Origin of the sequence: Novosphingobium anseongense, assembly GCF_037482895.1 — a bacterium.
GTDB classification, from domain to species: Bacteria; Pseudomonadota; Alphaproteobacteria; order Sphingomonadales; family Sphingomonadaceae; genus Novosphingobium; species Novosphingobium anseongense.
The window spans coordinates 785827-898637 of the sequence record NZ_JBBHJZ010000001.1; the positions used below are offsets into that span (position 1 = coordinate 785827).

Sequence of the window (112811 nt, forward strand, 5' to 3'; positions counted from 1 at the left end):
CTTGCGCGCCGGGATCGCGCCCGTCGCGGGCTTGGTGACGCGGCTGTTGTTGAGTGTCAGGTTCGCCGAGACGCCGAAGCCGCCCATGAACTCGGGCAGGCCGAGGCTGTCGGTCCAGGGCTCGAGCTGGAGCTGTGCCGCGGCTTCGAGACCGTAGATGCGGCCGTCGCCGCCATTGGTGATGCCCGAGAAGGTGTAGCCCGAACGATCGACACCGCCGACGTTAAGCGCGTTCGAACCGAACGTGCGCGAAGTCGTGTAGAGCACGTCCTTCACTTCCTTGTAGAACGCGCCGACCATCAGATAGCCCTGCGGGCGCATGTACCATTCGAAGTAGGCGTCGACGCCGTAGGCGCGCTCGGGCTTCACGCCGGGGTTGCCACCCGAGATCGTCTCGTTTGTGTCGTTGACGACGACGTTCGGGCGAAGCTGGTCATAGTCGGCACGTGCCGCGCCCGAGTTGAACGAAAGGCGGAATTTCTTCGTTTCGTCGACGTTGTAGTTGATGTGCAGGCTGGGGAAGACGAGCGTCTGCTCGGCCTCGGCCGTCACCAGGCCCGTGGTCGTGCCAACGGTGCCGACGGCGACGCCGCGGTTCTTGATGTGCTCGACGCGCGCGCCGCCGACGACCGAACCCCAGTCGTACCGCACCGTGCCCATGAGGAAGGCGGCATAGACCTGCTCGCGGACGTCGTAGTTGTTCGCGGTGTTCGGCAAGAGCAACTGCGGAAACGCAGTCCGGGCTGCAGCGCTCGCGGCGCGCATCTTGTCAGTATCGAAGTAGCGGAAGGTGTAATCCATCGGGATCTTGCCCAGGAAGGCCTGATCGAGCGAGAACTGGTTGTAGTCAGTGGGCAGGACCGTGGCGGCCTGGGTGGCGTTCAGCGAGATCTGGTTCTCGTCGGCCACCTTGGTGCGCTGGTCGAACTGGACGCCCAGCTTGATCGTAGCGTCTCCGCCCAGGAAGCTCGTGTCACGGCCGACGACCAGCTTGGCGGTGTAGGCCTTGGTCGTGTCGACCGCGTCAAGGACGGTGAAGCTCGACAGCGGCTTGGTGAAGGTGTCGACCGCGGTGACGGCGTCGCCGGCCTGGAACCGGGTCGGGCCGGCGAGCTGGATCGTGCGGAAGAGCTGCAGGCGCGAGCGGTTCGGATCGGAGAAGTCGTAAGCGACGGTCGGGCGCAGGTTGCGCGTCGAGGGGCTGTCCCAGGTCGCTTCGCCGACGACCGAGCGATCGTCCTTCGATTCGGTGTAATTGCCGGCCCAGGAAACCGTCCAGCCGTCACCGAAGGCGTGGTCGCCGGCGAGGGTGTTGGTGAAGACCGACTGGCGGAAGGCGCGCAGCGTCGAGCGCTGGCGGATGTCGACGCCGTAGACCGTGCCCTTCTGCGGGGTGTTGCCGATGCAGATGTCGCCATAGCCCGAGGTCGTCGGCGTCGTGTTCAGCGTCGGCGTGCAGGCTGCGGTGTTGGCGACGAGATCGCCCTCGCGGTCGTCGAGATCGAAGCGGTAGTTGTCGCGCGCCTCGTCGTCGGTGAAGATCGTGTAGACCGAACGCAGCGAGATCGTGTTGTCGGCGTCGGGCTTCCAGTCGAGGCGTCCCGAGACCGACCAGTTCTTGCGCGTCAAGCGATAGAGCTTGTTCTCGGCTTCGTGCGCCCAAAAGCGAGTTGCCGCTCCGGGACGCTGGTCGTTCGGCACGCGCTCGTAGTCGACTTCGAAGTTGTCGGTGATCATGTTGCGTTCGTAGTAGCTGCCCGAGAGCAGAACGCCGATCTCGCCATCACCAGCCTGGAAGCGGTCGGAAACGACCACCGAGCCTTCGTATTCCTTGCGATCGCCGAGTTCGGCGAAGCCCATGCCGGCCTTGCCGGCAATGTGGAAGCCTTCGTAGTCGAAGGCCGAGCGCGTTATGACGTTGACGTTGCCGGCGACGGTCTCGCCCGGCATGTCCGGGGTCACCGCCTTCGACACGATGATCTTGCCGGCGATCGCCGAGGGGATCGAGTCGAAGCGCGCGTCGCGGCCTTCCGGACTGACGACGTTGATTCCGTCGAACGACAGCGTCGTCCAGGTCTTGGGTGCGCCACGCAGGTTGATGTAGCGCGCCTGGCCCTGGTCGCGCTCGACGCTGACGCCGGGCAGGCGGCTCGTGGCCTGGGCGATGTTCTGGTCGGGCAGGCGGCCTACCGCGTCCGAGGCCACGACCGTGACGAGTGAGTCGGACTTCTTCTGAACCTCAAGCGCGGCGGCTTCGGATTCGGCGATCGGGCGCGTGCCGGTGACCACGATGTCGCCGGCACCGTCGTCGGCGACAGCGGCTTCCTCGGCATGGACGCTGGTCAACGGAAGAAGCGCGGCAACGCTGCACAGCAACATGGCGCGGCGGCGTGCGGGATCGATCTGGAACATTGGAAATTGGCCCCCTGGACTGGAAATCTGGGGGGGCGGGTAGGTGGCTATCGTTACTCTACCACGTCAGTTCGAGGTCGATTATATGACAATCACCCGACTGTGGATTTTGCGCCGCAGCATGGGCAAGCACCGTGAAGTCACGCCCACCTCTATGTCCGTTCAGTGACGTCTGCCGGTTGCCAGTTCATAGTCGGGCTGCGTCGCGCCGAGATTGCGCAGCGGGATTTCGCGCGGCAGCGGACCGTGGCCGTGTAGCAACTGCGAAAGCAGGCGCTCGCCCAATGGCCAGTCGCCGAGGTCGCTCTGGGCGTTGACGTGGCCGACGGCACCGGCATCGGCGAAGCGGCTGCCCCAGTCGCGCGCCAACGAGATCGCGCTGCGCTGCGTACAATAAGGGTCGTCCTGGCTGGCGACGACGACACTGGGGAAGGGCAGTTCGGTACGCGGACAGGCCGAGAAGCGAGCGAGGCGCGGATCGAGACCCGGTCGATCGACGTCGGGCGGAGCCACCAGCAGCGCACCGATCACGCCGCCGTCACGCGGCGGCTGTTCGTACTCGGCCCACCAGGCGACGGTGATGCAGCCGAGGCTGTGGGCCACGAGGATCACTGGACGATCGGCATTATGGATCGCGAGGTTGAGCTTGTTGACCCAGGTGTTGCGGTGTGGATCGTCCCACATGCCGAGCTCGACGCGTTCGGCATTGCCGTACTTCTGCGCCCAGCGGCTTTGCCAATGGTCGGGGCCGCTGTCGTTGAGGCCCGGGATCAGCAGGACCAGCGGTTCCTGATCGTTGCTCGCCCGCGAATTTTCGAAATAGGCCATGATCGTGTTCTCCGGGATGGAACTCGCTGGCCGGTCGACTCGGAATACGTCCCGACTAAGGGACAACATAATTCAACTAAATCGATAGACAATAGCCTTGCGTCGCATCGAGGGCATTCGGCGACGGAGTGAAGCGCCAATGCTCGCATCGGGGGGAACTCCGCAGGACGCTCGCCGGTTGCGGCATCGAGGAGACATTCGATGCCCCGTACTGTCATCAAGGATTATTCGCCGCGTCAGACGCGATTGAAGGTCGACGAAGACCCTCTCGCTGATCTGAGCGCGGCGCCGAATGACGCGGACGACACGTCAGACGCCGATCGCCCGACCACGGATCATCGCGCCGAAGGCTGGCGGTCGACACCGCCAGCCAAGCCTTGATGCCTCCGGTCAGGCGGCCTTCGGCGAGGATCGCGCGAAATTGCCGTACTTGAGGTCGATACATTTGATGTGCGCCGAGAGCCAAAGGCGCAGGAAGGTGAAGAAGGCGCCGGTGGGCACGCCTCCTGCGGCTTCGATAGCCTGCGTATGCGCGGCGAAATCGGCGAGCAGCTTCGTGTGTATCCCTTTGTGGATGTCGAATTCGGGATAGCCGATTCGCTGGAGATAGGCTTCTTCATCGGTGAAATGGCGCGTGGTGATGTCCCCCAGGCGACGAATCTTGGCCATCATCACCGGACCCGACTGGCCGGCATTGGCGCCGTCGTAGACGATGTTCATCGCGTCGAGGATGTCGCGATGCTCGGCGTTCATCTTTTCGACCCCGATGTCGAGGCTCTGATCCCAATTCATCAATGGCATGCGGTTTCCAATCTCAAATGGAATGATCGCAACCCAGTCCTTCCCCAGGGCCACCTCGGCCGGATGCCACGCGAATGGTTAACCGCGGTTGTCGCCCAGGCAGGTATATCGCGCATTTCGTCGAAGCGCTTCACAGGGCTGGAACCCTATCGCGCGGGCTCTGTTGCACCTGCGAAGGAGAAGCCCATGTCCAGCATTCCCAATGTCGCCATTCCTCGCGCAATTTCCCGGGATCCGAAGGAAAAGAGTACGCGCAACACGTCGAAGCTCCTGCTCGGCCTAGCGGTGACGCCACCGGTGATCGCGCTCGCGCTTGGTGCTTTCGCGTTCAAGCGGTTGCGCTCGCTGGCTTCAGACCTCGCGCGAAAGGTCGATACGAGCGGCGGCAATGCGGCGCCCGAGGTGACGGTCGATGCGGTCGAAGTGGAAAAGGGCGGACAGCTTCCCGTCCCGGTCTAGCCGCCCCGATCGGCGCTAGATGGTGACCCCTACGAGAATCGAACTCGTGTTTCAGCCGTGAGAGGGCCGCGTCCTAACCGCTAGACGAAGGGGCCATATGCCGACACCGACCTATCGCCTTGCACCGGAAGGAGCAAGAAGATGGTGACCCCTACGGGAATCGAACCCGTGTTTCAGCCGTGAAAGGGCCGCGTCCTAACCGCTAGACGAAGGGGCCGTGTCAGCTAGTGCCGACGGCAGGCCGCGCAGATAGGCAAGGCTTTCCCGGGGGTCAAGCCTACTTGTCGAGTTTGTTTCACTTGGGTGAAATTGAACCCGCGCGAACGGGTCAATCGGCCCAGGCAGCGTCGTCCAGATGAAGCTCGGCGGAGGGGCGACTGCCCCAGTCGTCGATCTTGGCGCGGCCCGCCAGCCAGAGCTTGCGACCCGACGATCCGTGGAGCAGCGCTTGACCCATGTCGCTTTCCGCCGCGCGAAAGGCGATGGCTTTGAAACTTGCACCGTCGTCGCCCCGAGCGATCACGCGGACATGGTCGGTGCCGACGAGATCGGCCTTCACCAGCCGTACGGGGCCCACCGCGACGCGCGGTCCCGGCCAGCCCATGCCGTACGGCCCGGCGCTCTCAAGCGTGCCGACCAGTTCAGGCGTGAGGCCGCCCGGCGTCACGGCGAGGTCGAGCAACAGCGCCTGCGACCGTATCGCCGAGGTGATCGCACTGCCCAGCTTCGCGTCGAGCCAGTCGGCCAGGGCATCGAGCTTGTCGGGCGCGATGGTCAGACCCGCGGCCATGGCATGGCCGCCGCCGGCGACGAGCAGCCCCTCGGCACGTGCGGCGATGATCGCGGCGCCCAGGTCCACGCCGGGAATCGAACGCCCCGAGCCTTTGCCCTGGCCATGCTCGTCGGCGTCGAGCGCGATGACCAGCGCGGGCTTGCCGGTCTTTTCCTTGATTCGCCCGGCGACGATGCCGATCACGCCGGGATGCCAGCCCTTGCCCGCCAGCACGAGCACGGCGCGGTTGTGCTGCGCCGCGAGCTGCAACTCTGCCGCTTCCTGCACCTCGGCCTCGATCGCGCGGCGTTCCTCGTTGAGGCGCGAGAGCTGGGCGGCGATGTCGGCGGATTCGTCGGGATCTTCGCTGGTCAGCAGGCGCACGCCGAGCGTCGATTCGCCGACGCGGCCGCCGGCGTTGATTCGTGGACCGAGCGCGAAGCCCAGGTCGCTGCAGGTCGGCGGGCGATTCAGCCGGCTGGCGTCGATCAGTGCGGCCATGCCGATGTTCTCGCGCTTGGCCATGACCTTGAGCCCTTGGGCGACGAGTGCGCGGTTGAGACCGTGGAGCGCTGCGACGTCGGCCACGGTTCCCAGAGCGACGAGATCGAGCAGCGAAAACAGGTCCGGCTCAGCCCGATCCTGGAAGAAGCCACGCTGGCGCAGCGAGCGCACCGTGGCGATGGCAACCAGAAAGGCGACGCCCACCGCGGCGAGATGGCCGTGCGCCACGCCGGTGTCGCTTTCGTCGAGCCGGTTCGGATTGACCAGCGCGGCGGCGACCGGAAGCTCTTCGGCGCACTTGTGGTGGTCTACCACGATCACGTCCGCCCCCGCGGCGTGGGCCATGGCCAGCGCCTCGTGCGCCATGGCGCCGCAATCGACCGTGACGATCAGGCTCGAGCCTTCGCCGGCGATGCGCACCAGCGCTTCGCCCGACGGACCGTAACCTTCGAGCAGGCGGTCTGGGATATAGTAACGTGCGCCGCGGCCGAGCATGCGCAGCAGGCGGATGAACAGCGCCGCGCTGGTCGCGCCGTCGACGTCGTAGTCGCCATAGACGGTGATCGTCTCGCCGGTGAGCACGGCTTGGGCAATCCGCTCGGCGGCGGCATCCATGTCGCGGAACTGCGAGGGATCGGGCAGGAAGGCGCGTAGCGATGGCGAACGCTGACGCTCGACGTCCTCGCGAGGGACGCCGCGAGCGAGCAGGAGCTGAGTGACGATGTCGTCGAGCCCCGCCGCGCCACCGAGGCCCGAACCGATGTCCATGTTGCCGCCGCGCCAACGCCAGGTCTTTCCGCCGAGCGAGGTCTCGATGCCGAACAGCGATGCGGGTTGGGAAGCCATGTTTCGGGGCTAACCCATTCATCTGCGGGCGGGAAGGCCGCGCCGTGCGAAATATCACCAAGTATGGAGATTCTCTCGCGCGTAAGACACGATATGATCGCGTGTCTCAGAGGGAGGAACAGGGGATGGTTTCACGAGTCGTATGGGGCGGGCTTTTCGCCGCCGGAGCAACTGCGGTGGCTATCCCGCTGATCGCACAGCCGGGCCCGGCCAATGCACCCGTCGCGCGCTACGACATGCGCGCGGGAACCATCTCGGGCATGCCCGCCGGCATGGGCGGGGCGATGAGCATGATGTTCGGCGGCGGCCGTAGCAACAACGTCCAGCACGAACTCTACCTGCGCCTCGGTTCCTCCCAGGCTTCGGCGAAAGGCGCGCCCAAGGCCGACCACTTCCCGCCGCCGGCCGCCAAGCTCGGCAAGTCGGTGGCGCTGACCACGCCGCGCGAAGAGCGCGGCGAGGACGTCCTGCCGCAGAAGCCCAAGGGCCGCCTGCTGATCTATTGGGGCTGCGGAGAGCACGCGCCCAAAGGGCAGCCGATCGTCATCGATTTCGCGCGCCTGGCGTCCGGTCAGGTGCCGCCGGGACTGTGGACCTCGACGATTATCCGTGACTGGGGACCGAACCTGCAGAACAGCCGCACATTCGGGCGCTGGCCGTCCGAGGATGGCAAGTACGTCAAGCCCGACACGGCGCTGCCCGGACCGCATCGCGTGGCCAGCAACTATGCGCCCGAGATGAATTTCACCCTGACCAAGGACTTCATGGCGGCCTTGCGCGTCAACACGAGCTCGCTGCCGAGCGGCGCCTCGATGGTGCGCTGGACCGGCATTCCCGAGGCGACGGGCTATCTCGCCGGGCTGTTCGGCGGCAAGCAGACGGGCAATGGCGAGATGGGCGACATGGTCATGTGGACCAGCTCGGCCACACGCCAGTTCGGCGGTGGCTTGGCCGATTGGCTGTCGCCCTCGCAGGTCGCGGCCTTGGTGCGCGACCGCACGGTGCTGGCGCCGACCGCGACCTCGTGCACGGTCCCGGCCGAGGTCATTCGCGACGCCGGCGACTTCCGCGTCGGTACGCTCACGGGCTTCGGGCCCGAGGAGAACTTCTCCTATCCGCCGCGTCCGGCCACCGGTCCGTGGCGGCTCGAATGGACCGCGCGCATCCGCCATCGCTCTACCACGAGCTGGATGCAGATGCCGGGCATGCCTTCGGGCATGGGCGCTGCGGCCGAGGATGACGGGCGGGGTTCGGGTTCTGGCGGGCAGAACTGCCGCCGCCGTGGCGGCCTCGGTGGCATGCTGGGTGGGGCGCTCGGCGGGGGCGGTTGCTGACGCGCCATGCTCGCCATCGTCTGGCATAGCCGCACGGGCGCGGCCGAGGCGATGGCGCGTGCCGCCGGTGAAGGGGCAGGTGACTACGGCCTGCTGCTCGCCGCGGCCGAGGCAACGCCCGAGATCCTGATGGCGGCGCAGGGCTATCTCTTCGTAGCGCCAGAGAACCTGGGTAGTCTTTCGGGGGCGATGAAGGAGATGTTCGACCGGACGTACTACCCCATGCTCGGGCGGATCGAGGGCCGCGCCTATGCGACTGCCATTGCCGCGGGTTCGGCGGGACAGGGCGCCGAGGCGCAGATCGACCGGATCGTCACGGGTTGGCGTCTTCGCCGTGTTGCGGAATCGCTGATCGTTCGCCTCGAAGCCCAGACGCCCGAGGCGATCATGGCCCCGAAACGCGTGGCGCCGGAGGATATCGCGCGATGCCGGGAACTTGGCGCCGCGCTCGCAGAAGGCTTAAATCTGGGTCTGTTCTAGGTTATGCATCCAAGATGAGCCTATCCGCCGGTCGCGGGGACTCGACGCGAGCCGGCGAAAGGTGTCACAACCGTTATGGATTGATCGTGCGATGCGTGCGCGGCAGGCGGAGGGCAAGCGAAGCGATGCAGGGCAGGGCCGGCATTTCATTGCTTTTTGCAGCCGGATCTCGCCCCACGGTCGGGGATATCGAGACCCTGCTCGACGTGCAGGCTTCCGCTGGCCAGACGGCCCGCATCAGCCATCGGCCCGAAGACGAGCATGGCTGGCTGGAGCTGTTGGCCAGCGGTCTGACATTCGACCTTCGCGGTCTAGCCCCGGGTCGCGCGGCACCTTTGCCGGACGCAAGCCATGTCTATGGCCTGAGCGTAGATCAGAGTGCGACCGCATTGGAGGCCGTGGCTCTGCTGCCGGGGCCACATATAGCCGGGGGGGCAGCCTTGCTGCCCGTTGTCCGCACGCTGTTGCGCCTCGGCGCGAGCCTAGCGATGGAACTACCGGTGACGGCGGTGTGCTGGAATCCTGCCGGTGCCTGGATGGATCCCAAGTATTTCACCCGCATCATGTTCAGCTGGCTATCGGGCGGGCCGTTTCCCGCGCTCGGGCTCACGGCCTTGTTGCCGCACGCGGACGGAGGGGTTCGGAGCGCCGGTCTCGATTTCTTCATCGGACAGGAATTGCATCTGGGCCGGCGCGATAGCGAGGAAGGGACAGATACGCTCAAGATCGCCGGGCGGATCATCGACAGGCTCGTGGCGCACGGACCGCTGCAGAGGGCCGAGACCTTTGCGGGCGCCGACGGTGAACTCCTTCTGGCCGAGCCTTCGGCCGACGGGCGTCGCATAATGGTGACGAGGTCGGCGTGACCCCGCCGCAGTCGGCCCCGCGGCGCCGTCTGCCTTTCGAAGCGATCAACCGCTGCGGCAGCGCGGATTACGATCCCGGCCTGCAGCGGCATCACCTGCTGCCCCGCCAGCTTCTGTCGCAGCGTTGCTTCGGGCCGCTGTTCGAGGCGATCGGTCCGACCCGTGTCGGCTTCGACGACTTTCGCGCCAACGGCATGCTGCTGCCCGGCAGTGACGCCGCCGCTCTGCGTATGGCCATGCCGCTCCACCGCGGCCCGCATCGCCGCTACAGCGGCATGGTCATCGAACGGGTCGGAACGATCGAGGCCAGTTGGTCGCGCGAACGCTGCAAGCGCGGACTCGAGCCGGCAAACCTGCAGGCGCTGATGCGGCTCGGCCTGGTTCAGCGGGCCTTGCGGCGGCGACTCCTGCAGGGCGGACGCAAGGCCTTCTCCCTAAATCGCCGCGATCCGCTCGGCACCACTGGCGATTTCTCAGAACTCGACGCCATGGCCGAAATGCTATGGATATCGAGCTTTCAGCCGAGCCGAGCGGCAAGTGCTGCCTTGGCTTGCTGATATTCGCCTTCGAGCCGGTCGACGCGTGCGGCCACGCTCTCGACAACCTTGACTGCGCCGACGCCCTGGCCCGAGCCCCAGATGTCCTTCCAAGCTTTCGCGGCGGTGGTGCCGCCCGAACCGAAGTCCATCTTGGTCGGATCGCTCTCGGGCAGATCGTCGGGATTGAGCCCGGCTGCGACGATCGAGGCGCGCAGGTAGTTGCCATGCACGCCGGTGAAGAGGTTACTGTAGACGATGTCCGAGGCTTGGGCGTCGACGATCGCTTGCTTGTAGGGATCAGGCGCATTGGCCTCGGTCGTGGCGATCCAGGGACTGCCGATGTAGGCGAGGTCGGCGCCCATGGCCTGAGCGGCGAGGACCGAATTGCCGTGGGCGATCGCGCCCGACAGCACCAGAGGCCCGTCGAACCACTCGCGGATCTCCTGGACCAGCGCGAAGGGCGACTGCGCGCCGGCATGACCGCCGGCTCCGGCGGCGACAGCGATCAGACCGTCGGCGCCCTTTTCTATCGCCTTCCTGGCAAAGGCGTTGTCGATGACGTCGTGCAGGACGATGCCTCCCCAGCCATGGACCGCGGCGTTCACGTCCTCGCGCGCACCCAGCGAAGTGATGACGACCGGCACCTTCCACTTGGCGCAGATTGCCAGATCTTCCTCGAGCCGGTTGTTGGTCTTGTGGACGATCAGGTTCACCGCATAGGGCGCGTCGCCGATCGCATCGGTGATCTGCGCCAGCCATTCGTCGAGTTGTGCCGCCGGCCGCGCGTTGAGCGCGGGAAAGCTGCCGAGAATACCCGCCTGGCATTGCGCGATGACCAGTTCGGGGCTCGAGACGATGAACATCGGCGACGCGATGACGGGGAGGCGGAGCTTACCGAGCAGGGCGGGCAAAGGCATGACGGATCCGTTTTTAATCGATCGATTAAATTCGCCATAATCGCTGGATCACAGGCTGTCGAGAGGTGGTCGGTGCGGATTAATCAACAAGGGTGTTGCCTTCCGCGCCGCCTTGTCCGAAGGCGAGAATCATCGTGACTCTCGCTGCAGAGCGCGTCGTCGTATACATTCGGGAGAGACATTCATGGCCACGCTCGACACTTCGGATATCGACCAGTACCTCGGGAAACCGGTCGACTCTTCGTCGCTGCGCGAACCGATCGCGACCAACGACATTCGTCGCTGGGTCCATGCGATGCACTATCCCAACCTGCTGCACTATGACCCCGATTTCGCCGCTGCGAGCCGCTGGGGCAAGATCATCGCGCCGCAGTCGTTCTGCATCGCCACCGACGATGGCCACGGCGCTGCGCCGGCCTGCGTCGGAAACATCCCGAATTCCCACCTGCTATTCGGCGGCGACGAGCATTGGTTCACCGGCAAGCGCGTCGAGGCCGGCGACATCATCGCCAACGAGCGCATTCCCTTCGACTACGTCGTCAAGGAGACCAAGTTCGCCGGCCCGACCTGTTTCCAGCGCGGCGACAACAACTTCACCAACCAGAACGGCGAATTGATCCTCAAGCAGCGCTCGACCTCGATCCGCTACAACAAGGAAGCGGGCAGCGAGACGGTCAACACCGATGATTTCGAAGAGGTGACCTGGACCGACGCGGAAGAGGCCGAGCTGATCAAGCGCCGCTTCCAGTGGGTGCAGATGCTGCATGACCTCGGTCACAAGGAACGCTGGTGGGATGACGTCCAGGTCGGCGACCAGCTGCCCGAGCGCGTCTTCGGCCAGCACTCGATAGCCAGCTTCGCCACCGAATGGCGCGCCTATATCGTCAACAACTGGGGCACGATGAACCTGCGCAAGCAGGACCTCGCCGGCGTCGGCTTCGACGAGACCATGGGCATCTGGGAAAACGATCCCGACATGATGCGCCAGGATCCGTTCCAGACCGACGGCGCCTATTACGGCCCTTCGCGCGGGCACCTGTTCCCGGGCTGGGCGCGCCGCATCGGCATGCCGCGCGGCTATGGCTACGGCGCCTCGATGGGCGCCTGGGGCATCGACTATCTCGCGGGCTGGGCCGGCGAGCACGGTTGGGTCACCCATGCGATCTCGAACTATCGCGGCCCGGCGCTGACCGGCGACATCACGGTGCAGACTGCCGAAGTCATCGACAAGTCGGTCGACGAGGAGGGCCGTCACCTGGTCCACGTGAAGCACAAGATGGCCAACCAGAAGGGCGTCATCCTGGCGACCGGCTCGGCCGAGATCGCCCTGCCAAAGAAGGCGGGCTGAAACTGATCCCACGCATCTTCCTTGCGGAGGAAGCGGAGCAATCCAGGGCGGTCGTGCGGAGCGCTCTGGATTGCCGCGGGACCCGAAAATGACGTATCAAATCTGACTCACGAAGGAACCAAGCATGGCCACCGAAGCCCCGACGCTCGATTGCTCGGACATCGACCAGTATCTCGGCAAGGTGATCGAAAGCTCGCCGCTGCGCGAGCCTCTGGGCAACAACGACATCCGCCGTTGGGTCCAGGCCATGCACTATCCGAACCTGCTGCACTTCGACCCGGCCTATGCCGCCGAAAGCCAGTGGGGCAAGCTGATCGCGCCGCAGTCCTTCCCGATCGTCATGGACGACGGTCACGGCACGGCGCCGTCCTGCGTCGGCAAGATCCCCGAATCGCACTTGCTCTTCGCCGGTGACGAGTTCTGGCACTATGGCCCGCGTGTGTTCGGCGGCGACACGATTTCCAACGAGCGCATCCCGTTCGACTACACGGTCAAGAACACCGGATTCGGCCCGACCTGTTTTCAGCGCGGCGACAACTTCTACCGCAACCAGCACGGCGAACTGATCGCCAAGCAGCGCTCGACCGCGCTGCGCTATTCGGCCGCTGCGGGTGGCGCAACGGTCAACAAGGACGAGTTCGAGGAACCGACCTGGACCGACGAAGAACTGGATTCGCTCGAAGAGCGCAAGTTCGCCTGGATCCAGATGATGCACGAACTCGGCCACTCCGAGCGCTGGTGGGACGACGTGAACGTCGGCGACCAGCTTCCCGAGCGTGTGTTCGGCCCGCATACGATCGCCAGCCTGACCACCGAGTGGCGTGCCTACCTGTTCACCACCTGGGGCACGCTCGATCGTCGTGTGATCAATCTCGAGGACTTCGGGTTCACCAAGGAGATGGCTGGCCACGAGAACGATCCGATCATGGAGAGGATCAACCCCGAGCTGACCGACGGTGCCTATATCGGCGCCTCGCGTGGACACCTGTTCCCCAAATATGCGCGCAAGATCGGCATGCCGCGGGCCTATGGCTACGGCGCCTCGATGGGCGCCTGGGTGACCGACTACCTCGCGGGATGGGCCGGTGAACATGGCTGGGTGGTACACTCGACTGCCAACTATCGCGGTCCGGCGCTCTCGGGCGATATCACGATCCAGACCGCCGAGGTCGTCGACAAGACGGTCGACGAAGAAGGCCGCAACATCATCCAGGTCAAGCACCTGATGAAGAGCCAGAAGGGCACGACGATGTGCACCGGCGTCGCCGAGATCGTGCTGCCCAAGAAGGTTTGAGTTTCTTCCTCCCCGGTACGGGGAGGGAGACCGCGGCGAAGCGGGTGGTGGAGGGGGTTCTCGGCAAGCGTTGCGCCGAGAGGAGAACCCCTCCGTCAGCCGTGTGGGCTGCCACCTCCCCGTTACCGGGGAGGATTTACCGTATCAGATCGCGTTGGCAGCGCTGAGTACGGCGCGGACGCCGGCGGTGGCAACGTCCTCGTCGACGCCCACGCCCCAGATCGTCCGCCCGTCGGGCGTCACGCATTCGACATAGGCCGCGGCCTTGGCGTCGGAGCCGCCCGAGAGGGCATGTTCCGAATAGTCGCGGATCTCCAGGCCCAGGCCGAAGGCGTCCTGGAGCGTGGCGACGACCGACGAGAGCAGGCCGTTTCCGCGACCCGAGACCGACTGGACCTGGCCGTCGACCGCGATCTTGCCGGCGAAGACGCGGCTGCCATCGGGCGCCTTGGTCTCTTCGTAGTCCTGCAGCTCGAAGCGACCACCGTCCTGACGATAGGCCTTGCGGAACACGTCCCAGATATCGCCCGCCTGCAATTCGCGACCGAGTTGGTCGGCAAGCTCCTGGACGTGCTTCGAGAAGTGCGCCTGCATCCGCTTGGGCAGCTTGAGGCCCTGATCCTGCTCGAGCACCCAGGCAAAGCCGCCCTTGCCGCTCTGCGAGTTGACGCGGATCACCGCTTCGTAGCTGCGGCCGAGGTCGGCCGGGTCGATCGGCAGATAGGGTACGGCCCAGAGCTGGTCGTTGCGCGTTTCCTGCGCCGCGAAGCCCTTCTTGATCGCGTCCTGGTGGCTGCCCGAAAAGGCCGTGAACACCAGTTCGCCGCCATAGGGATGGCGTTCTGCAACCTTGAGCTGGTTGCAGTATTCGACCGTCGAGATGACCTCGTCGATGTCCGAGAAGTCGAGGCCGGGATCGACGCCCTGGGTGTAGAGGTTGAGGCCGACGGTCACCAGGCAGCAGTTGCCCGTGCGCTCGCCGTTGCCGAACAGGCAGCCTTCGACGCGGTCCGCGCCGGCCATCAGGCCCAGCTCGGCCGCGGCGACGCCGGTGCCGCGGTCGTTGTGGGTGTGCAGGCTGATCACCGCGGAGTCGCGGTTGGGCAGGTTACGGCAGAAATACTCGATCTGGTCGGCGTAGATGTTGGGCGTCGCCGCCTCGACCGTGGCCGGCAGGTTGAGGATGATCGGGTGCTCGGGCGTGGGCTTGAGCACGTCCATCACCGCTTCACAGCATTCGAGGCTGAAATCGAGCTCGGCGGTCGAGAAGGTCTCGGGGCTGTATTCGAAGTGCCATTTGGTTTGCGGGAAGCGCGCGGCCTGGTCGCGCAGAACCTTGGCGCCGTTGACCGCGATCTCCTTGATCTGCGGCATCTCCAGTCCGAACACGACCTGGCGCCACAGCGGCGAGACCGCGTTGTAGAGATGGACGATCGCGGCGTGGACGCCGGCCAGGCTCTCGAACGATGTCTTGATCAGGTCTTCGCGCGACTGGGTCAGCACCTGGACCAGAACGTCTTCGGGGATGCGATTGCTGTCGACCAGGCCGCGGATGAAGTCGAACTCGGTGGCGCCGGCCGCGGGGAAACCGACCTCGATCTCCTTGAGACCGACCTTCACGAGCAGGTCGAAGAAGCGGTTCTTCTTCTCGGCGCCCATCGGGTCGATCAGCGCCTGGTTGCCGTCGCGCAGGTCGGTCGAGAGCCAGCGGGGTGCCTGGGTGATCGTGCGGCTCGGCCACTGGCGGTCGGGCAGGTTGATGGGCTGGAAAGGGCGGTACTTGACCGAAGGGTCTTTGAGCATGGTCATGACGTGTCTCGCTTGGAAATCTGCGGCTTAAGGTCTGGTCAGGTCCCCTTGGGCGCCGCCAGCGCCGCAGATACGACGCATCAGCTCACGCCCAAGGGCGGATAAGTCGCAGGGGAAGGCCAAGCCGCTTCGTCATTGCCCCCTGCCTATGGCGATTGGGCCGGTCGATGTAAAGGGTCGACGGGCCTGCATGCGGAACCAATCGCCGGCACGGGCGTCTCTTCGCCAAAGGAGACACGTCATGGGCATTCTCATCATTCTTCTCGTCGGCGTCCTCGTGGGTTGGCTCGCCAGCGCGCTCGTCGGTGGCGGTGGCGGTCTGATCTTCGACATGGCCGCGGGCATCGTTGGCGCGCTGATCGCGGGCTGGCTGTTCGGCGGCGGCGCCTCGTTCCTCAGCGGCAACATCACCGTGACCTCGATCGCGCTCTCGGTCGTCGGCGCCGTAATTCTGCTGCTGATTGTCAGCCTGATCCGCCGCGCCAGCCTGCGCTGATCAGTGCGCCTCGATCGGAAGCGGGCCGGCGTCCTGTGCCCGCTTCCTCGGCGCGCGGATCATGAGGACGAGCGGAACCGAGAGCAGGGCGATGATCGTCAGCAGCCAGAAGTCGTTGACATAGGCTACCATGAGCGCCTGGCGTTCGATTTCGCCGTTTAGCGCCACGGCACCGGCGGTGGTTTCGGGGGATAGGTAGGGCGGCAATACGCCTTCCGCCATCTCGGGGCCGATATGTGCCGAAAGCGAGGCGTGCATCGTCTGGGCATTGGACACGGTCAGCGCCTGAAACACCGCGACGCTGATCGAGCCGCCGACGTTACGGATGAAGCTCGTCGCCGCAGCCGCGTCGGGGCGCAGATGCGGGGCGATCGTGAGGAAGCCCAGGGTCGATAGTGGCACGAACAGGATGCCCTGGCCGACACCCTGGAGCAGGGTCGCCCAGACGATCCGGCTGCCGTCCATCGACAGGTCGAACCGTGACATCTCGTAGAACGCAAAGACGAAAAAGGTCAGCCCGATCGCAATCAACACGCGGCGGTCGACGAGGTTGTCGAGCCGGCCCATGAACTGCAGGATAACCAGCATCAGGATGCCGCGCGGCGCGCTGAGCACCCCGGCGTGTACCGCCGAATAGCCGAGCACGCCCTGCATCATCAGCGGCAGCATGGCGAAGCTGGTGAAGGTCAATGTCGAGAAGAACATTCCGAACATGGCGCTGGTCTGGAAATTGCGATCGCGCAGCAGGTCACGCGGGAACAGCGGCGCGCGCGCGGTCAACGAATGGACCAGGAATATCCAGAAGGCGCAGACCGAGACGGCGGCTTCGATCCAGATCTCGCGCGAATCGAACCAGTCGAGCGTGGTGCCGCGATCGAGCATCAGTTGGAGCGCCGAGACACCGATGCCCAGCGAGGCGAAGCCCAGCACGTCGAATGGCCGCGGTGCCGGGGCCGAGGCGGGCAGGAAGAAATAGAGCAGCGAGATCGACAGGATACCGGCGGGCAGGTTGATGTAGAAGCACCAGCGCCACGACCACTCGTCGGTCAACCAGCCGCCGATCACCGGGCCGATCGCCGGCGCCACGACCGCGGCCATGGTGAACAGCGCGGTCGCGCGGCCGAGCCGCTGGGGCGGGTTGATGTTGATCAACACCGACTGCGCCACAGGCATCAGCGGTGCCGCAACCACGCCCTGCAGCGCGCGAAACAGCACGAGCTCGGGCAGGTTCATCGCCATGCCGCACATCACCGAGGTCACGGTGAAGCCGAACACGCAGAACAGCAGCATCGGCTTGAGCCCGAAGCGCGCCGCCAGCCAGCCGCTGATCGGGATCGTCACCGCCTGGGCGATGAAATAGGAGGTGATGACCCAGGTGATCTGTTCGGGCGAGGCCGAGATCGAGCCCTGGATATGCGGGAGCGCGATATTGGCGACCGTCGTGTCCATCGCGCTCATGAAGGCCGACAGGATGAGGCCGAGCGTGATCAGGGTTCGGTTCATGCTCGCGCTCACGACGCCGAGCTTTAGCGGAGGGAGGCGCCGCCGCAAGTTCCCTTGCGGCGAAACATCTGAACACTTGCACAGCGTTCCGGCATGGGCAAAGTGCGCGCAGAGAAACGGGAGAGATTTCCATGACGGACCAGACCATGCGCGCCGATTGGTCGCGCCCTTATCGTGTCGTGCAGTGGGCGACGGGCAATGTCGGCAGCCGCGCGATGCAGCGCGTGATCGAGCATCCGGACATGGAGCTCGTCGGTGTCTGGGTGAGCAATCCCGACAAGGTCGGCCAGGATGCCGGCACGCTCTGCGGCATAGATCCAATCGGCGTGAAGGCGACCAATTCGCTCGAGGAGGTGATCGCGCTCAAGCCCGACTGCGTACTCTACATGCCGCACGTCAATCGCGTCGAAGAGGTCTGCCGCATCCTCGCTGCGGGGATCAACATCGTCTCGACGCGTATGGAATATCAGAACCCGGCGGGGCTGGCCGAAGCCGACCGCACGGCGATCGAACAGGCCTGCCAGACGGGCGGTACCTCGATCCACGCCACGGGTTCGAGCCCGGGCTTCATCACCGAGGCCGTACCGATCGTCCTGACCTCGATCGCGCGGCGCGTCGACAAGCTGACGATCACCGAATTCGCCGATACCTCGTCGCGCAATTCGCCCGAGATGCTGTTCGGCCCGATGATGGGCTTCGGCATGGCGCCGGGCGGGGTCAACGAAGGGATGCTTCACCACATGAAGCATTCGTTCAGCCCCTCGCTGAACCTCATCGCCGAGGCCTGGGGCAAGCCGTTCGATGACATCCAGACGCGCCAGGCGCAGGGCATCGCGCGCAAGGACGTTGTGATCCCCGCCGGCACGGCCAAGGCCGGCACCGTTGCCGCGACCAAGACCGTCGTCTCGTGCCTGCACCAGGGCAAGCCGCTGATCGAGTTCCAGGCGATCTGGTACATCTCGTCCGACGTCGACACGACCGACGGCGAGGAGTGGAACTTCCGCAAGTCGGGCTGGCACGTGCTGGTCGAGGGTGACACGCCGCTCGACATCACGATCGGTTATCCGGTGTCGGACGAGGACTATCCGAACTTCACCCCGAACCTCACCGCGCACCGCCCGGTCAACTGCATCCCCTACGTCTGCGCGGCGAAGCCCGGCTTCGTCACCACGCTCGACCTGCCGCAGGTCGTGGCCAAGCTGGCCTGATCCTTCGTCGTCCCGGGTCAAGCCCGGGACGACGCAAAGGCTTGATCGCCGCCAGCGGGCGGGCATGATCGGGGGCATGACCCAGATCCGCCCGTTCACGCTCGCGATCCCGCAGGATCAGCTCGACGATCTCCACCGCCGGCTCGACAACACCCGCTGGCCCGAAGCGGAGACCGTCGACGACTGGTCGCAGGGCACGCCGCTCGCGGTTTTGCAGGACCTCACGGCCTACTGGCGCGAGCACTACGACTGGCGCGCCTGCGAGGCACGGCTGAATGGCCTCGGCCAATTCGTCACCGAGATCGACGGGCTCGACATTCACTTCCTCCACGTCCGTTCGCCCGAGCCCGCGGCGACACCGCTGATCATGACCCATGGTTGGCCCGGCTCGGTGATCGAGTTCCAGCGTGTCATCGGACCGCTGACCGATCCCGTCCTCCACGGCGGCAAGGCCGAGGACGCGTTCCACCTCGTCCTGCCCTCGCTGCCCGGCTACGGCTTCTCGTCGCGCCCGACGCGAACGGGCTGGGGGATCGAGAAGATCGCCGAAGCCTGGGCCGAACTGATGCGTCGGCTCGGCTACACCCGCTGGGTCGCGCAGGGTGGTGATTGGGGCGCCTTCGTCACCAACAAGATCGGCGAACTCGCGCCAGAGGGCTGCGTCGGCATTCACGTCAACATGCCGATCGCGCGGCGGACCAAGGCGGCGAAGGAGAACCCGACCGAGGAGGACCGGCGCACGCTCGAGCGGATGGCCTTCTACAACGAATGGGACATGGCCTATGCCAAGCAGCAGGCCACGCGGCCGCAGTCGCTGGGCTACGGTCTGGTCGATTCGCCGATCGGGCTCGCGGGCTGGATCTACGAGAAGTTGCAGGTCTGGTCGGACAATTCCGGCCACGCCTGGGACGTGCTCGGCCGCGATGCCGTGCTCGACAACGTGATGCTCTACTGGCTGACCGGCACCGGCGCCTCGGCCGCGCGGCTCTATTGGGAGAGCTTCGGCGGCGGTAACGACGGCCGCATCACGCTGCCCGCCGGGGCCAGCGCCTTTCCCAGGGACATCATGCCCGTGCCGCGCTCGTGGATGGAACAGCGCTACGAGAACATGGTCTACTGGAACGAACTCGACCGCGGCGGGCATTTCGCCGCCTGGGAACAGCCAGAGCTGTTCGTTGGCGAACTGCGCAAGTGCTTCGCGCTGATGCGGCCCTAGCTACAGTAGACCCGCTTGATCCGGCCGTCCTCGCCGATCTCGACATTGAGGCGGTCGGGACGGAAGTCCTGCGTCACCGCATCGCCGGGCCGGATCGTGCGGATGCGGTCGTGGCCGACGGTCAGACGGATACGCGCGGCGGTGTCGTCGGTGGGCAGCAGGTTCAGATATTCGACGAGCTTGCCCGCGCCGCAGGCGTCGGCCACCGGCTCGACCTGGGGCGGGCGTTCGGCGCCGGGCTTTGGCTCGGGGCTGCCCGATGGCGGCGCCGGCTGCGAGCTCGGTGGCACCGCCGGCGCCAGGGTGGGCGCAGGCGCCGGAGCGGGAGCTTCGGGCTTGGTCGGCGCCCGATCCCCGGTCTGGGTGCAGCCCGACAAGGCCAGCATGGCGATGCCGGCCACGGCAGAGAGAGGGATCGGACGCATCATCGCACCTTATTTCTTGAATGCGGCGGCGATTTCGAGGTCGACCTCGTCCGAGACCATCGGCACGGCCAGGCCGAGCCCGAAGTCGCTGCGCTTGATCGTGGTCTTAGCTTCAAAGCCGACGTTCTCAGCGCCGCCCATGTTGGCGGGGGACTTGCCCGCACCGTAGAAATTGGCGTCGAGCGTAACGGGCTTGGTCACGCCGTTGAGCGTGAGATTGCCCGTGATCTTGGCCGTGCCGGCCGCCGCATTGGCGACGACCGCCGTCGAGACGAAATGCGCATCGGCGGGGCTGGGACCGAAGAAGTCGGGCTTGCCGCCCGCGGCTGCGGGGGCCTTGAGCAGGTGGCCGGTCAGGCCCGGGCTGGTCGTGGTGACCTTGGCCACGGGGATCGTCACGTCGACCTTGGCGGCGTTGGGGTTCTTGGGATCGAGCGTCAGGCTGCCGGTGATCTGGCCGAACAGGCCGAAGTAGGGCGTGATGCCAAGGTGATCGAGCTTCCAGCGCACGAGCGTGTGCTCGTTGTCGACGGTGTAGGTCCCGCCGGTAACGCGGCTCGCGTCACGCGCGCCGGGCTTGCCCGGAGCCTGCTGGGCGATGAGCGGCGCGCCGAGCGCGAGTACGGCGGCAGCGCCGATGAGGCCGAGGGTCTTGCGCGAAAGGGACATGCGACGGGTCTCCGTGTGGGGTACGCCGGATGCGCCCTCGGGCGGCGATCCTAGCTTGCCCACGCATAAAGGAAAGGGCCGGTCGCACGGACCAGCCCTTCCCATTTTCCATTCCCCGCAGAGTCCTGCGGGGAAGGCTATCCGATGGGGATCAGTTCTTGGTCTTGTCGACCAGAGCATTGGCTCCGATCCAGGGCATCATGGCGCGCAGCTTGGCGCCGGTTTCCTCGATCGGGTGGTGCTTGGCGGCGTAGCGCGCAGCCTTGAGCTCGGGCTGGCCGGCGCGGTTGTCGAGCACGAAGTTCTTCACGAAGCGACCCGACTGGATGTCGGCCAGGACGCGCTTCATTTCCTTCTTGGTCTCTTCGGTGATGATGCGCGGCCCCGTGGTGATGTCGCCGTATTCGGCGGTGTTCGAGATCGAGTAGCGCATGTTGGCGATGCCGCCTTCATACATCAGGTCGACGATCAGCTTGAGCTCGTGGAGACACTCGAAATAGGCCATCTCGGGGGCGTAGCCCGCCTCGACCAGCGTCTCGAAACCCGCCTGGACCAGCGCCGTGGCGCCGCCGCAGAGCACGGCCTGCTCGCCGAACAGATCGGTTTCGCATTCCTCGCGGAAGTTGGTCTCGATGATGCCCGAACGGCCGCCGCCGACGCCCGAAGCGTAGGCGAGGGAGATGTCGTGGGCGTTGCCCGTGGCATCCTGGGCGATGGCGATCAGGCAGGGCACGCCGCCGCCACGCTGGTATTCGCTGCGCACGGTGTGACCCGGGCCCTTGGGCGCGATCATGATCACGTCGATGTCGGGGCGCGCTTCGATCAGGCCGAAGTGGATGTTGAGGCCATGCGCGAAGGCCAGCGCCGCGCCGGGCTTGAGGTTCGCGTGGAGGTCATCGGCGTAGATCGCGGCCTGGTGCTCGTCGGGGGCGAGGATCATGAGGATGTCGGCCCACTTGGCCGCTTCCTGGTTCGACAGGACCTTGAAGCCGGCGCCTTCGGCCTTCTTCGCCGTGGCCGAACCTTCGCGCAGCGCGATGGCCACTTCCTTGACGCCCGAATCGCGCAGGTTCTGAGCATGGGCGTGGCCCTGGCTGCCGTAGCCGAGGATCGCGATCTTCTTGCCGGTGATCAGGTTCAGGTCGGCGTCGGCGTCGTAATAAACCTTCATGTCTCTATCCTTCGAAAAATCAAAATATGAGGGTGTGTAAATTCAGGCGGCTTCGGGACCGCGGATCATGCCGACCACGCCGGTGCGGCCGACCTCGACGATGCCGAGCTCGCGCATGATCGCGATGAAGCTGTCGATCTTGTCGGGCGTGCCGGTCAGTTCGAAGACGAAGCTGCGCGTCGAGGTGTCGACCACCTTGGCGCGGAACACTTCGGCGACGCGCAAAGCCTCGACGCGGATGTCGCCGGTCCCGGCCACCTTGATCAGCGCCAGCTCGCGCTCGACGTAAGGACCGACCTCGGTCAGGTCGACGACCTTGTGCACGGGCACCAGGCGTTCGAGCTGCGCGTGGATCTGATCGATCTGCGCGGGCGGGCCGTGCGTGACGATCGTGATCCGGCTGACGTTGTGGTTCTCGGTGATGTCCGCCACGGTCAGGCTGTCGATGTTGTAGCCGCGCGCGGTGAACAGGCCGGCGATCTTCGCCAGGATGCCCGCCTCATTGTCGACGGTGATGGTGAGGACGTGGCGCTCCGACGCCTCTTCTTTGATCTTCATCACACCAGAGCCTTCGCTTCGTCGTCCATCGTGCCGGCGACCACGTCGCCGTCGAGAATCATGTCGGTATGGGCCGCGCCCGAGGGGATCATCGGGAAGCACTTGGCCGGCTTATCGACCAGACAGTCGACGATCACCGGCCCGGGATGCGCGATCATCGCGCGGATGCCGTCGTCGAGCTGGCTCTCGTTCTCGATGCGGATGCCCTTCCAGCCATAGGCCTCGGCGAGCTTCACGAAGTCGGGCAGGCTGTCCGAGTACGACTGCGAGAAGCGGCTCTCGTAGGTCAGCTCCTGCCACTGGCGGACCATGCCCATCCACTCGTTGTTGAGGATGAAAACCTTGACCGGCAGGCGATACTGCGTGGCCGTGCCGAGCTCCTGGATGTTCATCTGGATCGAGGCGTCGCCGGCGATGTCGATGACCAGGTCGTCGGGATTGCCGAGCTGCGCGCCGATCGCGGCCGGCAGGCCGTAGCCCATCGTGCCGAGGCCGCCCGAGGTGAGCCAGCGGTTGGGATCGTAGAAGTGGAAGTACTGCGCCGCCCACATCTGGTGCTGGCCGACTTCGGTAGAGATGATCGGATTGCGGTCCTTGGTCAGCTCGAACAGCCGCTGGATCGCGAACTGCGGCATGATCGCGCTGTCCGACTTGCGGTAGGCGAGGCTGTCCTTGGCCTTCCATCCGTCGATCCGGCGCTTCCACTCGGTCAGGTCCTGCGGCTTGCGGCTGCCCCATTCGGCGATGAGCTGGCGCAGGACCGTGGCACAATCGCCGACGATCGGCAGGTCGACGGGCACGGTCTTGTTGATCGACGAACGGTCGATGTCGATGTGGATCTTGGTCGAGTTCGGCGCGAAGGCGTCGAGCCGGCCGGTAACACGATCGTCGAAGCGCGCGCCCACGCAGACGATCAGGTCCGCCTGGTTCATCGCCCAGTTGGCCTCATAGGTGCCGTGCATGCCGAGCATGCCGAGCCAGTCCTTGTTGTCCGCCGGGAAGGCGCCGAGGCCCATCAGGGTCGAAGTAACGGGCGCGCCGGTCAGCGCCTGCAGTTCGCGCAGCAGCCTGGTCGCCTCGGGACCCGAGTTGATCACACCGCCGCCCGTATAGAGCACGGGTGCCTTGGCCTGGGCGATCAGCTCGACCGCGCGGACGATTTCGGCCTGGCCGCCCTCGGTGGTCGGTGCATAGCGGTTGCGACGCTGGATCGCGCCGTCGTTCCACGCTGCCGAGGCCACCTGGACGTCCTTGGGAATGTCGATCAGCACGGGGCCGGGACGGCCGGTCGTGGCGATCTGGAAAGCCTCGTCGATCACCGCCGCGAGCTGCGAGGGGTCGCGCACCAGATAGTTGTGCTTGGTGCAGTGGCGCGAGATGCCGACGGTGTCGGCCTCCTGGAAGCCGTCCGAACCGATGATCGAGGTGGCGACCTGGCCGGTGATCACGACCAAGGGAATCGAATCCATGAAGGCGTCGGCAATGCCTGTGATGGCATTGGTCGCGCCGGGACCAGAGGTGACGAGCACGACGCCGGGCTTGCCGGTCGAGCGCGCGTAACCCTCCGCCGCGTGCGCGGCGCCGGCCTCGTGGCGGACGAGAATGTGGCGGAGCCGCTCGTCGCCGAAAAGGGCGTCATAGATCGGCAGAACCGCGCCGCCGGGATAGCCGAACACGAATTCGACGCCCTGCCGGACCAGGCTCTCGACCAGAATGCTTGCGCCGCTGCGCTCTTCGCTCACTGTTCCAACCTTCCTCAAGAAGCTGCGGCCTTTAAAAGAACCGACCCGGGACGGCAATGCCGCGCCGGGTCGCCACTTTCATAGGCACGAGACCGCATCCGCGGATTTGTGCGGCGCAGTATGAGACATGAAATGATGTGTCAATATCTATGTTTGAAACAATGTTTCAAATATTTCCTTTTCGATGAATGGTTCGTTGTTTTCCCGCGGCCAATGCGCAGGGGGCTGGTGCCGCAACCAGGTGAACTGACGCTTTGCATAATTGCGTGTCGCCTGTGCGCCGCTGCGCGTCGCTTCGTCGAGAGAAGCCTCGCCGCGCAGATAGGTGGCGATCTCGGGCACGCCGATCGCGCGCATCACGGGCAGGGCGGGATCGAGTCCGCGCGCCAGTAGCGCCTCGACCTCGGCGATCGCGCCGAGGTCGAGCATGCGCGCGAAGCGCAGGTCGCAGCGGGCGTAGAGCTTCGCGCGATCGGGCAGCAGGATCACGGGATGCAGCGCCACGTCGTCCCCGATTCCGCCGCTGCGTTCGCTCTGCCAGGCCTTGAGCCCGCGTCCGGTCGAGCGGACAACTTCGAGCGCCCGCGAGATGCGTGCCGCATCGGCAGGCGACAGCGCCGCGGCGCGTTCGGCGTCCTCGCGAGACAGCGCCGCATAGGCTTCGGCGACGGGCAGGGCGCGTACTTGCGCACGCACGGCGGGATCGATCTCGGGTACCGGCGCGATGCCGTCGAGCAACGTGCGGATATAGAGCCCGGTGCCGCCGACGAGCACAGGCACTCCGCCTGCCTCATGGGTGGCGGCGATCTCGCGCTTGGCGGCCGCTGCCCAGTCCGCCGCCGAGCAGGCCTGCACGCCGTCCCAGGCGCCGAACAGGCGGTGGTCGATACCCTGCATCTCCTCGGCAGAGGGCCGCGCGCTCAACACCGAAAGGTCGGCATAGACCTGCGCGCTGTCGGCGTTGATGACCACCGCGCGGCGCCCCGTCGCTTCGAGCGCGAGTGCCAGACGCACGGCAAGATCGCTCTTGCCGCTCGCGGTCGGCCCTGCGATGAGCGCCAGCGGCGGCTTGTCGCCGATAGAATTGAAGGACGTTTCGTTGCTCATTGCCCGGCTGATAGCAGAGACCAGCACCCTTGCGACCAATCTCGATCGCGCGCGCGCGGAACTCGCCGCCAAGGGCTGGCCGGTGGCGATGGCCGAAACCGTTCGCAGTGGCATGGACGCGATCGAACTCGAACTGCCGCACGGCGATCCGGCCGGCGTCCGCGAAGTCCTCGACCGCCATTTCGCGCCGTCGGACCTGCTGCTCTCGGATCACGAGCCGGTGATTCCGCGGGTCTTCGTCTCGGACATGGATTCGACGATGATCTCGGCCGAATGCATCGACGAACTCGCCGATTTCGCGGGCATCAAGGACCAGATCGCCGAGATCACCGAGCGCGCCATGCAGGGCGAGCTCGATTTCGAATCCGCGCTGCGCGAGCGCGTCCGCCTGCTGGCGGCGCTGGACGAGAGCGCCATCGGCGAATGCCTGGCCACGCGCATCGCTCCGATGCCCGGCGCCAAAACGCTGGTCGCGACGCTCAAGGCCAAGGGCTGCCGCACCGTGCTGGTGACCGGCGGCTTCCACCAGTTCGCCGATCCCGTGGCCGAGCAGCTCGGCTTCGAGCGCGTCGTCGCGAACACGCTCGAAGTGACGGGCGGCAAGCTGACCGGCGGGCTGATCGGCCCGATCACCGACAGCGCGGTCAAGAAGGCCGTGTTGCTCGAGGAAATGGCCAAGCTCGGCGGCAATGCCACGAGCCTCGCCACCGGTGACGGCGCCAACGACATTCCGATGCTCGAAGCCGCGACCTACGGCCTGGCCTATCGCGCCAAGCCCAAGGCCCGCGCCGCGGCCGATGGCTGGATCGACCGGGGCGATCTGACCGCCATTCTCGAACTGCTCGGCATTCCGCGCAGCGAATGGGTCCGCGGCTAGGGGTTACTCCGTCAGCGCCGATGTCTTGCCCGTGCTGGCGTTGTAGTGGAGCTCAACGCTCAAGATCTCGCAGAGATTGAGACCCTGCCAGGCGGCATTGTCGCCGTCGGTGTAGACGACCTTCATGTCCCAGTTGCAGGTGTCCTCGGACTTTGCGAAATCGATGTTCGTACGAGCGCCGTCGGTCAGCACGTCCTGGCCGAGGATATCCTCTTCCCAGTCGTTGCTGCGTGACGGGGCGATGTAGACTTCGGCGATGTCGTAACCTGTCTTGTTGATGACGGTGAACACCTCTTCGGCTTGCGCCGGCACAGCAAAAGCGGCCGCGGCAAGCGCGGCGAGAACGGCATAGTTCTTCATGATTTCCCCTTGGCGAACCCTGCGCCTCAAGGGACCGCATAGCCCCCGGGCGACGCCGTCATATGTGCAGAACTATGCAAAAGGGATTAAGGGCGAAGCGCGATCCGCTCAGCCCTCCATCCATTCCTTGAAGAAGCGCTCGTTGGCTTCGCGCAGGGTCTTCACGGGAATGTCGAAGCCCGCGCCCTTGACCGAAGTGCCGGCCGTGGTGCCGATGCGCGTGACCGGAATACCCTTGGCCTGGATCGCGTCGGCCTCGCGCCCCGTGACAACGTAGCGACCCTGGTCCTCGCCGAAAGCGATGCCGGCGTCACTGACGTCGATGTCGATTTCGCAGCCGATGCCGCTGGCCATGGCCATCTCGGCCAACGCCACCAAAAGTCCGCCATCGGAGACATCGTGCACCGCCGTCGCGCGGCGATCGGCGATCAGTTCGCGGACGAATTCGCCGTGATGGCGCTCGGCCTCGAGATCGACCGGCGGCGGGGCGCCTTCCTCGCGACCATGGAGCTCGCGCAGCCACAGCGACTGGCCCAAATGGCCATTGCTTTCGCCGATCAGGTAGATCGGTTCGCCCATCGCGTGGAACTTGATCGTCGTCATCTTGCTGTGGTCGAGCATGAGGCCGACGCCGCCGATCGCGGGCGTGGGCAGGATCGCCGAGCCGCCGCCGGTCGCCTTGCTCTCGTTGTAGAGGCTGACGTTGCCCGAGACGATCGGATAGTCGAGCGCGCGGCAGGCGTCGCCCATACCTTCGAGCGCGCCGACGATCTGCCCCATGATCTCGGGCCGCTGCGGGTTCGCGAAGTTCAGGCAGTTGGTGATCGCCAGCGGCGTCGCTCCGACCGCGCAGATGTTCCGATAGGTCTCGGCCACTGCCTGCTTGCCACCCTCGTAGGGGTCGGCGAAGCAATAGCGCGGCGTGCAGTCGGTGCTCATCGCCAACGCCTTGTCGGTGCCGTGAATGCGCACGACCGCGGCGTCGCCGCCCGACTTCTGCAGGGTGTCCGCACCAACCTGGCTGTCGTACTGCTCGAAGATCCAGCGGCGCGAGGCGAGGTCGGGGCTGGCGATCAGCGCCAACAGATCCGCGCCGATGTCCCTGCTTGCGGGAACGTCCGTCAGTTCGGCCGGCTTGGGCGTGGGCACATGCGGACGGTCGTAGAGCGGCGCGTCGTCGGCCAGCGGGTCGAGCGGAATGTCGCAGACGACCACGCCATCGAATTCGAGGACCATGTGGCCGGTGTCGGTGACTTCGCCGATCACCGCGAAGTCGAGCTCCCACTTCTCGAAGATCGCCGCAGCCATCGGCTCTTTGCCGGGCTGGAGCACCATGAGCATGCGCTCCTGGCTTTCCGAGAGCATCATCTCATAGGGTGTCATGCCCTCTTCGCGGCAGGGCACGGCGTTCATGTTGAGGCGGATACCCGCGCCGCCCTTGCTGGCCATCTCGACCGAGCTCGAGGTCAGGCCCGCGGCGCCCATGTCCTGGATCGCGACGATCGCGTCGGTCGCCATCAGTTCGAGGCAGGCCTCGATCAGCAGCTTTTCCACGAAGGGATCGCCGACCTGCACGGTCGGGCGCTTTTCCTCGATGTCGTCGCCGAAGTCGGCGCTGGCCATCGTCGCGCCGTGGATGCCGTCGCGGCCGGTCTTCGAGCCGACGTAGACGATCGGATTGCCGAGGCCGGTCGCGGCCGAATAGAAGATCTTGTCAGTGTCGGCGACGCCCACGGTCATCGCATTGACCAGGATATTGCCGTCGTAGGCCTTGTGAAAATTGGTCTCGCCGCCAACCGTCGGCACGCCGACGCAGTTGCCGTAGCCGCCGATGCCCGCAACCACGCCCTGGACGAGGTGCTTCATCTTCGGATGGTCGGGCCGGCCGAAGCGCAGCGCGTTCATGTTGGCGACGGGGCGCGCGCCCATCGTGAACACGTCGCGCAGAATGCCGCCGACGCCGGTCGCCGCGCCCTGGTAGGGCTCGATGTAGCTCGGGTGGTTGTGGCTCTCCATCTTGAAGATCGCCGCTTGGCCGTCGCCGATGTCGATCACGCCGGCGTTCTCGCCGGGGCCGCAGATTACCCAGGGCGCCTCGGTGGGCAGCTTCTTGAGGTGGATGCGGCTCGACTTGTACGAGCAATGCTCGGACCACATGACCGAGAAGATGCCCAGCTCGACCATGTTCGGTTCGCGGCCGAGTGCGTGCAGGACGCGCTCGTACTCTTCTGCGGACAGCCCGTGGGCGGCGACGACATCTGCGGTGATCTCGGACATGCCGCGCCCTTAGCTCGCCTCTGCGCAGAGCGCTAGACGTCAGCACAGGATTGGAGCGCTTGACCGGTGGACGCCGCCCGGCCATTGCTGGCGCATGGTTGAAAGTGCTGCCTCAGACATCGCCGGACTGACCTTCGAAGACGCGCTGCGTGCGCTGGAGGACGTCGTCCGCAAGCTTGAGAGCGGCGAAGTGCCGCTCGACGATTCGATCACGCTCTACGAACGCGGCGAACACCTGCGCAAGCATTGCCAGGCGCGACTCGACGCCGCGCAGCTGCGGATCGAACGGATCGTCGCCGGTCCCGACGGAAGTGCCGCCGGCACGCAACCTTTCGACGATCCGGACCGCTGACATGACCAGTACCGGCGTGAGCGACAGCCTTTTGGCCGATGGCCTGGTCCGCATCGCGCGCGACGTCGACGAGACCTTCGACCAGCTCCTGCCGCTGCCGCAGGATCCGCGGGCGCGTCTGATCGAAGCGATGCGATATGCCTGCATCGGTGGCGGCAAGCGCCTGCGCCCGCTGCTGCTGACCGCGACCGCCGAGATGTTCGGCGTCGACCGTGACGCGGCCCTGCGCGCCGGAGTCGCGATCGAGGCGATCCACGTCTATTCGCTGATCCACGACGACCTGCCATGCATGGACGATGACGCCCTGCGGCACGGCAAACCGACCGTCCATCGGGCCTTCGACGAAGCGACCGCGGTCCTCGCGGGCGACGCGCTTCACGCCTTTGCCTTCGAACTGCTGGCCGATCCCGAGACCAGCGGCGATCCGTTCACGCGGATCGAGCTCGTCGCGACTCTTGGTCAGGCCAGCGGTTTCCAGGGCATGGCTGGCGGTCAGATGATGGACATGATGGCCGAGGAGAGCGCCTTCGACCTCCAGACCATCACGCGGCTCCAGCAGTTGAAGACCGGCGCTCTGCTCGGCGCCTCGGTCGAGATGGGCGCGATTCTCGGCCGCATCCCGCCCGAGGGACGCACGAACCTGCGCGGCTATGCGCGCGACATCGGTCTCGCCTTCCAGATCGTCGACGACCTCCTCGATCACGAGGGCGACGAGGAAGCCGCGGGCAAGGCGCTGCGCAAGGATGCGGTGCAGGGCAAGCAGACCTTCGTCTCGCTGCTCGGCCCCGAACGCGCGCGCTCGCAAGCGCAGATGCTGGTCGACCAGGCGGTGGCCCAACTCGCCAGCCACGGCGTCGAGGCCGACCTGCTGCGCGCACTGGCGCGGTATATCGTGGAAAGGAATCACTGATGGCCGGTGGCAAGGAACGCGTTGGGGTCTATCCCGGCACCTTCGATCCGATCACGCTCGGCCATGCCGACATCATCCGTCGCGGCGCGAAGCTGGTCGATCGGCTGATCATCGGCGTCACCACCAACATTTCCAAGAACCCGATGTTCTCCGCCGAGGAGCGCATGGCCATGGTCCGGCGCGAAGTCGATGCGCTGGGCATCGACAACGTCGAGGTCGTCGGCTTCAACGCCTTGCTCATGCGCTTCGCCGAGAAGCAGGGTGCCTCGGTCATCGTGCGCGGCCTGCGCGCCGTCGCGGACTTCGAGTACGAGTACCAGATGGCGGGCATGAACCAGCAGCTCAACGCCAGGATCGAGACGATTTTCCTGATGGCCGACGTCAGCCTGCAGCCGATTGCCTCGAAGCTCGTCAAGGAAATCGCGCTGTTCGGCGGTGAGATCTCGAACTTCGTCAGCGCGACGGTGCGCGACGACGTGCTGGCGCGGATCGAGCAGACCGGACGTCTCGGCGAATACTGATTTGCGCGAGTATTAAAACGCGACACCGTACCGGCCGCGACGGGTTCCGTTCATTGCCATGACAGCGGCGGACGGCTATCGGAGCGGCCGATCGATGCTGGAGGCTCTGCCGCCGGCCTGGCCATGGGTGAGTGCTGCCGAATGAAATCCCGTCTGTTCGCATCTATTGTTCTGGGCCTTTCGCTCATCGCCGCGCCCGCCATGGCCAAGGATGCACCTGCCGTTACGCCGCCCAAGGTCTATCCGACCCTGGTCGACACCAATCCGGCGAACAATCCGCAGGACGTGCTCTACCTCGACCTGTCGAACGGCGGCCGCGTCACCATCCGGCTGATGCCCGAATGGGCGCCGGCCCACGTCGAGCGGATCAAGACGCTGGTCGCCGAGCACTTTTACGACGGCATCGTGTTCCACCGGGTGATCGACGGCTTCATGGCGCAGACCGGCGATCCCACGGGCACGGGTGAGGGCGGCTCGAAGCTTCCCGATCTCAAGTCCGAGTTCAACCCGCTGCCGCACGTGCGCGGGACGCTGTCGATGGCGCGGACCAACGATCCGAACAGCGCCAACAGCCAATTCTTCATCGTGTTCTATCCGCGCTTCGCGCTCGATCACAAATACACGGTGTTTGGTCGCGTGATTGCCGGCATGGACGTGGCCGACGCGATCGAGCGTGGCGAGCCGCCGCAGAACCCGACCAAGATCGTCCGCGCCTCGCTGGGGGCAGAGGGCGCTCCGCCGCCGCCACCGGCTGCCGCTGCACCGGCCGCTCCGGTGACCGCCGAGCAACTGAGCAATTCGAAGTCGAATTGATTCCCAAGACGCGCTAGTCGCGCCGCATGCGCGTCGACCTCTTCGATTTCGAACTCCCGCCCGAAAACATAGCGTTGCGGCCCGTGCGTCCGCGCGACGCGGCGCGCATGCTCGTGGTGGGTCCCCATGGGGCGCCTGACGACCGTTGCGTGAACCAGCTGCCGAGCCTGCTGCGCCGCGGCGACGTGCTGGTGTTCAACGACACCCGCGTGATTCCCGCGCAGCTCGAAGGGAAGCGCGGAGAAGCGCGGATCGGCGCGACCCTGCACAAGCGGATCGACCTGCGTCGCTGGCAAGCCTTCGTGCGCAATGCCAAGCGGCTGCACGAGGGTGACCGGATCGCATTCCCCGCCGGGGTCGAGGCCGTGGCCGAGCAGCGCCATGTCGATGGCTCCTGGACTCTGGCTTTTGCGGGCGACGAGCCGGTCGAGGTGCTGCTAGAGCGCGCCGGCCAGATGCCGCTGCCGCCCTACATCGCCGGCAAGCGCCCGACCGATGCGGCCGACCAGCAGGACTATCAGACGATGTTCGCGGCCGAGAAGGGCGCCGTCGCCGCGCCGACCGCGGCTTTGCATTTCACCCCCGGACTGATGGCTGGGCTGGCAGAAGCCGGCGTTGCCCACGAGACGCTGACTCTCCACGTCGGCGCGGGCACCTTCCTGCCGGTCAAGGCCGAGGATACCGCCGATCACGCGATGCATGCCGAATGGGGCCGGATCGATGCACTGACAGCCGATCGGCTCAACGCCGCGCGTCAGGCTGGCGGTCGGGTGATCGCCGTCGGCACCACCAGCCTGCGCCTGCTCGAGAGCGCCACGGGCGAGGACGGGATCATCCGCCCCTTCGAGGGCGACACAGCGATCTTCATCACCCCCGGCTACCGCTTCCGCGCGATCGACGGGCTGATGACCAATTTCCACCTGCCGAAATCGACGCTGTTCATGCTGGTCTCGGCGCTGATGGGGCTGGAAAACATGCAGGCGGCCTATGCCCACGCGATCGCCGCGGGCTATCGGTTCTATTCCTATGGGGATTCGAGCCTGCTCTTGCCTTGAACCTTTCATCGCGCGACCTCATCTGTGGCCGATGGGAGCAATTCTGGAAATTGAGGGACTGCAGAAAACCTACGCCGGCGGCGTAACGGCTCTGCAACCGACCGACCTGACCATCAACAAAGGCGAGATTTTCGCGCTGCTCGGGCCGAACGGCGCAGGCAAGACGACCCTGATCGGGCTCGTCTGCGGGCTCGTGCGGCCGAGCGGCGGCAAGATTCGCGCCTTCGGGCTCGACATGGCCAAGGACTGGCGACAGGCCCGCGCGCGGATCGGGCTGGTGCCGCAGGAACTGGCCGTCGACATGTTTGAATACGTGCTGCCGTCGGTGGCGCACAGCCGCGCGCTGTTCGGGCGGCCGGCCGATCCGGCCAAGATCGAAAAGCTGCTGCGATCGCTATCGCTGTGGGACAAGCGCGATCAGCGCATCTCGGCGCTCTCGGGAGGCATGAAGCGTCGCGTGCTGATCGCCAAGGCTTTGGCGCACGATCCCGACCTGTTGTTCCTCGACGAGCCCACCGCCGGCGTCGACGTCGAGCTGCGCCGCGACATGTGGCAGCTCATCGGCGAGCTCCGCGATCAGGGGGTGACGATCATCCTCACCACGCATTACATCGAGGAAGCCCAGGAGATGGCCGACCGGGTCGGCGTGATCGACCGCGGCGTGCTCCAGCTCGTCGAGGAGAAGCGCGCGCTGATGGCGCGGCTCGGCACGACCGAGGCCAAGATCGCGTTGGCCAAGCCGATCACCGCGATCCCGGCCTCGCTCGAGCATTTCGGTCTGGCGATCGAGGACGACGGCAAGGTGCTCTGCTACCACGGCGCTGGCGAGGGCGAAGTCGCCCCGCTGCTCAAGGCGCTGCTGCGCGAGGACATCGACTTCACCGGCATCGACGTCCACGAATCGAGCCTCGAGGACATCTTCGTCGACCTGATCGGCCGCAATCATCATCACAATAAGGAGGCCGCCCGATGAGCTTCAATCTGCGCGGCACCCTGGCGATCTACAAGTTCGAGCTGGCTCGAACCTGGCGCACGCTGTTCCAGTCGATCCTGACGCCGGTGCTGACGACCTCGCTCTACTTCATCGTGTTCGGCGGAGCGATCGGTTCGCGGATCGATACGATGGGCGGGGTACCCTATGCGGCTTTCATCGTCCCCGGCCTGCTTATGCTGACGATCCTGGCCGAAAGCACGGCCAACGCGAGTTTCGGCATCTACCTGCCGCGGTTCACGGGAACGGTCTACGAGCTGCTGTCGGCGCCGATCGGCGTTGCCGAGACCCTGGTCGGCTATGTCGGCGCGGCGGCGACCAAGTCGGTCATCCTGGCGATCGTGATCCTCGCGACCGCGCGCGTCTTTGTCGACTATCAGATCGAGCATCCACTGCTGGCCGCCTTGTTCATCGTGCTGAGCGCCGTGGCTTTCTCGCTGCTGGGGTTCATCCTCGGCTGCTGGGCTGACGGCTTCGAGAAGCTGCAGGTCGTGCCGATGCTGGTGCTGACGCCGCTGACCTTCCTCGGCGGCACGTTCTATTCGATCGCGATGCTGCCCGAGCCCTGGCGCACCGTGACGCTGTTCAACCCGGTGGTCTATCTGGTCAACGGCCTGCGCTGGACCTTCTACGGCCAGGCCGACGTCAACTTCGGTGCGGCCATCGCCGCGACGCTGGGCTTCATGGCGCTATGCATCGCAGTGATTGCGGTGATCTTCCGCACGGGCTGGCGGCTGCGAAGCTAGATCTCGCAGGGATCGCGCGCGGGCATCGTCGCGTCGATCAGCGCGTCGTCGGCGGGCAAGTGCCCGTCGAGAATCAGCATGGCGAGGCCGTGGGCGATTGCCCAGGCGCGGACCTGCATCTCGCGCGCGGCCGCGGCATCGCCGCCACTCATCGCTTCGGAATTGGCACGCAAAAGGCGCCCGGCGGGATTGTTGCCGAGCTCGGCGCCGCCGGCCAGCTCGGCATGACTGAAGATCAGGCGAAACAGTCCGGGATGGGCCACGGCGAAACGCACATAGGCACGCCCCGTCGCGGCGAAGCCCGGCGAACCGCCGCCCGCGGCAGCCGCGGCCAAGCTCTGCTGTTCGAACAGCTTGGCCAGGCCCGTCTCGGCAAGCGCCCTCAGCAGCGCGTGCTTGTCGGGGAAGTGGCGATAGACCGCGGTCGCCGAGACCCCGACCTCGCGCGCCAGCTGGCGCAGCGACAGCTCGTTCGGATCGGCCGTTTCGAGCGCGGTCAGGCCGGCCTCGATCAGCGCGGATCGCAGGTCACCGTGATGATAGGCGCGGTCGGTCTCGGATGATGTTGACACTGTTATCATTGCCTGTATGTTGACGCCATAAACATTAGATGGAGACTCGTATCATGGCAAGCGCAGTCGAAGACACGATCCGCGGCATCGTCGGGAAAGGCGTCGAGGTCGTTTCGGGCATCAACCGCCGGCTCCAGGACGACAAGGCAGAGCACCGCTTTCTCGGCGGCATCCACGCGCCGCTGCACGACGAGCGCACGCTGACCGATCTTGCGGTGACGGGCACGATCCCGCCCGAGCTCTCGGGCCGCTACGTCCGCATCGGGCCCAACCCGTTCAAGCCCGATCCGCGCGGCTATCACTGGTTCATCGGCGACGGCATGGTCCACGGCCTGCGGCTCAAGGACGGCAAGGCCGCGTGGTATCGCAACCGCTACATCCGCTCGAAGAAGCTCGAGGGCGTCGGTGGTCCCGAAGCGGCGCCGGGGCCGCGTCGCTCGAACCACGACACCGTCAACACCAACGTCATCCGGCTCGGCGGCAAGACCCTCGCGCTGGTTGAGGCTGGTTCCTATCCGGTCGAACTGTCGGACGAGCTCGAATCGATCGCCTACAGCGATTTCGGCGGCAGCCTGAAGGGTCCGTTCACCGCGCACCCGCATGAAGACCGGCGCACCGGCGAACTCCACGCGATCACCTATGATGGCATGACGCAGGACAGGGTCTGGCACGTCGTGGTCGGCACCGACGGCACGGTGCGGCGGGAGCAGCCGATCGCGGTCACGCATGGCCCGTCGATCCACGACTCCACGATCACCGATCGCTACGTGCTGGTGTTCGACCTGCCCGTGACCTTCTCGATGAAGACGCTGATCGGCGGCGCGAACTTCCCCTATCGCTGGAACCCCGAGCATCAGGCGCGCGTCGGCCTGCTGCCGCGCGAGGGCGGCAGCGACGACGTGATCTGGTGCGATGTCGAGCCCTGCTACGTCTTCCACGTTGCCAACTCGTTCGACCGTGCCGACGGCAAGGTCGTGGTCGACGTCGACGTCTACGATACGATGTTCGACGGCGACGGAGAGGGCCCGAGCGGCAAGCCGCGCGGCTTCGAACGCTGGGTAATCGATCCGGTGGCGCGGACCGTCGACCGCCAGACGATCGATGCCGCGCCGCAGGAATTCCCGCGGCCCGACGAGCGCTTCTTCGGACAGGACTATCGCTATGCCTGGGCGATCGGGCTGCCCGAGGCCGAGACCACTTTCCTCGGCGAGCAGCCGCTCTACCGCCATGACCTCCAGACCGGCGAACGCACTGCGCACGATTTCGGCCCGGGCAAGGTCCCCGGCGAGTTCGTCTTCGTGCCGCGCGGCGCCGACGCGCCCGAGGGCGAGGGCTGGGTCATGGGCTATGTCATCGACACGGTCAACGAGACCACCGACCTGGTGATCCTCAACGCCGGTGACATGGCGGCCGAACCCGTGGCTCGCGTGCATATCCCGCACCGCGTGCCGCCGGGGTTCCATGGCAACTGGCTGGCGGATTGATCGCGTTGCGAGTGGGGCAGGGGTTAGGTCTTGTCCCACTCCACATGCAGCGCCTGCAGGCCGTGGAGCATGTAGGTCGGCTCGTAGGCATAGCGCCGCGCATCGGCCGGGCCGTGTTGTGCCTCGGCAATGCGGATGTCCGAGGTGCGCGAGAGGAACTGCTCGAGCGCCACGCGCACTTCCATCCGCGCCAGCGGCGCGCCGATGCAGCCGTGCGAGCCGCGGCTGAAGGCGATGTGGTCGCGCACGCCGGGGCGATCGTAGTCGAAGGTGTCGGGATCGGCGAAGCGGCGCGGATCGCGGTTGGCGCCGCCCGAGCAGACCGTGACGATCGATCCCGCCGGGATATCGACCCCGCCGACCACGCCGTCCCTGATCGCAAGCCGCGACATCGTCTTGACCGGCGGCTGCGTGCGCAGCACCTCCTCGATGAATTCGGGGATTCGGTGCGGCTCCGACCGCAGCTTGGCCTGGACCTCGGGCATGTCGCCGAGCGTGCGGAAAGCGAAGGCGACGAGACGGGCCGAGGTGTCCTGGCCGGCGCCGAACAGGAAGCAGGCGAGTTGCGCCTTGACGTGCAGCCCCGGATCGCCGCCGTCCTTGAACTTCGCCTGGACAAGGTCGGTCAGCATGTCGTCGCGCGGATTATCGAGGCGTTCGGTCAGGTAGCCGAGGAAGCGCGCGTGGAGGTGGAGCAGCGGGTCGGCGCCGACCTTGAAGCCCTCGTCACCGCCGAGCTGCGTCGGATCGGGGCCCATGGCTTCGAGCAGCGCCGGGCGGTCCTCCTCGGGCACGCCGAGCAGGTCGGCGATCACCAGGGTCGAGAGCGCGTGCGCGAAGTCCTTGGTGATCTCGCAGCCGCCCCGATCGATCAGCCCGTCGACCAGGCGGATGACGAGGCCGCCGACGTAGTCCTCGTTGGCCTTGAGCCGCTTGTGCGTCAGCAGGGCCTGGAGCAGCGCGCGGTGCTGGGTGTGGTGCGTGCCGTCGAAGGTGGCGAGATGGTCGGTCCAGGGCATCTCATGGCGATGCTCGGCGAGCTGTGCCGCGACATCGCCGTTCGGCGTGAAGGGCAGGGGCGGCAGCGGGCCCGTGACGGCCACGGCCGAGGAGAACACCTCACCCTGCTGGTTGTAGACTTCGACCGCCTCGTCGTAGCCGGTAACCATGAAGACGTTCTGGAATTTCTCCTGCATCACCGGACAGGCCGATCGCAGGGAGGCAAGATAGCTCGGCAAGTCCTGGGCGATTTCCCCGTCGCTGAAGAAGTCGGTTTCCCGGAAATCTACCATTTCGTCTCTCCCGTGATTCTTGTTCGCCATATTGTTAGCACGGTCGAGGGCGGAAACAACGGGCACTGGCATCCGGCGCCCCAGGCTCTATAGGCACGGGCGATGACCCGTTTCGCCTTCACCATCCACGCCACCGAGGGCAAGGCCCGCACCGGCACGATCCAGATGCGCCGCGGCGAGATCCGCACCCCGGCCTTCATGCCCGTTGGCACCGCCGCGACGGTCAAGGCGATGAAGCCCGAGGCCGTGCGCGCGACCGGCGCCGACATCATCCTGGGCAACACCTATCACCTGATGCTGCGCCCCGGTGCCGAACGCGTCGCGCGCCTGGGCGGGCTGCACAAGTTCATGAACTGGTCGCGGCCGATCCTCACCGACAGCGGCGGCTATCAGGTGATGAGCCTGTCCGACCTGCGCAAGATCACCGAGGAGGGCGTGACCTTCGCCAGCCACATCGACGGCTCGCGCCACCATCTGACCCCCGAGCGCTCGATGGAGATCCAGCGGCTGCTCGGCTCGGACATCGTCATGGCCTTCGACGAATGCCCGCGCGCCGACCAGGATCGCGACGTCATCGCGCGATCGATGGCAATGTCGATGCGCTGGGCCAAGCGCAGCCGCGACGCTTTCGACGCTGGCGGCGAACACGCCGAGGGTGCCGCGCTGTTCGGTATCCAGCAGGGCGCGCTCGACGAGAGCCTGCGCCGGGAAAGCGCCGACGCGCTGCGCGATATCGGCTTCGACGGCTATGCCATCGGCGGGCTCGCCGTGGGCGAAGGGCAGGAGGCGATGTTCGCCACGCTCGATTTTGCGCCAGGCCAGTTGCCCGAAGACCGCCCGCGCTATCTGATGGGCGTGGGCAAGCCCGACGATCTCGTCGGCGCGGTCGAGCGCGGGGTCGACATGTTCGACTGCGTGCTGCCGAGCCGCTCTGGCCGTAATGGCCAGGCCTTCACCTGGACCGGGCCGCTCAACCTGCGCAACGCCAGGCACGCCGAGGATACCGGGCCGCTCGATCCGCGCTGCACTTGCCCGACTTGCGGCACCTATTCGCGCGCCTATCTCCATCACCTGATTAAGGCCGGCGAGATCCTGGGTGCGGTGCTGATGACCGAGCACAATATCAGCTTCTACCAGCAGCTTATGCAGGCCATGCGCGACGCGATCGGGGCGGGGCGCTTCGCCGCATTCGCCGCCGATTTCCGCCGCGACTATCTCGGCCGTTGAAGGGATTTGGAACGATGATCGCACGCAAGAACCCCCTGCGGATCGCCGCACTGTCGCTGGCCCTGGCGCCGCTCGTGCCGATTTATGCGCAGTCCGCGCCGGCCGCCAAGTCCGTGGTTTCCAGCGCGCCGCCGGCCTGGACCGTCACCTCTGACACCGCGCGCGGCGCGGTCGGCATCATGGCCTCGTCGAAGGGCGGCACCGTGCAATTCCTCGGCGGCTGCAGCAAAGGCGGCGAACCGGGCCTGACCGGCGCCTTCTCAAGCTATCAGGGCACGGGCCTGCGCACCGACGGCCAGGTAGAGCGCGTGGCCTTCTATGCCCGTGGCGAGGACTGGCAGGACGCTTTCTCGGTGCGGCTGCGCTATCTGTCGGGCAGCCGTTCGTGGGAGATCGCCCAACCGCTTTCGCCGGTGTTCTTCAGTTCGTTCTCGCGCGGTGCCACGCTGGCCGTGGTCAACAGCCGCAACGAGGAAATCTTCACGTTCGACCTCACCGGGTCGACCGCGGCGGTGAAGGCGATGCGCACGGTCTGCGCTATTCCCGTCCAATAGGAACGTCGTTGATCGGTTCGGCTAAAACGGGTTCAATGCGGCCTCGATGCCGAACAGCTTCCAACAGGGCCTGATCTTCGTCGTGGGCGTGCTCGCGCCGCTCGCGTTGCCGCTGTTGTTCTTCGGCGTGCTCGAACGTCTGGCCGGCAGGTCCGCTCAAGTCGGCGCGGGGCTGGTGGCTGAACCTGCGGCTGATGGTTGTCTATCTGGCGGTGCCGACCGTGCTGGCCGTGGCGATCAAGTTCTTCGTTGCCGAGGCCGGCGCGCTGAGCGGCGGCGGCTTGATCGATCTTCTGCCGTGGATTTCGATTTCGGGCACTGTCGGCGTGATCGTCGGATGCCTACTCTACCTGCTGGTCTGGGACTTCTTCTACTATTGGTTGCACCGCGCGCAGCATCGGTTCTCTGCGCTCTGGCGGATGCATAGCCTGCACCATATGGACGAGACGCTCGGCGTCTCGGCCAACATGCGCGTGCACTGGCTCGAAGAGATCGGCCGGACCGCGGTTATGTTCGTACCGATGGCCTTCCTGTTCAATCTGCCCGTCGCGACCGGCGTCACCGCCATCGTGCTGACCTTCTGGGGCGCCTTCATCCATTCGAACCTGCGACTGCACCTGGGCCCGCTGAGCCCGGTCATTGCCGGACCGCAGGTTCATCGCGTTCACCACAGCCGACTCGACGAGCATCACGACCGCAATTTCGCGGCCTTCTTTCCGGTCTGGGACTACCTCTTCGGCACGTATCACCACCCCGCGCGCACCGAATTTCCGCCCACGGGACTTGAGGGAATGGAGGAGGTCGGTTCGGTCTGGGAAGCAGTGGTCTACCCCTTCCGGGGCGCGACGTTCAGGCGCGAAGCGGATTGACGCCGGGCGGTCGACTCAGGCCGGCTGAACCTCGAGCTTGGTACCGCGATAGGCGAAGAATCGTCCCGAGCGCATCTCCATGAAGCCTGCGCCGATCTGGGCGGCGAAGCGCTGGGCGGTTGCGAGATCGGGGTACCATTTGCCGCGGCGGTGCGGGGTCACAAAGCGATAGCGTTTCATACGTCCCGGATAATGCCGCCGAGGATGCGAAGTTCCCAGCAGCATGCTGTTTTCAGCAGGAAAAACGCGACGAGTGGCGCGCTGCAACTGTGCAGCAAAGCGCGGGCAAGAGACGGGCAAAATTAGGGCAGAAAAAAGGCGGCCACAAGAGCCGCCTTCGTTCGATTCGCAGGTGCGAAAAGCTGGATCAGCGCGAGTAGAACTCGACGACCAGGTTCGGTTCCATGCGGACCGGATAGGGCACCTCGTCGAGCGTCGGGACGCGGACGAAAGTGATCTTGTCGGTGCCGTCGGGCGCGACGTAGTCGGGAACTTCACGCTCGGGCAGCGTCAGCGCTTCGGCGATAAGCGCCATTTCCTTGGCCTTGTTGCCCAGGCTGATGATGTCGCCCGGACGCACGCGACGCGAAGCGATGTTGCACTTCACGCCATTGACGCGGATGTGGCCGTGCGAAACGATCTGGCGCGCGGAGAAGATGGTCGGCGCGAACTTGGCGCGATAGACGATCATGTCCAGGCGCTGCTCGAGCAGGCCGATCAGGTTCTGGCCGGTGTCGCCCTTCATGCGCGCGGCTTCCTGATAGGTCGCCTTGAACTGCTTTTCGGTGACGTCGCCGTAGTAGCCCTTGAGCTTCTGCTTGGCGCGGAGCTGGATGCCGTAGTCCGAGACCTTGCTCTTGCGGCGCTGGCCGTGCTGACCGGGACCGTAGCTGCGGCGGTTGACCGAGCTCTTGGGACGGCCCCAGATGTTCTCGCCCATGCGGCGATCGAGCTTGTACTTCGACGAATTGCGCTTCGACATGCGCCTTCACTCCATTTGCTGCACCGGCGACGATCGCCCGCGCTAAGACCCCGGAACCGCACCATCCGGCCTGAAACCGGATGCGGCCGCTGCTTCACCGGGGGTGCAGGGCCAATTGCGAAGGCGCGCCCATGACGGGTGCATGACGGAAAGTCAAGGCCGCGGGGTGGTCTTGCGCGAAAGAAGCGCGCTCAACCGCCGTCGGGACTGCGGCGCAGGTCCTGCACCCGGCGGATCGCATCCTGGTCATCGCGGTTGTTGCCGTCCCACTGCGCCCGCGTGCGGCAGACCTTGGGGCCGGGAAGGCGCGAACCGACCACCACCTGGCGGCGACATATGAGCTTGTCATCGACGGCTTCAGGTGCACCCGGCGTGGCGCTGGGCGTGGGGCCGGGTTCTGCGGCGAAGGCGGGGACTGCCGTGAGCAGCAATCCCCCAAGGATCGGCAATGTTGCTTTCATGGATGTAAATTGCTGTCCGCGCGCGCGTTTTGCAAGCGTCTAGCGCTTGCGCCCGGGCTCGCGCTCGAGCTGGCTGAGCACGCCTCGCAGGGTGCGCACCTCGAGATGGTTCCAGCCTGGCTTGGTCAGCAGGTTGCGCAAGGTCCGCCGGCTCGACGCGGCGCGGCTTTCGGGGAAGAAGTATTCGCGCGGTTCGAGCAGCGCCTCGAAGTGGCCGATCAGGCCTTCGAGCTCGTCCTGCGGTGCGGGGGGCAGGATTTCCTCCACGGTCGGCTGTTCGAGGCTGGCGTGCTTCGACCATTCGTAGGCGCAGAGGATCACCGCCTGTGCCAGGTTCAGCGAGCCGAATTCGGGATTGATCGGCACGGTGACGATTGCGCGGGCCAGGGCGACGTCCTCGGTTTCGAGCCCCGAGCGTTCGGGGCCGAAGACGAAGGCCGAGCGGCCGACGGCGCCGTGGATGTCGCGCGCCGCCTCTTCGGGCGTCAGAACGGGCTTGGTGACGCCGCGCTTGCGCACGGTCGTGGCATAAACGTGGGCGCAGTCGGAAACGGCCTCGGCAAGCGTCTCGAAGACCTGGGCCTTTTCGAGCACGATATCGGCGCCCGCCGCGGCCGGGCCGGCGCTGGGATTGGGCCAACCGTCGCGCGGGGCGACGAGGCGCATTTCGGCGAGTCCGAAGTTGAGCATAGCGCGCGCGGCCTTGCCGATGTTCTCGCCGAGCTGGGGCCGGACGAGGACGATCAGCGGCTTCTTGTCAGTTTCCGCCGACATCGCGCCCACCAACTTGCTGCACCGCGCTGGCGAATTCCTCGAAATCCTTCGCCTCGCTGAAATCGCGATAGACGCTGGCGAAGCGGATATAGGCGACGCTGTCGAGCTGGCGCAGCCCGTCCATCACCATGCCGCCGATGGCCTGCGAGCGGATCTCGCTCTCGCCCGTGGTCTCGATCTGGCGCTGTATGCCCGAGACGAGCTGGTCGATCCGTTCCTGCGCGACGCCGCGCTTGCGGCAGGCGAGGGTGACCGACTGCTCGATCTTCGAGCGCACGAAAGGTTCACGCGAATCGTCGCTCTTCACGACGGTGATCTCGCGCAGCTGGATGCGCTCGAACGTCGTGAACCTCGCTCCGCAGCCCTCGCACTGCCGCCGGCGACGGATCGCGGCCCCGTCTTCGGTGGGCCGCGAATCCTTCACCTGGCTGTTGTCATGGGCGCAGAACGGGCAACGCAAAGGTCAGAGACCTTGGTAGATCGGGAAGCGGGCGCAGAGTTCCTCGACGCGCGCCTTCACGCTCGCCTCGACCTGAGCGTCGCCCTCTTCACCGTTCTTGCGCAGGCCTTCGACCACTTCGGCAATCAGCTTGCCGATCTGGGTGAACTCGGCCTCCCCGAAACCGCGCGTCGTACCCGCGGGGGTGCCGAGGCGAATGCCCGAGGTGACGAAGGGCTTTTCCGGGTCGTTGGGAATACCGTTCTTGTTGCAGGTGATCGCGGCGCGATCGAGCGCCTTCTCGGCGTGCTTGCCCTTGGCATTGTAGGGACGCAGGTCGACGAGCATCAGGTGATTGTCGGTACCGCCCGAGACGATGTCGAGACCCTGCTCCTGGAGCGAAGCCGCGAGCGCCTTGGCGTTGGCTTTCACCTGCCTTGCATAGGCCTTGAACGAGGGTTGCAGTGCCTCCGCGAAGGCAACCGCCTTGGCGGCGATGATGTGCATCAGCGGGCCGCCCTGGAGGCCGGGGAAGATCGCCGAATTGATCTTCTTGGCGATCGCCTCGTCGTTCGAGAGGATGATGCCCGAACGCGGACCGCGCAGCGACTTGTGCGTCGTGGTCGTGGTGACGTGGGCATGCGGGATCGGCGAGGGGTGCTCGCCGCCGGCGACGAGGCCCGAGAAGTGCGACATGTCGGCCAGCAGGAAAGCGCCGACTTCATCGGCGATCTCGCGGAAGCGCTTGAAGTCCCACTCGCGCGAATAGGCGGTGCCGCCCGAGATGATCAGCTTGGGCTTGGTCTCGCGCGCGATGCGGGCGACCTCGTCCATGTCGATGCGGTGATCGTCGTCACGCACGGTGTAGGGCACGGGGTTGAACCACTTGCCGCTCATGTTGACCGGCGAGCCGTGGGTCAGGTGACCGCCGGCGTTGAGGTCGAGGCCCATGAAGGTGTCGCCCGGCTGCAGCAGCGCCAGGAACACGGCCTGGTTCATCTGGCTGCCCGAATTGGGCTGGACGTTGGCGAACTGCGCGCCGAACAGCTGCTTCGCGCGGTCGATCGCGATCTGCTCGATCTCGTCGACATATTCGCAGCCGCCGTAATAGCGCTTGCCCGGATAGCCCTCGGCATACTTGTTGGTCAGGATCGAGCCGGCGGCCTGGAGCACGGCCTTCGAGCAAATGTTCTCGGAGGCGATCAGCTCGATCTTGTCGCGCTGACGATCGAGTTCCTTGCCGATCCAGCCTGCGATCTCGGGATCGCTCTGGGCCAGGTCCTGGGTGAAAAAGCCTTCGGGGCGGATGTCGGTCATGCGGTCCTGCCTGTTCAGATCGAGGGGTTGGTGAGCTTTTCGACGCGGCCGGTGTGGCGGCCGCCGCCGAATTCGGTCGAAAGGAAAGCGTCGAGACAGGCCTTGGCCATGTCGATGCCGGTCAGCCGCGCACCCATGGCGATGGCATTGGCGTTGTTGTGCTCGCGCGCCAGCGCGGCCGAGAGCGGCTCGGAAACGAGCGCGCAGCGCAGCGCCGGATTGCGGTTGACCGCGATCGAGATGCCGATGCCCGAACCGCAGAGCGCGACGCCGTACTGCGCCGTGCCGTCGGCCACGACCGAAGCCAGCTTGTAGCCGTAGTCGGGATAGTCGACGCGGTCGGCGGTCTCGGGACCGAGGTCGGCGACCTCGTGGCCCAGGCTGATCAGATAGTCGCGCAGTTCGGCTTTGAGGTCGACGGCGGCGTGATCGGAAGCGATGGCGATGCGCATGGAAACTATCCGCTGAAGGAAGAGGAATCGATGAAGCCGCCCCTTAGGCGCGAGGGCGCGCCAAGGCCAGCCCGGGGAGGCGCTGAGATAGAGATGACACAAAAGACGGACACGGCACTTCCCCGAAGAAACAGAGAGTGCCCAGACGAGCGGCAAGCCAGGATCGCGCTCCACGGCGGTGCTCCGCCTGTCTCGTCAGTTACGCGATGGCGGCGATCTAGGCGTGACCGTCCGATTTGTAAAGATCAGGGCTGGGGAACGCCCGCTTTCGCCTGTTCGGCCATCTTGCGGGCGACCTCAGGGTGTTTCTGCAGATAGGCCATGATCGCCGCCCGCAGATCGTTCTGGCTGGCCAGGCTCGCGGCCTGTGCCTCGGCGAAATAGGTGCGATTGGCCGCCGCTACGGCGGGATCGGCCATCAGCGCTGTGCTACGCGAGAAGTATTGGCGACCGGCCGGGGTCTTGGCGAAGCGAGAGACTTCGATGAGTTCGGCAACCGAGAATTCGCGGGCGTAGGCCTGGATCATCGCCTCCATCAGCACCGGCAGATATCGCTGTGTGACCGGATCAATACGTTCGATCACCTTGGTCAGATGGGCATCGACGATCTGACGAAGCCCGGCGTCGGTGAATTGGTCGGCCATGGCGCTGCGCATCTGATCCGTCATGGCCCGGGTCATCTCGGCCATCACCGTGGACTGGCGATCGGGCGGCATGATCGTCTCAACGATCTCGCGAGCATGGGCGATCGCGGTCGGATCGGGCGTCGCGGCCGGTTCGGCGGCCAAAGGATTGGCTATGAACAGGGCGGGCGCGGTGACCAGAGCGAGAGCGAACTTCTTCATGATCGGGCGGAATGCCAGTTCGCCCTTACGACGTCCATCGGCAGCGGCCACAAAACGAGAGAGCCCCGTCGCATCTCTGCGGCGGGGCTCCGTCCAGGCGACCTCCTTGCGGAGCCTGCCTTTCTCGTGATTTCCATTCTCTGACCAATGATGAAACGTCGGATGCGCTCGAACGGTTCCCGCTGGTCTGGAAAAATTACTGGTCGAGGAACGACCGCATTTTGCGCGACCGGCTCGGGTGCTTGAGCTTGCGCAGCGCCTTGGCCTCGATCTGGCGGATGCGTTCGCGCGTGACCGAGAACTGCTGGCCGACTTCCTCGAGCGTGTGGTCGGTGTTCATGCCGATGCCGAAGCGCATGCGCAGCACGCGTTCCTCGCGCGGGGTCAGCGAAGCCAGGACGCGGGTGACCGTTTCCTTGAGGTTCGCCTGGATCGCCGCGTCGACCGGGATGATCGCGTTCTTGTCCTCGATGAAATCGCCGAGGTGCGAATCCTCCTCGTCGCCGATCGGCGTTTCGAGGCTGATCGGCTCCTTGGCGATTTTCATCACCTTGCGAACCTTCTCGAGCGGCATCGACAGACGCTCGGCCATTTCCTCGGGCGTGGGCTCGCGGCCCTGCTCGTGGAGGAACTGGCGGCTCGTGCGGACCAGCTTGTTGATCGTCTCGATCATGTGGACCGGGATACGGATCGTGCGCGCCTGATCGGCGATCGAGCGGGTGATCGCCTGACGGATCCACCAGGTCGCATAGGTCGAGAACTTGTAGCCGCGGCGGTACTCGAACTTGTCGACCGCCTTCATCAGGCCGATGTTGCCCTCCTGGATGAGATCCAGGAACTGCAGGCCGCGGTTCGTGTACTTCTTGGCGATCGAGATCACGAGACGCAGGTTGGCCTCGACCATCTCCTTCTTCGCGATACGCGCCTCGCGCTCGCCCTTCTGCACCATGTTGACGATGCGACGGAACTCGGGGAGCGACATGCCCGTGGCCGAGGCGATGTCCGACACTTCCGAGCGGATGCGCTCGACCGGATCGGCCTCGTTCTCGGCGAAGGCGTTCCACTTCTTGTCCTTCTTGGACATGTCCTTGAGCCAGTTGTCATCGAGCTCGCGCCCGATGTAGCTGTCGAGGAAGTCCTTGCGGTTGACCTTGTGGCGTTCGGCTAGGCGCAGCATCTGGCCGCCGAGCGCGGTCAGGCGCCGGTTGAAGGCATAGAGGTTGTCGACCAGGAACTCGATCTTGGTCGCGTGGAACTGCACGGACTCGACCTGCGCGGTGAGGTCCTCGCGCAGCTGCTGGTACTGCTTTTCCTTGGCCGCGGGGAAATCGTTGCCCAGGCCCATCGCGTCGAGGCGATCGCCCTGGATCTTCTCGAACTTGCGAAACAGGTCGGTGATGTTGGCGAACTTCTCGAGCGCTTCGGGCTTGAGCTGTGCTTCCATCTGCGCGAGGCTGAGGGTGTTGTCCTCTTCCTCTTCCTCGACGGGACGACGCGCACGGCGCTCGATGCCGTCCTCGTCCTCTTCGCCGTCGGTGGCTTCCTCTTCCTCGGGCTCTTCCTCTTCCTTGTAGGAAGGGCCGGCCGTGGCTTCGCTGATCTCGCCGTTGTCTTCCTCGCCGTCCTCGGTGAGGTTCTCGGGCTTGGGCTCCTTCGAGAGCATGGCGTCGAGATCGAGGATCTCGCGCAGTTGCATCTCGCCGTTGTTGAGCGCCTCGGACCACTGGATGATCGCGTGGAAGGTGATCGGGCTCTCGCAGAGGCCCAGGATCATCGTGTCGCGACCCGATTCGATGCGCTTGGCGATGGCGATCTCGCCTTCGCGGCTGAGCAGCTCGACCGCGCCCATCTCGCGCAGATACATGCGCACCGGATCGTCGGTGCGCTCGATCGTCTCTTTTTTCTTCTCGAGCGCTGGACGCTCGGACATGCCGTCGCTGTCTTCGGCTTCCTCGTCCTGCTGCTTGTCCTCGGGATCGACCGCGTCCTCGTCGCTCTCGACGATGTTCACGCCCATCTCGTTCAGCGCCGAGGTGATGTCCTCGATCTGATCCGAGGACATATCCTGCGGCAGCGCTTCGTTGAGTTCGTCGTAAGTAATGATGCCGCGTCGCTTGGCGCGCGCGATCAACTTCTTGATCGAGGCATCGTTGAGATCGATCAGGGGAGCGTCGCCGCCGTCACCCTTGTCGCCCTGCATGTCTTCGTTTTGATCGAGATCCATCATTCCGCCATGGTTTTAGAGGCATCGCCCGAAGGCAAAGCCGCACGCGCGCTCGCCATTTGCCCGAGACGCGACTCAAATTCCAGTTTTCTCTTCAGCAAACGTTGCTGCTCGGCATAGGCCTCATCGGTAAACTCGCGATTTAACCGCTCGGTCGCATCCATTAGCGCGGTTTCCAGCGCCGGACGCTCGACCAGCAGTTCGATAGCCTGGGCCATTTCTGCGCAGGCCTGTGCCGGTGTCGCATCGAGGCTCAGGAAACCAAAACGCATGCCGCCATAGTCCATCGAGGAGGGCATCGCTTGTCCTTGCCGTACCAATATGGTGGCAAGCATATCGCTTTCAAGCGCTTGGCCGTGATCGCTGGCATCGAGCAGCAGGTCGAAGCGCGGATCGAGCCCCGGGCAGCGGGCAAGCGCCTCGGCATGTCGCGCAATTTCGCCGGGGAAGCGGATGAGGCCGACGAGGATCGCCGCCGACAGCGCGTCGCGCGCGCCGCCGCTCGTCGCATGACGCAGTCGCGCCGCGTTGCCGCTCGGCGAAGGGCCGGCGAAGGGCGAGCGGTTCTTGTCCCGCCACTTGCCTGAGTCGCGGCGCTGGCCTTGGCCATTGCTCTGCCAGGATCCCTGATCGCGAGGCTGGCGGGGCGGATAGGCGAACTCGGAGAAGCGATCCATCAGTTCGCGCTTGTAGAGCCCACGGATGTCCTGATCGGCGATCGTCTCGACATGCGCGAGCAGACGCGCCTTGAGCCCGGCCTTGTCCTCGGGAGTGTTGAGCGGGACCGAGTCGCGTTCGTGCTCCCACAGAGTATCGAGCAGGCTCTGCGCCTTGCTCAGAACGTCCTCCATCGCGCGCGGGCCGTCGCGCTTGATCAGGTCGTCGGGGTCGAGCCCCGAAGGCATCCGGACGATCCGCAACGAATGGGCGGGGCGCAGCAAGGGCAGGGCGCGAGTCACCGCGCGCATCGCCGCGCGCTGGCCGGCGGCATCGCCGTCGAAGCAGAGAATCGGCGTCTCGACGAGCCGCCAGAGCATCTCGATCTGCCGCTCGGTCAGCGCCGTACCCAAGGGCGCGACGCTCTCATGGAAGCCCGCGGCCGAAAGCGCGACGACGTCCATGTAGCCCTCGACCACGATCACCCGTCCAGTCTGGCGCGAGGCGGGGCTGGCGCGGTGCAGGTTGTAGAGCGTGCGACCTTTGTCGAAGAGCGGGGTGTCGGGTGAATTCAGGTACTTGGGCGCATCCTTTTTGTCCTTGTCGAGGATGCGACCACCGAAGGCGATGACGCGCCCGCGCGCGTCCTCGATCGGCAGCATCAGGCGGCCGCGGAAACGGTCGTAGGGCTCCTTGTCGTCGACCGCGATGCGCAGGCCGGCCTCGATCAGCTTGGCCTCTGGAAATTGGCTCAGCGCACCCTTGAGTGCCTGACGAGCTTCGGGCGCATAGCCGAAACCGAAGCGCTGGAGCGTATGCGCGTCGAACCCGCGTGTGGCGAGATAGGCGCGCGCCTTCGTGCCTTCGGAGGCCGCCAGGCTCTCGACGAACCACGCCTGCGTCGCTGCCATGACGTCGTGCAGCGAATCGCGCTGTTCGGCCTGTTTGGCCATGCGCGGATCGGGTGCGGGCACGTCGATGCCGGCCTCAGCCGCGAGTTCCTTGACCGCGTCCATGAAGGACAGGCCGCGCTGGTCGGTCATCCAGCGGATGGCATCGCCGTGCACGCCGCAGCCGAAGCAGTGGTAGAAACCCTTCTCGTCGTTGACGTAGAAACTAGGGCTCTTCTCGTTGTGGAACGGGCAGCAGGCCTTGAACTCGCGCCCCGCCTTGGTGAGCCGCGTCGTCCGCTGGACCACGCTCGAAAGCGTGATCCGCGAGCGCAGTTCATCAAGCCATTGGGGCGAGAGGCTCATGTCAGGCTAGCGCCTCCTTCACCCAACCGCTGGCCTTGCCCATGTCGAGCTCGCTCGCGTGGCGTGCCTTGAGCTCGGCCATGACCTTGCCCATGTCCTTTACGCCGGTGGCACCGAGTTCGGCCTTGATCGCTTCGATCGCCGCGCGCGTTTCTTCCTCGCTGAGCTGTTGCGGCAGAAAGGTCTCGATCACCTCGAGCTCGGCCTTCTCGACATCGGCGAGTTCCTGACGGCCACCCTGCTCATAGAGCGTGATCGATTCGCGGCGTTGCTTGACCATTTTCTGCAGGACTTCGACGACGAGCACGTCGTCGTCGGGCGTCTGCGTGGCGGTGCGCAGTTCGATATCGCGGTCCTTGAGCTTGGCAAGGATGAGGCGGACGGCGGCAAGGCGGCCCTTGTCGCCCGATTTCATGGCAGAGACCTGCGCGGCCTTGATCGAGTCGCGGAGCATTTTTCTTGGATTCCCGTGAATTGCCGCACTCGGCGGCGGAACGGTCCATCTTAGGGAGGGATTTGATCTTTTCCTAGGTTGACGGAACAGGCCTCGGGGTCTAGCCGCCGCCCCTTAGCACCTATCGCCGGAAACCCTTAAACGGAGCGCCCCTATCATGGCCGACGCCGCCCTTTCGCACGCGCCACAACCCAAAGGCGCAACCGGCGTTCTGGTCCTCGCCGATGGCCAGGTCGCCTGGGGCCGGGGCTTCGGCGCCGTCGGCCAGTCGGTCGGCGAGGTCTGCTTCAACACGGCGATGACCGGCTATCAGGAGGTGATGACCGATCCCTCCTATGCCGCGCAGATCGTGACCTTCACCTTCCCGCACATCGGCAATGTCGGCGTCAACGACGAGGATCTCGAATCGCTGGTCGAGGGTGCGGTCGGCTGCGTCGTGCGCGAGGACGTCACCGCCCCGTCGAGCTTCCGCTCGCGCGGCGAGTTCGGCGACTGGCTCAAGGCCAAGGGCAAGATCGGTCTCGCCGGTATCGACACCCGCGCGCTGACTCGCCGCATCCGTCAGTCGGGCGCGCCCAACGCGGTGATCGCGCACGATCCCGCGGGCAATTTCGACATTCCCGCGCTGATCAAGCGCGCGCAGGACTGGCCGGGCCTCGAAGGCATGGACCTTGCCCGCGTCGTCTCGCGCGGCAAGTACGAGGGCTGGGAAGGCGGCATCTGGACCTTGGGCAAGGGCTATGCCCGTTCCCCGCGCGATGCCCGCCCGCACGTCGTCGCGATCGACTACGGCGCGAAGGACAACATCTTCCGCAATCTCGACAAGGCCGGCGCGCGCGTCACGGTCGTTCCGGCGCAGACCTCGCTCGAAGAAATCCTCGCGCTCGAACCCGCCGGCGTATTTCTGTCTAACGGCCCGGGTGACCCTGCGGCCACCGGCGCCTATGCCGTGCCGACGATCCAGGCTCTGCTCGATCGCGACATTCCGATCTTCGGCATTTGCCTAGGCCATCAGATGCTCGGCATCGCCGCCGGCGCGACCACGACCAAGATGCACCAGGGCCACCGCGGCGCGAACCATCCGGTCAAGCGGCTGTTCGACGGCGTGGTCGAGATCACCTCGATGAACCACGGCTTCGCGGTCGACAACACGCGCCTGCCCGACAACGTGATCGAGACCCACGTCTCGCTGTTCGACGGCTCGAACTGCGGCATCGCAGTGAAGGACAAGCTGGCCTTCGGCGTGCAGTATCACCCCGAAGCGAGCCCGGGGCCGCAGGACAGCTTCTACCTGTTCGAGCGGTTCGTCGGCATGCTGAAGCCCGAAACCACGCAGGCGTGAATTCCAGGAGGATATAAGACAATGAGCCTCACCGAACTCGAACAGCACGTCTACGCCTACTACGTCGCGACCGACGCGGCGCAGTTCAGCGCCGCGCCGCGGTTCTATCCGCATGGCGAACTGACCCTGATCTTCGCCGACAAGGTGCAGGTCGCGACGCGCAAGTTCGGCCGCCAGGTCCATTCGAAGTCGAAGGCGGCAGCGATCGTGCTGATCGACAAGCTGATCGAGGCCGGCGCTTATTCGACCAAGCAGAACGAGTTCGGCGGTTCGATGCATCAGTTCCAGGAACCCGCCTACAAGGCCTTTCTCAAGGCCGAGCAGGACAGCAATCCGATTCTCCAGCAGGCCAAGGCCGCGGGTCCCGAGTTCTGGGAAACCGCCTTCGCCAAGCTCACCGAACAGTAAGACTTAGGACAGCCATGCCCAAGCGCACCGACATCTCCTCGATCCTCGTCATCGGCGCGGGACCCATCGTCATCGGCCAGGCCTGCGAGTTCGACTATTCGGGCACCCAGGCGATCAAGGCGCTGAAGGAGGAGGGCTACCGTGTGGTCCTCGTCAACTCCAATCCCGCCACGATCATGACCGACCCCGACATGGCGGACGCGACCTATGTCGAGCCGATCACGCCGGAGATCGTGGCGCGCATCATCGAGAAGGAGCGCCCCGACGCGGTCCTGCCGACGATGGGTGGCCAAACTGCGCTGAATACCGCGCTCGCACTGTTCAACGACGGCACCCTGGAGAAGTACGGCGTCAAGATGATCGGCGCCGATGCCGATGCCATCGACAAGGCCGAGGATCGCCAGCGCTTCCGCGAGGCGATGGACAAGATCGGCCTCGAATCGGCGCGTTCGGGCGTCGCGCATACGGTCGACGAGGCCTTCGCCGTGCTCGAGCGTACGGGACTGCCCTCGATCATCCGTCCGAGCTTCACGCTCGGCGGCACCGGCGGCGGTGTCGCTTACAACAAGGCCGAGTTCGAGAAGATCGTCCGCTCGGGCCTCGACGCCTCGCCGACCACCGAAGTGCTGATCGAGGAAAGCCTGCTGGGCTGGAAAGAGTACGAGATGGAAGTCGTGCGCGATCGCGCCGACAACTGCATCATCATCTGCTCGATCGAGAACGTCGACCCGATGGGCGTCCACACCGGCGATTCGATCACCGTCGCCCCGGCGCTGACGCTGACCGACAAGGAATACCAGATCATGCGCAATGCATCGATCGCGGTCCTGCGGGAAATCGGTGTCGAAACAGGCGGTTCCAACGTGCAGTTCGCGGTGAATCCCGCTGATGGCCGCTTGATCGTCATCGAGATGAACCCCCGGGTGTCGCGCTCGTCGGCGCTGGCCTCGAAGGCAACGGGTTTCCCGATCGCACGCGTCGCCGCCAAGCTCGCGATCGGTTACACGCTCGATGAGCTGACCAACGAGATCACCGGGGCCACCCCGGCCAGCTTCGAGCCGTCGATCGACTACGTCGTCACCAAGATCCCGCGCTTCGCCTTCGAGAAGTTCAAAGGTGCCGAGCCGCTGCTCAGCACGGCTATGAAGTCCGTCGGCGAAGTCATGGCGATCGGCCGAAATCTGAAGGAATCGCTGCAGAAGGCGCTGCGTGGTCTCGAGACCGGTCTCGACGGCTTCAACCGCGTGATCGAGCTCGAAGGCGCGAGCCGCGATCAGATCACCGCGGCGCTCGCGCGCCAGACGCCCGATCGCCTGCTCGTCGTCGGTCAGGCCTTCCGTGAGGGCTTTTCGGTCGAGGACATCAACGCGATCACGCATTACGATCCCTGGTTCCTGCGGCACATCGAAGAGATCGTCGCCGAGGAGGCACGGATTTCCACCGAGGGCCTGCCGATCGATCCGGCCGAGATGCGCCGTCTCAAGGCCATGGGCTTCTCCGACAAGCGGCTCGCCAAGCTGGCCGTGCGTTCGGTCCATGTGGCTGGCGGCCTCGGCGAGACACGTGCGCGCAAGCACGGCCTGCTCCACGATGCCATCAAGGGCCTTGCCGGCGCCACGACCGAGCAGGAAGTGCGCGAACTGCGCAAGAAACTCGGCGTCCATCCCGTGTTCAAGCGGATCGATAGCTGCGCGGCCGAGTTCGAGGCGGTCACGCCCTACATGTATTCGACCTACGAGGCGCCGATGTTCGGCGAGCCCGAGGACGAGGCCATGCCCAGCGATCGCCGCAAGATCGTCATTCTCGGCGGCGGTCCCAACCGCATCGGCCAGGGCATCGAGTTCGACTATTGCTGCGTTCACGCCTGCTTCGCGCTGGCCGATGTCGGCTACGAGACGATCATGATCAACTGCAACCCGGAGACGGTGAGCACCGATTACGATACCTCGGACCGGCTCTACTTCGAGCCGCTGACGGCCGAGGACGTGCTCGAGATCCTGCGTGTCGAGCAGCAGAACGGCGAACTCGTCGGCGTCATCGTCCAGTTCGGCGGGCAGACGCCGCTCAAGCTGGCCCAGGCACTGGAAGACGAGGGCATTCCGATCCTCGGCACGTCGCCTGACGCGATCGATCTTGCCGAGGACCGCGAGCGCTTCGCGGCGCTCGTTGAGAAGCTCAAGCTCAAGCAGCCGGCCAACGGCATCGCCCGCAGCCGCGACGAGGCCGTCGCCGTGGCTGCGCGAATCGGTTATCCGGTGCTCATGCGGCCGAGCTATGTGCTCGGCGGCCGTGCGATGGAGATCGTCGATTCGGTCCAGCAACTCGACGACTACATCACCACGGCGGTTCAGGTCTCGGGAGACAGCCCCGTGCTGATCGACCAGTACCTGCGCGATGCCATCGAATGCGATGTCGATGCGCTTTGCGATGGTGACGAAGTCGTCGTCGCCGGTGTTCTGCAGCACATCGAGGAAGCGGGCATCCACTCGGGCGACAGCGCCTGCACCCTGCCGCCCTACAATCTTCCCGGCGAAATCGTCGAGGAGATGGAGCGTCAGGCCGAGGCTCTCGCGAAGGCCCTGGGCGTCAAGGGCCTGATGAACATCCAGTTCGCGGTGAAGGACGGCGAGGTCTACCTGATCGAGGTCAATCCGCGCGCCTCGCGCACCGTGCCTTTCGTCGCCAAGGCGATCGGTCAGCCCGTCGCCAAGATCGCCGCGCGCGTCATGGCCGGCGAGAAGCTCAACACCTTCCCACCGTTCAAGCGCGAGCTCGACTATATGGCGGTCAAGGAGGCGGTCTTCCCCTTCGCGCGCTTCCCCGGGGTCGATCCTGTGCTCTCGCCGGAGATGAAGTCCACTGGTGAAGTCATGGGAATCGATCGTGATTTTGCGACCGCTTTCGCCAAATCGCAGATCGGTGCGGGCACGATCCTGCCGCAGAGCGGCACGGCTTTCGTTTCGGTCAAGGACAGCGACAAGCCGGTGATCCTGCCGGCGGTGCGCAAGCTGATCGAGCTCGGCTTCACGATCATCGCCACGGGCGGCACGCAGCGCTACCTAGCCGACGCCGGTCTGCCGGTCGAACTGGTGAACAAGGTGGCCGAGGGCCGCCCGCATATCGTCGATCGCATCATCGACGGCGAAGTGACGCTGATCTTCAACACGACCGAAGGTTGGCAGAGCCACAAGGACTCGCAATCGATCCGTGCTTCGGCGCTGTCCGGCAAGGTGCCCTATTTCACCACGGCGGCAGCTTCGGTGGCCGCCGCGGAGGCGATAGCCGCGCTTCGCGGGAGCCAACTTGAAGTGCGTTCGTTGCAAGCCTATTATAGCTGATACAACAGGCTCTCCCGGACATCCGAATGGTCGGCCCGTTTCCCAGGTGGAACGGGACGGGAGAGCAGTCGCCAATGAGGGGGCGACCAGGAGGTAGAACGAATATGGCGAGTGTCGAGAAGCTGCCGATGCTGGCGGAAGGCTATGAGAAGCTGACTGCCGAGCTGAAAGCGCTGCGTGAGGAACGGCCTCGGATCGTGGACGCGATCGAGGAAGCGCGCGCCCACGGCGACCTTTCCGAGAATGCCGAATACCATGCCGCCAAGGAGCGTCAGGGCCAGGTTGAGGCGATGATCGGCGATCTCGAGGACAAGATCAGCCGTGCGAACATCATCGATCCGGCTACGCTTTCGGGTGATCGGATCATCTTCGGCGCAACGGTTACGCTGCTCGACGACGACGACAAGCCCGTGCGCTATCAGATCGTCGGCCCCTATGAGGCCGATGCCAAGATCGGTCGCATCAGCTATAATTCGCCGCTGGGCAAGGCCTTGATCGGCCGTAGGGTCGAAGATGAGGTGGAAGTTACCGTTCCGTCCGGCGACCGCTTTTACGTCGTGAACCAGATCGAGTTCATCTGACGCGAGGCAAGCTTCCTTCCCGCGCTGCGGGAAGGAAGGCGTGCTGGGAGCCCATGGGGCGCCCTTTGGTGCTTCAGGCCTCAGGCAGCTCGGGCTCGAGCAGCCGGTGCAGATGCACGATCACGTATTTCATTTCGGCATCGTCCACCGTGCTTTGTGCCTTGCCGCGCCAGGCATCCTCGGCCGAGGCAAAGTCCGGATAGACGCCAACAAGATCGAGATTATCGAGATTGACGAAGTCGAGGCCCTGCGGGTCGCTGACTCGACCTCCCATCACGAGATGAAGTTTCTGCATAGTCTATAGTCCTGGGGAAGGAAAAGAGGCCGTCCCTCTACTATTGTGCAGGTGCGAAGAGCAAGGGCTCAGCGGCGCAATTTTCCGGCGAGTTCGACGGCCTTGTGCAGCAACCGCTGCGCGGCATCGCTGGCCTGATCGACCGCATCCTCTGCGGGTGCCTTGAGCTTTCCGGCCTTGTCGGCAAGAGCCTCTCCCTGACGGCGCAGACCTTCGCCCGCATCTTCCGCGCGCTCGATCGCCTGACGGCCGAAGGCCACGCTCGCCGTGCCGGCCATTTCGGCAAGAGTCAGCGCATGGCGGGCCAGCTTACGCCCGCTGCCGCGCGACAGCAGTGCGCCTGCGACCAGACCTAGCGCCACGCCGCCGGCGACGATCAAACCGGGATGTTCGCGCGCAAAATCGACGACGGCTTTGCCCGCTTCCTCAGCCTTGGCCTTGGCCTCCGGCAGCTTCACGACATTGGATTCAGTCATCGTCGGCCTTCCTTTCGGTCTCGTCGTCATCGGCCCAGAGGCCGGCGACCAGGTTTATGATCGGGCCCCGCAGGAACCAAAGGATGATAGCCCCGATGGTTCCCGCGATGACGCCTTTGTTCTCGTTCGCCACTTCAGCGGCATCGGCCATCGCCTCGCTTGCGCGGTCGGCGATGCGGCCGCCGATGCTGCGCATGGCCAGGTCCTCTTGAACCTGCGCAAGCTGGTTCTGGAAGGCGCTATACGCGGCGTTGCGTTCGGCTTTCGCCTGTTCGAGCGGAAGGGCCATCATCCATCGCTCCGGTTCGACAATGTAGCGACCATCGAACGCCACTGACCGGCCGCGATCGCTGCGACAATTCCAGCAGCGATCAGCAATCCTGCAAATACCACAGCAGTCGCGCCAAGCGCGCCGATCAACGGGGTCAGCCCGAATACCAGTCCCACGGTCAGCGCGACCAGCGCGAAGAACGCCAGGACGAGCGCCAGCCCGCCCAGGAGTGCGATCCACTTGATTCGCCCAACCGCATAGCCCGCGCGCGCCTGTTGAAGTGCTGCCTCGGCCTGGGCGAAAGCCAGGCCGCGATCGACCAGCGTGCGCAGATCATCTTCGAGAGGTCTATGGCGAGCCGCCTCACCACCGGCGAGAGGCGGCTGCTCTTCTTCATTGCTCATCTAAAACGCCTCCGGGCGAAGGCGTTAGTCGTTTGATCCCCGCAGCAGACGTGCCAGCAGGAACCCGCCGACCGCAGCGATGCCGATGGCAAGTCCGGGGCTCTTGCGGACGAACTCCTTGGCCTCCTCGGCCAGTTCGTCGAGCTCCTTGGCGTCGAGACGGGCCGAAACGTCCTGCAAAGACTGCGCGGCCGAACGGGCATAGTCGCCATACTTGACGCCGACCTTCTCATCGATCAGCCCAGCGTTCTCCGTGACCAGCTTGCTGACCGCAGCAATGCCTTCGCTCGCCTTGGCCTTGCCTTCGTTGGCATAGGACGTGGCCTTTTCCTTGGCCTGCGCCGTCCATTCGCCGCTCGTGCTGGTAACCTTGTCGCGATAGAGATCCGCGCGCTCCTGAGCTTCCTTGCCGAGCGCCTGTGCACCAGCCTTGGCTTCTTCGATCGCCTTGGCGAAACGTTCCTTGGCCGGCTTCTCGCCCGTGCTGGTCGGGTTTGCGAGCGTTTCGTCCATGTCTTCCATCCTCCTTGCGGCGCCTGTCTGGCCGAAATCAGCAGCCAGAGTGATTCTGCGGTCTATGCGACCAATGTAACACAAGTCGCCCGACAAAGCTGCAACGCGGCTTGCCTGCCAAGGTTCCCCTGCTAAGGACCGCCGAAAGCCCTTCGCGGTGCGATTATCCAGGAGAACAAGCATGACCGCCATCATCGACATTCATGGCCGTGAGATCCTCGACAGCCGCGGCAACCCCACGGTCGAGGTCGATGTCCTGCTCGACGATGGCAGCTTCGGCCGCGCTGCTGTGCCTTCTGGCGCATCGACCGGTGCACACGAAGCGGTCGAACTGCGTGATGGGGACAAGTCGCGCTATCTGGGCAAGGGCGTGCTCAAGGCGGTCGACGCCGTCAACGGCGAGATCCGCGACACGCTGATCGGCCTCGACGGCGAGGACCAGCGCGACATCGACCTGACCATGATCGCGCTCGACGGCAGCGAGAACAAGAGCCGCCTCGGCGCCAATGCCATCCTCGGCACCAGCCTGGCGATTGCCAAAGCCGCCGCGAACGCTCGCGGCCTGCCGCTCTACGCCTATGTCGGCGGTGTTTCGGCCCACGTCCTGCCCGTGCCGATGATGAACATCATCAACGGCGGCGAGCACGCCGACAACCCGATCGATTTCCAGGAATTCATGGTCATGCCCGTCGGCGCGCCGACCCTGGCCGAAGCCGTCCGCTGGGGCGCCGAGATCTTCCACACGCTCAAGAAGGGCCTGCACGAGAAGGGCCTGTCGACCGCCGTGGGCGATGAGGGCGGCTTCGCCCCCAACATCGCCTCGACCCGCGCCGCGCTCGACTTCGTCGCCAGCTCGATCGAGAAGGCCGGCTTCAAGCTGGGCAGCGAGATCCAGCTCGCGCTCGACTGCGCCTCGACCGAGTTCTTCAAGAACGGCAAGTACGAGATCTCGGGCGAGGGCCTTTCGCTGAGCCCCGTCCAGTTCGCCGACTACCTCGCCGACCTCACCACCGCCTACCCGATCATCTCGATCGAGGACGGCATGGGTGAGGACGACTTCGAAGGCTGGAAGGCGCTGACCGACAAGATCGGCGGCAAGGTTCAGCTCGTCGGCGACGATCTGTTCGTCACCAATCCCAAGCGCCTGACCATGGGGATCGGCAAGGGCCTGGCCAACTCGCTGCTCGTCAAGGTCAACCAGATCGGTACGCTGACCGAGACGCTCGAGGCGGTCTCGATCGCGCAGCGCAACGGCTACACCGCGGTCATGTCGCACCGCTCGGGCGAAACCGAGGACTCGACGATCGCCGACCTGGCGGTCGCGACAAACTGCGGCCAGATCAAGACCGGCTCGCTCGCCCGCTCGGACCGGCTTGCCAAGTACAACCAGCTGATCCGCATCGAGGAAGAGCTGGGCGACGCGGCGGTCTATGCCGGCGAAGGCGCCTTCGGCCGTCTCAGCGCCTGATCGATCCGGAACGGTCCCGGTCGATTGCCGGGGCCGTCGCCGGAGCCTATATCGCGAAATCGCTTTTCTGGCGCAGCGGGTCTAACCGCGTCGCCAAGCATGGGATTTTGCCGATGATCGATAGGAAGCTGCTGGTCGCCCTGTTCCTGGGAGCGGCCTGCCCCGCGCTCGTTCCCGCTCTGGCTGACACGCCGGTCGAAAGGGTGAGAGCACCGGGCGCGTTGGGTATCGATCCAGGCATGATGGACCGGACGGTCAAACCGGGCAGCGACTTCAACCTCTTCGTCAACGGAACCTGGCTCAAGACCACCGAAATTCCTGCCGATCGATCGAGCGTTGGCGGGTTCTACATCGCCGACCACAAGACCGAGGGCCAGCTTGGCGAACTGATTGCCGGTATTCTGCGGTCGAACGCGCCGGCGAGCAGCGACGAAGGTCGCATCCGCGACTTCTACCGCGCCTACCTCGATACCGCCGCGATCGACGCCGCCGGTCTCAAGCCCGTGCAGCCAGATCTCGACCGCTTCGCCGCGATCCGCGACGTAAAGAGCCTGTCGCGCGTACTCGGCGAGCAAGTCCGCGCCGACGTCGATCCGCTCAATGCCACCGATTTCCAGACCGAGAACCTGTTCGGCCTGTTTGTGACGCAGTCGCTGCCAGGCACGGCGGTGATGCCCTACGTGCTCCAGGGCGGTCTCGGCATGCCCGAGCGCGAATACTACCTGTCCGACGATGCCAAGATGGTCGAGCTGCGCAGCAAGTACCACGCCTACATCGCCCAGCTTCTGACCGACGCAGGCATTGCCGACGCGCAGGGCAAGGCGCAGCGGATCTACGATCTCGAACTCAAGATCGCCGAGGCGCACCTGACGCGCGAACAGAGCGAGGATTTCCAGCACTCGGCTGCCGAATGGAAGCGTGCAGACTTCGCCGCCAAGGCTCCCGGCATAGACTGGCAGGCCTTCTTCACCGGCGCGCAGCTCGCCAATCAGCAGACCTTTGCCGCCTATCATGCCAGCGCGATCCCCAAGCTTTCGGCGCTCGTCGCGTCGCAGCCGCTCCAGGCCTGGAAGGACTGGCTGCTGTTCCACCAGCTCAACACCAACACCGACGTCCTGCCGAGCAAACTCGATGCCGACCGCTTCGCCTTCTACGGCACCGCGCTGTCCGGCACGACCGAGCAACGTCCGCGCGAAAAGCGCGCGATCGCTGCGGTCAACGGCGCCATCGGTGATGCGCTCGGCAAGCTCTACGTCGAGAAGTATTTCCCGGCTGCGGCGCGGGCGGAAGTCCAGGTCATGGTAGAGAACATCAAGACCGCGTTCGCCAAGCGGGTCGAGGCGATCGACTGGATGGCGCCTGCAACCAAGAAGGAAGCGATCGAGAAAGTTCGCACGATCGAGGTGGGCGTCGGCTATCCCGATACGTGGCAGGACTATTCGAGCCTGACGATCGGTGCGAAGACCGCTTATGCCAATCGCCAGGCGGCTTCGAAGCTCGGCTACCGCCAGCAGCTCGCCAAGATCGACAAGCCGCTCGACCGCCGCGAGTGGTGGATGAACGCTCAGCTCGTCAACGCGGTGAACCTTCCCGTGCAGAATGCGCTGAACTTCCCTGCGGCGATCCTGCAGCGGCCTTTCTTCGATCCCAACGCCGACGCCGCGTTCAACTATGGCGCAATCGGCGCGGTGATCGGCCATGAGATCAGCCACAGCTTCGACAACAACGGCGCAGCCTTCGACGCCAGCGGCAAGATGCGCAACTGGTGGACCGCATCCGACCTCAAGCGCTTCGACGACGCGGGCAAGGCGCTCGCCGATCAGTACGATACCTATGAGCCGTTTCCCGGCCTGCGGGTCAACGGCAAGCTGACCCTGGGCGAGAACATCGCCGACGTCGCCGGGCTTTCGGCCTCCTATGATGCCTATCGCGCTTCGCTGAAAGGCCGCGAAGCACCGGTGATCGACGGCTTCACTGGCGACCAGCGCTTCTTCATCGCCTATGGCCAATCATGGGCGACCAAAATGCGCGAAGCAGCATTGCGCGCGCGGATCGCCACAGATGGCCATGCGCCGGGGCAGTATCGCGTACTGACCGTGCGCAACCTCGATGCCTGGTACAATGCGTTCGACGTCAAGCCGGGCGACGCGCTCTACCTGTCGCCCGAAAAGCGCGTGCGAATCTGGTGAGCTAGGCCGAGACGGGGAGCGCGGCGTCGAGCCGCGCGACCTGTTCCGCGCTGAGTTCGAGGTTGGCCGCGCCGAGCAGGTCCGCCAATTGCTCCTTCTTCGTCGCGCTGACGATCGGGGCGGCGATGGCGGGCTGGGCGTTGAGCCACGCGAGTGCGATCTGCGCCAGGCTCGCGCCTGTCTCGGCCGCGACCGCGTCCATGACGGCCAGCACCTCGAACCCGCCATAGCCCGCGAACTTGCCGAGCGCATGGGCACGCGAAGAGCCAGCCCAGTCCTCGGGCTTGCGGAACTTGCCCGAGAGGAAGCCGGCGGCGAGCCCGTAGTAGGGCAGCACGGCGATGTCGCGATCGACGCAGAGATCCTGCAGCGGCCCCTGGTACTCGGCGCGGGAGACGAGATTGAATTCGGGCTGCAGCACGGTGAACGACGTCATGCCCATGCGATCGGCGAGCTTGGTCACGGCGCCCAGGCGCTCGACCGTGTAATTGGAAGCGCCGAGTTCGCGCGCCTTGCCGTTCTTGACGAGGTCGTCGTAGCCCGAGATCACTTCGTCGAGCGGCGTCGTCTTGTCGTCGCGGTGGGCATAGTAGAGATCGACATAGTCGGTCCGCAGGCGCTCGAGCGAGCCTTCGATCGCCGCCGCGACCTTCTCGGGCTTGAGCGAATAGGGCGGGCCGCCCATACCGGTCTTGGTGGCGATCAGCATGTCCTTGCGGACGCCGCGGCTCTCCATCCATTCGCCGATGATCGTCTCGGACTCGCCGCCCTTGTTGCCGGGGATCCAGGATGAATAACCCTCGGCGCTGTCGATCATGCGACCACCGGCCTCGTAGAAGGCGTCGAGGATCTCGAAGCTCTGGTCGCGGTCGAGCGTCCACCCGAAGACATTGCCGCCGAAGCAGAGCCGTATCCCGCCGATCGACGGGTGGGCTTCAGCCACCGAAGCGATCCTTGAGCGTGTGCAGGGCCAACGCGGCCTCGGCCGCTTCGCCGCCCTTGTTCTTCTGCGCGGGATCGGCGCGGACCAGCGCCTGCTGCTCGTTCTCGACCGTGAGGATGCCGTTGCCGATGGCGACGCCGTCCATGGTCAACGCCATGATGCCGCGTGCGCTTTCCCCGGCGACGATCTCGAAGTGATAGGTCTCGCCGCGGATGACCACGCCGATCGCGACGTAGCCTTCATAGTCGCCGGTCTGGTCGGCCAGCGCGATCGCGCCGGGGATCTCGAGCGCGCCGGGAACGGTGATGACCTCGGCCTTGTGACCCGCGGCCTTGATCGCCGCCTTGGCGCCGGCGATCAGCATGTCGTTGAGGTGGTCGTAGAAGCGGGCTTCGACGATGAGGAACTTGGCCATGTCTGTTTGCTTTCCGGATCAGTCGACGGGGCGTTCGCCGACGATCGACAGGCCATAGCCTTCGAGCGCGACGAGCGAATGGTGCGAATTGCTGAGCAGGATCATGTCGTGCACGCCGAGCTCGGCAAGGATCTGGGCGCCGACGCCGTAGTCGCGCAGTTCCTCGGCGGCGGGGACTTCGCCTGCGCGAAAGCGCTCCTTGATCTCGATCGCCTGCGAGACGGCGTTGCGCATGCGCTTGTTGATCACGACGATCACGCCGGTGCCGGCCTCGCCGATGATTTCCATCGAGCGGGCAAGCAGGCGCGAGCGTTCGGTATCCTCGCCGAAGATGTCGGCGAAGTAGGACAGCGTGTGCATGCGCACGAGCGTCGGCTGCTCGGGATCGATGCGGCCCTTGAGCAGGCAGATCGTCTCTTCGCCCGTGGCCTTGTTGAAATAGGTCCGCGCGGTCCATTCGCCGCCCCACTTGCTCTTGAAGCGCGTCTCGGCCTTCTTCTCGACGAGGTGGTCGTGCTTGCGGCGATAGGCGATCAGGTCGCGGATCGTGCCGATCTTGAGATCGTGCATCCGCGCGAAACCGACGAGGTCCTCGAGCCGCGCCATCGTGCCGTCGTCGCGCATGATCTCGCAGATCACGCCCGATGGGTTGAGCCCGGCCAGACGCGAGATGTCGCAGGCCGCTTCGGTATGACCGGCGCGGACGAGCACGCCGCCATCGCGCGCGCGCAGCGGGAAGACGTGTCCCGGGGTGACGATGTCGTCGCGGCTCTTCGAGCCGTCGATCGCGACGCTGACGGTGCGCGCGCGGTCAGCCGCGGAAATGCCCGTGGTGACGCCTTCGCGGGCCTCGATCGAGACGGTGAAGGCTGTCTCATGGCGGGTGCCGTTGTTGCGGCTCATAAGATCGAGCCCGAGTTGGGTGACGCGCTCGCTGGTCAGGGTCAGGCAGATCAGGCCGCGACCGTGGGTGGCCATGAAGTTGATCGCCGCGGGGGTCGCCATCTGCGCGGGGATGATCAGGTCGCCTTCGTTCTCGCGATCCTCGTCGTCGACGAGGATATACATGCGGCCGTTGCGTGCCTCGTCGATGATCTCCTCGATCGGCGCCAGCACCGGGCGGTCGTCGTTGGCGAAGAGGAAGCGCTCGAGCTTGCCGAGCGTATCGGCGGTGGGATTCCAGTCCGGCTCGGTGCAATCGCGCAGCGTGTTGGCATGGAGACCGGCGGCACGGGCGAGGCCTGCCTTGGTCATGCCGCCGTCGACGACGAGTTTGCGGACACGATCGATCACATTGTCGGGCATAAACGACTCACTCAATCACATTTAAATGTGACAAGAGACCTGCTCCTTCACATTGTCACTGTCAATCGCCTTTGAATTGGGGCTTCCGCTTGGCGATGAAAGCCTCGACTGCTTCTTCGTGATCGGCGGTCGTATGCGCCGCTGCCTGCATCGCCGCTGCCATTTCGAGCAGGCTGGCGAGATCGGCGCGACGGCCCTCCCAGAGCAGCCGCTTGGTCATGCGCACGGCGTGCGGCGGATTGGCGGCGATGCGGCGAGCGAGGGCTCGCGCCGTATCCATGAGCTCGGCATCGGGCACGACCTGGCTGACCAAGCCGCAGGCGAGGGCTTCGCGCGCGTCTATCGTGTCGCCGGTCAAGGCCATCTCGGCGGCCTTCGACCAGCCCACCACGCGCGGCAGCAGCCACGAGCCGCCGTCGCCGGCGATCAGGCCGAGCTTGACGAAGCTCTCGGCGAACTTCGCGCTCTCGCTGGCGACGCGCAGATCGCACATGCAGGTGAGGTCGCAGCCTGCTCCGATCGCCGCGCCGTTGACCGCGGCGATTACCGGCACTTCGAGCGCGGCGAAGGCGAGCGGCAGGCGTTGGACGCCACGCTTGTAGGCGATCCGCGTCTTGACCGGCGTGCCGGCATTGACCGAACCGCCCGCGCGCATCTCGTGGATATTGCCGCCCGAGGAGAAGCCCTTGCCGGCACCGGTGAGGATCGCGACGCGCGCATTGGGATCGGTCTCGAGCCGTTCGAGCGCGGCGATCAGCGCGTCGATCACTTCGTGGTCTGTGATCGGGTTGCGCAATTCGGGGCGATTCAGCGTCAAGGTGACGATGCCTTCGTCGTCGATTTCGTAGAGCACGGCGTCGGTCAATTCGGGTCTCCCGGTTACGCAGCGGCGATAAGGGCAATGCCGCGCCGCGCCAAGCCTTGACGCTGGTCGCCGCGAGCAGGCAGGTTCGCGGCAAATCCAGTAGGAGAGGCATCATGGCAGAATTTCAGCGCGCCGAAGGCGTGGCGATCGTGACCGGCGCGGCCGGCGGCATGGGCTCGCACTGCGCGCGGCTGCTCGGCGAGGCGGGCTGGTCCGAGATCATCCTCTGCGACCTCGACGAAGCGCGGCTTGGCGCGGTGGCCGAGGACCTGCGCGCCAAGGGGGTGACGGTCGACCTGCTCGGCGGCCAGATCACCGACCCGGCCTTCACCAGCCAGCTGCTCGACAAGGTCGGTGCGCGGGCAATCGGTGCGGTCATCCATACGGCGGGCGTCTCGCCGGCGATCTTCGGCGACAAGGACAAGCTGCTCGAGATCAACCTCGATGCGACCCAGGCGATCGTCGACGCGATCCGTCCGCGCATGGCTCAGGGTGGTGCGGCCGTGCTGTTCGCCTCGATGGCCAGCTATTTCCCGATCTCGTCCGAGGCCGACGCCGCCTTCGAGGCGCCGCTGCCCGCGGGCGGCAGCGCCGAACTGCGCCATCTCGTGCCCAACGAGGGCGCGGCCTATACGCTGTCGAAGCGCGCGGTGCGCGCGATCGCCAAGCGCGAGGCCAAGGCTTTCGGTGATCGCGGCGCGCGCATCATGTCGCTCTCGCCCGGGCTGATCGATACGCCGATGATGGCGGGCGAGAAGAACCCGCAAACGGAAGCAATGCTGTCGGGTGCAGCGCTGACGCGGCTCGGTCGGCCCGAAGAACTGGCGGCGGCCGCGGTGTTTCTCACCTCGCCGCAGGCCGGTTTCATCACGGGCTGCGACCTGCGCGTCGACGGCGGCGCGCTGTCTTCGCTGGGCATCTGATCGCCGCAACGAAAAAGGGCCGGCGCTAGGCCGGCCCTCTCGCGTTTCCTGGCCCGTCGGCTCAGCCCTGCTTCTGGCCGCCGCCCATCATCTTGCTGATGTCGACCTGGCCGGTGGTGAGACCGCCCATGAAGCCGCCGTCGACCGGCAGGACCACGCCGTTGACCACGCCGGCGGCATCGCTGTTGAGCAGCACCAGCGGGCCCGCCTGCTCGGCGGGGGTGGTGTAGCGGCCGAGCGGCTCGGCGGCGGCGTCGACGATGTCCTTGCCCGAGGTGGCGTGGAAGGTCGCCATCATCGGGGTCTGCGTCGGCGAAGGCAGCGAACAGTTGATGCGGATGCCCTTCTTGATCAGCTGCGCGCCCATGAACTGGGTCCAGACGATCACGGCTTCCTTAGAGAAGGCATAGCCCTCGGCGACGTGCTCGGGGTGTGCTTCGGCCCAGGCGACCGCGGCGTCGAAGCCCTGGATCTGCAGCAGTTCCATGTGGGTCGGGATGCGGCGGCTCCAGCCCAGGCCACCGGTCGAAGCGATCGAGACGATCGCGCCGCCCGGACCCATCAGCGGCAGGACGGTATCGGTCAGGTGGCGCGTGCCGATGAAGTTGACCTTGAAGGTGTCCAGCGCCGGGAAGGCGCCGCCACCGGCGAGGCCAGCGCAGTTGAACAGCGCGTCGATCTTGCCGCCGATAGCGGCGACGCCCTTTTCGATCGAGCCGGCATCGCGCAGGTCGATCTGGTTGAACGAAGCGAGGGGAAGCGTCGATTCCTTGAAGTCGAGGCCGTGCACTTCGGCGCCGAGGTCGAGCAGGATCTTGGCCGTGGCCTCACCCATGCCCGAGAAGCAGCCGCTGACGATGACGCGCTTGCCCTTGTAGCCCAGAATATCGCTCATGATTGGTCCTTCCTCTCGCCCGATTACGGTCCGAAATATCGATGCGCGCGGTCATGACGCGATAGCGTGCGGCCTTCAACTGGCTATCGGCGTGATCGCTCGGGCGATGGGCCGAAAATCCTCCCTACCTGCGAGGCGGTTAGGGAGGATTTTTGCGGGTCAGAGCTTCACGTTACCCGGCCGCGAGTTGTCCTTCTGGCGCAGGCCGAGCTGCTCGCGCGCCTTGGCGCGGATATAGGCGTGGATCTGGCGGATCTGCACGTCGGTCAGCTTGTCGAACTTGGGCATGCCGCGGTCCATCAGCGGGCCGGTCTTGAGCAGCTGCGTCAGGCTGTCGAGCTGCAGCGCGATCGCGGACTCGCGCAAGTCAGGTCCGGGCGTTCCCGTGGCCTGGAGCGCGATGCCGTGGCAGGCGGCGCAGGAAACCGCGAGCTGCTTGCCCGCGACGACGTCGGCCTCGTTGATCACATAGGCCGGATCGTCGACCGCGTGGACCTTCATGTCGGGGCCCGGCGTCGCTTCGAGCTTGGCCGTGCCGCCGATCGCGAAAGTCAGCAGGCGACGCGGCTGCACGCCGTACTTCCAACCAACGTTCATGAAGTCGCCATAGGCGGCGGTGGTACCGCCGTAGCCGACGAGGATCGAGACGTACTGCTTTCCGTTGAGCGAGAAGCTCATCGGCGCGCCGACGATGCCGAGACCGGCGTTGAACTGCCAGACCCGCTCGCCACTCTTGGCATTGTAGGCGTTGAACGTGCCCTCGGCCGTGCCCTGGAACACGAGGCCCCCCGCGGTCGCCAACGTGCCGCCGTTCCACAGGTTGTCGTTTTTGACGCGCCAGGCCTCCTTCTGCGCGATTGGATCCCAGGCGACGAGGAAGCCATGGCCGTCGCCGTCCTTCTGCTTGATCGGCTCAAGCAGCAGACCCATCACGTTGAAGGCGTTCTCCGAAGCGTCGCCGCGCTTGGAGAAGCGCGCGCCGATCTGCTGGATCGGGATATAGACCAGGCCCGTGCGCGGGCTGTAGCTCATCGCCTGCCAGTTGTGGCCGCCGATCGTGCCCGGCCAGATCTCGGTCAGGCCGGTCTCGTAACGGATGTTGGGCTCCTCGTTCGGGCGCCCGGTCTTCATGTCGATATCCTTGACCCAGTTGACCAAGGTGGTCTTGCCGGGCTGGTTGATCAGCTTTCCGGTCTCGCGGTCGATCAGGTAGAACAGGCCGTTGGTCGGCGCGTGCATGATGACCTTGCGCGGCTTGCCTTCGATGTTGAGCGTCGCCGTCTGGATGTTCGGCGTCGCCTTGTAATCCCAGGAATCGCGCGGGTTTTCCTGATAGTGCCAGACGTATTTTCCGGTGTCGGCGTCGACCGCGACGATCGAGCTCGTGTAGAGGTTGTCGCCCTTGCTGCCGGGATCGCGGATCAGCGGGTCGTAAGCGCCGGCATTGCCCGCACCGATGTAGATGCGGTTGAGATCGGCGTCGAAGGTGATGCCGTTCCAGGCGGTGCCACCGCCACCACCGGCCTTGGTGAAGTCCGCCCCCCAGGTCTTGGCCGCGGCTTCCATCGCCGGGTCGCCCTTGTTCTCGGCGGCCGTGCCCGGGGTCGTGTAGAAGCGCCAGACCTGCTTGCCGGTGTTGCCGTCGAAGGCCGTGACGAAGCCGCGTGCGCCGAAGTCGGCGCCGCCGTTGCCGATGATCACCTTGCCCTTGAAGGTGCGCGGCGCGCCCGTGCAGATGTTGTAGGAGCCGGCCGGAGTTGTCTCGGTCACCCAGAGCTGCTTGCCCGTGGCGGCATCGAGCGCGAACAGCCGGCAGTCGAGCCCGGCGACGAAGATCTTGCCGTTCTCGTAGGCGACGCCGCGGTTGGCGCCGAACGAGAAGTGCATCTTGTCGGGATTGTGCTTCCAGGTCTCGGGATCGAACTTCCAGAGCTGCTTGCCGGTCAGCGCATCGACCGCATAGACCGCGGCGTAGGAGCCGGGGAAGAAGATCTTGCCGTCGACCGCGAGCGGTGTCGCCTCGAGCGTGACTTCGCCGGGCAGGTCGAGCGACCAGGCGAGGCCGAGCTTGTCCACATTGCCCGTGCCGATCTCGGTGAGCCGGCTGTAGCTGGTTTCATCGGCCCCGCCGCCGACGGTCGCCCAGTTCTGGTCGGTGCCGACATTGGCCTCCGGCTGGGCCGCTTCGCCGGCGCCCTTGGTGCAGCCCGCGGCCAGCAGGGCCGTGCTCGCGGCGGCCGCGAGGATAGTCATTTTCAGACGATGCATCGAACCTCTCTCCCGTATTTGCCGCTATCTCTAGGGATTTTTGCGTCACTGTAAATCACAAGGCTAATGATCTGGTCAGCAATAGGAAGAGACCACCGTTGGGGTGGATCAGGCGAGCGTGACGCTTCTGGCCCGGCGATCGATCGTCAGCCGGTAGGCTCGGGTACCGTAGACGAGGCCCGGAAGTTCGGGATTCTCCCAATCGGCCGCGGTCATCGCAACGCCATCAAGCGTCAGCCAGTCTCCTGGGAGCGCGAACTGGCGGAACTGTGCGACGCGCTCGGCTCGCCAGCACGCCAGACCTGCGACAAAATCCTCGAGCGCCGTATCGCGGCGAGACCAGTCGATCCAGGACAGCGCGTTGTCCTGGGCATAGGCGTTGTTGTTGCCCTGCTGGCTGCGGCCGAATTCTTCACCGGCGGTCAGCATGATCGTGCCGGTCGAGGCGAACAATGTGGCGAGCAGCGCGCGCAGGTCGGTGTCGCGACGCGCCAGGATTGCCGGGTCCGTGGTCAGGCCCTCGGCGCCGTTGTTCCACGAGAAGTTCTCGCCGTGGCCGTCGCGGTTTGCTTCACCGTTGGCCCAGTTGTGACGCTCGGCGTAGGACACGGTGTCGGCGAGCGTGAAGCCGTCGTGCGCGGCAAGGAAGTTGACGCTGCGGCTCGCCTGCTCGCCGAAAACGTCCGCCGACCCGGCGAGGCGCGTGGCCAGCGCGCCGAAACCCGCGTCGCCGCGCCAGAAACGGCGGACATCGTCGCGGAAGCGGTCGTTCCACTCTAGCCAGGTCGCCGGGAACTGACCGAGTTGGTAGCCGCCCGGACCGCAGTCCCAGGGTTCGGCGATCATCACGCGGTCGGCGAGCCAGGGATCGGCGGCGATCTCGGCGAAGATCGGGGCTTCGCGGTCGAAGCCCGGGCCCCGCGCGAGGATCGTGGCGAGGTCGAAGCGGAAGCCGTCGATGCCGCAATGGAGGACGAAGTGGCGCAGGGTGTCGAGCGCGAGCTGGCGCACTGCCGGGTTGGCAAAATCGAGCGTGTTGCCCGTGCCCGTGTCGTTGATCAGCCTGCCGTCGGGCGCTTTGGCATAGGCCGCGTCGTCGAGCCCGCGCAGCGACAGGACGGGGCCGAGCACGTCACTCTCTCCAGAGTGGTTGAGCACCAGGTCAAGCACCACCCCGATCCCGGCGGCATGCAGCGCGGCGACAGTCTCGCGCAGTTCGGCGACGCCGCCCGGGCAGAGGCCAGGATCGAGCGCCATCATCGCCACCGGGTTGTAGCCCCAGGCATTGCTCAGTCCGAGCGGGCCGAGGTGGCGCTCGTCGATCCAGGCGGGGATCGGCATCAGCTCGATCGCGCTGACGTGGAGCTTGCGGAGATGCGCGATCACCGCCGGATGGGCGAGCGCCGCGACGGTGCCGCGCCGGGCCTCGGGCACCTCGGGATGGAGGATCGTAAACGCGCGGACGTTGAGCTCGTAGATCAGCCCGCCCTGATTGAACCGCGGCGGCACCAGCGGAACCTCGGGCAGGGGCTTCTGTACGATCGCCTTGGGCACCAGCGCGGCGGTGTCCTCGCCGAAGACCGAGAGCCGCGGATCGTAGACGAAGCGGCGGTCGAGCTCGACCGCATGGGGATCGACCAGCAGCTTGGCCGGATCGAACCATAGCCCGCGCTCGGGCGCCCATTCGCCGTCGGCGCGATAGCCGTAGTGTGCGCCTGCAAGGTCGTCGGCGATTTCAGTGGCCCAGACGTCGCCCTCACGGTGCATGGCGACGCGCTGCTCGGCACCGCCGGCGAAGATGCAAAGAGCGACCTCGCGCGCGAGCGGCGCGCGGACGGCGAAGCGGGTCTTGCCGTCGTGGACCCGGGCGCCGAGACTTGGCGTCACGTCACCACGTCGGGCGCCGTCCGCCCGGTGTGCCGCACGATCCCGGCAATCGCCTCGGCCGCAGCAATCAGTTCACCGAGCATCGCCGAGACCGGCTCGTCGAGCTTGCCGTCGACAGGTTCGTAGCGTTCGAGATAGACGCGCAGGGTCGCACCCTCGGTGCCCGTCCCCGAAAGCCGGAAGACGATACGCGAACCGCCCGCGAACATCACACGCACGCCCTGGTTGCGGCTGACCGAGCCGTCGACCGGATCGACATAGGCGAAGGAGTCCGCCGCCGCGACTTTCAGCGCGCCGAATTCGCGGCCTGCCAGGGCGTCGAGACCGCCGGTCAGTTCGGCCATCAGCGCATTGGCCTTTTCGGTCTCGATCGCCTCGTAGTCGTGCCGCGCGTAATAGTTGCGACCGTAGGTAGCCCAATGCTCGCGCGCGAGGTCGTCGACGCTGATCCGGCGCACGGCGAGCACGTTGAGCCAGAGCAGCACGGCCCAGAGCCCGTCCTTCTCGCGCACGTGGTCCGAGCCGGTGCCCGCGCTTTCCTCGCCGCAGATCGTCGCCATGCCGGCATCGAGCAGGTTGCCGAAGAACTTCCAGCCCGTCGGCGTCTCGAAGCTCGGCAGGCCCAGCGCCTGCGCGACGCGATCGGCGGCGGCGCTGGTCGGCATCGAACGCGCGATGCCCTTGAGGCCGCCCGCATAAGCCGGCGCCAAATGCGCGTTGGCCGCGAGCATCGCCAGCGAATCCGAGGGCGTGACGAAGCGGTTCTTGCCGATGATCAGATTGCGGTCGCCATCGCCGTCCGAGGCCGCGCCGAGCACGGGCGCCTCGGGGCTCATCATCAGGTCGTAGAGCACCTTGGCATGGACCAGGTTCGGATCGGGATGATGCCCGCCGAAGTCCTCGATCGGCGTGCCGTTGTGCACCGTGCCTGCGCGGAAGCCGAGCCGGCGTTCGAGGATCTCGTGCGCATAAGGCCCGGTCACCGCGTGCATCGCGTCGAAGCACATGGTCATGCCGTCGGAGACCGCGGCGCGGATCGCGACGAAGTCGAACAGGCTTTCCATCAGGTCGGCATAGTCGGCGACGGGATCGATCACCTCGACCACCATACCCGCGACGGTGACCACGCCGGGCTTGTCGAGATCGATGTCGGCCCAGTCGACGGTCAGCCAACGGTCGATCGTTTGCGTGCGCACATAGATGGCCTCAGTCACGCTCTCCGGCGCGGGGCCGCCGTTGGCGACGTTGTACTTGATGCCGAAGTCCTCGTCGGGGCCGCCGGGGTTATGGCTGGCCGAGAGGATCAGGCCCCCCGAGGCCTGGTGCTTGCGGATGACGTGGCTGGCGGCGGGGGTCGAGAGGATGCCGCCCGCGCCGGCGAGCACGCGGCCATAACCATTGGCCGCGGCCATGCGGATCGCCTGCTGGATCACCGCGCGGTTGTGGAAGCGCCCGTCGCCGCCGATCACCAGCACCGCGCCGCGCGGCGGCGAGACCGCGTCGAACACCGCCTGGATGAAGTTCTCGGCATAGTTGTCCTGCTGGAAGACGCGGACCTTCTTGCGCAGTCCTGAAGTGCCGGGCTTCTGGCCCTCGAACGGCGTGGTGGCGACGGTGCGGATCATCGGACTTCCTCAACGAGACGGGCGTAGAGATCGGCATAGGCCTTGCCGCTGCGCGCCCAGGAGAAATCGCCGGCCATGCCGTTGCGCTGGAGCTGGCGCCACAGCTCGGGCTGGCGGAAGAGGGCGACGGTTCGGCTGATCGCGGCGGTCAGGGCATTGGGCGTGACGCCATCGAACTGGATGCCCGTGGCGACGCCTGCCTGCAATGCGGCGACGTTGGCGTCGATCACCGTATCGGCGAGCCCCCCCGTTCGCGCGACCACCGGCACGCAGCCATAGGCCAGGCCGTAGAGCTGGGTCAGGCCGCAAGGCTCGAAGCGCGAGGGGATCAGGATGGCGTCGCCGCCGGCCTGCATGCGATGCGCGAGTGCCTCGTCGTAGCCCGTGCGCACCGCAACGCGCCCTGGATGGCGCGCGGCGGCGGCGTGGAAGCCGGCTTCGAGCGCGGCATCGCCCGAGCCGAGCAGCGCGAGCCGCCCGCCGAGGCCGACGAGATGGTCGAGCACCTGGAGCAGGACATCCATACCCTTTTGCCAGGTCAAACGGCTGACGACGACGAATAGCGGGCCATCGGCGGCATCGAGCCCGAACTCGCTCTCGATTGCGCGCGTATTGGCGGCCCGCTTGTCGAGCCTGCGCGCAGTGAAACGTGCCGCCAAGCGGAGGTCGCCATTGGGGTTCCACTCGCGCACGTCGATGCCGTTGAGGATGCCGTGAACGCGCTCTCCGCGGCTGACGACGATTCCTTCGAGCCCCATGCCGAACTGCGGATCGCGAATCTCGGCGGCATAGCTGGGGCTGACCGTGGTGATCGCCGAGGCCGCCTCCATGCCGGCTTTCAGCGCACCGACACCGCCGTGGTATTCGACGCCGTGCATCGACCAGGCCTCGCGCGGGAGCCCCAGCCCGGCGAAGGTCTCGGCGCCCGACCAGCCCTGGAAGGCCATGTTGTGGATCGTCATCACGCCGGGCAGCGGACTGGAGCCCGCCACCGGCGCGAAACGCAGATAGGCCAGCGTCATCGCCGCCTGCCAGTCGTGCGCGTGGACCAGATCATAACGCCGGCCCTTGACTATCCCGCCGGCGAGATCGGCGGCTGCGCGGCCCAGGGCGGCGAAGCGGCGCCAATTGTCGCCCCAGTCGCGGCCCGATGGATCCGCATAAGGCCCGCCGCCGCGTGTGAAATAGGGCGGAGCGTCTAGCACCAGCAGCGGTTGGCCATCGATCTTGCCCGCGACGAGCCGCGCCGGCTCACCGAGCAGCGCGGGCCAGGTGTGGAGCGTACGCGGCTTGCCGATCGCGGCCATGACCGCGGGATAGCCGGGGAGCAAGGTGGTGATCTCGACATCGTGCGGCGCGAGCGCACCGGGCAGGGCGCCGACGACATCGGCGAGGCCGCCGGTTTTGATCAGCGGTACGGCTTCGGAAGCGACGGAGAGGACGCGCAAGGTCACGCGAGCCGATCGATCATCGCTTTAGTGATCAGGCAGACCCCGTTCTCCGTACGGCTGAAGCGCTGGGCGTCGAGCTCGGGATCCTCGCCAACCACGAGCCCCTCGGGAATGCGCACACCGCGGTCGATCACGACCTTGCGCAGCCGGGCGCTGCGGCCGATGTTGCAATAGGGCAGGACCACGGCCTCGTGAACGTTCGAGAACGAGCCCATCTTCACCCCGGTGAACAGCAGGCTGCGCGAGGCAACCGCGCCCGAGACGATACAGTCGCCCGAGACGAGTGAGGAAATCGCCGTGCCGCGGCGGCCGTCCTCGTCGTGGACGAATTTGGCCGGAGCGGTGATCTCCGAATAGGTCCAGATCGGCCAGTCGCTGTCGTACATGTTGAGCTTGGGGACGACGTCGGTAAGGTCGATGTTGGCTTCCCAGTAGGCATCCACCGTGCCGACGTCGCGCCAGTATTCCTCGATCTCCTCGGCCGCGCGGATGCAGCTCGACGAGAAGCGATGCGCCACGGCCTTGCCGTGTTCGACGAGGTAAGGGATGATATCGCCGCCGAAATCGTGCTTCGAGCCTGGCGTCTCGGCATCGCGGCGCAGCTGTTCGATCAGGAAATCGGTGTCGAACACGTAGATGCCCATCGAGGCCAGCGACATGTCGGGATTGCCCGGCATGGCCGGCGGATCGGCGGGCTTCTCGACGAACTCGGTGATGACGTCGTTCGCGTCGACTGCCATGACGCCGAAGCCCGAGGCGTCCTTGCGCGGCACTTCGAGGCAGCCGACGGTAACGTTCGCGCCGCTGTCGACGTGCTGCTGGAGCATCAGCTCGTAGTCCATCTTGTAGATGTGGTCACCCGCGAGGATGACCATATACTTCGGCGCGTAAGGCTCGATGATGTCGATGTTCTGGAACACCGCGTCGGCCGTGCCCTCGTACCACTGGAACTCGGAGACGCGCTGCGAGGCGGGCAGGATGTCGAAGCTCTCGTTGCGCTCGGGCCGCAGGAAGTTCCACCCACGCTGCAGGTGGCGGATCAGCGAGTGCGCCTTGTACTGGGTGGCGACGCCGATGCGGCGGATGCCCGAGTTGATCGCGTTCGACAGGGCGAAGTCGATGATCCGCGTCTTGCCGCCGAAATAGACCGCGGGCTTGGCGCGGTTGTCGGTGAGTTCCTTGAGCCGGCTGCCGCGCCCCCCGGCAAGGACATAGGCCATGGCGTCGCGCGCCAGCGGTTGTTGCCGTCTATCGACCATGCGACCTCTCCAAACCCCTTCTTATTCTGCCAGTTCGAACATCAGCGTCGCCAGCGGCGGCAAGGTGACGTGGGCGGCGCCGTGCTCGGCCGTCACCGCGCCGAGATTGCCCTGGCCGCTGCCACCGTAAATCGCCGCGTCGCTGTTGATCACTTCGCGCCAGACCCCATCGTGCGGCAGCGGCAGGCGATAGCCGGTGTGCAGAATCGGCGTCATATTCGCGACCACGGCGACGGTTTTCGCGCCCGGCGCCTTGCGCAGCCAGGCAAAGACCGAATTGGCGGCATCGTCGACCACCAGCCATTCGAAACCTTCGCCCTCGCAGTCGCGCGCGTGCAACGCCGGGGTCTCGCGATAGAGCCAGTTGAGATCACGCACCAGATTGCGAATGCCCTCGTGCGCGGGCGCCTGGCGCAGATCCCAATCGAGCGCGCGATCCTCGCTCCATTCGCGGCGCTGGGCGAACTCCTGGCCCATGAATAGCAGCTTCTTGCCCGGATAGCCCCACATCAGGCCGTAATAGGCGCGCAGGTTGGCGAACTGCTGCCAGTCGTCGCCGCTCATCTTGTTCAGCAGAGAGCCCTTGCCGTGGACGACCTCGTCATGGCTCAGCGGCAGGACGAAATTCTCGCTGAACGCGTAGACCAGCCCGAAGGTGATCTCGGCATGGTGGTGCTGCCGGTGGACGGGATCGCGCGCCATGTACTTCAGCGTGTCATGCATGAAGCCCATGTTCCACTTGAAGCCGAAGCCGAGGCTGGTCTTGGCGCCCTCGTCGTAAGCCGGCAACGATACGCCAGGCCAAGAGGTCGATTCCTCGGCAATCGTCATCACGCCCGCGTGCTGGCCATAGAGCGCCTTGTTGGTCGCGCGCAGGAATTCGACCGCTTCCCAGTTCTCGCGGCCGCCCTCGGCATTGGGTATCCATTCGCCGGCGTCGCGCGAATAGTCGCGGTAGAGCATCGAGGCGACCGCATCCACGCGCAGGCCGTCGACGTGGTAGCGCTCGGCCCAGAACAGCGCGTTGTTGACCAGGAACGACTGCACCTCGCGCCGGCCGAAATTGTAGATCGCGGTGTTCCAGTCGGGATGAAAGCCGAGCCGCGGATCCTCATGTTCGTAGAGCGCGGTGCCGTCGAAATGGGCGAGGCCGTGTTCGTCGGTGGGGAAGTGCGCTGGCACCCAGTCGATCAGCACCCCAACACCGGCGCGATGCGCGCCGTCGACGAAGCGCGCGAAGCCCGCGACGTCGCCGAAGCGCGCCGAGGGCGCATAGAGCCCGGTGGTCTGATAGCCCCAGCTCGGATCGTAGGGATGCTCGGAGACCGGCAGGAATTCGATATGGGTGAAGCCCAGCTCGACCACGTAAGGGATCAGCCGCTCGGCCATGGCGTCCCAGGTCAGGAACCAGCCCTTGTCGTCGCGCTGCCACGAACCCGGATGGACCTCGTAGATCGCAATCGCCTCGCGCCGCGGATCGACCGCCGCCCAGTGGGAACGGTGCGCGTCATCGCCCCAGTCGTCCTTGCCAGGCCGTGCCGTGATCGAGGCAGTGCGCGGGCGCAGCTCAGAAGCGAAGGCGAAGGGATCGGCCTTGAGTGGCTGCACCGTGCCGTCCGGTCCGACAATGCGGAACTTGTAGGCGCGGCCGAGGCCGATCTTGGGGAGGAAGATTTCCCAGACGCCGATATCGACGCGCTGGCGCATCGGGTGGCGGCGGTGGTCCCAGTCATTGAAATCACCGACCAACGAGACGAGCCGGGCGTTCGGTGCCCAGACCGCGAAGTGGACGCCGTCGGCGCCCTCGTGGCGGATCGGGTGCGCGCCGAGCTTGTCGAACAGGCGGAAATGCGTGCCTTCGGCGATCAGCAGGTCGTCGATCGGGCCTAGCACTGGGCCGAAGGAGTAGGCATCGGTGATCCACCACTCGTGTGCACCGGCGGTGCAACGGTACTGCACCGGCTGCGCATCGCCCTTGAGCTTGCCTTCGAACAGCCCGCCGGGATCGACGCGCTTGAGCTTGCCGAGCTTCTTGCCTTTGAGGTCATGCGCCTCGGCCGCATCGGCGCCCGGCAGGATCGCGCGCGCAAAGGTGCCTTCGGGGCCCTGGTGGACGCCCAGCAACGAGAACGGATCGGCGTGGGTGCCTTCGAGCAGCGCGATGATGGCTTCCGCCGGTGGCTTCACAAGACCTTCCAGATGTCCCGGGCATATTCGCCGATGGTCCGGTCCGAAGAGAACCAGCCCACATTGGCGATGTTCCGGATCGCGCTGGTGCGCCAGGCCTTCTGGTCGAGCCAGCGGGTGTCGACCGCGCGCTGGGCGGCGGCGTAGGAGTCGAAATCGGCCGAGAGCATGAACCAGTCGTGGTCGTAGATGCCACCCATCAGATCGGCATAGCGGTGCGGATCGTCGGGCGAGAACACGCCGCTGGCGATCGCGGCGAGCGCCTGGCTCAATTCGCGTGACTGCTCGATGACTTCGCGCGGGTTGTAGCCCTGCGCGCGCTTCTCGGCCACCTGATCGGCGGTCAGGCCGAAGATGAATATCTCGTCGTCGCCGACGTGATCCTTGATCTCGACATTGGCGCCGTCGAGCGTGCCGATCGTCAGCGCACCGTTGAGTGCGAACTTCATGTTGCCCGTGCCCGAAGCTTCCATGCCCGCGGTCGAGATCTGTTCGGACAGGTCGGCCGCCGGGATCAGCTTCTCGGCCTTGGTGACGTTGTAATTGGGCAAGAACACCACTTTTAGCAGCCCGCCGACCGAGGGATCGGAATTCACCCGCCGGGCGATGTCATTGGCCAGCTTTATGATGAGTTTGGCGTTGTGATAGGACGGCGCCGCCTTGCCCGCGAAGATCTTCACGCGCGGCACCCAGTCCCGCTCGGGATGACTGCGAATCTGGTCGTAGAGAGCGACGGTCTCGATCAGGTTGAGCAACTGGCGCTTGTACTCGTGGATGCGCTTGATCTGGACGTCGAACAGCGCGTCGGGATCGAGGCGGATGCCGACGACTTCCTTGATGTAGGAAGCCAGCGCGACCTTGTTGGCCCGCTTGACCTCGGCGATGCGCTCGCCGAGCGCCGCGTCGGTGGACAGCGCGTTGAGATCGGACAGCTTCTCGGCATCGTCCAGGAACTGGTCGCCGATCGCGTCCTTGATCACCGCGGTCAGGCCCGGATTGCACTGCTGCAGCCAGCGGCGCGGGGTGACGCCGTTGGTCTTGTTGTTGATCCGGTCGGGGTAGAGCTGGTGGAGGTCCTTGAACACGGTGACCTTCATCAGGTCCGTGTGTAGCGCCGCAACGCCGTTGACCGAATGCGCGCCGGCGAAAGCCAGATTGGCCATGCGCACGCGCCGCTCGCCGCCTTCGTCGATCAGCGAGATCGACGAGACCGCGGCATCGTCGAGCCCGGCCTTGCGCGCCTCGCGCAGGACGCGGCTGTTGATCGCATAGACGATCTGCATGTGCCGCGGCAGCAGCCGTTCGAACAGCGGCAGCGGCCAGGACTCGAGCGCCTCGGGCAGCAGGGTGTGGTTGGTATAGCCGACGGTCTTCTTGGTGACTTCCCAGGCCTCGTTGAATTCGAGCCCGTGGATGTCGACGAGGATCCGCATGATTTCGGCGACCGCGACCGCGGGGTGGGTGTCGTTGAGCTGGATCGCCGCCTTGTCGGGCAGGGTGCGGACGTCGCCCATATAGGCGACGTGGCGGCGGATGATGTCCTGGATCGAGGCCGAGGTGAAGAAATACTCCTGCCGCAGCCGCAGCTCCTGGCCGGAAGCGCTGGAGTCGGCCGGATAGAGCACGCGCACGAGCGCGTCGGCGCGGGCTTCCTCGACGAGCGCACCGACGTGGTCGCCGGCGTTGAAGGTGTCGAGCCGGATCGGATCGAGCGCAGTCGCGGTCCAGAGGCGCAAGGTGTTCACGCGCTTGCCGCGCCAGCCCACCACGGGCGTATCGATGGCCGAGGCCTCGACCTGTTCGGCGGGTTTCCAGATGACCGCGCCATCGGGGCCATCGGCTACGACCTCGCCGCCGAAACCGACCCGATAGGCGCTTTCGCGCCGGTCGAATTCCCACGGGTTGCCATGGGCGAGCCAGGTCTCGGGTAGCTCGATCTGCCAGCCATCCTGGATGCGCTGGCGGAACATGCCGTTCACGTAGCGGATGCCGTAGCCGTAGGCGGGGATGTCGAGGCTGGCGAGACTCTCCATGAAGCAGGCGGCAAGGCGACCGAGGCCGCCGTTGCCGAGCGCCGCATCGGGTTCGAGGTCTTCGAGCGCGGCAAGGTCGAGCCCGTGGCTGGCGAGCGCCGCTTCCATCTCACGCGTCATGCCCATGTTCGAGAGCGCATCGCGCATCAGCCGACCGATGAGAAATTCGAGGCTCAGGTAGTAAACCCGCTTGCCGCTCTCGTCGTAGGTCTTGCGGGTGGATTCGATCCAGCGGTCGACCACGTGGTTGCGCAAGGTCAGCACGGCGGCCTTGAACCAGTCGTGCTGGGTGGCAGCGCGCTCGTCCTTGCCGACGCGGTGGCGCAGCACGTCGATCAGGTGCTCGTCCATTTCGGAGACTTGCGGGGAGAGGGCCTCGGGCTTGGGCATGTTCACGGCAGGACGCTCCCATTCTGAGCACCGGAGCGTGGACGCAAAGCCCCTGCTGCCGGTCGCAACGACGACTCCGTCCTCTCCATGCCTCCAGTGCCATGGCTAAGGCAGACAGGGGCTCTTCGACAAGTCGATTGTGCAATGCGGCATTAGAATTCATGGTCACACGTGCACAGAGGCCAAGGAGCGCCGGCATGACCCGACCGATCGATCCCGCGACGGCGCCCTGGTGGCGTGGCGCCGCCGTCTACCAAATCTATCCGCGCTCCTATCAGGACACCAACGGCGACGGCGTCGGCGACCTCGCGGGGATCACACAGCGGCTCGACTATGTCGCTGCGCTCGGCGTCGACGCGATCTGGATTTCGCCGTTCTACACCTCGCCGATGCGGGACTTCGGCTACGACGTCGCCGACTATTGCGACGTCGACCGGACCTTCGGCACGCTCGCCGATTTCGATGCGCTGGTGGCGCGCGCTCATGCGCTCGGCCTCAAGGTCATCGTCGACCAGGTCTATGCCCATACCTCGGACCTCCATCCCTGGTTCACCACGAGCCGCGCCGCGCGCAAGGGCGACAGGAGCGACTGGTACGTCTGGGCCGATCCCAAGCCCGACGGCACGCCGCCCAACAACTGGCAGTCGGTATTCGGTGGCCCGGCCTGGACCTGGGACGCACGCCGAGGCCAGTATTACATGCACACCTTCCTCAAGGAGCAGCCCCAGCTCAACGTGCACAATCCTGCGGTGCAGGACGCGCTGCTCGGCGTCGCGCGGTTCTGGCTCGACCGAGGTGTCGACGGCTTCCGGCTCGACGCCCTCAACCATTCGATGCACGACCCGATGCTGCGCAACAATCCAGCAGCGCCCGACGACGGCCAAGTGCGGACGCGGCCGTTCGACTTCCAGACCAAGCTCTACAGCCAGTCGCACCCCGACATGGTCGGCTTCATCGAGCGGATCCGCGCGGTCTGCGACGAATACGGCGCGATCCATACGGTGGCCGAAGTCGGCGGCGACAAGGCGATCGCCGAGATGCAGGCCTATACCCAGGGCGAACACCGCTTGAATTCAGCCTATGGCTTCGACCTGCTCTACGCTCCCGAACTCACGCCACGGATCGCGATCGATGCGATCGAACGCTGGTCGACCGGAGGGGGCTGGCCGAGCTGGGCCTTCGAGAACCACGATGCGCCGCGCGCGGTCTCGCGCTGGAGTGCCCCCGCCGACCACAAGCACTTTGCCGCGATGAAGATCGCACTGCTGGCGGCGCTGCGCGGCAACATCATCGTTTATCAGGGGGAGGAACTCGGCCTCGAGCAGGACCAGATCCCGTTCGAGCTGCTGCAGGACCCCGAGGCGATTGCCAATTGGCCGCTGACGCTCTCACGCGACGGCGCGCGCACGCCAATGCCCTGGCGCGACGAAGATCTGGGCGGCTTCACCACGGGCCGTCCCTGGCTGCCGCTGTCCGATGCGAACCTCGCGCGCGCGGTCGAGCGGCAAGAGAGGGATCCGGCCTCGCAGTTGGCCCTGACTCGGCAGATCCTGGCGCTGCGCAAGGCCCACCCCGCACTGCGACTGGGATCGCTCGAAGCTGCCCGGGCCGACGGCGCCATACTGTCCTTCGTTCGCGAAGCCGCGGGGCAGCGCGTGCACTGCCTGTTCAACCTGTCACCGGATCCGGTGACGCTTCCGCTGGCCGAGGGCGCCCCGATCCTGGCAATCAACGGCGCCACGCCCGGACGCCTTCCGGGCTTCGGCGCGCTCTATCTAGTCGAACGCGCCTGACCTCGCTGGGGGTAGGGCGCCGATCGGGGACATCCGAGCTAGGCGGCTCGCAAATCGCGTTGTCGCCTGCTAGGTCTAGGTACAAGGTCGGCGGTCGACCGCGGCACACGCGGCGGCTTCTGAGGGGCTGACGAGGATCGGTGAACGAATGGCGACACGGCAGAACACGCTTCGCGCAAAGACGAACGACGGGGCCGAAGCCAAGCGCAAGGCGGCTCGCCGTCCGCGTGCCAAGGCCGATGGATCGCCGCCGATCGATCGCCGCGAACTGATCCTGGCCGTCGCGACGCGGCGTTTTGCCGAGTACGGTTTCGAGGCGACGACAGTGCGCCAGATCGCCGACGACGTCGATATCCTCTCGGGCAGTCTGTATCACCATTTCGCGACGAAGGAGGAAATCCTCGAGGAGATCGTGCGCGACGCGATCCTGCAGAGCCGCGACGACGCGCAGCGCATCGCCGAGCTGCCCCTCGATGCCGAACAGCGTTTCGTCGCGCTGCTGATGACCGAACTGCACCGGCTGACCGAAAGCCAGGAGGTTTACGCGATCGCCTTCAACGAGCGGAAGTTCTTCCGCCGCAGCGAGTATTTCAGCTATCTCTCGAAAGCGAAGAAGGACGCCTACGAGGCTTGGAGCGCGGTGCTGTCCGACGGCGTGCGCGAGGGACTGTTCCACCCCGAACTCGACATCTACCTGACGATCTCCACGGTCATCCGCATGCTCAATGCCGGGGCCGATTGGTACAAGAACGAGGACGGATCGCAGATCGACGCGATCGCCAACTACTCGCTCGACAAGCTGCTCGATTTCTACCTCGGCTACGTGCTGCGCGCGATCCGTGCGCCGACGCGCGCTGGCGAAGCGATCCCGCATCCGACGATCGAGTTGTGATAGCGGACCCGGTCCCGGCGCAATACTTCGAGGAAGAGACGGCAGCGCGTATCGCGTTGATCGCCGACAGCTTCGAACGGCTGCTGCGCCGGCCGCTGGTACCGCACGGCGAGGACATGGTGACCGCTCTCTGGGAAGCACCCTGTGCGATCGTCGCGCACGGGATCGAGGCCGATCCGGTGTTCTTCTTCGGCAACCGCGTGGCGCTCGCCGCCTTCGAATGCGACGCCGCGGGCTTCACGACGATGCCCTCGCGGCTCTCGGCCGAGGAAATGCTGCGCGACGAGCGCCAGAGCCTGCTCGACCGCGTCACCCGCGACGACTTCATCAACGACTATGGCGGCATGCGCGTCTCGGCGACGGGGCGGCGCTTTCGCATCGACGATGCCGTGGTCTGGAACCTGATCGACGCGCAGGGCGCACGTCACGGGCAGGCGGCGACCTTCACGGTGTGACCGCGATCGCGCCCGATCCCAGCCTGCTGGCCGCGATCTTCGCGGCGATCGGGCAGGGCGGTGAAGGACTGCCGCTCGTCCTCGGCCTCTGCGGCGCGCAAGGCAGCGGCAAGACCACGCTGGCGCGGGCCGTTGCCCGGGAGGCGGAACGGCGCGGGATCGCCACGGCACAGCTCTCTATCGACGATCTCTATCTGACCCGCGCCGAACGCGAGCGGCTGGCGCATGAGGTCCATCCGCTGCTCCGCACGCGCGGGGTACCGGGGACGCACGACGTCGCGCTCGGGCTCGATATCCTCACCGCGCTCGATCGGGGCGCGCCCGCGCCTCTGCCGCGCTTCGACAAGGCGCAGGACGATCGTCTACCCGAAGCGGAATGGGATAGCGCGCCCGCCGACACGGCGCTGCTGATCCTTGAGGGCTGGTGCGTCGGCGCGCGTCCCGAGAGTGCGGCTGCGCTGCGCGATCCGGTGAACACGCTCGAGGCGGCCGAGGACCCGCAAGGCCTGTGGCGTGCCTATGCCAACGCGGCGCTGGCTGGCATGTACCAGGACCTGTTCGCGCGAATCGACGTGCTGGTCCTGCTCGCCGCGCCCGCGTTCGACGTGGTCTTCGATTGGCGCCTGCAGCAGGAGGCCGAACTGCGCGAACGCGCCGGCCCCGGCGCGCCCGGACTGATGGACGCGGCCGGAGTCGCGCGCTTCATCGAGCACTACGAGCGACTGACCCGCCACATCCTCGCCGAAATGCCCGCGCGTGCCGATCTCGTCGTGCGGCTCGGGCGTGATCGGTCGGTGCTGGCGGTCAATCCAGGCTAGGCTGGGTAGCCCCCAGCAGCATCGCCCACATCGACCAGATGCCGATCACCGTCGTGCATTCGACCGCACCCTTCTCGCCGAACAGCCCGACCACGCGCGCGAACAGCGGCGCGGGCACGTCGCCGGTCACCACGGCGAGGGCATATTCGATCACCAGCTTCTGCTCGTCGTCGAACAGGCCCGTGGTCTTCCAGAAGGGTAGGGCGGCAAGCTGTTCCATGCGCAGGCCGACGACTTCCCAGGCACGGTGGCGCGAGCGGGCCGAGAAGTCAGAGCCATAGTGCAGGTTGACCGTCTGGATCGCGATCTCGCGCAAGTCGGCGCGCTTCGACCAGCCCAGTTCGAGCGCGGCGAAGCTCGACAGCTTCGACAGGTGCAGCGCCAGCTTGGGATTGAGCGCGGCGATGGCGACGCCCGAATGCGGCCGGTCGATCTCGGGATTGTCGACGCCGGGGAACATCTGCCCGAACAAGTCGGCCAGGTCCTCGCGCGTCTGGGCATCGGGGTTGGGATAGTCGCTGGGCTTGTAGACGGGGGTGACGCGGGCCATCGGCTGCTCCTGGATGTGGCCAAGGAATGTGGCTGGCGCACATCACCAGTACGGTTCGCTTTGTCAAAGCCCCCGGCGCCTCTCGCGCCGCCGCCGCGGCTGCGCTAAGGCCGTTAACCATAGCGGGATGCGTGGTGGGGGAATGCGGCGTTGACGGAGCTGGAATTCATGGCGGTCGCCTTCGGCTTCGCCAACATCGCGTTGCTGATCCAGCGGAACGTGTGGAACTTCCCCTGCGGCCTCGTCATGGTCTCGCTCTATGCCACGATCTTCTTCGAGACGCGGCTTTACAGCGAAGCCATGCTGCAGGTGTTCTTCTTCTGCGTGCAGCTGTTCGGCTGGTGGAAGTGGACGCGCGCGATCGACAACGAGGGCGACCTCGTGGTCGAATGGTCCTCGCCGCGCACGCTGTTGCTCTGCGCGCTGTGCACCGTGGCGCTCTCGGCGATGCTCGGCGAGACGATGGCGACCTGGACCGACGCCGCGGCGCCGCATGTCGATGCCACGGTCGCCGCGGCCAGCGTCGTCGCGCAGTTCCTGCTGTCCTACCGCCGGATCGAGAACTGGGTCTACTGGATCGCGATCGACGTCCTCTCGATCGTCCTCTACGTCTGGCGCGGGCTGAACCTGACCGCCGGACTCTATATCGTCATGCTGATGATGTCCGTCTTCGGACTGATCGCCTGGCAGCGCAGCCGGGTGGCCTCGGCGCCGCTGGTATGACAATCGTCGTCGCGCTGCACGGAATCGAGAGCACGGGCAAGTCGACGCTGGCGGCCGAACTCGCGGCCGCGCTGGGCACGGTCTGGGTGCCCGAGTACGGTCGCGAATACTGCCTCGAACACGGCACCGACTGCAGTGCCGAGGACTTGCAGAGGATCGCCCGCGTCCAGCAGGAGCGGATCGCCGCGGCCGCCGGCGCCTTGGTCATCACCGACACCGACTGGCTGATGACGCGCGCCTGGCACCGCATGATGCTCGGCCCCGACATGGCCGGGCCGGACTATCCGCTGGCCGACCTCTATCTCCACATGGCGCCCGACGTGCAGTGGGTCGACGACGGGTTGCGGCTACACACCGAGGCGCAGGAGCGGTTCCGCTTCGACGCGCTGTGCCGCGACGAGCTCGAACGCTTCGAAGTCCGCTGGGTCGAGATCGCCGGCAACTGGCCGGCGCGACGTGCGGCCGCGCTGGCGGCGATCGCAGCTCTCTAGCCGCGCTTCACTTCGGCCGATGGACAGCCACCGCCACCGATGATCCGGCAGACGAAGGCGCCCTTGCGCCGGCCGAGTGTGTCGATGTGATTGGCGGCACCGGAAGGCGGGTTCGGGCCGACGGCGATGCGGATGCGCCCGTCGGCATCGGCGACGACGTTGCGATCGTGCGCGCCGGGGGTCTGCAGATGTTCGTACCAGTAGTTGTACGCGTGGAGCGACCAGTAGCCGGCGCCGAGGTCGGCGGGCATCGTCACCTCGAGCCATTCGCCCTCGGCAAGATCGAAGCCGCCGAGGAAATATTGCGTGTCGCGGTCGCCCTGGACCGTCGCGGTGAGTTCGGGCGGGGCAACATCGAGCCGATTTCGATAACCCCGCGCCGCCGAGGTCCACTTGAGATATTCGCGGACATTGCTGCCGAGCGAATGGGCGACGAAGCCTAGCGCGCCCGCGGCGCTGCCCATGGCCAGCGATAGACCCTTGGCGGGGGCACCGCCGGTGAAGCGCAGTTTCGCCGGATCGGCCGCCGGATCGCGGTGCAGGGTGCGCGTGAGCATAACCCGCGTGCCCGGCGCGATCGGCAGGGCATCGCCGCCGATGTCGAGCGCGAAGCTGCCGTCAGCCGCGACGTTGCTTCGGTCGAAAGCGACATAGCCCGCCTCGAGCGGCGCGCCATTGGCGCCGTAAGTGTAGAGCCCCACGCCAACGCGCTCCGACCCTTCGAGCCGCCCTTCGAGCCGATAGGTCTGCCCCTCGGCCACCGGTGCGAAGCGCATCAGGTAGTCGGGGTTGGGGCCGCCGTAACAGGGCAGGGCGCGCGACAGGCCGTCCTGCTGGAACAGATGGCCGAGCACGGCGCCGCCGAGTCCCGCCGCGAGCACGCGTGCCAGGTAGGCCTCGCCCTCGGCCAGGGTCCCGGCATCGGGCGCCACTGCGGCGATCTGCGTGCGGGCCTCGGCAATGGCCGCATAGAGCGCGTCCCAGCTCATGCCAGGGCGCCGATCCGGGCAAGGCCATCGTTCTCGCGCGGGATGGCGAAGCGGCGCATGTAGTCACCGAAGCGTTCGAGCACCGCGCCCTCGTCGAGACCGTATTCCTCCCAGGTATAGGCGTTGGCGCCGCGCTTGTTCTTGGGATTGGCGGCGTGCCAGGCGCGCACCGTTTCGGCGACGTCCTCGGGCGTGTCCACACCGATGCCCTCATGGATGCGGAACATCTCGCCGACCGGATCGGCGACCAGCGCGTAGTAATCGACATGGACCACGCGGTGCCCGTTCGCGCCTTGGTCGAAAGCCATGATGCGATCGATATGCCGGCCGATGAAATGCAGCATGTCGCGGCCGACCTCGGCCTTGTCGACCGGCCCCGCCGACCGCATGCCGCGCAGGTTGAAGGTCATCTTGCAGATCGAGGCCAGGGTCTGCACCGGATCGCGGTGGGTCATGACCATCTTCGCGGTGGAATGGACCTTGAGGATCTCGTCCATCGCCAGGACGTGGTTAGGATACTTGAGCGCCCATGGCCGGCGCTCGGACTTCCACTGCAACAGCTGGAGCTGGCGCTTGTGGATGCGGTAGGTCTCGCCGAGGTTCGCTTCGTCGAGCAGGTAGTCGAAATAGCCGGGTACGCGATAGAGGTTGTGTAGTCCGGCCGAGCCGAAGCTCTGTTCGAGGAAGGCGTGGCATTCGTCCGAGCCGTCCTCGTCGTAGAGGTGCAGCGCCTCGAACCCATCGAAATGAGCGCGGCCCTTCTGGATCTCGACCCAGGCGGCGCGGCGGCGCGTGACCGAAGCCGGATCGTGGCCCGGCGGCGGCGAGGGCATGATCGATTCCCAGGTCCGCATCAGCCGGAAGCGGCGATCGCGATCGAACAGGTACTGGAAATAGGTCGTGCCCGAGCGCGGCAGGCCCATCAGGAACACCGGCGCTTCGATCGCCTCTTCGGCGATTTCGGGAAAGTCGCGCAGCCAGCGCAAGCCTTCGAGACGGTTGACCGTGTCGGTCAGCAGCATCTTGCGGACATAGGCTTCACCGTCATCCGACATCGGAAAGTCGCGGCCGAGCTCGGCGATCAGTCGCTCGAGATTGCCGCGCACGCCGACGTCGGTATCGGCGACGCCGACCTGGTTCTCGGCCTCGGCGATGATCTGTGCCGCATCGAGCATCGTTCTCTCCTTTTCGCCGGATTTCGCTCCGGGCTTGCTGATCGCGAGTGTTGCGGCAAACTGTCGTGCAAGGAAAGCCGCCCGAGCGGTTTCTCGCGGAGAGGCAATAGACCATGATCGAACCGTTCCGCGTCGACGTGCCGCAGGCCGTGCTCGACGACCTGCACGACCGCCTGGCGCGCACGCGCTGGACCGCCGACTTCGCCAACGACGCCTGGAGCTATGGCGCGAATGTGGGCTACGTCCGCGAACTGGCCGAGCACTGGCGTGACCGCTACGACTGGCGCGCCCGCGAGGCGGCGATGAACGCCTTCTCGCAGTTCCGCACCACGATCGACGGGGTGCCCATCCACTTCGTCCATGTGAAAGGCATAGGGACACCGGGCGCCCCGAGCCCAATACCGCTGATCCTCAACCACGGCTGGCCCTGGACCTTCTGGGACTTCCACAAGGTCATCGGCCCGCTGACCGATCCCGCGGCGCACGGCGGCGATCCGGCCGATGCTTTCGACGTCGTCGTGCCCTCGCTGCCCGGCTACGGCTTCTCGACGCCGCTAACCAAGGTCGGGGTGAATTTCTGGACCACGGCCGATCTCTGGGTCAAGCTGATGGCGCGCCTCGGCTATCCGCGCTTCGCCACGCAGGGCGGTGACTGGGGCGCCTTCATCTCGGCGCAGCTCGGCCACAAACACGCAGACAGGGTGATCGGCGTCCATATCCATACGCCGGCGCCGCTCGACTTCATGACCGCCATGCGCCCACCCGATCCCGCTGATTTCGAACCCGGCGAGGCCGAATTGCTTAAGAAAAGCGCGCACATGATGGCCGAGGAGGTCGGCTACTTCATGCTCCAGCGCTCGAAGCCGCAGACGCCGGCGGTCGGGCTCAACGATTCCCCCGCGGGCCTGCTCGCCTGGATCGTCGAGAAGCGGCGTTCCTGGGCCGATACCCAGGGCGATGTCGAAAGCCGCTTCACCAAGGACGAACTGATCGACACGGTCATGCTCTACTGGGTGACCGAGAGCTACCACACCTCGGCGCGTTACTATTACGAGGCTGCGCACAACCCCTGGACGCCGTCGCACGACCGCACGCCCGTGGTCGAGGCACCCGTCGGCATCCCGATCCTCCCGGCCGAACTGACCGTGCCGACGCGCAAGTGGGCCGAGCGCTACTACAACCTCAAACACTGGACGCGTCTGCCCGAGGGCGGCCATTTCGCGCCGATGGAAGTGCCCGATCTGCTGGTCGCCGACATCCGCAGCTTCTTCCGCGATCTGCGCGCGCCTGCGTAAATACGGATTTGCCGGCCCGCGATTGCCGCGGGCCGATCCGCGCTCGTATTCCTTCGCTTAGCAAACGACGCGAAGAGAGGATTTCGGCGATGGAACTCGGCCTGCTTTACGAATTCGACGTGCCCCAGCCCTGGGCGGGCGAGCACCCCTGGGGCCAGCGCTCGGCCGAGCGCCAGGTCTATCGCGACAACATCGAGCAGATCGTCCTGGCCGACAAGCTGGGCTTCGAGGCGGTCTGGCTGGTCGAGCACCATTTCCGCGAGAACCGCAGCCACATGCCCTGCAACGAGGTCGTGCTCGGCGCGCTCTCGCAGATCACCGAACGGATCAAGCTGGGCTTCGGCGTCAGCCTGATGCCGCACGAATTCATCCACCCCGCGCGCATCGCCGAGAAGGTCGCGACGGTGGACCTCTTGTCGCGCGGCCGCGCGATCTGGGGCATGGGCCGCTCGACGCCGATGGAGCAGATCGCCTTTGGCGTCGACATCCCCAACTCGAAGGAAAAGATGAAGGCGGCGGCCAAGACCGTCGTCGGCATGTGGGACCAGGAATACTACGAAGAGGATTCCGAGTACCTCAAGTTCCCCAAGCGGATGGTCACGCCCAAGCCCTACCAGTATCCGCATCCGCCGGCCTGGATGGCGGCCTCGACCGAGAGCTCGGCGACGATGGCGGGCGAAAACGGCTGCGGCCTGCTGTGCTTCTCGATCATGCAGCCGCTCGACAAGCTCAGGCAGGTTATCGACACCTACCGCGAGGCGCAGAAGACCGCGACGCCGCTGACCGGCGTCCACACCAACAAGGTCGGCGTCTATACGCTGGTCCACTGCGCCGAGAGCCGCGACACCTTCGGCACCAACCGGCTCTGGGAGTCGATGTGGTGGTGGTACAAGGGCATCGCCGAATTCCACCTCAAGTGGGAAATGGCGCACCTGACACCCGAACAGCAGGCGCAGGCCTTCCCGCTGCTGGAGAGCCGCGCGCGCGGCGAGTTCGACATCGAGGAATTCGACCGCGAGGACATGGTCATCGTCGGAACGCCCGACGAGTGCCTGCAGAAGCTGCTGCGCTATGAAGAGGCCGGGGTCGACCAGCTGCTCTGCTACCTCAACTTCGGCTACCTGCCGCACGACGCGATCATGAAGTCGATCGAGCTGCTGGGGACCAAGGTCATTCCCGAGCTGAAGAAGCGCGGCGCACATCGCGTGGCCGCGGGGCTCGAGGCGCAGATCGCCGAGACCGCCAAGCAGACCGAGACCGGCGCGCTGTGGCAGAAGAACGAGCTGCTGAAGGCCTGACTATCGATCCTCCCCCTTTGGGGGAGGGGGACCGCCGGGCGAAGTCCGGTGGTGGAGGGGTGTCCCCGCTGGCGGTTAAACCCCTCCGTCAGTCCTTCAGACTTGCAGGGGAGGATCTCATTTTACTCCTCCACCGGCGCCCAATTGGCCACGGCCTCGCGCATGATCACATGCAACTCCCCGAGCCGCTCGCGCACCTGCGCCGCGCTTCCCGCAAGGCCGAGCACGGTCGGCACCTGCAGCGCGCGCAGCGGCAGCGGCATGGCCAGCGACCAGTAGTCCGATCCGGCGGTGGCACCGTCGGCGAAGCCGGCCAGGCGGATCTGCGCGAGGTCCTGAAGCACGCCGGGAACGTCGCCCGCCGGCACCCGCGCGCGGTCGGCCAGGCGCAGCACTTCGTCGTCGTCGAGCGACGCGAGGTAGGCGCTGCCGATCGCCGAACCGAAGACCGAAACCGACAGCCCGCGTTCGCCACGCTCGCCCGAAGCCACGGTGCAGTCGATCAGCTGCATGAACAGGTCGTTGGGCGTCGAGATCGTCACGGTCATGCCCGTCGCCGCATGGACCGCGTCGATCAGGTCACGCAGGCGGCCGTCGGCGCCGTAGCTGGCCATGATCCAGGCGCTGAACTCGGCGAGCCGCGGCGAGGGCAGATAGGTCTTGGCCCTGGCATCGAAGGCGAGGTGGCCCGAATCGAGCATCGTCTTGAGCAACTGGTTGGTCGTCGAGGGATGGGTGCCCAGCGTGTGCGAGATTTCGACCGCGCGCAGTGGCCGGCGCTCGCGTCCGAACAGTTCGAGCACGTCGAGCGCACGCGTCGCCGAGCGCGACAGGCTGCGTCGGTCGCCGGGCCGCTTGACGCGGACATGGGCCGAAGGGCTGCGAGGACTGCGGGAGGCGATCAAGGTCATCGCCGCCACCCTAGGCCGCCGGGTGAGCGCCGGGCAAGCATCGCGGTGACGGAACCAGTTCCTAAATGAACCTGACGTATTGCAATCATCCGGACCCTCTGCCATCGCTGCCGCCAAGGATGGGGTGACGATGCCGAGCGACGCGGAATTCCAGAGGCTGGCGGACGAACTCGCGGTGCGCCGTGTGCTCGACGAATATTGCCTGCGGCTCGAGGTCAACGACTTCGAGGAATGGCTCGACCTGTTCACCCCGGACACCGTCTACGAGGTCTATCGCCGCGAGTTGAAGGGCCGCGACGCGGTGCGCGACATGCTGTCGAAGGCGCCGCACGGCGTGCACCTGGGCGGACCGATGCGGATCACGCTGAACGGGGACAGCGCCGAGACGATCCAGAACTACCTGTTCATCGCCGCGGAGGACGCTGCCTGGAACATGGGCTGGTACTTCCGCACCGTCGTGCGCACCGCCGATGGCTGGAAGATCGCCCACACCAGGGTGCAGATGCAAAAGATCGGCAGCGGAACACCACCGCTGTTCGCGACGAAATAGGATGAGGATGACAGGATGAAAATCGATTCCAGCCTGGCCGCGGTGGTAACCGGCGGCGCCTCGGGTCTCGGCCTGGCGACGGTGCAGGCCTTGCGCGATGCGGGTGTCCGGGTGGCGATCTTCGATCTCAATCCCGAGGCCGGAGAGAAGGCTGCGGCCGAGACCGGTTCGCTGTTCTGCCAGGCCGACGTGCTCTCCGACGACAGCCTCGATGCCGCCTTCGCCAAGGCACGCGAAGCCCATGGTCAGGAGCGGATCCTCGTCTCCTGCGCCGGCGGCGGCAATGCCAAGACCACGGTGAGTCAGGACCGCGAGACCGGCGCGATGAAGCTGTTTCCCACGGCAGAGTTCGCGCGCGTGGTGAGCCTCAACGCGGTCGGCACTTTCGCGACGATCACGCGCTTCGCCGCGGGTTGCGCTACGCTCGATCCGGTCGACGGCGAACGCGGTGCCATCGTCTGCACGGCTTCGGTCGCGGCGCAGGACGGGCAGATGGGGCAGGCCGCCTATGCCGCGGGCAAGGCGGCGATCGCGGGCATGACCCTGCCGATCGCGCGCGACCTATCGCGCTTCGGCATTCGCGTGAACACGATCCTGCCGGGCATTTTCTCGACCCCGCTGATGAACCAGGCCCCGCAGGCGCTGAAGGATCGGCTCTCGGCGATGACCGCCTATCCCAACCGCTTCGGCGAGCCGCACGAATATGCCAGCCTGGCGCTCGAACTCTGCCGCAACACCTACATGAACGCGCAGGCGATCCGGCTCGACGCCGGCGTGCGCTTCGCGGCCAAGTGAGGAACCCTAGATGATCGAACTGATCCCGCTCGCCACTGCCGTCGTCGACGTCGCGCCACCGCATGGCGTAGGCGGCGGCCGCTCGATCGGCGACATCCGCGCGGTCAGCCTCGAAGGCGAGCGCGTGACCGCGAGCCTCGCCGGCGCCGCGGCGGCCGACTGGATGTCGATCGCCGGCACCGTCGCCGCGATCGACGTGCGCATGACCCTGCGCACCCACGATGACGCGCTGATCTACGTGACCTACGGCGGCCGGCTCGACCTGGCCGACCGCGCCAACGGGCTCCACGCCCGCGTCGCCCCGGTCTTCGAGACGGGCGACGAACGCTACGCCTGGCTCAATGCGGTGCAGGCCGTGGGCAAGGGCAAGCTGATCCCCGGTCCCGACGGCACGCGCATCGAATACGAATTCTACGAAATCCGCTGAGGAAGACAGATCCGATGGCCGTCCCGCCGAACATCCGCGACACCCTGGTCGACATCCGCGCCTACTCGGACGGGCGGATCTACGACGCCTACAAGTGGCTGCGCGCCAACGATCCGCTCGGCACGGTCGAGGCTGAGGGCTACGATCGCTTCCGCGTGGTCACGCGCCATGCCGATGTCATGGAGATCAGCCGCCAGAACGACCTGTTCACCAATGGCCCGCAGTCGATCCTGTTCACCCAGGCCGAGATCGAGCGCAACCTGCAGCAGAGCGGCGGGGTGACGGTCAAGTCGCTGATCCAGATGGATGCACCCGAGCACGGCATCTACCGAGACATGACCGCGCACTGGTTCCGCCCGGCAAACCTCAAGCTGCTCGAGGATCGCGTGCGCGAACTGGCGCGCCGGGCCGTGGATCGCATGGCCGCCTCGGGCGGACGCTGCGACTTCGTCAACGAGATCGCGCTGCACTATCCGCTGCTGGTGATCATGGCGATCCTCGGGCTGCCCGAGGAGGACGAGCCGCTGATGCTCCAGCTCACCCAGGGCCTGTTCGGCGCCGCCGATCCCGACGATCTGGTCGACGGCGTGCCGCCGCCGCAGGAGCGCGACCGCACGGCGCTGTTCACGATGATGGCCTATTTCAACAAGCTGACCGAGGATCGCCGCGCCAATCCCACGGGCGACCTCGCCTCGCTGATCGCCAATGCCAAGGTCGACGGGCAGCCGATCGATCCGCTGACGACGATGGGCTATTACATCATCGTCGCCACGGCCGGCCACGACACGACCTCGTCCTCGACCGGCGGGGCGATGTGGGCGCTGGCGGAGAACCCGGCGGAGCTCGCCAAGCTCAAGGCCGATCCCAAGCTGATCGGGCCGATGATCGAGGAGGCGATCCGCTGGACCTCACCGGTCAAGCACTTCATGCGCACGGCGACGCAGGACACAGAGGTCAACGGACAGGCGATCGCCAAGGGCGACTGGCTGATGCTCTGCTACGCCTCGGCCAACCGCGACGAGGCTATGTTCGCCGATCCCGACGCCTTCCGCATCGATCGCAAGCCCAACCGCCACGTCGCTTTCGGCAATGGCGGGCACCTGTGCCTGGGCCAGGCGCTGGCGCGGATGGAGATGAAGATCCTGTTCGAGGAACTGCTGCCGCGGCTCGAGAGCGTCGAGCTCGACGGCGATCCGAAGATGAGCGCGGCGACCTTCGTCAACGGGCCGATCCGGCTGCCGATCCGCTACGTGATGAACTGACATGCTCAACCGGCTCGACGACTACCCGATCCATCAGACGCCCGAGCCGATCGCCCACGTCGCGACGACCGATCGCAACGCCTACGACCGCTCGTGGTTCAACGGCTTCTCGATCGACGGCGAATGGTATTTCGGGATCGCCATGGGGCTCTATCCGCACCGCGGCGTGCTCGACTGCGCGTTCAGCGTGGTGCGCAAGGGCGGGCTGCAGCATTGCTTCTACGCCTCGCGGCGCGCGCCGAGCGAGCGCACCGAGATGCAGGTCGGCCCGTTCCGCATCGAGCTGCCCGAACCGATGCGCCGCACGCGCGTCGTGCTGGAAGATAACGAGAGCGGTCTTTCCTGCGACCTGACCTTCTCGACCCGCACCGCGGCGATCGAGGAGAGCCGCCAGACCCTGTGGAGCGGCGCCAAGCGGACGATGGACGCGACACGCTTCGACCTGTTCGGCCGCTGGTCGGGCACGATCCGCACGCCCGATGGCGAGATCCAGGTCAGCGAGGACACCTGCCTCGGCGTCAAGGACCGCTCGTGGGGCGCGCGCAAGCTCGGCGAGGCCGAGACCGGCGGCGCGCCGCCCGCGGGCAAGGTCGGCGCCTTCTTCGTCTGGGCGCCGCTGTTCTGGGACGATCACGTCAGCCAGGCGATCATCTACGACGACGTCGAGGGCCGCCCGCTGATCCGCGAGGCGCTGACCGCGCCGCTCTACGATGCCGAGCCCGGTGGCCCGGTCGAAGACGGGCGTCTGACCCGCCTCGCGACGGCGCGGCACCGCATCGCCTATCACCCTGGGACCCGGCTCGCGCGCAGCGCCGAGATCGACCTCGTCGGCCATGACGACACGCTGCGGACGATCCAGTTCGAGCCGATCCTCAAGTTCCAGATGAAGGGCATCGGCTACATGCACCCCGAATGGGGCCACGGCTTCTGGAAAGGCGATCTGGCCACAGGCCACGAGAGCTTCGATCCCGCAGCGCTAGACATGCTGCAAGCGGCGAACTTCCACACCCAGCAGGTCGTGCGCGTCAGCGACGGCAGCCGGCAAGGGATCGGCGTGCTCGAACAGGTCGTCCTCGGACCCTATGCCCCCGCGGGCTTCACCGCGATGACGGACGGCGCCGCATGACCCGCGACGAGCTCGAAACGTTCAACGCCGACTGGCTGCAGGCCTGGACCGAGAAGGATATTCCACGCATCGCCGCGCTCTACGCCGAGGACTGCCTTTACCAGGACAACGCGATGCCCGCGGGCCTGAACGGCCGCGCGGCGCTGCTGGGCTATATCGGCAAGCTGTTCCCCGCGGTGCCCGACTGGACCTATACCCCCGACGAGCTCTGGCCGGTCGACGGCGGCTTCTGCGCGCGCTGGTTCCTCGACATGGGCGGCAAGCGCTTCCGAGGTTTCGAGCTCGTGAAGTTGCGCGGTCGCGAGATCGTTCTCAACGAGGTCTATACCCACGAGATCTGACGGTCAGGGCGTGCGCTCGAACTGCTTGAGCCCCTCGGGCACCAGATGGAAGGGTTGACGGTCGACGAGGTAGATCGCCGCCTGCGGCCCGCCGAAAGCAGACGGATCGTCGAGCCCGCCGACCTTGAGCACGAGCGCCGGGAAATCGGGCAACCGCGTCGCCAGGTGCGTGCCGCAGGTTCCGCAGAACTGGCGCGTGACCGGCTTGGCGATGTCGCTGCGGGTGAAGCTCGCGGGCTCGCCGCGAACGTAGCGAAAGCCCTCGACCGGCATCATCATGAAGTAGTTCGGACCGCCGCCGGTAAGGTATTGGCACTCACGGCAATGGCACTGCGCGCGCAACCGCGGCTCGCCTGCTGCTTCATAGCGGACAGCACCGCAATAGCAGCCGCCGGTCAGCGGTTCGGTGGGCGCGCTCATCGGCCCGGCACCTCGAACGTCTTGACCAAGGTGCGCTTGAGCTGCCGACTGGTGAACAGCCAGCGCTCGCCGCGCTTCTCGTAGGTCTCGTGATAATGACCGAAGCCGTGGACGACCATGACATCGGTCGCGGCATCGAAAATCATGTCTTCCATCGCCCAGATGCCCTTGGCCTTTTCGTCGCTCTCGAAAGTGATCTCGGGCGTATGCGAATGGTGGACCGACTTGCTTTGCGGGCCGAGCAACTGGCGCACGTTGTCGATCATCTCCTGCGCGCTTTCCCAGCGCGGGTAACCCTCGTTGTGCGAGACGTGATCGGGCGCGTGGAGCGAGAGGTAGAGGTCCCAGTCCTTTGTATCGACCGCGCGGTCGCGGCGGGCCTTGAGGAGCTTGATCTCCTCGCGCGCCATCAGTTCCTCGATCTCTGTCATGCGATCTCCCTTGGTTCAGCGCAGCGCGACGGCGCTGCCGGCAGCGAAACCGCCGTCGACAGGCAGATTGACGCCGTTGAGATAGGACGCGCGCGGGCTGTTGAGCATGAGCAGGACCCAGGCCTGCTCCTCTGCCGTCGAGCGTCGGCCGATCTGCGCGGCCACCGCGTCGATCCGCTCGCTCGGTGTAACCTGCTCGATCGCGGCGAGCATCGGCGTCTGTACCGAGCCGGGGCTCGTGCAGTTGAGCCGCACGCCGTTTTTGATCGTGCGTGCCGAAGCGGTCATCGTCCAGACGGCGATGGCCTCCTTCGAAAAGCCGTAGGCATCGGCGCGCGCCAGATCGTGCGTCTCGCACCAGGCGAGCGCAGCGGCGAAGTCCTCGGTCGCGACGAGTTCGCGCAGTTCGGCCAGGTGCTGGGGCCAGCGTGCTCCGCCGACCGATCCGACCGAGACGATCGCGCTGCCCGGCGGCATGCGATCGAACAGCACTTCGGTCAGCATGCGCATGCCGATAAAGTTAACCTTGAGCACGTCGAGCGGCGGCGCCATCGGCGGCAGGCCGGCGCAGCTGAACAGCGCATCGACCGGGCCGATAGACTTGGCCGCCTCGACGATTGCCTCTGAATCGCGCAGGTCGAGCCTGGTGAAGGCGGCAAGCGGAAGATCGCCATCCTGCCAGTCGATCCCGTGCACGAAAGCGCCGGCGTCCAGCAGCAGTCGCGCGGTCGCCTCGCCGATGCCCGATCGGCAGCCGGTTACGACCACCCTTTTGCCGACATAGCCGAGCGAATCCGCAGCGCCGTTCATCAGTTTATGTAGTGATCGCCCGAGGCGCGGATCGTCATGTCGCTGATCGATACGCCCCAGGGCTGATCGACCGCGTGGACGATGGCATCGGCGATATGATCGGGGGCCAGAAAGGCGTGACCGATGCTCTCGGGATCGCTGAGCTCGGGCACCTCCCCGGAGGCGAGCTTGGCGTAGTCTTCGTAGAATCCGGCGATGTGGTGCCCGACGATGCCCGCGCCGGCGGCCGAATTGACCACGGTCTTGGCCAGGCCCGTGGCGATGACGCCGGTGGGTTTGATCACGGTGACCTTGATCTTGCCGCGCGCCTCCTGGCGGAAGGCGTGACTGAAGTAGTCGACCGCCGCCTTGGTCGCGCCGTAGACCGCGGCGCCAGCAGTGGCGCGATTGCCGTATATCGACGAGAGATTGACGATGTGGCCGCGGCCCTGTGCCATCATCTGGTCGTAGACAGCGATCGAGCCGTGCATCACGCCCTTGAAGTTGATGTCGATGCAGCGCTCCCAGGCGGGGAGAGCAGAGGCGTGGTCGGCGATGAAGGCCAGCGGCATGGTGCCGGCATTGTTGATCATGACGTCGATCGCCTCGTAGGCGAGGACCGCCGACTGCACGGCTTCGCGCATGGCCTCGATCGAGGTGACGTCGGCCGCGACCGCCTGGGCCTCTCCGCCGTCCGCACGGATCGCCGCTGCGACGGTCTCGGCCGCCTCGCCGTCGACGTCGACGCAGGTCACCCGCGCGCCGCGTGCGGCAAGCTTCTCGGCGGTCAGCCTGCCGAAGCCCGAACCCGCGCCGGTGACGATGACCGACTTGCCGGCAATGTTGTCAGCCACGGTCAGCCTTCCTTCTTCGGCGCGCTGGCGAAGGCGGGCAGGCTGGTCGTGTCCATGCCGTAGCCGAACAGGCGGAAGTTCTGCTGGTGCCCGAGGTGGTGCAGCGAGAAGGCCTGGTCGATCGCGTTCATCTGTCCCTGGATGTCGAGCGTCTTGTTGACCGCCTCCTTGGCCAGTTTGAGCGCAAAGGCCGGCTTGCTCGCGATCTTCTGCGCCATGGCCAGGGTGAAGTCCTCGAGCTCGGCCAGCGGCACGACGTGGTTGACCATGCCGAGGCGGTGCGCCTCCTCGGCGTTCCAGCTATCGGCGGTGAACAGGAACTCCTTGGCCTTGCGCGCGCCGAGTTCCCAGGGGTGGCCGAGCCATTCGACCGCCGGCATCCCGAAGTTGATGACCGGGTCCGAGAACACCGCATTGTCCGCGGCGATGATGATGTCGCAGACCCAGGCATAGATCAGCGCGCCGGCGGTGCACTTGCCCTGGACCGCGCAGATCGTCGGCTTCGAGACGTTGCGCACGCGCCGCGCGCTTTCGAGATAGCCTTCCTTCTCGGCCGCATACCAGCCATGCGCGCCGGGCTCGTTGAACCCGCTCCAGGTCGAGACGCCGGGCGAGGCGTCCTGCATAGCCTGCTGGTATTGCTCGACCGTGTCGGCGATGTCGTGCCCGGCCGAGAAGTTGCGGCCGTCGGCGGCCAGCACGATGACCTTGACGCTATCGTCCTTCAGCGCACGGTCGAAAGCGTCGTTGATCGCGAAGATCAGCGCCGGGTTGATCGCATTGTGCTTGTCCGCGCGGGCCAGGACGATGCGCGCGACGCCCGGTGCCGGGTCTTCATAGCGGATCAGGTTTTCGGTCATCTCGGACTTTCGGTTCAGGCGGTGAGGGAAGGGCGCTTGGCAGTCTTCCAGTCCTCGTGATGACTGGCGGCCTGTTCCGCGGCGCGATCCCAGAAGGCCTCGCCCTTCGCCAGGTTGACGAAGTTGAAAGCGTTGGCGTGCCGGAATTCGAGAATCTCGACACCCTCCGGACCGGGCTTGTAGGTGTAGGGAACGCCTGCGGGGATGAAGAAGCTGTCGCGCGGGCCGAGGTCCTCGGTGCCCATCTTCAGCGTGCCGGCGATCACGTAGTAGAGGCAGTCGCAGTCGTGGCTGTGCAGCGGCAGGGCATAGCCCGGCTTGAACCAGACGTGGGTCAGGCCGAAGCCCGGAACCTGGCTGAGCACCCTGATTTCGTCGCCCTCGAGATAGCCCGCGGCGATCGCCTTATCCATGCCCGCGCGCTGGGCCGGGCTGAAGGGCTCGACCGTCATGCACTTGGCTTCCATCAGTCCCGGCGCATCCTTCGCGCGGAAGATCTGGAACTTGCTGTTGTCGTGCTGTTCTTCGGCCATTTCAGTATCCTTTGCCTTTGCCGATATTGGCGACGTGGCTGACCATCAGGTCCTTGTATTCCGGGCTCAGCATCAATGCGGAGTTGGCGAGCCGCTCGACCGAGGCGGCCTGGTGCACGCCGAGATCGTGGGCGAGTTCGATCGCCACCTTCGCCGTGCCGACCAGTTCGGCGTTCTGCTGCGCCAGATGGCGGCAGAAGCCCATGACGTCGCTCTCGAAGCTCGCGTCGGGGTAGATCTTGTGGACCAGCCCGGCGATCCGCGCTTCCTGCGCATCGATCGGCACGTTGGCCATGATCATCAGCCGCGCCCAGTGCGGCCCCACCAGGCGGACGAGCCGGCTCACGCCGTTGGTCGCGGGCAGCACGCCGAACTTGGCCTCGGGGAAGGCATAGCTCGCACTTTCGGCGGCAAGGCGGAAATCGCACGACAGGCTCATCTCGAGGCTGCCGCCGACGCAGCGCGCGTGATGCGCGACGACGAAGGGCTTCTCGATGTGCTCCATCTCGTCCCAGACGCGGCGCATGCGGTTCTCGCCGCGGCGGTGCTGCTCGCGCACCTGCGAGCCCTTGGTCGGGAACTCGCGCTGCGGACCGTTGGCCTTGAGATCGGCGCCGGCCGAGAAATAGCGGCCGTGCGACTTGATCAGCATCACGCGCAGCTCGGGCGTGTCGCGGTAACGCTCGACCGCCGCTTCGAGCGTTTCCATCAGCTCGAAGCTCATCGCGTTGAGCTTGTCGGGCCGGTTGAACGTCGCGACGAGGATGTTCTCCTCGACCACGTCGACCAGCAGGTGCGGTTCTTCGGTCATCTCTCTTCGGCTCCCATGGCTTGTTGTGGGGCGATTGTGGGACGGGCACGACGGCGCGCGCAAGTCCCCATCGGCCGGCCTCAGAAGCCTATGTCGAGGATCGGTGCGTTGTAGCCGCTGTTGACCGCGTTCTGCCCCTTGCGCAGCGTCTCATCGTCGAGCCCGGCGAGATAGCCGTCGACGAGCCGCTGGTAGTTGCTGATCATGCCCTCCTGCTCGTGCGAGAGCCGCATGTGGGTGAAGCCGCCGGCGTGGAGCCCGCGCTGTTGGCGCGGCAGGTTCGAATAGTCCTGCATCGGAATCTCGGGGAAAGCTTCCGAATCGTAAGGCAGCATCGTCGGCGCCCTAGGCGTGTCGAACTCCTCGTCTTCGGGGCGCAAGACCAGCGACCAGATCTCGAACAGGCAGGTCTCGGCCGTGAGCGGACGGATGCGATACGAACTCATCGCCGCGAAGCTCGGCAGCAGGAAGAAGTGCGGGAACATGAATTCCACGTCGTGGAATGGTTTCTCCTGGTTGACCTTGGGAATGTCGAACATCGGCGCGCCGCGGGCGAGGCCATCGGCGGTAATGTCGGCCTGGGCCTTGGCGAAGAAGGCGCCGAGCGCGTGCATCGGATCCTCGGGCACCTCCATGTCGCGCAGGCGTTCGAGCACGGCGACCTCGGTCTCGTGGACCATGCCGGCCATGCCGGTGGAGAGCCGCGCGTAGAAGTCGATCATGTTGTTGACCATCATCCGCGAATCCATGTTCCGCGTCGGAATGGCCTCGCCGCCGTCGGTGCCGTAGGAGCTCATCGGCATCAGATCGTGGAGCTGCGGATGCGTGCGCATCACATGATAGCCTTCCATGAAGGCCTCCATTGCGAGCTTCCAGTTGGTCGGCAGCACCGTGCCATACCACCAGTCCATCTTCAGCCGGTCGACGTGCCGCGCATCGAGGATGTCGACCACGGGACCGAGCGATTCGATCAGACCTGGAGCGTCGTCGTCGAAGTTGATGAAGGCGCAGCCCGCCCAGAACTCGCAGCGGACCTGCGGCAGGTCGATCTGCGCATGGTCGAGCAGGGCCTCGTCGAAAATGGCCTTGCCGAAGACGAAGGTGTTCTTGCCCTCGGCGCTCCAGCGCCAGCCATGGAACGGGCAGATGAAGCCGGTCTTGCCGCAGTTGCCCGGACCTTCGACGAGCTGCACGCCGCGGTGGCGGCAGGCGTTGTGGAACGCCTTCACCCCGTCCTTGGTCCGCACGACGATCACCGAGCGGTCGAGGATCGTGTACTCTGTGTAGTCACCGATGTGCGGGATCTCCTCGAGCCGGCAGGCCATCTGCCAGACCCGCGGCCAGAGCTTTTCGTTCTCGAGCTTGAAGAAGGCTTCGTCGTAATAACGCTGGGCGGGGATGAGCTTGGGCTCGGTCACCTGGAAGGGTACCTGTTCGAGCGCGGCCTGGACGTCCTGGGTCATGTCTTCTCTCTCCTGCCGACGTCTCCGAGTCGCCTCCGATCGTCGGTCTTCGCGCCGATGCTAATTAATGCATCGCGGCTTGTGAATTCTTTCTCGCGTCACGGCCTCATGGCACCGTACCGGCGATATGGTCAGCGCCAGCGATCGAAGAAGACGCTGACCTCTTCGGTGAAGAGTTCGGGCTCCTGCCAGGCGGCGAAGTGCCCGCCTTTGGACATCTCCTGCCAGGACACGATGTTGAAGCGCTTTTCGGCGGCTGCGCGGGGTGGCGGGACGGTCTCGCGCGGGAAATGAGCGAAGCCCATCGGCAGGGCGATCGGGCCGCCATCGGTCGGGCGCGCAGTCGTCATCGAGTTATAGAGCCACATCGACGCCTGGACGTTGTCGCTCACCAGATAGGTCATCACGCTGGTGATGAGCTGATCCTTGCTGAACGCACTCTCGATGTCACCGTCGTTGTCCGACCAGGCGCGGTATTTCTCGAGCACCCACGAGGCAAAACCCACCGGCGTATCGGCGAGTGCGAGGCCGATCGTCTGCGGGCGCGTGGTCATCTGCTTCGAATAGGCACCGACGTCGTTCATCCGCCGCCGTGCGGCCTTGAACCATTCGGCTTCCTCGGCCGACATCTCGCCGCTGGGCCGATGCGCCAGATAATTGAGATGGATGGCCGCGACGACGTCGCCGTGATCTTGGGCGAGCGCGGTGGTGACCGAGGCGCCCCAATCGCCGCCCTGCGCGCCGAAGCGCGGATAGCCGAGCACCTCGACCATCAAGGTCCGCCACATGCGCGCAATGTCGCGCGCGCCGATCGGGCGGAGCGGACGGCCCGAGAAGCCGTAGCCCGGCAACGAAGGCACGACCACGTCGTAGCCGCGCGCCGCGAGCAGCGGCAGGACCTCGAGGAATTCGAGCACCGAGCCCGGCCAGCCATGGCTGAGGATCAGCGGATATCCGCGCTCGCCGGTGGTCGCAGGCAGGTGGTAGAAGTGGATCGCGATGCCTTCGATCTCGACGGTATACTGCGGCAACGCATTGAACGCCGCCTGCGCCGACGACCAGTCGTAACGGTCGCGCCAGTGATCGCGAAACTCCGCCAGATAGCGCGCGTCGGTGCCGTACTTCCAGTCTGCGTCGTCATCGGGCGCATAGCCGATCACGGCATCTGCGACTCGCCCGGCGATCCAATCGAGCCGGGCTCGTGGCACCTCCAGGCAAAACGGTCTTTTCACGATGCGGTCTTCCGGTCAGAGTGGGCGAGTCCGGTCGCGGTCTATCAGCGCCTCGATACAATGCAAACATCGCGTTGCATTTTTCCGAGGTCATGCCAGGCTCCGACAAGAGAACACAAAAGGAGAGCACGATGCCGGCAAGCGAGCTGCGACACCCGGGCGCGTGGCGCACGGTCTGGATCCTGGCGCTGGTCTGGGCGATGGCCATGCTCGACCGGCTGATCCTGCTACTGCTGGTCCCCGGCATAAAGGCGTCGATGGCGCTCAGCGACACCGAGGTCTCGCTGCTCTACGGCCTGGCCTTCGCGATCTGCTTCTCGGTTGTCGGCATTCCGCTCGGCCATCTGGTAGACCGCTGGAACCGGCGCAACCTGCTGCTCGCGGGTATGCTGGGCTGGAGCGCGGCAACTCTGGCCTGCGCGCTGTCGCATGACTTCTGGACCTTCTTCGCGGCGCGCATGGTACTCGGCGCATTCCAGGCCGTGCTCGCGCCCGCCGCAATCTCGATCGTCGCAGACCTGTTCCCAACCGAACAGCGCGGCAAGCCGACCGCGCTGCTGCTTGCGGCCTCGATGTTCGGCGGGGCACTGGCCAATTTCGTCGGCGGCGCCTTGCTCGACCATTTCGCTGACCATCAGCCCGTCCTGCCGCTGGTCGGACGGCTCGCGGCCTGGCAACTCGCGCTGTTCGGCGCGGGCCTCTTCAGCCTGATCGCCACGCCCTTGCTCCTGCTCGTCCACGAGCCGCCGCGCGAAAGCGCGACCATCGGCATCGGCGAAAGCTTCGGCATGATCGCCCATGTCCGTCGGCACGGGGCCATGTTCCTGCTGCTCTTCGCCGCCTTCGTGGTCATCGCCGTCGCGGGCAACGGCGTCGGCAACTGGTGGCCGGCGGTGTTCATGCGCCAGAGCGGACTGACCCCGACCGAGACCGGCGTGGTGCTCGGTTCGGTCTCGCTGATCGGCGGCATCGGCGCGGCGGTTATCGGCGGTGCGCTCAGCGACTGGGCCGCGCGGCGTGATCCGAGGACCGGGCGCCTCAAGCTCACGGCCGTGGCGCTCGTCGGACAGATGATCGTCCTGCTACCGCTACTGCAGCCCCAGTTCGTGCCGGGTATCGTAATCGCGCTCTCGATCTCGGTCGTGCTCTCGGGCGTGGTCGGTGCAGCCTGCTACTCGCTGCTGCCCGATCTGGTGCCGCCGCAGGGCAGGGGCCTGCTGATCGCCATGTACCAGTTCGTCGGCAACCTGATCGGCTTCGGCCTGGGGCCGACGGCCGTCGCGCTGGTGACCAACGAGGTGCTGCGCGCCGAAACGCGCGTGGCCGAGGCGATGATGCTGTTCGGCCTGCCGATCTATGCATTGGCGGGCGTGTTCGTGCTCCTCGCCGCACCGGCGGTTCGCCGGATGCGCGCGGCGGCGACCTAGTCGCTGGAGGCGATCACGCGCCCCGCCGCCTGTACCATGCCCGCCTTGGTAAGGGCATCGGACATCGGCATGTCGTCCGATCCCGAGGCGGCGCGGATCGAATCGATTACGCTTTCGGGGTTCTCGCCTTCGAGCTCGTAGAGCGTCAGCAGGGTCCATTGCGGCGCGGCGTCGAGTTCGTAGACGCGCTGGAAATCGAGGCTGACGAGTTTGCCACCGACAACGCCGGGCATGCGCAACACGTCGGCGAAATGGCGATCGCGATACCAGGCGACGAATTCGTCCTCGCGTCCTTCGAGCGCGCGAGACAGGACGGCATAGGTAAAGCGTGGCATCGATTCGATCCTCTCCTTGCCCCGGCATGCAAGCCGTGCTGTGATAATGCAACAGGAGAGATTCAATGACTGAAGCGGATGGCAAGCGCTGGAGAGAGCGCCCCGAGGGTTCGAACTGGGGTGATTTCGGCCCCGACGACCAGATCGGCCGGCTCAACCTCGTCACCCCCGAGCGCCGCCGTGCCGCCGCCGCCGAAGTGCGCGAGGGGCTGGCCTTCTGCCTGTCCTTGCCGCTCGATTGCCCGCGCGTGCAAATCAACCCGCGCCGCTTCCCGCCAGAGATGTCCTTCTCGATGCGCGGCGACGACCCGGCGATGAACTATCCCTATGGCCGCATGTTTCCCGGCCAGAAGGACGTGGTCTGCGACGACCGCGCGCTGCTGAGCCTGCAATATTCGACGCAGTGGGATTCGCTCTGCCACATGGGCTTCCTTTACGACGGCGATGGCACGGGCGAAGCGGAAGCGACCTACTACAACGGCTATCGCGCGCACGATCACGTCCACGGGCCGTTCGACTACCTGCACGACCGCGAACCCAAGGACGGCCCCTATGGCGCCGCCCGCCTCGGAATCGAGACATTGGCCGAGACCGGACTGCAGGCGCGCGGGGTGATGATCGATCTGTTCGCGCATGTCGGGCTGGAGGCCGAGCGGATCGGCTACGATCGGCTCATGCGGATACTCGAGGCGGACAAGGTCGAGGTCGAGGAGGGCGACGTGCTCTGCTTCCGCACCGGCTTCGACCGGGCGCTGCTGGCGCAGTACGAAGACGTCTCGGTGGAGGTCGATCCGCACCGCTGCTCGGGGCTCGATGGTTTCGACGATCGCCTGTTGCAGTGGATCACCGACAGCGGCGCAGTCGCGCTCGTCTCGGACAACGAGGCGGTCGAATGCATGCCCGATTTCAAGCGCGAGACGCCGCACGGATCGCGCGTACCTTTGCACAACCACTGCCTGTTCAAGCTCGGAATCCCGCTCGGCGAAATGTTCCTGCTCAGCGACCTCGCGGACTGGCTGCGCGCCAACGGCCGCTCACGCTTCCTGTTCACCGCGCCGCCGCTGCGCCTCCCCGGCGCGGTGGGATCACCGGTGACCGGGGTGGGCACGGTATGACCGACCCGGCCGCGCTGCGCGAGGCCTGGGGCCGCGACGGGGTAGCCTGCCTGCGCGGGCTGCTCTCACCCGAGCAGATTGCCGACGCGACGGCAGCCTACGAATGGACGCGCGACAACCGCGGGCCGGGTTTCACGACGATGGGCGGCGACGAGCGATCGTGGCAGGACTTGTCGAATCCGGCGAGCTATGCCGCCTATGACGGCATGCTCCGGCGCTCGCCGATCGCGCCGTTGCTCGCCAGGCTCTGGGGTGGGTCGGTCTGGTACATGTACGAACAGATCTTCCACAAGGAAGCGACCGACAACTTCACGCCCTGGCACCAGGATACGCCCTATATGCCCGTCGCCGGCGCGCATCATGCGGTCTGCTGGATCAGCCTCGATCCGGTCAGCCGCGAAGCGACGCTCGAATACTGCCTGGGGAGCCACAAGGGGCCGGTCTACAACGGCACCTCGTTCAAGCCCGGCGATCCGACCGATCCGTTCTACAAGGCCGGCGACCTGCCGCGGCTGCCCGACATCGAGGCCGATCGCAGCCGGTGGCCTATCCAGGGCTGGGCGACCGAGCCCGGCGACGTCGTGCTGTTCCACCCGAGCGTACTCCATGGCGGCGGCGCACCGGGACCGCAGGGACGGCGGCGGACCTTGACTCTGCGCTTCTTCGGCGAGGACGCGACCTATCAGGCCCGCCCGGGCCGCACGGCCGCGCCGAACGTTCCGGGGCTTCACGACAATCTGCGTGACGGCGATCCCTTCCGCCATCCGGTCTTCCCAAAGCTCGCCTGACTTGCACATCTCGCCAGCGAAGATATGCATCGCGCGTAAAGCATTAATCGGGAGTCGAAGGTGCCGGGAGAAGTGAGCAACATCCGCGATCCGCTGGTCGCGCGGCTGATCGGCCCCGGCAAGGCCTTCGAGCTGGTGGCCGAGCAGATCGGCGACCAGGTCCACGAGGTGTTCAAGGGCGCGCCGCGCAACCTCGCCGGGCTCTATCGCCAGGGTATGGCCTATGGCGATCGGCTGATGGTCGTCCATGGCGATACGCGTCTGACCTATGCCGAGGGCTTCGCCCGCGCTGCCGCGCTCGCGCAGGCGCTTCGCGAACGCTATAGCGTGGGGCGGGGGACGACGGTAGCCGTGGTCACCGCCAATCGCCCCGAATGGATCATCGCCCTTCTGGCGATAACGTCGCTCGGTGGGGTCGCGGCACTGGTCAACAGCCGCGGCGCCGCCGAGGAAATGCTGCGCGCGATCGACAAGGTCGGCTGCACGTTGGCGATCCTGGATGGCGAGCGTGACGACGTGATCACCGCTCAGCAGCCCGATCCCGCCTGGCCGCGGATCGTCATCGGCGATCGCAAGGTCCCATTGCGCGCGCGCGACGCAGATTTCGTCGCGCTTTCGGCGCCGCGGCCGGGTGTCGACTTCGCGCCTGCCGACATGGCACCGGGGCAGGGTGCGATCATCCTGTTCACATCGGGCACCACGGGCTTTCCCAAAGGCGCGCTGCTGAGCCACGGCGCGCTCGCGCATTCGGTCTCGGTCGCGGCCTTCATGGGCAGCTTGCAGGACGTCCGCTACGAGGAGGAGAGCGGCGAGACTCTGCCGCCCGATCGCCGCGCGATGACCACGCCCGCGGTGATCCTTGGGCCGATGTTCCACCTCTCGGGCATCATGCCGGTCCTGCGCGCGCTAAGCCTCGGCACGACGATCCACATCATGGGCAAGTGGAGTACCGACGTCGCCTTCGACATGATCGAGCATGTCGGCATGACGCGGCTTTCATTCGTGCCGGCCATGCTGTTCGACATGTTCCGCAGCCCGCGCGCCACGCCCGAGATGCTCGCCAATGTCCGCTACATGGTCAACGGCGCAGCGCCACTGAACCTCGCGCTGGTCGAGGAGATCAAGGCGCGCATGCCGCATTGCCAGCTCGCCAACGGCTATGGCCAGACCGAGGCGACCGCCTGGACCTGCGGGATCAGCGGCGACGTCTACCTCGATCACCCCGCCGCCTGCGGCTGGGCCGCGCCGACCGTGAAGATCGAGCTGCGCCGTGACGACGGCAGTCTGGCCGCGCCGGGCGAGGCGGGCGAACTCTGGGTCTCGAGCCCGATGCTGATGAACGAATATGTCGGTGATCCCGCGGCGACAGCCGAGACCCTACAGGACGGCTGGCTCGCCTCGGGCGACGTGGCCACGGTCGACGAGCACGGCATCTTCTCGATCGTCGATCGCAAGAAGAACATGGTCATCTCGGGCGGCGAGAACATATACTGCGCCGAGGTCGAACGCGTCGTCGGCGATCATCCGGCGGTGCGTGAGGTCATTGCCTATGGCCGGCCCGATCCGCGGCTTGGTGAAAGACTGGCCGTGACCGCGGTGCTCGAGCCCGGCGCCGAGACCGACGCCGACGAGATAAAGGCATTCTGCAAGCAGCGCCTCGCCATCTACAAGGTGCCGCGCGACGTCGCGCTCCAGCGCGACGCCCTGCCGCGCACGGCTTCGGGCAAGATCGATCGCGGGACTTTCCTCAAGGCGCTGCGCGAGCCGGCATGAGCGACTTTCAGCACATCCTCTACGATCTGGCGGACGGCGTGGCGACGATTACGCTCAACCGCCCGGACAAGCTCAACGCCGCCAGCGGACTGATGATCGAGGAATTGCTCGCAGCCTTCGATCGTGCCGATGCCGACGATGGGGTGGGCGTTCTGATCATCACCGGCGCCGGTCGCGCCTTCTGCGCCGGCGCAGACCTGACCCGCGGCGACGAGACTTTCGTGGCGGCGCGCACCGAGGGCCTCGGGGCCGCCGGCGAGGAGGTCTATGCCCGCGAGGAAGCGCGCGAGCCCGGCGGACCGCTGGCGCTGCGGCTCTATCAGTTGAAGAAACCCGTGATCGCCGCGATCAATGGCGGCTGTGCGGGCTTCGGCGCCAGCCTGCCACTGCCGATGGACATCCGCCTCGCCAGCGAGACCGCGAAGTTCGGCTTCGTCTATGCCCGCCGCGGCATGGTGCCCGAAGTCTGCTCCTCGTTCTTCCTGCCGCGCCTCGTGGGCATCTCCAAGGCGCTCGAATGGTGCTATTCGGGCCGGCATGTCGATGCGCAGGAGGCCCTTCGCGAACGGCTCGTCAGCGGAGTCTTCGCGCCCGAAGAGCTAATGCCCGCGGCCCGGCGCCTGGCGCGCGAGATCATCGACAACGCCGCGCCGGTATCGATCGCGCTGACCCGGCAGATGCTGTGGCGCGGTCTCGACATGGCGCATCCGATGGAAGCGCACCGGATCGAGAGCCGCGGGACCTATTCGCGCGCGCGCGCCGGCGACGTGCGCGAGGGCATCCGCGCCTACATGGACAAGCGCGCGCCGCATTTCCCGGAGACAGCGTCGGAAGACATGCCCGACTTCTATCCGTGGTGGCGCGAGCCCGACTACTCTTAGACACAATCAGATAACGGGAGGGATTGCAGATGACCGAACAGGCTTTCGACGAAGTGTTCGACTTCGTCTCGGTGGGCAGCGGCGGCGGTTCGATGGTCTCGGCGCTGCTCATGCGCTCGCTGGGCAAGAGCGTGGTCGTGCTCGAGAAGATGCCGCGCATCGGCGGCACGACATCACGCTCGGGCGGGGTGATGTGGATCCCGAACAACCGCTTCATGAAGGAAGACGGGGTCGAGGATTCCTACGAGAAGTCGATGGCCTATATGGAAGCGACCGCCGGCCAGTCGCTCGATGCGCCGGGCACGACTCCCGCCAAGCGCAGCGCCTATGTCACCGAGGGACCCAAGATGGTCGATTTCCTGGTCGACAACGGCATCAAGCTGGGCCGCGCACCGTGGTGGCCCGATTACTACGACGATCGCCCCGGCGGCTCGGTGCCCGGGCGCACGGTCATCGCCGACCTGTTCAATTCCAACGAACTCGGCCCCTGGCGCGACAAGCTGGAGCCCAACTTCCTGGGTAACACGCCGGCCCGTCTGTTCGAAGGCTTCGAGATCGGCCTCGCCAAGCATTCGTGGCAGGGCAAGCGCGACCTGCTCAAGGTCGGCATGCGCATGATCCTGGCCAAGCTCACCGGCAAGCGCTGGGTCACCGCTGGCGGCGCGCTGCAGGGGCGTATGCTGCAGGCCAGCCTCAAGGCCGGCGTCGATCTGCGCGTCGACAGCAAGGTCAGCAGCTTCATCCGCGACGAGAGCGGCGCGGTAAAAGGCGTGGTCACCGAGAAGAACGGCAAGCCCTGGCGCGTCGGCGCGAACCTGGGCGTCTTGGTGAACGCCGGCGGCTTCAGCCACAACCAGGAAATGCGCGACAAGTACCAGCCCGGCACTTCCGCCAAATGGACCGCAGCGACGCCGGGCAGCACGGGCGAGATGATCCTCGAGATGCAGAAGATCGGCGCCGCGCTCGGCCAGATGGAAGAGATGGTCGGCAACCAGATGTCGATCCCGCCAGGCAAGGAGAACCAGGGCAACGGCGTCGCGCTGGGCGAGCTCGCCGGCGGTCAGACACATTATGCCAAGCCGCATTCGATCGTCGTCGACCAGTCGGGCGTCCGTTACATGAACGAAGGCGGCTCCTACATGGAGTTCTGCCAGAACATGCTCAAGCGCGACAAGGTCGTGCCCGCGGTGCACTCGTGGTGGATCGGCGACCAGAAGGGGCGGAACGACTATCACGGCGGCACGCCGCCCAAGGCCTGGCTCGAAAGCGGCTTCTTCAAGCAGGCAGACACGATCGAGGAACTGGCCGACCTGATCGGCGTCGACCGGAATATCCTGCGCCAGACGGTCGACAGATTCAACGCCGACGCGCGCGCGGGGGTGGACGGCGAGTTCGGCCGCGGCAATCGCGCCTACGACAACTTCCTGGGCAATTTCCACCGCAAGGACGGTTCGCATACCTTGGGTCCGATCGAGACCGGGCCGTTCTACGCCGCACCCGTGGTGCCGGGCGACGTCGGGACCTACGGCGGCGTCGTCACCGACGAGAACGCCCGCGTGCTGCGGGACGACGGTTCGGTGATCCCGGGGCTCTATGCCACGGGCATCTCGACGGCTTCGGTCATGGGCCGGATCTATCCGGGCGCGGGATCGAGCGTGGGGCCGAGCTTCGTCTTCGGCTGGATCGCCGCGAAGCATGCGGCCAACGCCAGCAACATCGCCTGATCCGCTGGCGCCGTCCTCCTGCGGGAGGATGGCGCCCGACAGGGTCCGAATTTCCGCACCCGCGATCACATATTGCAATAGACCTTATTCATTCTTTACTCGCGGGTGCCTCCGACGCTAAGGATGGCGGGGAATTGAGGAGAGATGGCTTGACCACGGACGGCCTGGTGGCCCCCAAACCCGGCAACACGGTGATCCGTATCGGCAGTGATGCCCGCGCATCGATCGCCGGCTTCCGCTGCGATGCGTGCGGCGCCGCTTTTACCGAACGGACCCTGGCCTGCCGCGCCTGCGCGAGCCGGACGCCGCCCGCCGAATTCCGCGCGGCCGAGACCGGGCATCTGCACACCTGGTCAGTGGTCCACCGCTCCTATCCGGGCGTGGCCGTGCCTTTCGTCTCGGCGATCGTCGATCTCGATGACGGGCTCACGCTCAAGGGCACTCTGCACGGCGTGGACGTGGAGAATCTGCGCCACGGCCTGCCGGTCGCACTGGTCTTCGACGATGCCGGCGGCGCGCGCGACAAGGAAGGCGTGCCCTACGTCGGCTTCCACTTCCAGCCTCGGGAGAACCAGGCATGAGCGACGTCTATATCGTCGGCGCCGAGATGATCGCCTTCGGCCGCTATCCGGACCGGACCTACTACCAGCTCGGCGCCGAGGCGTCGCTCGGCGCGCTCGACGATGCCGGCCTGTCGATCAAGGACATCGGCGCGGTCTATGCCTCGTCGTGCTTCAACGCGCAGTCGATGCTCGGGCAGAAGGTGCTCAAGGAGATCGGCCAGACCGGTGTACCATGCATCAACGTCTCGAACGCTTGCGCCTCGGGTGCGACCGCTGTGCGCGAGGCTTTCATCGGCATCAAGAGCGGGATCTACGATGCCGTGTTGGCCGTCGGTTCGGAAAAGAACCCGCGCGGCATGCTCGGCGGCGCGCCGTTCGAGGGACCGCCGCCCGAAGGCCTGTTCGGTTCGGAATCGATGCCCGCTGTCTTCGCCGAGGCCGGCATGGTCCACGCTGCGGCCTATGGCACGACGCTCGAGCAGTTCGCCCAGGTCGCGGTCAAGAACCACCACCACGCGACGATGAATCCCAAAGCGGCCTACCGCAAGGAGACCCCGCTTGAGGAAGTGCTGGCCAGCGAGATGATCGCCTGGCCGCTGACCAAGCTGATGTGCTCGGCCAATGTCGACGGCGCAGCCGCGCTGGTGCTGGTCTCTGAGAAGAAGGCGCGCGAACTGGGCATGAGCCGTGCGGTGCGCGTGCGTGCCTCGATGCTCGTCTCCGATCCCTACGAGCCCCGCAATCCGGTGATGTTCGACTGCAATTCGGTGACGCAGCTTGCCGCAGCCAAGGCCTACGAGATGGCCGGGCTCGGCCCGCAGGACCTCGATCTCGTCGAGCTCCACGACTGTTTCGCTACGGCTGAAATCCTCCACTACGAGAACCTCGGCCTCTGCGCGGAGGGTGAGGCGGGGCGGCTGATCGACAGCGGCGATACTGCGCTGGGCGGCCGCATTCCCGTGAACGTCTCGGGCGGTCTGCTGTCGAAGGGCCATCCGATCGGCGCGACCGGCGTCGCCAACATGGTCGAGGTCGTCGAGCAGTTGCGCGGCGAGGTCGGCGAGCGGCAGGTCGCGGGGGCGAAGATCGGCCTGTCGCACGTGCTCGGCTTCGGCGCCGCGGCCG

The 112811-nt window shown here is 66.0% G+C and carries 110 protein-coding genes, 2 tRNA genes and 1 riboswitch (2 of these 113 only partly in view); of the genes, 51 read left to right on the forward strand and 61 right to left on the reverse strand.

Features of this window, described 5'->3' with window-relative positions; genetic code table 11:
• From WG901_RS03780 to WG901_RS03790, 3 genes are all read right to left on the reverse strand, one after another.
• Positions 1-2412, reverse strand: partial view of a TonB-dependent receptor gene (locus WG901_RS03780; RefSeq protein WP_339585671.1) — the 5' portion only. 375 nt of this gene lie to the left of the window's left edge; 2412 of the gene's 2787 nt are visible here — the first part of the coding sequence; its start codon is at positions 2410-2412; the stop codon falls past the left edge of the window.
• A gap of 162 nt (positions 2413-2574) precedes the next feature.
• A complete protein-coding gene (locus WG901_RS03785; RefSeq protein WP_339585672.1) occupies positions 2575-3240 on the reverse strand; it encodes an RBBP9/YdeN family alpha/beta hydrolase in 666 nt (221 codons plus the stop codon).
• Positions 3241-3630: 390 nt separating this feature from the next.
• Positions 3631-3993: a hemerythrin family protein gene (locus WG901_RS03790; protein WP_339585673.1), complete on the reverse strand. Its 363-nt coding sequence runs from the start codon at positions 3991-3993 to the stop codon at positions 3631-3633.
• Here WG901_RS03790 and WG901_RS03795 point away from each other — a divergent pair.
• Positions 3979-4500 carry a hypothetical protein gene (locus WG901_RS03795; protein WP_339585674.1) on the forward strand — a complete coding sequence of 174 codons (522 nt, stop codon included), beginning with the start codon at positions 3979-3981 and terminating at the stop codon, positions 4498-4500. The genes WG901_RS03790 and WG901_RS03795 overlap by 15 nt on opposite strands.
• A 20-nt stretch (positions 4501-4520) precedes the next feature.
• Here the strand turns inward: WG901_RS03795 and WG901_RS03800 are convergent.
• The 3 genes from WG901_RS03800 to recJ all read right to left on the reverse strand — a co-directional run bounded on the left by WG901_RS03800 (position 4521) and on the right by recJ (position 6622).
• A tRNA-Glu gene (locus WG901_RS03800) sits at positions 4521-4595 on the reverse strand.
• A gap of 47 nt (positions 4596-4642) precedes the next feature.
• Positions 4643-4717: transfer RNA gene (locus tag WG901_RS03805), tRNA-Glu, on the reverse strand.
• A gap of 111 nt (positions 4718-4828) precedes the next feature.
• The gene (gene recJ, locus WG901_RS03810; RefSeq protein WP_339585675.1) at positions 4829-6622 is read right to left on the reverse strand and encodes a single-stranded-DNA-specific exonuclease RecJ; all 1794 of its coding nucleotides are present in this window, start codon (positions 6620-6622) and stop codon (positions 4829-4831) included.
• A 125-nt stretch (positions 6623-6747) separates the two neighbouring features.
• Between recJ and WG901_RS03815 the strand changes: the two genes are divergently transcribed.
• The 4 genes from WG901_RS03815 (at position 6748) to WG901_RS03830 (ending at position 9859) form a co-directional block, all read left to right on the forward strand.
• On the forward strand, positions 6748-7956 hold the full coding sequence (locus tag WG901_RS03815; RefSeq protein WP_339585676.1) for a hypothetical protein: 1209 nt from the start codon (positions 6748-6750) through the stop codon (positions 7954-7956).
• 6 nt (positions 7957-7962) lie between these two features.
• A complete protein-coding gene (locus WG901_RS03820; protein WP_339585677.1) occupies positions 7963-8436 on the forward strand; it encodes an NAD(P)H-dependent oxidoreductase in 474 nt (157 codons plus the stop codon).
• A gap of 125 nt (positions 8437-8561) precedes the next feature.
• Entirely contained in the window at positions 8562-9302 is a 741-nt protein-coding gene (locus WG901_RS03825; RefSeq protein WP_339585678.1) for a hypothetical protein, read from the forward strand.
• The gene (locus tag WG901_RS03830; RefSeq protein WP_339585679.1) at positions 9299-9859 is read left to right on the forward strand and encodes an AHH domain-containing protein; all 561 of its coding nucleotides are present in this window, start codon (positions 9299-9301) and stop codon (positions 9857-9859) included. Before WG901_RS03825 ends, WG901_RS03830 begins: the two co-directional genes overlap by 4 nt.
• On the opposite strand, the gene WG901_RS03835 is transcribed toward WG901_RS03830, so the two are convergent.
• The gene (locus WG901_RS03835; protein ID WP_339585680.1) at positions 9820-10758 is read right to left on the reverse strand and encodes an NAD(P)H-dependent flavin oxidoreductase; all 939 of its coding nucleotides are present in this window, start codon (positions 10756-10758) and stop codon (positions 9820-9822) included. The two genes, WG901_RS03830 and WG901_RS03835, sit on opposite strands and share 40 nt — an antisense overlap.
• Before the next feature lie 184 nt (positions 10759-10942).
• Here WG901_RS03835 and WG901_RS03840 point away from each other — a divergent pair, with 184 nt between their 5' ends.
• Both WG901_RS03840 and WG901_RS03845 read left to right on the forward strand, forming a co-directional pair.
• Positions 10943-12106 (forward strand): FAS1-like dehydratase domain-containing protein, encoded by a 1164-nt coding sequence (locus WG901_RS03840; protein WP_339585681.1) that lies wholly within the window; start codon positions 10943-10945, stop codon positions 12104-12106.
• 124 nt (positions 12107-12230) lie between these two features.
• The gene (locus WG901_RS03845) at positions 12231-13400 is read left to right on the forward strand and encodes an FAS1-like dehydratase domain-containing protein (RefSeq protein WP_339585682.1); all 1170 of its coding nucleotides are present in this window, start codon (positions 12231-12233) and stop codon (positions 13398-13400) included.
• Positions 13401-13544: 144 nt separating this feature from the next.
• Here the strand turns inward: WG901_RS03845 and leuA are convergent, their stop codons facing one another.
• A complete protein-coding gene (gene leuA, locus WG901_RS03850) occupies positions 13545-15209 on the reverse strand; it encodes a 2-isopropylmalate synthase (RefSeq protein WP_339585683.1) in 1665 nt (554 codons plus the stop codon).
• 241 nt (positions 15210-15450) lie between these two features.
• Between leuA and WG901_RS03855 the strand changes: the two genes are divergently transcribed.
• Positions 15451-15705 (forward strand): GlsB/YeaQ/YmgE family stress response membrane protein, encoded by a 255-nt coding sequence (locus WG901_RS03855; protein ID WP_339585684.1) that lies wholly within the window; start codon positions 15451-15453, stop codon positions 15703-15705.
• Here the strand turns inward: WG901_RS03855 and WG901_RS03860 are convergent, their stop codons facing one another.
• Complete coding sequence (locus WG901_RS03860) at positions 15706-17208, reverse strand: DHA2 family efflux MFS transporter permease subunit (RefSeq protein ID WP_339585685.1); 1503 nt, start codon at positions 17206-17208, stop codon at positions 15706-15708.
• Between the two features lie 131 nt (positions 17209-17339).
• Between WG901_RS03860 and WG901_RS03865 the strand changes: the two genes are divergently transcribed.
• Both WG901_RS03865 and WG901_RS03870 read left to right on the forward strand, forming a co-directional pair.
• A complete protein-coding gene (locus WG901_RS03865; protein WP_339585686.1) occupies positions 17340-18416 on the forward strand; it encodes an NAD(P)H-dependent amine dehydrogenase family protein in 1077 nt (358 codons plus the stop codon).
• 76 nt (positions 18417-18492) lie between these two features.
• Positions 18493-19632 (forward strand): epoxide hydrolase family protein, encoded by a 1140-nt coding sequence (locus WG901_RS03870; RefSeq protein ID WP_339585687.1) that lies wholly within the window; start codon positions 18493-18495, stop codon positions 19630-19632.
• Here WG901_RS03870 and WG901_RS03875 read toward each other — a convergent pair.
• The 6 genes from WG901_RS03875 to miaA form a co-directional block, all read right to left on the reverse strand.
• Positions 19629-20060: an I78 family peptidase inhibitor gene (locus WG901_RS03875; RefSeq protein WP_339585688.1), complete on the reverse strand. Its 432-nt coding sequence runs from the start codon at positions 20058-20060 to the stop codon at positions 19629-19631. The genes WG901_RS03870 and WG901_RS03875 overlap by 4 nt on opposite strands.
• A 6-nt stretch (positions 20061-20066) precedes the next feature.
• Entirely contained in the window at positions 20067-20726 is a 660-nt protein-coding gene (locus WG901_RS03880) for a YceI family protein (RefSeq protein ID WP_339585689.1), read from the reverse strand.
• Positions 20727-20877: 151 nt separating this feature from the next.
• Positions 20878-21897, reverse strand: coding sequence for a ketol-acid reductoisomerase (gene ilvC / locus WG901_RS03885; protein ID WP_339585690.1), 1020 nt, complete (start codon positions 21895-21897; stop codon positions 20878-20880).
• A gap of 42 nt (positions 21898-21939) precedes the next feature.
• The gene (gene ilvN / locus WG901_RS03890) at positions 21940-22455 is read right to left on the reverse strand and encodes an acetolactate synthase small subunit (protein ID WP_339585691.1); all 516 of its coding nucleotides are present in this window, start codon (positions 22453-22455) and stop codon (positions 21940-21942) included.
• A complete protein-coding gene (ilvB, locus tag WG901_RS03895; protein ID WP_339585692.1) occupies positions 22455-24197 on the reverse strand; it encodes a biosynthetic-type acetolactate synthase large subunit in 1743 nt (580 codons plus the stop codon). The genes ilvN and ilvB overlap by 1 nt, the downstream gene beginning before the upstream one ends.
• A 147-nt stretch (positions 24198-24344) precedes the next feature.
• A complete protein-coding gene (gene miaA, locus WG901_RS03900) occupies positions 24345-25304 on the reverse strand; it encodes a tRNA (adenosine(37)-N6)-dimethylallyltransferase MiaA (protein ID WP_339585693.1) in 960 nt (319 codons plus the stop codon).
• On the opposite strand from miaA, the gene serB reads away from it, so the two are divergent.
• The gene (gene serB / locus WG901_RS03905) at positions 25297-26181 is read left to right on the forward strand and encodes a phosphoserine phosphatase SerB (RefSeq protein WP_339585694.1); all 885 of its coding nucleotides are present in this window, start codon (positions 25297-25299) and stop codon (positions 26179-26181) included. The two genes, miaA and serB, sit on opposite strands and share 8 nt — an antisense overlap.
• 3 nt (positions 26182-26184) lie before the next feature.
• On the opposite strand, the gene WG901_RS03910 is transcribed toward serB, so the two are convergent.
• Both WG901_RS03910 and purL read right to left on the reverse strand, forming a co-directional pair.
• Positions 26185-26541, reverse strand: coding sequence for an argininosuccinate lyase (locus tag WG901_RS03910; protein WP_339585695.1), 357 nt, complete (start codon positions 26539-26541; stop codon positions 26185-26187).
• Between the two features lie 108 nt (positions 26542-26649).
• Positions 26650-28818, reverse strand: coding sequence for a phosphoribosylformylglycinamidine synthase subunit PurL (gene purL / locus WG901_RS03915; protein WP_339585696.1), 2169 nt, complete (start codon positions 28816-28818; stop codon positions 26650-26652).
• A gap of 94 nt (positions 28819-28912) precedes the next feature.
• Between purL and WG901_RS03920 the strand changes: the two genes are divergently transcribed.
• The 7 genes from WG901_RS03920 to WG901_RS03950 all read left to right on the forward strand — a co-directional run bounded on the left by WG901_RS03920 (position 28913) and on the right by WG901_RS03950 (position 34206).
• The gene (locus WG901_RS03920) at positions 28913-29170 is read left to right on the forward strand and encodes an exodeoxyribonuclease VII small subunit (RefSeq protein WP_339585697.1); all 258 of its coding nucleotides are present in this window, start codon (positions 28913-28915) and stop codon (positions 29168-29170) included.
• A gap of 1 nt (position 29171) precedes the next feature.
• A complete protein-coding gene (locus WG901_RS03925; protein ID WP_339585698.1) occupies positions 29172-30080 on the forward strand; it encodes a polyprenyl synthetase family protein in 909 nt (302 codons plus the stop codon).
• Positions 30080-30601: a pantetheine-phosphate adenylyltransferase gene (coaD, locus tag WG901_RS03930; RefSeq protein ID WP_339585699.1), complete on the forward strand. Its 522-nt coding sequence runs from the start codon at positions 30080-30082 to the stop codon at positions 30599-30601. The genes WG901_RS03925 and coaD overlap by 1 nt, the downstream gene beginning before the upstream one ends.
• 141 nt (positions 30602-30742) lie before the next feature.
• Positions 30743-31414, forward strand: coding sequence for a peptidylprolyl isomerase (locus WG901_RS03935; RefSeq protein ID WP_339585700.1), 672 nt, complete (start codon positions 30743-30745; stop codon positions 31412-31414).
• 26 nt (positions 31415-31440) lie between these two features.
• Positions 31441-32469: a tRNA preQ1(34) S-adenosylmethionine ribosyltransferase-isomerase QueA gene (queA, locus tag WG901_RS03940; RefSeq protein WP_339585701.1), complete on the forward strand. Its 1029-nt coding sequence runs from the start codon at positions 31441-31443 to the stop codon at positions 32467-32469.
• A 31-nt stretch (positions 32470-32500) separates the two neighbouring features.
• Positions 32501-33442, forward strand: coding sequence for an ABC transporter ATP-binding protein (locus WG901_RS03945; RefSeq protein ID WP_339585702.1), 942 nt, complete (start codon positions 32501-32503; stop codon positions 33440-33442).
• A complete protein-coding gene (locus WG901_RS03950) occupies positions 33439-34206 on the forward strand; it encodes an ABC transporter permease (protein WP_339585703.1) in 768 nt (255 codons plus the stop codon). Before WG901_RS03945 ends, WG901_RS03950 begins: the two co-directional genes overlap by 4 nt.
• On the opposite strand, the gene WG901_RS03955 is transcribed toward WG901_RS03950, so the two are convergent.
• Positions 34203-34787 carry a TetR/AcrR family transcriptional regulator gene (locus WG901_RS03955; RefSeq protein ID WP_339585704.1) on the reverse strand — a complete coding sequence of 195 codons (585 nt, stop codon included), beginning with the start codon at positions 34785-34787 and terminating at the stop codon, positions 34203-34205. The two genes, WG901_RS03950 and WG901_RS03955, sit on opposite strands and share 4 nt — an antisense overlap.
• Before the next feature lie 44 nt (positions 34788-34831).
• Between WG901_RS03955 and WG901_RS03960 the strand changes: the two genes are divergently transcribed.
• A complete protein-coding gene (locus tag WG901_RS03960) occupies positions 34832-36262 on the forward strand; it encodes an 8'-apo-carotenoid 13,14-cleaving dioxygenase (protein WP_339585705.1) in 1431 nt (476 codons plus the stop codon).
• A 23-nt stretch (positions 36263-36285) separates the two neighbouring features.
• On the opposite strand, the gene WG901_RS03965 is transcribed toward WG901_RS03960, so the two are convergent.
• Positions 36286-37554 (reverse strand): cytochrome P450, encoded by a 1269-nt coding sequence (locus WG901_RS03965; protein ID WP_339585706.1) that lies wholly within the window; start codon positions 37552-37554, stop codon positions 36286-36288.
• Positions 37555-37656: 102 nt separating this feature from the next.
• Here WG901_RS03965 and tgt point away from each other — a divergent pair, with 102 nt between their 5' ends.
• The 3 genes from tgt (at position 37657) to WG901_RS03980 (ending at position 40204) form a co-directional block, all read left to right on the forward strand.
• Positions 37657-38781 (forward strand): tRNA guanosine(34) transglycosylase Tgt, encoded by a 1125-nt coding sequence (gene tgt, locus WG901_RS03970; protein ID WP_339585707.1) that lies wholly within the window; start codon positions 37657-37659, stop codon positions 38779-38781.
• A gap of 14 nt (positions 38782-38795) precedes the next feature.
• On the forward strand, positions 38796-39335 hold the full coding sequence (locus WG901_RS03975) for a hypothetical protein (protein WP_339585708.1): 540 nt from the start codon (positions 38796-38798) through the stop codon (positions 39333-39335).
• 194 nt (positions 39336-39529) lie between these two features.
• Positions 39530-40204 carry a sterol desaturase family protein gene (locus tag WG901_RS03980; RefSeq protein WP_339585709.1) on the forward strand — a complete coding sequence of 225 codons (675 nt, stop codon included), beginning with the start codon at positions 39530-39532 and terminating at the stop codon, positions 40202-40204.
• 15 nt (positions 40205-40219) lie between these two features.
• Here WG901_RS03980 and WG901_RS03985 read toward each other — a convergent pair whose 3' ends face one another.
• From WG901_RS03985 to WG901_RS04035, 11 genes are all read right to left on the reverse strand, one after another.
• Entirely contained in the window at positions 40220-40384 is a 165-nt protein-coding gene (locus WG901_RS03985; protein WP_339585710.1) for a hypothetical protein, read from the reverse strand.
• Positions 40385-40571: 187 nt separating this feature from the next.
• Positions 40572-41186: a 30S ribosomal protein S4 gene (rpsD, locus tag WG901_RS03990; protein ID WP_339585711.1), complete on the reverse strand. Its 615-nt coding sequence runs from the start codon at positions 41184-41186 to the stop codon at positions 40572-40574.
• 191 nt (positions 41187-41377) lie between these two features.
• On the reverse strand, positions 41378-41647 hold the full coding sequence (locus tag WG901_RS03995; RefSeq protein ID WP_339585712.1) for a hypothetical protein: 270 nt from the start codon (positions 41645-41647) through the stop codon (positions 41378-41380).
• A gap of 39 nt (positions 41648-41686) precedes the next feature.
• Positions 41687-42421, reverse strand: a complete 735-nt coding sequence (locus tag WG901_RS04000) for an RNA methyltransferase (RefSeq protein ID WP_339585713.1) — start codon at positions 42419-42421, stop codon at positions 41687-41689.
• Positions 42405-42881, reverse strand: a complete 477-nt coding sequence (gene nrdR, locus WG901_RS04005; protein WP_339585714.1) for a transcriptional regulator NrdR — start codon at positions 42879-42881, stop codon at positions 42405-42407. Before nrdR ends, WG901_RS04000 begins: the two co-directional genes overlap by 17 nt.
• A 3-nt stretch (positions 42882-42884) precedes the next feature.
• Positions 42885-44177 (reverse strand): serine hydroxymethyltransferase, encoded by a 1293-nt coding sequence (gene glyA / locus WG901_RS04010; protein WP_339585715.1) that lies wholly within the window; start codon positions 44175-44177, stop codon positions 42885-42887.
• A gap of 14 nt (positions 44178-44191) precedes the next feature.
• Positions 44192-44629, reverse strand: a complete 438-nt coding sequence (gene rpiB, locus WG901_RS04015) for a ribose 5-phosphate isomerase B (protein WP_339585716.1) — start codon at positions 44627-44629, stop codon at positions 44192-44194.
• A gap of 132 nt (positions 44630-44761) precedes the next feature.
• A riboswitch (ZMP/ZTP riboswitch) is annotated at positions 44762-44842 on the reverse strand.
• A 32-nt stretch (positions 44843-44874) separates the two neighbouring features.
• Positions 44875-45474, reverse strand: coding sequence for a DUF2059 domain-containing protein (locus WG901_RS04020; RefSeq protein WP_339585717.1), 600 nt, complete (start codon positions 45472-45474; stop codon positions 44875-44877).
• Positions 45475-45670: 196 nt separating this feature from the next.
• Positions 45671-47698, reverse strand: coding sequence for an RNA polymerase sigma factor RpoD (gene rpoD / locus WG901_RS04025; protein WP_339585718.1), 2028 nt, complete (start codon positions 47696-47698; stop codon positions 45671-45673).
• Positions 47698-49611, reverse strand: coding sequence for a DNA primase (dnaG, locus tag WG901_RS04030; protein ID WP_339585719.1), 1914 nt, complete (start codon positions 49609-49611; stop codon positions 47698-47700). Before dnaG ends, rpoD begins: the two co-directional genes overlap by 1 nt.
• 1 nt (position 49612) lies before the next feature.
• Positions 49613-50065, reverse strand: a complete 453-nt coding sequence (locus WG901_RS04035) for a GatB/YqeY domain-containing protein (RefSeq protein ID WP_339585720.1) — start codon at positions 50063-50065, stop codon at positions 49613-49615.
• Between the two features lie 157 nt (positions 50066-50222).
• Here WG901_RS04035 and carA point away from each other — a divergent pair, with 157 nt between their 5' ends.
• The 4 genes from carA (at position 50223) to greA (ending at position 55734) form a co-directional block, all read left to right on the forward strand.
• Positions 50223-51407 carry a glutamine-hydrolyzing carbamoyl-phosphate synthase small subunit gene (carA, locus tag WG901_RS04040; protein WP_339585721.1) on the forward strand — a complete coding sequence of 395 codons (1185 nt, stop codon included), beginning with the start codon at positions 50223-50225 and terminating at the stop codon, positions 51405-51407.
• A 21-nt stretch (positions 51408-51428) separates the two neighbouring features.
• Positions 51429-51815: a hypothetical protein gene (locus WG901_RS04045; protein ID WP_339585722.1), complete on the forward strand. Its 387-nt coding sequence runs from the start codon at positions 51429-51431 to the stop codon at positions 51813-51815.
• A 14-nt stretch (positions 51816-51829) separates the two neighbouring features.
• On the forward strand, positions 51830-55153 hold the full coding sequence (carB, locus tag WG901_RS04050; RefSeq protein WP_339585723.1) for a carbamoyl-phosphate synthase large subunit: 3324 nt from the start codon (positions 51830-51832) through the stop codon (positions 55151-55153).
• A 104-nt stretch (positions 55154-55257) separates the two neighbouring features.
• The gene (greA, locus tag WG901_RS04055; protein ID WP_339585724.1) at positions 55258-55734 is read left to right on the forward strand and encodes a transcription elongation factor GreA; all 477 of its coding nucleotides are present in this window, start codon (positions 55258-55260) and stop codon (positions 55732-55734) included.
• 73 nt (positions 55735-55807) lie between these two features.
• Here greA and WG901_RS04060 read toward each other — a convergent pair whose 3' ends face one another.
• The 5 genes from WG901_RS04060 to WG901_RS04080 form a co-directional block, all read right to left on the reverse strand.
• Positions 55808-56029: a DUF4170 domain-containing protein gene (locus tag WG901_RS04060; RefSeq protein ID WP_339585725.1), complete on the reverse strand. Its 222-nt coding sequence runs from the start codon at positions 56027-56029 to the stop codon at positions 55808-55810.
• A gap of 68 nt (positions 56030-56097) precedes the next feature.
• Entirely contained in the window at positions 56098-56505 is a 408-nt protein-coding gene (locus tag WG901_RS04065) for a hypothetical protein (RefSeq protein ID WP_339585726.1), read from the reverse strand.
• Positions 56498-56794, reverse strand: coding sequence for a hypothetical protein (locus WG901_RS04070; protein ID WP_339585727.1), 297 nt, complete (start codon positions 56792-56794; stop codon positions 56498-56500). The genes WG901_RS04065 and WG901_RS04070 overlap by 8 nt, the downstream gene beginning before the upstream one ends.
• Positions 56794-57180, reverse strand: a complete 387-nt coding sequence (locus WG901_RS04075; RefSeq protein WP_339585728.1) for a phage holin family protein — start codon at positions 57178-57180, stop codon at positions 56794-56796. Before WG901_RS04075 ends, WG901_RS04070 begins: the two co-directional genes overlap by 1 nt.
• Before the next feature lie 24 nt (positions 57181-57204).
• Positions 57205-57693 (reverse strand): hypothetical protein, encoded by a 489-nt coding sequence (locus tag WG901_RS04080; protein WP_339585729.1) that lies wholly within the window; start codon positions 57691-57693, stop codon positions 57205-57207.
• A gap of 181 nt (positions 57694-57874) precedes the next feature.
• Between WG901_RS04080 and eno the strand changes: the two genes are divergently transcribed.
• Together eno and WG901_RS04090 are read left to right on the forward strand one after the other, a co-directional pair.
• Entirely contained in the window at positions 57875-59161 is a 1287-nt protein-coding gene (gene eno, locus WG901_RS04085) for a phosphopyruvate hydratase (RefSeq protein WP_339585730.1), read from the forward strand.
• Between the two features lie 113 nt (positions 59162-59274).
• Positions 59275-61350 carry a M13 family metallopeptidase gene (locus WG901_RS04090; RefSeq protein ID WP_339585731.1) on the forward strand — a complete coding sequence of 692 codons (2076 nt, stop codon included), beginning with the start codon at positions 59275-59277 and terminating at the stop codon, positions 61348-61350.
• 1 nt (position 61351) lies between these two features.
• On the opposite strand, the gene WG901_RS04095 is transcribed toward WG901_RS04090, so the two are convergent.
• The 4 genes from WG901_RS04095 to WG901_RS04110 form a co-directional block, all read right to left on the reverse strand.
• On the reverse strand, positions 61352-62293 hold the full coding sequence (locus WG901_RS04095) for an aldo/keto reductase (RefSeq protein WP_339585732.1): 942 nt from the start codon (positions 62291-62293) through the stop codon (positions 61352-61354).
• Positions 62286-62708 (reverse strand): 6,7-dimethyl-8-ribityllumazine synthase, encoded by a 423-nt coding sequence (ribH, locus tag WG901_RS04100; protein ID WP_339585733.1) that lies wholly within the window; start codon positions 62706-62708, stop codon positions 62286-62288. The genes WG901_RS04095 and ribH overlap by 8 nt, the downstream gene beginning before the upstream one ends.
• A gap of 18 nt (positions 62709-62726) precedes the next feature.
• Positions 62727-64013 (reverse strand): 3,4-dihydroxy-2-butanone-4-phosphate synthase, encoded by a 1287-nt coding sequence (ribB, locus tag WG901_RS04105; protein WP_339585734.1) that lies wholly within the window; start codon positions 64011-64013, stop codon positions 62727-62729.
• 61 nt (positions 64014-64074) lie between these two features.
• Positions 64075-64878, reverse strand: coding sequence for a crotonase/enoyl-CoA hydratase family protein (locus tag WG901_RS04110; RefSeq protein ID WP_339585735.1), 804 nt, complete (start codon positions 64876-64878; stop codon positions 64075-64077).
• Between the two features lie 113 nt (positions 64879-64991).
• On the opposite strand from WG901_RS04110, the gene WG901_RS04115 reads away from it, so the two are divergent.
• Positions 64992-65801 (forward strand): SDR family NAD(P)-dependent oxidoreductase, encoded by an 810-nt coding sequence (locus tag WG901_RS04115; protein ID WP_339585736.1) that lies wholly within the window; start codon positions 64992-64994, stop codon positions 65799-65801.
• Between the two features lie 61 nt (positions 65802-65862).
• Here the strand turns inward: WG901_RS04115 and WG901_RS04120 are convergent, their stop codons facing one another.
• The 8 genes from WG901_RS04120 to WG901_RS04155 all read right to left on the reverse strand — a co-directional run bounded on the left by WG901_RS04120 (position 65863) and on the right by WG901_RS04155 (position 79796).
• Positions 65863-66696, reverse strand: a complete 834-nt coding sequence (locus WG901_RS04120) for a coniferyl-alcohol dehydrogenase (RefSeq protein ID WP_339585737.1) — start codon at positions 66694-66696, stop codon at positions 65863-65865.
• A gap of 159 nt (positions 66697-66855) precedes the next feature.
• Complete coding sequence (locus WG901_RS04125) at positions 66856-68964, reverse strand: PQQ-dependent dehydrogenase, methanol/ethanol family (RefSeq protein ID WP_339585738.1); 2109 nt, start codon at positions 68962-68964, stop codon at positions 66856-66858.
• Positions 68965-69072: 108 nt separating this feature from the next.
• Positions 69073-70851 carry a glycogen debranching protein GlgX gene (gene glgX / locus WG901_RS04130; protein ID WP_339585739.1) on the reverse strand — a complete coding sequence of 593 codons (1779 nt, stop codon included), beginning with the start codon at positions 70849-70851 and terminating at the stop codon, positions 69073-69075.
• Positions 70848-72476 (reverse strand): alpha-D-glucose phosphate-specific phosphoglucomutase, encoded by a 1629-nt coding sequence (locus WG901_RS04135; RefSeq protein WP_339585740.1) that lies wholly within the window; start codon positions 72474-72476, stop codon positions 70848-70850. Before WG901_RS04135 ends, glgX begins: the two co-directional genes overlap by 4 nt.
• A complete protein-coding gene (gene glgA, locus WG901_RS04140) occupies positions 72473-73930 on the reverse strand; it encodes a glycogen synthase GlgA (protein WP_339585741.1) in 1458 nt (485 codons plus the stop codon). The genes WG901_RS04135 and glgA overlap by 4 nt, the downstream gene beginning before the upstream one ends.
• A complete protein-coding gene (gene glgC / locus WG901_RS04145; protein WP_339585742.1) occupies positions 73927-75186 on the reverse strand; it encodes a glucose-1-phosphate adenylyltransferase in 1260 nt (419 codons plus the stop codon). Before glgC ends, glgA begins: the two co-directional genes overlap by 4 nt.
• Before the next feature lie 21 nt (positions 75187-75207).
• Positions 75208-77373, reverse strand: coding sequence for a 1,4-alpha-glucan branching protein GlgB (gene glgB / locus WG901_RS04150; RefSeq protein WP_339585743.1), 2166 nt, complete (start codon positions 77371-77373; stop codon positions 75208-75210).
• Positions 77370-79796, reverse strand: a complete 2427-nt coding sequence (locus tag WG901_RS04155) for a glycogen/starch/alpha-glucan phosphorylase (RefSeq protein WP_339586642.1) — start codon at positions 79794-79796, stop codon at positions 77370-77372. The genes glgB and WG901_RS04155 overlap by 4 nt, the downstream gene beginning before the upstream one ends.
• A 197-nt stretch (positions 79797-79993) precedes the next feature.
• On the opposite strand from WG901_RS04155, the gene WG901_RS04160 reads away from it, so the two are divergent.
• From WG901_RS04160 to WG901_RS04175, 4 genes are all read left to right on the forward strand, one after another.
• Positions 79994-81589, forward strand: a complete 1596-nt coding sequence (locus tag WG901_RS04160) for an alpha-amylase family glycosyl hydrolase (RefSeq protein ID WP_339585744.1) — start codon at positions 79994-79996, stop codon at positions 81587-81589.
• Between the two features lie 148 nt (positions 81590-81737).
• Positions 81738-82481, forward strand: coding sequence for a TetR/AcrR family transcriptional regulator (locus WG901_RS04165; RefSeq protein ID WP_339585745.1), 744 nt, complete (start codon positions 81738-81740; stop codon positions 82479-82481).
• Positions 82478-82936 (forward strand): MEKHLA domain-containing protein, encoded by a 459-nt coding sequence (locus WG901_RS04170; protein ID WP_339585746.1) that lies wholly within the window; start codon positions 82478-82480, stop codon positions 82934-82936. Before WG901_RS04165 ends, WG901_RS04170 begins: the two co-directional genes overlap by 4 nt.
• A gap of 5 nt (positions 82937-82941) precedes the next feature.
• Entirely contained in the window at positions 82942-83754 is an 813-nt protein-coding gene (locus tag WG901_RS04175; protein ID WP_339586643.1) for a kinase, read from the forward strand.
• Here WG901_RS04175 and WG901_RS04180 read toward each other — a convergent pair.
• A complete protein-coding gene (locus WG901_RS04180) occupies positions 83741-84304 on the reverse strand; it encodes a carboxymuconolactone decarboxylase family protein (protein ID WP_339585747.1) in 564 nt (187 codons plus the stop codon). The genes WG901_RS04175 and WG901_RS04180 overlap by 14 nt on opposite strands.
• A 150-nt stretch (positions 84305-84454) precedes the next feature.
• Here WG901_RS04180 and pnuC point away from each other — a divergent pair, with 150 nt between their 5' ends.
• Entirely contained in the window at positions 84455-85027 is a 573-nt protein-coding gene (gene pnuC / locus WG901_RS04185) for a nicotinamide riboside transporter PnuC (protein ID WP_339585748.1), read from the forward strand.
• A complete protein-coding gene (locus WG901_RS04190; protein WP_339585749.1) occupies positions 85024-85518 on the forward strand; it encodes an ATP-binding protein in 495 nt (164 codons plus the stop codon). Before pnuC ends, WG901_RS04190 begins: the two co-directional genes overlap by 4 nt.
• Here WG901_RS04190 and WG901_RS04195 read toward each other — a convergent pair.
• Positions 85515-86507 carry a hypothetical protein gene (locus WG901_RS04195; RefSeq protein ID WP_339585750.1) on the reverse strand — a complete coding sequence of 331 codons (993 nt, stop codon included), beginning with the start codon at positions 86505-86507 and terminating at the stop codon, positions 85515-85517. The two genes, WG901_RS04190 and WG901_RS04195, sit on opposite strands and share 4 nt — an antisense overlap.
• The gene (locus tag WG901_RS04200; protein WP_339585751.1) at positions 86504-87682 is read right to left on the reverse strand and encodes a sulfotransferase family protein; all 1179 of its coding nucleotides are present in this window, start codon (positions 87680-87682) and stop codon (positions 86504-86506) included. The genes WG901_RS04195 and WG901_RS04200 overlap by 4 nt, the downstream gene beginning before the upstream one ends.
• Before the next feature lie 113 nt (positions 87683-87795).
• Between WG901_RS04200 and WG901_RS04205 the strand changes: the two genes are divergently transcribed.
• Positions 87796-88977 carry an epoxide hydrolase family protein gene (locus WG901_RS04205; protein WP_339585752.1) on the forward strand — a complete coding sequence of 394 codons (1182 nt, stop codon included), beginning with the start codon at positions 87796-87798 and terminating at the stop codon, positions 88975-88977.
• Positions 88978-89066: 89 nt separating this feature from the next.
• The gene (locus WG901_RS04210; RefSeq protein WP_339585753.1) at positions 89067-90275 is read left to right on the forward strand and encodes an LLM class flavin-dependent oxidoreductase; all 1209 of its coding nucleotides are present in this window, start codon (positions 89067-89069) and stop codon (positions 90273-90275) included.
• Between the two features lie 122 nt (positions 90276-90397).
• Here WG901_RS04210 and WG901_RS04215 read toward each other — a convergent pair whose 3' ends face one another.
• Positions 90398-91186, reverse strand: a complete 789-nt coding sequence (locus tag WG901_RS04215) for an IclR family transcriptional regulator (RefSeq protein WP_339585754.1) — start codon at positions 91184-91186, stop codon at positions 90398-90400.
• Between the two features lie 130 nt (positions 91187-91316).
• On the opposite strand from WG901_RS04215, the gene WG901_RS04220 reads away from it, so the two are divergent.
• Genes WG901_RS04220 through WG901_RS04245 form a run of 6 tightly spaced genes read left to right on the forward strand, consistent with a single transcriptional unit; the run spans position 91317 to position 95687 of the window.
• Positions 91317-91736 carry a nuclear transport factor 2 family protein gene (locus WG901_RS04220; RefSeq protein ID WP_339585755.1) on the forward strand — a complete coding sequence of 140 codons (420 nt, stop codon included), beginning with the start codon at positions 91317-91319 and terminating at the stop codon, positions 91734-91736.
• 15 nt (positions 91737-91751) lie between these two features.
• On the forward strand, positions 91752-92531 hold the full coding sequence (locus WG901_RS04225; RefSeq protein ID WP_339585756.1) for an SDR family NAD(P)-dependent oxidoreductase: 780 nt from the start codon (positions 91752-91754) through the stop codon (positions 92529-92531).
• Positions 92532-92541: 10 nt separating this feature from the next.
• A complete protein-coding gene (locus tag WG901_RS04230) occupies positions 92542-92958 on the forward strand; it encodes a DUF3237 domain-containing protein (protein ID WP_339585757.1) in 417 nt (138 codons plus the stop codon).
• Positions 92959-92972: 14 nt separating this feature from the next.
• Positions 92973-94220, forward strand: coding sequence for a cytochrome P450 (locus WG901_RS04235; RefSeq protein WP_339585758.1), 1248 nt, complete (start codon positions 92973-92975; stop codon positions 94218-94220).
• Between the two features lies 1 nt (position 94221).
• Positions 94222-95346 carry an Rv3169 family protein gene (locus tag WG901_RS04240; RefSeq protein ID WP_339585759.1) on the forward strand — a complete coding sequence of 375 codons (1125 nt, stop codon included), beginning with the start codon at positions 94222-94224 and terminating at the stop codon, positions 95344-95346.
• Positions 95343-95687 (forward strand): nuclear transport factor 2 family protein, encoded by a 345-nt coding sequence (locus WG901_RS04245; protein WP_339585760.1) that lies wholly within the window; start codon positions 95343-95345, stop codon positions 95685-95687. Before WG901_RS04240 ends, WG901_RS04245 begins: the two co-directional genes overlap by 4 nt.
• A 3-nt stretch (positions 95688-95690) precedes the next feature.
• On the opposite strand, the gene WG901_RS04250 is transcribed toward WG901_RS04245, so the two are convergent.
• The 9 genes from WG901_RS04250 to WG901_RS04290 form a co-directional block, all read right to left on the reverse strand.
• Positions 95691-96107 carry a GFA family protein gene (locus tag WG901_RS04250; RefSeq protein WP_339585761.1) on the reverse strand — a complete coding sequence of 139 codons (417 nt, stop codon included), beginning with the start codon at positions 96105-96107 and terminating at the stop codon, positions 95691-95693.
• Positions 96104-96538, reverse strand: a complete 435-nt coding sequence (locus tag WG901_RS04255; protein WP_339585762.1) for a nuclear transport factor 2 family protein — start codon at positions 96536-96538, stop codon at positions 96104-96106. The genes WG901_RS04250 and WG901_RS04255 overlap by 4 nt, the downstream gene beginning before the upstream one ends.
• A 15-nt stretch (positions 96539-96553) precedes the next feature.
• The gene (locus WG901_RS04260) at positions 96554-97348 is read right to left on the reverse strand and encodes a coniferyl-alcohol dehydrogenase (protein ID WP_339585763.1); all 795 of its coding nucleotides are present in this window, start codon (positions 97346-97348) and stop codon (positions 96554-96556) included.
• Entirely contained in the window at positions 97348-98181 is an 834-nt protein-coding gene (locus WG901_RS04265; RefSeq protein WP_339585764.1) for an SDR family oxidoreductase, read from the reverse strand. The genes WG901_RS04260 and WG901_RS04265 overlap by 1 nt, the downstream gene beginning before the upstream one ends.
• A gap of 2 nt (positions 98182-98183) precedes the next feature.
• Positions 98184-99041, reverse strand: a complete 858-nt coding sequence (locus tag WG901_RS04270) for an enoyl-CoA hydratase (protein ID WP_339585765.1) — start codon at positions 99039-99041, stop codon at positions 98184-98186.
• Positions 99042-99055: 14 nt separating this feature from the next.
• Complete coding sequence (locus WG901_RS04275) at positions 99056-99574, reverse strand: cupin domain-containing protein (RefSeq protein ID WP_339585766.1); 519 nt, start codon at positions 99572-99574, stop codon at positions 99056-99058.
• Between the two features lies 1 nt (position 99575).
• Entirely contained in the window at positions 99576-100385 is an 810-nt protein-coding gene (locus tag WG901_RS04280) for an enoyl-CoA hydratase/isomerase family protein (protein WP_339585767.1), read from the reverse strand.
• A gap of 80 nt (positions 100386-100465) precedes the next feature.
• Positions 100466-101848 carry an aromatic ring-hydroxylating oxygenase subunit alpha gene (locus WG901_RS04285; protein WP_339585768.1) on the reverse strand — a complete coding sequence of 461 codons (1383 nt, stop codon included), beginning with the start codon at positions 101846-101848 and terminating at the stop codon, positions 100466-100468.
• Positions 101849-101979: 131 nt separating this feature from the next.
• Positions 101980-103080, reverse strand: coding sequence for an epoxide hydrolase family protein (locus WG901_RS04290; protein ID WP_339585769.1), 1101 nt, complete (start codon positions 103078-103080; stop codon positions 101980-101982).
• Positions 103081-103211: 131 nt separating this feature from the next.
• Here WG901_RS04290 and WG901_RS04295 point away from each other — a divergent pair, with 131 nt between their 5' ends.
• Positions 103212-104507, forward strand: a complete 1296-nt coding sequence (locus WG901_RS04295) for an MFS transporter (RefSeq protein WP_339585770.1) — start codon at positions 103212-103214, stop codon at positions 104505-104507.
• Here the strand turns inward: WG901_RS04295 and WG901_RS04300 are convergent.
• On the reverse strand, positions 104504-104842 hold the full coding sequence (locus WG901_RS04300) for a hypothetical protein (protein ID WP_339585771.1): 339 nt from the start codon (positions 104840-104842) through the stop codon (positions 104504-104506). The two genes, WG901_RS04295 and WG901_RS04300, sit on opposite strands and share 4 nt — an antisense overlap.
• Before the next feature lie 65 nt (positions 104843-104907).
• Between WG901_RS04300 and WG901_RS04305 the strand changes: the two genes are divergently transcribed.
• The 7 genes from WG901_RS04305 to WG901_RS04335 all read left to right on the forward strand — a co-directional run.
• Positions 104908-105957, forward strand: coding sequence for a cyclase family protein (locus WG901_RS04305; protein ID WP_339585772.1), 1050 nt, complete (start codon positions 104908-104910; stop codon positions 105955-105957).
• Positions 105954-106745: a phytanoyl-CoA dioxygenase family protein gene (locus WG901_RS04310; protein ID WP_339585773.1), complete on the forward strand. Its 792-nt coding sequence runs from the start codon at positions 105954-105956 to the stop codon at positions 106743-106745. The genes WG901_RS04305 and WG901_RS04310 overlap by 4 nt, the downstream gene beginning before the upstream one ends.
• Positions 106746-106817: 72 nt before the next feature.
• Positions 106818-108518, forward strand: coding sequence for a class I adenylate-forming enzyme family protein (locus WG901_RS04315; protein ID WP_339585774.1), 1701 nt, complete (start codon positions 106818-106820; stop codon positions 108516-108518).
• On the forward strand, positions 108515-109399 hold the full coding sequence (locus WG901_RS04320) for an enoyl-CoA hydratase-related protein (RefSeq protein WP_339585775.1): 885 nt from the start codon (positions 108515-108517) through the stop codon (positions 109397-109399). The genes WG901_RS04315 and WG901_RS04320 overlap by 4 nt, the downstream gene beginning before the upstream one ends.
• Positions 109400-109428: 29 nt before the next feature.
• Complete coding sequence (locus WG901_RS04325) at positions 109429-111123, forward strand: FAD-binding protein (RefSeq protein WP_339585776.1); 1695 nt, start codon at positions 109429-109431, stop codon at positions 111121-111123.
• A 149-nt stretch (positions 111124-111272) separates the two neighbouring features.
• On the forward strand, positions 111273-111704 hold the full coding sequence (locus tag WG901_RS04330) for a Zn-ribbon domain-containing OB-fold protein (RefSeq protein ID WP_339585777.1): 432 nt from the start codon (positions 111273-111275) through the stop codon (positions 111702-111704).
• A protein-coding gene (locus WG901_RS04335; protein ID WP_339585778.1) for a thiolase family protein crosses the window boundary here: on the forward strand, positions 111701-112811 show its 5' portion. It continues 26 nt past the right edge of the window; only the first 1111 of its 1137 coding nucleotides appear in the window; its start codon is at positions 111701-111703; its stop codon lies beyond the right edge, outside the window. Before WG901_RS04330 ends, WG901_RS04335 begins: the two co-directional genes overlap by 4 nt.

What these genes read in the sequence shown, in the direction of transcription:
- WG901_RS03785 (WP_339585672.1), bottom strand. Translation starts at nt 3,240, where the DNA reads ATGGCCTATTTCGAAAATTCGCGGGCGAGCAACGATCAGGAACCGCTG.
- WG901_RS03795 (WP_339585674.1), top strand. Translation starts at nt 3,979, where the DNA reads ATGCTCGGCGTTCATCTTTTCGACCCCGATGTCGAGGCTCTGATCCCA.
- WG901_RS03790 (WP_339585673.1), bottom strand. Translation starts at nt 3,993, where the DNA reads ATGAACGCCGAGCATCGCGACATCCTCGACGCGATGAACATCGTCTAC.
- recJ (WP_339585675.1), bottom strand. Translation starts at nt 6,622, where the DNA reads ATGGCTTCCCAACCCGCATCGCTGTTCGGCATCGAGACCTCGCTCGGC.
- WG901_RS03815 (WP_339585676.1), top strand. Translation starts at nt 6,748, where the DNA reads ATGGTTTCACGAGTCGTATGGGGCGGGCTTTTCGCCGCCGGAGCAACT.
- WG901_RS03820 (WP_339585677.1), top strand. Translation starts at nt 7,963, where the DNA reads ATGCTCGCCATCGTCTGGCATAGCCGCACGGGCGCGGCCGAGGCGATG.
- WG901_RS03825 (WP_339585678.1), top strand. Translation starts at nt 8,562, where the DNA reads ATGCAGGGCAGGGCCGGCATTTCATTGCTTTTTGCAGCCGGATCTCGC.
- WG901_RS03835 (WP_339585680.1), bottom strand. Translation starts at nt 10,758, where the DNA reads ATGCCTTTGCCCGCCCTGCTCGGTAAGCTCCGCCTCCCCGTCATCGCG.
- WG901_RS03840 (WP_339585681.1), top strand. Translation starts at nt 10,943, where the DNA reads ATGGCCACGCTCGACACTTCGGATATCGACCAGTACCTCGGGAAACCG.
- WG901_RS03845 (WP_339585682.1), top strand. Translation starts at nt 12,231, where the DNA reads ATGGCCACCGAAGCCCCGACGCTCGATTGCTCGGACATCGACCAGTAT.
- leuA (WP_339585683.1), bottom strand. Translation starts at nt 15,209, where the DNA reads ATGACCATGCTCAAAGACCCTTCGGTCAAGTACCGCCCTTTCCAGCCC.
- WG901_RS03855 (WP_339585684.1), top strand. Translation starts at nt 15,451, where the DNA reads ATGGGCATTCTCATCATTCTTCTCGTCGGCGTCCTCGTGGGTTGGCTC.
- WG901_RS03860 (WP_339585685.1), bottom strand. Translation starts at nt 17,208, where the DNA reads ATGAACCGAACCCTGATCACGCTCGGCCTCATCCTGTCGGCCTTCATG.
- WG901_RS03865 (WP_339585686.1), top strand. Translation starts at nt 17,340, where the DNA reads ATGACGGACCAGACCATGCGCGCCGATTGGTCGCGCCCTTATCGTGTC.
- WG901_RS03870 (WP_339585687.1), top strand. Translation starts at nt 18,493, where the DNA reads ATGACCCAGATCCGCCCGTTCACGCTCGCGATCCCGCAGGATCAGCTC.
- WG901_RS03875 (WP_339585688.1), bottom strand. Translation starts at nt 20,060, where the DNA reads ATGATGCGTCCGATCCCTCTCTCTGCCGTGGCCGGCATCGCCATGCTG.
- WG901_RS03880 (WP_339585689.1), bottom strand. Translation starts at nt 20,726, where the DNA reads ATGTCCCTTTCGCGCAAGACCCTCGGCCTCATCGGCGCTGCCGCCGTA.
- ilvC (WP_339585690.1), bottom strand. Translation starts at nt 21,897, where the DNA reads ATGAAGGTTTATTACGACGCCGACGCCGACCTGAACCTGATCACCGGC.
- ilvN (WP_339585691.1), bottom strand. Translation starts at nt 22,455, where the DNA reads ATGAAGATCAAAGAAGAGGCGTCGGAGCGCCACGTCCTCACCATCACC.
- miaA (WP_339585693.1), bottom strand. Translation starts at nt 25,304, where the DNA reads ATGAGCAACGAAACGTCCTTCAATTCTATCGGCGACAAGCCGCCGCTG.
- WG901_RS03910 (WP_339585695.1), bottom strand. Translation starts at nt 26,541, where the DNA reads ATGAAGAACTATGCCGTTCTCGCCGCGCTTGCCGCGGCCGCTTTTGCT.
- purL (WP_339585696.1), bottom strand. Translation starts at nt 28,818, where the DNA reads ATGTCCGAGATCACCGCAGATGTCGTCGCCGCCCACGGGCTGTCCGCA.
- WG901_RS03920 (WP_339585697.1), top strand. Translation starts at nt 28,913, where the DNA reads ATGGTTGAAAGTGCTGCCTCAGACATCGCCGGACTGACCTTCGAAGAC.
- WG901_RS03925 (WP_339585698.1), top strand. Translation starts at nt 29,172, where the DNA reads ATGACCAGTACCGGCGTGAGCGACAGCCTTTTGGCCGATGGCCTGGTC.
- coaD (WP_339585699.1), top strand. Translation starts at nt 30,080, where the DNA reads ATGGCCGGTGGCAAGGAACGCGTTGGGGTCTATCCCGGCACCTTCGAT.
- WG901_RS03935 (WP_339585700.1), top strand. Translation starts at nt 30,743, where the DNA reads ATGAAATCCCGTCTGTTCGCATCTATTGTTCTGGGCCTTTCGCTCATC.
- queA (WP_339585701.1), top strand. Translation starts at nt 31,441, where the DNA reads ATGCGCGTCGACCTCTTCGATTTCGAACTCCCGCCCGAAAACATAGCG.
- WG901_RS03945 (WP_339585702.1), top strand. Translation starts at nt 32,501, where the DNA reads ATGGGAGCAATTCTGGAAATTGAGGGACTGCAGAAAACCTACGCCGGC.
- WG901_RS03950 (WP_339585703.1), top strand. Translation starts at nt 33,439, where the DNA reads ATGAGCTTCAATCTGCGCGGCACCCTGGCGATCTACAAGTTCGAGCTG.
- WG901_RS03955 (WP_339585704.1), bottom strand. Translation starts at nt 34,787, where the DNA reads ATGATAACAGTGTCAACATCATCCGAGACCGACCGCGCCTATCATCAC.
- WG901_RS03960 (WP_339585705.1), top strand. Translation starts at nt 34,832, where the DNA reads ATGGCAAGCGCAGTCGAAGACACGATCCGCGGCATCGTCGGGAAAGGC.
- WG901_RS03965 (WP_339585706.1), bottom strand. Translation starts at nt 37,554, where the DNA reads ATGGTAGATTTCCGGGAAACCGACTTCTTCAGCGACGGGGAAATCGCC.
- tgt (WP_339585707.1), top strand. Translation starts at nt 37,657, where the DNA reads ATGACCCGTTTCGCCTTCACCATCCACGCCACCGAGGGCAAGGCCCGC.
- WG901_RS03975 (WP_339585708.1), top strand. Translation starts at nt 38,796, where the DNA reads ATGATCGCACGCAAGAACCCCCTGCGGATCGCCGCACTGTCGCTGGCC.
- WG901_RS03980 (WP_339585709.1), top strand. Translation starts at nt 39,530, where the DNA reads ATGGTTGTCTATCTGGCGGTGCCGACCGTGCTGGCCGTGGCGATCAAG.
- WG901_RS03985 (WP_339585710.1), bottom strand. Translation starts at nt 40,384, where the DNA reads ATGAAACGCTATCGCTTTGTGACCCCGCACCGCCGCGGCAAATGGTAC.
- rpsD (WP_339585711.1), bottom strand. Translation starts at nt 41,186, where the DNA reads ATGTCGAAGCGCAATTCGTCGAAGTACAAGCTCGATCGCCGCATGGGC.
- WG901_RS03995 (WP_339585712.1), bottom strand. Translation starts at nt 41,647, where the DNA reads ATGAAAGCAACATTGCCGATCCTTGGGGGATTGCTGCTCACGGCAGTC.
- WG901_RS04000 (WP_339585713.1), bottom strand. Translation starts at nt 42,421, where the DNA reads ATGTCGGCGGAAACTGACAAGAAGCCGCTGATCGTCCTCGTCCGGCCC.
- glyA (WP_339585715.1), bottom strand. Translation starts at nt 44,177, where the DNA reads ATGACCGACATCCGCCCCGAAGGCTTTTTCACCCAGGACCTGGCCCAG.
- rpiB (WP_339585716.1), bottom strand. Translation starts at nt 44,629, where the DNA reads ATGCGCATCGCCATCGCTTCCGATCACGCCGCCGTCGACCTCAAAGCC.
- WG901_RS04020 (WP_339585717.1), bottom strand. Translation starts at nt 45,474, where the DNA reads ATGAAGAAGTTCGCTCTCGCTCTGGTCACCGCGCCCGCCCTGTTCATA.
- rpoD (WP_339585718.1), bottom strand. Translation starts at nt 47,698, where the DNA reads ATGGATCTCGATCAAAACGAAGACATGCAGGGCGACAAGGGTGACGGC.
- dnaG (WP_339585719.1), bottom strand. Translation starts at nt 49,611, where the DNA reads ATGAGCCTCTCGCCCCAATGGCTTGATGAACTGCGCTCGCGGATCACG.
- WG901_RS04035 (WP_339585720.1), bottom strand. Translation starts at nt 50,065, where the DNA reads ATGCTCCGCGACTCGATCAAGGCCGCGCAGGTCTCTGCCATGAAATCG.
- carA (WP_339585721.1), top strand. Translation starts at nt 50,223, where the DNA reads ATGGCCGACGCCGCCCTTTCGCACGCGCCACAACCCAAAGGCGCAACC.
- WG901_RS04045 (WP_339585722.1), top strand. Translation starts at nt 51,429, where the DNA reads ATGAGCCTCACCGAACTCGAACAGCACGTCTACGCCTACTACGTCGCG.
- carB (WP_339585723.1), top strand. Translation starts at nt 51,830, where the DNA reads ATGCCCAAGCGCACCGACATCTCCTCGATCCTCGTCATCGGCGCGGGA.
- greA (WP_339585724.1), top strand. Translation starts at nt 55,258, where the DNA reads ATGGCGAGTGTCGAGAAGCTGCCGATGCTGGCGGAAGGCTATGAGAAG.
- WG901_RS04060 (WP_339585725.1), bottom strand. Translation starts at nt 56,029, where the DNA reads ATGCAGAAACTTCATCTCGTGATGGGAGGTCGAGTCAGCGACCCGCAG.
- WG901_RS04065 (WP_339585726.1), bottom strand. Translation starts at nt 56,505, where the DNA reads ATGACTGAATCCAATGTCGTGAAGCTGCCGGAGGCCAAGGCCAAGGCT.
- WG901_RS04070 (WP_339585727.1), bottom strand. Translation starts at nt 56,794, where the DNA reads ATGGCCCTTCCGCTCGAACAGGCGAAAGCCGAACGCAACGCCGCGTAT.
- WG901_RS04075 (WP_339585728.1), bottom strand. Translation starts at nt 57,180, where the DNA reads ATGAGCAATGAAGAAGAGCAGCCGCCTCTCGCCGGTGGTGAGGCGGCT.
- WG901_RS04080 (WP_339585729.1), bottom strand. Translation starts at nt 57,693, where the DNA reads ATGGACGAAACGCTCGCAAACCCGACCAGCACGGGCGAGAAGCCGGCC.
- eno (WP_339585730.1), top strand. Translation starts at nt 57,875, where the DNA reads ATGACCGCCATCATCGACATTCATGGCCGTGAGATCCTCGACAGCCGC.
- WG901_RS04090 (WP_339585731.1), top strand. Translation starts at nt 59,275, where the DNA reads ATGATCGATAGGAAGCTGCTGGTCGCCCTGTTCCTGGGAGCGGCCTGC.
- ribH (WP_339585733.1), bottom strand. Translation starts at nt 62,708, where the DNA reads ATGGCCAAGTTCCTCATCGTCGAAGCCCGCTTCTACGACCACCTCAAC.
- ribB (WP_339585734.1), bottom strand. Translation starts at nt 64,013, where the DNA reads ATGCCCGACAATGTGATCGATCGTGTCCGCAAACTCGTCGTCGACGGC.
- WG901_RS04115 (WP_339585736.1), top strand. Translation starts at nt 64,992, where the DNA reads ATGGCAGAATTTCAGCGCGCCGAAGGCGTGGCGATCGTGACCGGCGCG.
- WG901_RS04120 (WP_339585737.1), bottom strand. Translation starts at nt 66,696, where the DNA reads ATGAGCGATATTCTGGGCTACAAGGGCAAGCGCGTCATCGTCAGCGGC.
- WG901_RS04125 (WP_339585738.1), bottom strand. Translation starts at nt 68,964, where the DNA reads ATGCATCGTCTGAAAATGACTATCCTCGCGGCCGCCGCGAGCACGGCC.
- WG901_RS04135 (WP_339585740.1), bottom strand. Translation starts at nt 72,476, where the DNA reads ATGATCCGCACCGTCGCCACCACGCCGTTCGAGGGCCAGAAGCCCGGC.
- glgC (WP_339585742.1), bottom strand. Translation starts at nt 75,186, where the DNA reads ATGGTCGATAGACGGCAACAACCGCTGGCGCGCGACGCCATGGCCTAT.
- WG901_RS04155 (WP_339586642.1), bottom strand. Translation starts at nt 79,796, where the DNA reads ATGCCCAAGCCCGAGGCCCTCTCCCCGCAAGTCTCCGAAATGGACGAG.
- WG901_RS04160 (WP_339585744.1), top strand. Translation starts at nt 79,994, where the DNA reads ATGACCCGACCGATCGATCCCGCGACGGCGCCCTGGTGGCGTGGCGCC.
- WG901_RS04165 (WP_339585745.1), top strand. Translation starts at nt 81,738, where the DNA reads ATGGCGACACGGCAGAACACGCTTCGCGCAAAGACGAACGACGGGGCC.
- WG901_RS04180 (WP_339585747.1), bottom strand. Translation starts at nt 84,304, where the DNA reads ATGGCCCGCGTCACCCCCGTCTACAAGCCCAGCGACTATCCCAACCCC.
- WG901_RS04190 (WP_339585749.1), top strand. Translation starts at nt 85,024, where the DNA reads ATGACAATCGTCGTCGCGCTGCACGGAATCGAGAGCACGGGCAAGTCG.
- WG901_RS04195 (WP_339585750.1), bottom strand. Translation starts at nt 86,507, where the DNA reads ATGAGCTGGGACGCGCTCTATGCGGCCATTGCCGAGGCCCGCACGCAG.
- WG901_RS04200 (WP_339585751.1), bottom strand. Translation starts at nt 87,682, where the DNA reads ATGCTCGATGCGGCACAGATCATCGCCGAGGCCGAGAACCAGGTCGGC.
- WG901_RS04205 (WP_339585752.1), top strand. Translation starts at nt 87,796, where the DNA reads ATGATCGAACCGTTCCGCGTCGACGTGCCGCAGGCCGTGCTCGACGAC.
- WG901_RS04210 (WP_339585753.1), top strand. Translation starts at nt 89,067, where the DNA reads ATGGAACTCGGCCTGCTTTACGAATTCGACGTGCCCCAGCCCTGGGCG.
- WG901_RS04215 (WP_339585754.1), bottom strand. Translation starts at nt 91,186, where the DNA reads ATGACCTTGATCGCCTCCCGCAGTCCTCGCAGCCCTTCGGCCCATGTC.
- WG901_RS04220 (WP_339585755.1), top strand. Translation starts at nt 91,317, where the DNA reads ATGCCGAGCGACGCGGAATTCCAGAGGCTGGCGGACGAACTCGCGGTG.
- WG901_RS04225 (WP_339585756.1), top strand. Translation starts at nt 91,752, where the DNA reads ATGAAAATCGATTCCAGCCTGGCCGCGGTGGTAACCGGCGGCGCCTCG.
- WG901_RS04230 (WP_339585757.1), top strand. Translation starts at nt 92,542, where the DNA reads ATGATCGAACTGATCCCGCTCGCCACTGCCGTCGTCGACGTCGCGCCA.
- WG901_RS04235 (WP_339585758.1), top strand. Translation starts at nt 92,973, where the DNA reads ATGGCCGTCCCGCCGAACATCCGCGACACCCTGGTCGACATCCGCGCC.
- WG901_RS04240 (WP_339585759.1), top strand. Translation starts at nt 94,222, where the DNA reads ATGCTCAACCGGCTCGACGACTACCCGATCCATCAGACGCCCGAGCCG.
- WG901_RS04245 (WP_339585760.1), top strand. Translation starts at nt 95,343, where the DNA reads ATGACCCGCGACGAGCTCGAAACGTTCAACGCCGACTGGCTGCAGGCC.
- WG901_RS04250 (WP_339585761.1), bottom strand. Translation starts at nt 96,107, where the DNA reads ATGAGCGCGCCCACCGAACCGCTGACCGGCGGCTGCTATTGCGGTGCT.
- WG901_RS04255 (WP_339585762.1), bottom strand. Translation starts at nt 96,538, where the DNA reads ATGACAGAGATCGAGGAACTGATGGCGCGCGAGGAGATCAAGCTCCTC.
- WG901_RS04260 (WP_339585763.1), bottom strand. Translation starts at nt 97,348, where the DNA reads ATGAACGGCGCTGCGGATTCGCTCGGCTATGTCGGCAAAAGGGTGGTC.
- WG901_RS04270 (WP_339585765.1), bottom strand. Translation starts at nt 99,041, where the DNA reads ATGACCGAAAACCTGATCCGCTATGAAGACCCGGCACCGGGCGTCGCG.
- WG901_RS04275 (WP_339585766.1), bottom strand. Translation starts at nt 99,574, where the DNA reads ATGGCCGAAGAACAGCACGACAACAGCAAGTTCCAGATCTTCCGCGCG.
- WG901_RS04280 (WP_339585767.1), bottom strand. Translation starts at nt 100,385, where the DNA reads ATGACCGAAGAACCGCACCTGCTGGTCGACGTGGTCGAGGAGAACATC.
- WG901_RS04285 (WP_339585768.1), bottom strand. Translation starts at nt 101,848, where the DNA reads ATGACCCAGGACGTCCAGGCCGCGCTCGAACAGGTACCCTTCCAGGTG.
- WG901_RS04295 (WP_339585770.1), top strand. Translation starts at nt 103,212, where the DNA reads ATGCCGGCAAGCGAGCTGCGACACCCGGGCGCGTGGCGCACGGTCTGG.
- WG901_RS04300 (WP_339585771.1), bottom strand. Translation starts at nt 104,842, where the DNA reads ATGCCACGCTTTACCTATGCCGTCCTGTCTCGCGCGCTCGAAGGACGC.
- WG901_RS04305 (WP_339585772.1), top strand. Translation starts at nt 104,908, where the DNA reads ATGACTGAAGCGGATGGCAAGCGCTGGAGAGAGCGCCCCGAGGGTTCG.
- WG901_RS04310 (WP_339585773.1), top strand. Translation starts at nt 105,954, where the DNA reads ATGACCGACCCGGCCGCGCTGCGCGAGGCCTGGGGCCGCGACGGGGTA.
- WG901_RS04320 (WP_339585775.1), top strand. Translation starts at nt 108,515, where the DNA reads ATGAGCGACTTTCAGCACATCCTCTACGATCTGGCGGACGGCGTGGCG.
- WG901_RS04325 (WP_339585776.1), top strand. Translation starts at nt 109,429, where the DNA reads ATGACCGAACAGGCTTTCGACGAAGTGTTCGACTTCGTCTCGGTGGGC.